Raw genomic sequence first — 115,343 nt, 5'->3', positions numbered from 1 at the left:
GTTTCTATTCAAATGGCACCACAAATTAGGATGGTCCAATCTTCTAACACAGTTATGGTTGAAAAAATTCAATCTACAATTGTGAACACCATACCTCTTTGGAAGTCTCAAATGGTAATTGCCCTTGGAGCAAATCATTCTAAGGAAGCAGCTAAGGCAACTAAGGAAGTGACTGACTTAACTAACCAACTCTTAAAGAAAAACGCAGAAACTTTAAAGCAAACTACTGTTGAAACTGCAAAATTATCTGAGAGGGGAATAGTTGACATGGAAACAATTAGGCACACAAATGATCAACTTATCTCAGCCTTAAATGAAGTGCGCGATATTCAAATTGAAGGTCACAAGAGACGTGAAGAAGCTTCGCAAGAGCTTAGAAGGATAGAAGAAAATTTGAAGTCATCTTTAGTCGAAATTGCAAATAAATAAGTTTAAAAGTTAATAAGATGATAAGAGCCGAGAGAAATCTCGGTTTTTTTATTTGTGAAAATTTTTTTGTAGAGGCTCATAAGTTATTAGGACTTAATAAAAAATTATTACTAAGTAGAAGAATTAAATATAATCAAAATAAAAAAGCTCCCAATGTTTTTTAAAACATAGGGAGCTTATGAGCTAATTAACAAACAACTTATCTAAAAGTAATCTTTCCATCTTCAATGGAATCGATAATTGCAAGAGAGAGAAGGTCATAACCCATATCTCTAATAATCTTGCCACCATCTTGGAAGCCTTTTTCAATAGCAATAGAGACACCAGATATTGTAGCGCCTGCTTGCTTTGAAACATCGATTAGACCCTTTAGGGCATTTCCTTCTGCTAGGAAGTCGTCGATTATAAGTAAGTTGTCCTCAGGAGATAAAAATCTCTTGGAAACAGTGATAGTATAATTTTTCTTTGTTGTGTAGGACTCAACCTTTGACTCGTAAACATCGTTGCCAATGTTTAAAGTTTTTTGCTTCTTACAAAAGACCACCATGGCATCGTCAAAGTGTTTTGAAGCAACAGTTGCTAGGGCAATCCCACTTGCTTCAATAGTAAGTATCTTGTTTATTTTTTTGTCCTTAAAATATACTGCCATCTCTTCAGCAAGCTTATCCAAAAATTTTATATCAAGTTGGTGATTTAGAAATGAATCTACCTTAACAATATTTCCATCTAAAATTCTACCGTCATTTATAATTCTTTCTTCTAATAATTTCATTTTACACCTCTAGAATATTTTAAGGCATAAGGAAGAAGTTAGCAAGTTGAGGGCAAGCTTTTATAAAAATAAATTAAAAATTTTAAGTTTTTGAATAAATTCTTACATTGTAGCTAAGAGAGATCTTATCTGATAAAATTGATTTAACAGAATAAATTGAGAAAGGAGAAATTTATGAAAAAAACCTTAATTTTACTTGGCTTAGTCTTAAGCCTAATCATTCCAAGCAATATTTTTGCAGAAAAGGCCCTGCCAAATAATTCTTCAAAGATGGATATTATTGCTGAGGATGGAAATGCCAATAACTACACTTTTTCAACCTACATCATAGAGGACTACAATTACTTTAAACTCCGTAACTTTGCAGCCTATATGAATGATACTGTGAAGAAGTTTGATGTAAAATACAATGGCGACAAAAATGCCATTGAAATTTTTACAAAGAAGTCCTATGAGGATTTTACTGGTCTTCCAAGTGAAAAAATTTCTGGACCAAAGGAAGCCATTCCAAGTAAGCAAAAGATATTTATAGACGGCAAGGAAGTTCAAATTTCTGGCTACAATATTGATGGAAATAATTATTTTAAGCTTAGAGATTTAGCAGCTGCCCTAGATATAAAAGTTTATTACGACTCACTTAGGAAGTCTGTCATATTAAATCCAAAGCTTCCAAGTGACGAAAAGCTTTCAGATAATCTAAACTCTGAATTAGAAAAAAATATTAGGACAGATGATAAGCAAGCTGGATTTAATGAAAGTCAAAACTCATCACAAGTCTTTGCATCAGAAGAAGAATTAATTTATTTTCCTCCAAAGAATCTTGAGCGAAATCTCAACCTAAAGCCAGGTTATGTAGCAGAAATTAAAAATTCAAAAATTACAAACTTCAAGAAGATTTTCTCACAGGTTAATATTCCAAAGGGAACAGGGATTTTATATTTTGACCTTGACAACTTAAAGGCCAAGACGATTTATATTGATGGCTATGACACAAGTCTCACTCAAACTTATTTAAACAAGTGGATGAAGAAAAACATCCTAGTTCCTCTTATTCGTGGAGAAAAAATTCCAGGACAAGAGGATGCCTATAAGATTGCTTATGTAACTTTTGTTGATACAGCACCAAGGGTCAATGGAGTAAGTGAACTTGTTGGTGTAAAGGCTTCTGAAGTTAGAAATTATCTTTATGGACCGTCATCAAATCTCAAGGATTTTACAGCTGATAGGGGACAAATTTATGCCCTTGCCAAGAAGGGGGAAAACATCGGTTGGCCTTGGTGGTACTTTACAGGCCCAAATTCTTACAATGAAAAAATTGACCATATGATTAATTATGCCTTAAGCGTTCAAGGATTTTCCTATGATCAATTTGATTGTTCAGGCCTAGTTGGTACTGCAGCAGAATTTGCAGGTTTTCCAATAGCACCAGCCTACTCATGGCTTATTGAAGGATCGCCTTTGGTTCAGGAAGTTCCTATGAGTCAACTTAAAAGAGGAGACCTCTTAAACAAGGCAGGAGACCACATAATGATTTATATTGGAGATGGAAAGGTTGTTGAATCTGTGCCAAGGGCTGGAGTTAGAGTTGCCCCAGTGAGAAAGGCAGGTTATAAGGCCCTAAGAATTAAAAATATGTAAAATATAAGGGAGCTTCGGCTCCTTTTTTCATGGAAATTTATAATTTTTTGGAGAAATCATCTTAAATTTATTTTTATTGAATATTTTTTGAAAATGCCTGCAAGAAAAAAAGATATAAAAATATTTGAATGAGAATAATTTTATAAAATGAAAATTAAATTAAATTAAATAAGTCTATTAGATATATCACTTAATTAACTTTAGAATTAAAATTACAAAATAATTTTGCAATTAAAAAAATAAAAAAAAGTGCCAAGTCTTGGCACAAGAATTTAAGCTTTTTTAACAACGGAAGACTTAAGATAAATTCCACCGAACTCCTTAGTCTTGGCGTCAATATCATGACCGTTTACTTCTTCGTCGAGAATCCTAATGTTGGTAATCTTAGTTCCTCTCTTCATAGTGTCCTTGCCAAACTTTAAGTCCTTAATAGTAACAACGCTATCGCCAGTCTTAAGTTCATTACCATTGGCATCGAGAACCTTGGTCTCTTCAAGACAAAGGTCAGTCCACATATGTCCACACTCTGGACAGTTATAAGCAACATTATCAAAATAGCCATATTCTGATCCACAATTTGGGCACTTATACATTTATCTCATCCTTTCAAATATATTTACCTAAGTATAATGTATAGGATATAAAATAACAAATGACAATTAAAAAAGATCTCCCAGAGGAGATCTTAATTTTATAAACAAACTTTAGATAAATTTTCCATTATCATAAATTACTTTACCATCTTCAAAAACTTTACGATCTTTAACAGAATATGATGAACTTTCTTTCATTCTGACGTGCCAATTTCCATCAGGTCCACTTAAATCATTTTTAATACGTATTCCTTTGGCATCAAAGAAAACAATAGTATCTTCTTCATTTTGCCATGTAGCAGATTTTCCATCTGCTCGCATAGTCAATTTTGCTTGACCAATTACTTGATCTTGAAAAGTTTGTGGATTATAAACTAGTAAAGTAATAGTATATATATTCGGACCTTCATCATTTTTCATTATATATAAGCAACCACCATTAAGAGGATTTATATATCCTCCTTCAATTTCAACTGCATCTTTTTTTACTACCGGATTATTTTCTTTTTTTACTTCAGGACTCTTAGCTTTTTCATTTTGTCTTAATTTAGTAAATTCATCTTTATTGTATTTACTTTTGTCACCAATAATAACTACTTTATTTTCATTATCCCAATTAACTTCAACACCTAAAGCTTCACTTATAAATCTTACTGGTACAAAAGTTCTTGAATTAACAATTTTTGCAGGAACATCTAGAGTGGCTTCTTTTTTCTCATTTTTTTCTGTAATATTAGCATTAACAGAATCGATAATTAACTCTATTTTTTGAGAGTTATCTTTAGAAGTAATTGTCACTTTCTTGGCATCTTTGTCCCAATCTACTTTACTACCAAGAGCTTCTGATATAAATCTTATTGGTACAAGAGTTCTGTCTTTTTCGATGAAACAAGCTGCATCAGTTTCAACTTTTTTTCTATCTACAACTAAATATAAATCTTCTTTTGCAAATACATTTACACTTATACCTAAAATTAAAACACTAATAAGTACAAGTAATTTAGATAGTTTTTTCATAATATTACCTCTCTTTCTTAAGTTTATTATATGACATAAACTAGAAAAAGCAATCGTTTTACTAATTTTCTATATAATTATTATTTTATATTAATGGATAAGATTGAAAACTGATAAAACAAAAAAATTTTATATATTAAAGATGAGAAAATTTTTGTAATATATGTCATTATAAATTATTTGTGATATCCTAAAACAAGGTGATAAAATGATTTTAGAGGCAGTGATTCTTGCCCTTATAAGTATGATTTTTATTAGGGACAAGGACTTTAATAATTTAATAAATTTTAAATTCAAAAGAGCCTATCTTGCCTTTATTGGAATTTTTATAATGATATTTATAAATTTTATAACGGGAAGATATTTTGGAAGTTTTGCTGAATTTTTTGTAAGAAACTTTACAATTTTTCATATCCTATCCCTCTTACTTATTAGTCTTTCATTTTTTTCAAATTATAAAAACTTGGGACTTTTAATTTGTGGGCTTGGGACTTTTTTAAATGCCCTTCCAGTGATGGCAAATGGAAAGATGCCAGTCTCGGCAAGTGCCCTAATGAAAATAGGCAACGAGAGAATTATAAAAATTATTTACATGGGCGGAAGCCTAAGTCATGGAGTCTTTGACAATCCAAAACTTTATTTTTTGTCGGACTTCATATACTTAAAAAGATTTATTGGGCCCTCTAAGGTCATCAGCCTTGGAGACATTTTAATAGCCCTTGGTTTATATTTTGCACTAATGATTATTGTTAGAAAGAGAGGTGCTTAGGATGGAAAAATTTAGTAACTTATTAAATGTTATAGATTTAAGAGATGTGGTGGACATACTAATTGTTACCCTACTAATCTATTATGTTTTAAAGTTAATTAGAAACACCAGAGCAGAGCAAGTTTTTAAGGGGATTCTTTTTATCCTACTTTTTATAAAAATTTCACAATTTTTCCAACTTTACACAGTTAACTGGATCTTCACCAGGTTTATCAATGATGGTATTGTTGCCATTATTGTCTTATTCCAACCAGAAATTAGAAGAGGTCTTCAATATCTTGGACTTACTTCCAACATAAAAAATAGTTTTAGTCAAAACAAGGACAATGTGCCAGAGACTGTGGAAGAAATTACTTCTGCCGTTGCATCTCTTGCTAGACAAAAGATTGGTGCCCTTATTATTATTGAAAATGAAGTTGGACTTACAGAAGTTATAGAAACTGGAACTGAGATAAAGGGAAAGGTCAGCAGCGGACTTCTTATAAATATTTTTATCCCAAACACCCCTCTACACGATGGAGCAGTTATTATAAAGGGATCACAAATCAAGGCTGCAGCATGTTTCTTGCCATTATCTGACAACCAAAAGATTTCTAAGGAGTTGGGAACAAGACATAGGGCAGGAATTGGAATTTCTGAAAAATCTGACTGTCTATCTATTATGGTTTCTGAAGAAAATGGAACAATTTCAACAGCTGAAAATGGAGTTATCTCAAGATACTTGGATATAGAAACCCTTGAAGCAAAACTTCTAGAAATTTACAGCCCAGACTACAAAGCGAAGACTTTTTTCTCAAAGCGTGGTGAAAAAAATGAAGAAAATAAATTTTAGAAATGACAGAAGCTTGATGTTAAAAGTTATGTCCTTGATTTTTGCAATTATCCTTTGGTCCTATGTAAAGGGAGAGGCAAATTTTTTAAGCACTTCAAACTTTAAAAACATCGAGGTTACCTATGATGGACTTAGTCAGCTAAAAGAAAAAAACTTAATAATTATATCTCCTAAGGAGTCAACTGTAGATGTTAAGCTCCAAGGTTACAATTCTTATATGAGAAATGTGACAAGAGATGGGATTGTTGCCAAAGTTGATGTAAGTAAACTAACGGAGGGCGAACACTCAGTCCCTATTAATGTCTCCTATATTGATCTTGGGATTTCTGTTACTAACACCACACCAAGAAGGATTCCCTTTAAAATTGACAAGGTCCTAGAGGAAAAGGCTGAGGCCAACATTGTATTCTTAAACAAGTTGGAAAAGGGACTTACTCTTGGAGACTTAAATAAAAAAGTAAATGTTGTTGTCAAGGGACCTTCGACTTATGTAAATAAAATTAATAAGATTGATGCTTATATTGACCTTTCAGAAATAACAGAAACAACAAGTATTGAGGCAGAGATTTATGCCTATGATGATGCTGGAAAGATAATTAAGGAAGTGGAAATAAGTCCTGCTACTATAAAAGTTGACCTTCCAATTCTAAAAAGTAAAACTGTGCCAATTAAATTAAAATTTAATGAAAATACTAGTAAAAATATTGTGACAAGTGACTTTTCAATTGAGCCATCTTCTGTTACAATTAGAGGAAATTCTGATGTAATTGATTCTATTGACTTTATAGAAACTAGACCAATTAATTTGCATAATTTTAAAGCTGGAAATGATTTAGTAAAATTGAAGTTGCCAGATAAGGTTACATTGGTTGACGAGAATATTGACTTCAGATTGAAGCAAGTAGTAAAAGAAGATTAATGTGTATTAATAATCAGGAGGGAATATGGAATTTTTTGGAGAAGGACTAACATTTGACGATATTTTACTTGTGCCAGCAAAATCAGAAATTTTACCTAACGAAGTTGACTTATCTACAAACTTAACGGAAAAGATCAAGCTAAACATTCCTCTTATGTCAGCAGGCATGGACACTGTTACAGAACACAAGATGTCAATTGCCATGGCAAGAGAAGGTGGAATTGGTATCATCCACAAGAATATGTCAATTGAAGAACAAGCCTTAGAAGTAGACAAGGTAAAAAGATCTGAACACGGAGTTATAACTGATCCCTTTTCACTAACTAAGGATCATTCTATTGCAGATGCTTCTGAACTTATGGAAAGATACAGGATATCTGGTGTGCCAGTAGTTACAGAAAAGGGTGTCTTAGAAGGAATTATTACAAACAGGGACATAAGATTTGAAACTGATCTTTCTAAGAGAATTAGCGATGTAATGACTTCAGAAAAACTTATTACTGGAGATCCTGATATTAATTTAGACCAAGCTCTAAACATCCTAAAGAAATATAAGATTGAAAAGCTTCCTCTAGTTGATAAGGACAATGTATTAAAAGGACTTATCACAATAAAAGATATTGAAAAACACGAACAATATCCAAACTCAGCAAGAGATAAATCAGGAAGACTTTTAGCTGGAGCTGCTGTTGGAGCAACTAAGGACGTTTTGGATAGAATCGAAGCCCTTGTTAAGGCTAAGGCTGACGTTGTTGTTATTGATACAGCTCACGGTCAATCTAAAAACGTATTAAACACTATAAAGAAAATAAAGGATGCCTACCCAGACCTACAACTTATTGCAGGTAACGTAGCAACTTATGAAGGAACAGAAGACCTAATTAAGGCTGGCGCTGACTGTGTTAAGATTGGTATTGGACCTGGTTCAATTTGTACAACAAGAGTTGTAACTGGTATTGGTGTTCCACAAATTACTGCTATCATGGAAGCTTATAGGGCTGCTAAAAAATATGGCATTCCAATAATTGCCGATGGTGGTATTAAGTTTTCTGGTGATGTTGCCAAGGCCCTTGCAGCTGGTGGTAATGTTGTTATGATGGGTTCACTTTTCGCAGGAACTGATGAATCTCCAGGAGAAGAAATCTTCGTTGAAGGAAGAAGATTCAAAGCCTATAGAGGTATGGGTTCTCTTGGTGCCATGAGTGCTGGTTCATCTGATAGGTACTTCCAATCAGGTACAACTAAGTACGTTCCTGAAGGAGTTGAAGGTAGGGTTCCTTACAAGGGACTTGTTGGCGATATTGTATTCCAACTTGTTGGTGGAGTTAAGTCTGCCATGGGTTATATGGGTGCAAAGGACCTCGAAACTCTTAGGGCAACTGCTAAGTACGTTAAGATTACACAAGCTTCACTTACAGAATCTCACCCACACAATATTACAATTACAAGAGAAGCTCCTAACTATTATTAAGACATTAATAAATCCACTTCAATTGAATTTGGAGTGGATTTTCTTTATAATTACAAGTATAGAGGTGATATTTTGAAAACAAAAGTCTTGCTCGTTGAAGACGAAGAATCAATAAGAAAATTTGTTAAAATAAATCTTGAAAGAGAAGGCTACACAATTTTTGAAGCAGGCAGTGGAGAAGAGGGAATCGAAATTGCTAGACGCGAACTTCCAGATATTGTAGTCCTTGATATTATGTTGCCAGGCATTGATGGCTTTGAAGTCTGCAAGACCTTGAGGGGAGAGTTCCCAAGTCTTGGTATCATTATGCTAACTGCAAAGGCAGAAGACTATGACAAGATCATGGGTCTTCAATATGGAACTGATGATTATTTAACTAAGCCCTTTAACCCAACTGAGCTTACCCTAAGAATAAAATCCATTGAGAGAAGGCTTGAGATTGGGGAAGAAAATGAAAGCAACTTAATCACAGATCCACCTTTTAAAATAGATTCTTATTCAAGAAAGTTTTACAAGGATGATGTGGAATTAGAACTAACTCCTACAGAATATCAAATTATAAAAATATTTATGACTAACCCTGGCAAGGCCATGACTAGAAATGAAATTTTAAAACTAGTTTGGGGCGACGACTTCTTGGGCGACTCAAAAATTGTTGACGTAAACATAAGAAGACTTAGGTCAAAGATTGAAACTAACCCAGCAAAACCAGATTACATTGAAACTGTTTGGGGAACTGGTTACAGATGGAAGTAGGTTTATAATTGAAAAATAAAATTGGGAAAAGACTTGTTAGAAGTTTTTTAATAATAATTTTAATTACAATTTCAATTATAGATATATTCTTGCTTTTTGCCTTTAGCTCTTACTATTACAACAACATCTCCAAGGAATTGATCCAGAGAATGGAGGTCTCCCTTGAAATATATAGGAGGGACTATTCAGACAAGTCCATTGAAGATTTGATTTATGAAGACAGCGACATCTTCTTGTCCAACACCAATGCAGAAGTTCAAATTCTTGACAAGGACAAGAACCTCCTATCAGATTCTATTGGAAGGCTTGCTTCAAACCCCATAGAAACTTCAGATGTTTTGGCAGCTGAAGGGGGAGAGATAAAAACTTGGAAGGGAGAAGAGTCACAAACTGGTGAAGCTATTATGTCAGTTGCAGGTCCTATAAAGAACAATGAAGGTGAGACAATTGGCTACCTAAGATTTATATCTTCTATGGAAGAAGTCAAGGCTGCAATTTTTAAAACCATTATAAGCTTGCTTATTTTTACACTTTTTGTTGCCCTATTGACAACTACAGTTTCACTTTTGATTTCCAAGTCTATTGTAAGGCCAATACTTGAACTTACAGAAGTTGCCAAGACTATGTTAAAGGGCAACTATGAAGAGAAGGCCAAGGTCTTTGAAGATGACGAAATTGGAGAACTTGCCAAGACCTTAAATGCCATGAGTGATGAAATTATAAATAAGGATAGGATTAAAAATGATTTTATCTCTTCTATTTCCCACGAGCTTAGGACTCCTCTTACATCCATAAAGGGCTGGGCAGTTGTCCTCAAGGACGCAAAAGAAGACGAAAAGGACCTAATGGAAGATGGCTTAAACATAATAGAAAATGAAGCTGATAGACTTGCCAAGATGGTAGAAGAACTCTTAGACTTCTCAAGATATATATCTGGAAGGATTACTCTCGATAAGGAAATAATTGACATCTCTCAAACTTGTCTTGATATATCAAAACAGATGAGACCTCGTGCCAAGTCCAACAACATTGAACTTATAACAGACCTTCCAAAGGAATCAATACTTATTAATGCTGATGAAAATAGGATTAAGCAACTACTAATAAATCTTTTGGACAATGCCATTAAGTTTACTTCAGACAAGGGCTGGGTTAAGTTCCAAATGCTCAAGGAAGATGACAAGGTTCAAATTATGATTTCAGACAACGGAATGGGAATGACCAAGGAAGAACTTGCTCATGTAAAGGAAAAATTCTACAAGGGCAAGCACTCCAAGAGTCACAGTGGCATTGGTTTATCCATAAGTGATGAAATAACTAAGCTCCATCAAGGAAGCCTTGAAATCTTCTCGGAAGAAAATATTGGAACTACAGTAAAGGTTAGCTTGCCTATAGAAGTTGATAAAGAAGTGGGTGAAAACAATGATTAAAAAAATAATTTTTTACCTTTCATTAATTTCTCTAGTATTCTTAACTGGTTGTTCCTTTTTGACTAGTCAGGGGACAAATGTTGAGAGACCAGAAATGGGTCAAGCACCTATTTATGGCAAGTGGACCATAACTAAATTTATTTCCAACAAGAAGGTCAACCAAGACAATTTCAGGTTTAAGGACATAATTGGAGAAGACCTATACTTTAGTAACAATTCAGTCCTTCTAGCCAATGACTACATCAAGGATGCTTCCTACAAGACTAAGTATGTTAAACTTTCCAACTACTTGTATGAAAAGTTTAACCTGGACTACAAGAACTTAGGCATAGAAGACTCTGATGTTTTCACAACTTATGTATTTGATTCCAATTCCAACTCGTCCTTATACTATGAAGTCATAAAGACTAGTGAGAACACAGCTCTCTTGTTTGATAACGGAATTACCCTTGAGATTAAACTTGTAGACGACAAGATTAAAAATGAAGATTTAAATTCCACTATCTTAGCAAAGAAGGATGAAGTCTTGGCAAAGAGCAACTTGTTTGACTTAAATGGAGACAAGGGATTTTTAATTGGCTTTAAGACCAAGGTGGACTCAGACATTCCTTCTTGGAACTACAAGACTCTTTATCTAAAATTTTCTGACCTGAAATTGGAAAATGTCTACGAGATGAACAACATAATCTTGCCGAGAGATGATAGGTTTGTTGAAGTTAGCGTCCAAAGAGAATCAAAGGCTGAGGAAACAACAGATTGGTTAATCGCAAAAGAATATAAAACCTCAAAGCTTCTTAAGAAGGATCCAGAGATTCCAAAAATTGACTCAGAAGAGTTGAGAGATAACAATTCACTGAAGACAATAAACTTTATAACAAATAATTATATAAATGTTGAAAGTCTTGATAGGATTACCAATGTAAGAAGCCTTAGGATTTATAATCTTGATAACTTAGAAGACAAAAAAGCCCTAAGCTTTAAGGACTTTGTATCCGAGAAGGCCTTAGAGACAGAAGGTAAAAACATTGAAGCCCTAAAAGAAGATCCTTACAACATAGGCATCTATAGGGATAATGGTTTTTGGAAATTAAAGGGAAGAGTAAACTCAGGAGAGGGAAAGTATTCAGATTTTGATTTAAACCTAGTCCTTCCTTATGAGGTCAACAAGTACAATAAAATTAACATTCCAATGGCGCAAATTAAAAATTTCAAGTCATCAATCAAGGACGGATTTGTATCTCCTGACAATAATTTTTTAATAACATTGGAAAATAATTATCTAAGAATATATAATATAAGTGAAGGAAAAATTCTTCCAAACCCTATCTTTGAAAGGGAGATTGGAAAAGAAGCTTCCACTATTATGACTGAGTGGGCAACAGGCCGCTACGCAAATATTTGGCAAGATGAACTTTCATCTAATAAATGAGGTGTAAAATGAATAAAATAATGGAATTAGTAGGAGAAAATTCCACTTACTTGCTCCTAACTCTAGGTGCAATATTAATTGGAGTTGTTCTTACCTTTATAGTAAACTTTGCTGCAAGAGATTTAAAATTTATAAAATATTTACCAGGACTTGCCTTGGTATTTGTTGGAATAATTTCTCTTTTTATCGTGATCAACAAACTTTTTGATCCAAGCAGCTTAGACAATTTAATTATCTTTGTAGTTGGAGTTTCATCTGGACTAGTATCACTAATATTTGCTCTAATAATAGGCATAGCTACTTCAGATAAAAATCGATACAGGAGAAATCCTAGAAAAAGATAAAGATAAATGCTCAAGATAAGAGGCACTTAGGTGCTTCTTTTTTCTTGAGCTTTTTTAGGAAGAATATGAAAAATATTAAATTTTAAATTTATATATACTAAGAGCTTGCCCCTTAAAGGGACCTAAGCTATGATTAAGTACAAATTAATAAGTGGAAATGTAGTCCTTCATGGATTCAAACTTTTTGTCCCCAATGCCAGGGACATTTTTTATGTCCTCGATAGAAGAGAAAGAATTATTAGCCCTGTAGTCAATAATCTTTTGAGCAGTCTTTTCTCCAACTCCAGGAATTTTTGTGAGCTCGCTTAAGTCTGCTGAGTTAATATTTATCTTTGAAGAAGTATCACTTGATGATGGGCTAGACGCAAGACTTGAAATATTAGCTTGGACTTCGCCAACTTTTGGAATGTAAATTTTTTCTTCATCGTGAAGTCTTGCTGCGAGGTTTACCCTGTCTAAGTCTGCATCATCTCTTGCACCACCGGCAAGGTCAAGAGCATCAACAAGGCGCTTACTTGAGTCAAGCCTAAGTATGCCAGGCTTATTGACAGCACCTGAGATGTGGACCATGATCTCTTCCTTTTCTTCAGGAGCTTTTTCTATTGCAAGTTCACTTGAAGATGACTCAAGAGATTTTTTATCACTATCTATTACTCCAGAAGTATTTATTTTTAAAAATTCTTTGGCATCCTCATCTTCATTATGCGAATCATTATACTGATAGCCAATGATTAAGAGCAAGGCCACTATTATTATGTAGGGAAGATTATCTTTTTTCAAAAATTTAAAATCCATTTACACCACTCATTTATTAATAATATTATATTTATAGCATTGTAATACCCTAAACAGATAAATTTTACACAGTTTTCAAATGCTAAAATTTATGTTATAATTTATCCATCGAAACGATTTCAAAAAAATTAACATATTTAGGAGGAAAACAATGAAAGTTTATGCAACAGATAAGGTAAGAAATCTTGCTCTCGTGGGACATTCTGGCTCCGGAAAGACTAACCTAACAGAGGCTATGTTATTCCAAAGTGGAGCAACAAAAAAACTTGGAAATGTTTCTAGCAAGAATACAATTTCTGACTTCTCAAAGGAAGAGAGAGAAAGAGGAACATCAATAGCTACATCAATTATTCCTGTTGAATGGAGAAATTATAAAGTAAACATAATAGATACTCCTGGATTTCTTGATTTTGTTGGAGAAGCTCACTCTGCCCTAAGAGCTAGTGAAGCTGCAATCATGGTTATAGATGCAACTAAGGGAATCGAAGTTGGAACAGAAAGAACTTGGAAATACACAGAAAAAATTGGACTTCCAAGAATTATATTTATAAATAAGATTGATGGAGAAAATGTAAACTTTAGAAAACTAATGGACGAGCTTGAAGCTGCCTTTGGTAAAAAAGTTATTCCTTTCTCTGTACCTATTGGCGAAGGAGAAAACTTTATTGGTGTAACTGATGTAATCTTCCAAAAGGGTTACAAGTATGTAAACTCTGCACCACAAGAAACTGAACTTAACCACGACCAAGTTAAGGCAACTGAAAGAATGTATGAAGAAATTGCAGAAGTAGTTGCAGGTTCTGACGAAGTTCTTATGGAAAAATATTTCTCAGGAGAAAAATTCACAAGAGAAGACCTTTTAAGAGGAGTTACAACAGCCCTACTTGAAGGTGACGCAGTTCCACTACTTGTTGGATCTGGTGAAAAGGGAATAGGTATTGATATTTTACTTAACACTATAGTTAATTACATGCCAGCACCAGACGATGATCGTGCCCACCTTGGATTTAGATATAAAGAAGGAGAAGAAAGAAAGGTTTCAGAAAAGGATCCTTTTGCAGCAGTTGTATTTAAAACTATTTCTGACCCATTCCTAGGAAAAATTTCTATCTTTAAGGTAATTTCTGGTATCTTAACTAAAAACACAAGCTTATACAATGTAAATAATGACGAAACTGAAAAACTTGGCGGCCTTTTCGTAATGAGAGGTAAGGAACAAATAGAAGTTGACGAAATCCATGCAGGAGATATTGGAGCAACAACAAAGCTTGTTGGAACATTAACTGGTGATACTCTTTGCGATAAAGACCACCTAGTTGAATACAAGAAGTTGAAACACCCAACTCCAGTTTTATACTATGCAATTGAACCTAAGACTAAGGGAGACGAAGAAAAACTTACTCAATCTCTTAAGAAGATTAGGGACGAAGACCCAACATTCACTGTTGAAAGAAACACAGAAACTAAGCAAATGACTATTGGTGGTCAAGGTAAGGTTCAACTTGATGTTATCCTTGAAAAATTAAAGAACACTTATGGAGTTGAAGTTGAAATTGTTCCATTCATAATTCCTTACAGAGAAACAATTAGAAAGACTGCAAGTGTCCAAGGTAAGCACAAGAAACAATCTGGTGGAGCAGGCCAATACGGTGATGTTTGGATTAGATTTGAACCATCTGAAGCTGAATTTGAATTTGACGAAGAAGTTTTTGGTGGCGCAGTTCCTAAGAACTACTTCCCAGCAGTTGAAAAGGGAATCATTGAATCTAAGGAAAAGGGAGTTCTTGCAGGCTATCCTGTTACAAACTTCAAGGCTGTCCTATATGATGGATCTTACCACGATGTAGACTCCAACGAAATGTCTTTCAAACTTGCTGCAAATCTTGCCTTCAAGAAGGGTATGCAAGAAGCAAGTCCAGTTCTTCTTGAACCAATTATGAAGGTTGAAGTTACAATTCCAGAAGCATATCTTGGAGATGTAATGGGAGACATGAACAAGAGACGTGGAAGAATTCTTGGTATGGATCAACAAAATGACGGTACTCAAGTTCTTATTGCTGAAGCTCCTCAAGCTGAATTATTCACTTACCTAATTGATCTTAGATCACTTACTCAAGGTAGGGGAACCTTCAACATGGAATTTGTTAGATACGAAGAAGTTCCACAAAACATTGCAGATAAAATTATTGAAGAAAGACAAACTGACAAGTAAAATTTAAAAAGACTTTATTGTATCTGTTGGAGAGAGATCTCCAGCAGATATTTTTTTGTGAAAAATAAATTTTTGACCAAGTGATATTTTTAATTTTGGGGCTATTAAGTAAGCTACAATAATTTCTAACGTCATACTTACTCATTAAGCTGGAAAAGTTTATGAGCTTGTAATTATCTATTAAGTTATGGAAATTTATGACTTTGTACTTATTGGTTAAGCAATAAAAGTTTATAAGCCTACACATATTTGCAAAGCTGTACTAATTTATAAGTCTGCCTTAACTCATTACTTAGCCTTTAATCACAAACTCCTAATTAATGAAAAAGTGATAAACTTTTGCAAACTTATAAAAAGTCCCTAGCCTTTAACTATTAATTTCTATTTCTTTAGGGTAAAGTAAGAGAAAGACTAAATACTTTACAAAAGTCCTAGTTTATATTAAACTAGAGATAGTAAAAGATAGTCAGTTTTTTTATAATTTAAAAGACAAAGATAGTCAAAGGAATGGTTTTATGGCAAAATTATCCAATTCCATAGAAGAATTTTTAAATGAATTAATATTTGAATCTGGTGGAGTTCTTGAAATTCAAAGATCAAAAATCTCAGACCAATTTAACTGCGCCCCTTCACAAATAAATTACGTTTTAACAACTAGGTTTACACCCTTTAAGGGTTACTACGTTGAGTCTAGACGAGGGGGCGGCGGCTACATTAGGATTGTAAAAGTTAAACTAGAAGATGATGAAGAAAGGCTTGAGAGATTTTTGGACTTCATAGGTGATTCTATTACAAAAAATAATTCAGATGATTTACTAGAGGAACTTGTGAGACTAAAGAAGGTCACTAGAAGGGAAATGGAACTTATGAAGGTGAGCCTGTCTGACAGGTCTCTAAGTCAATGCGAAAATAGAAATGAACTGAGGGCAGACTTATTAAAGAATATGCTCCTCGTTATTTTCAGCTAGGAGGGAAGAAGATGTTGTGTGACAACTGCAAAGAAAGAGAATCAATAATTTCCTACACAAGGATAAATAATGACGAAGTAGAAGAAGTTCATCTCTGCCAAGTTTGTGCTGAAGAAAAATTTAAAAAAGAATTTCAGGGTTATCAAAATATAATTCCTCAACTGGAAAATGCCCTTAAAAATATTTTTAAATTCACTGCCAACTCCTACAAGGATGAGGAAGATGACATTAGGTGCGAATATTGTGGCAAGAGCTTTAGAGAACTTAAAAATACAGGAGTCCTTGGTTGTCCAAAATGTTACAACTCCTTTGGAAATGAAATTAAGTCTTATCTCAATGCCTTAAATATAAATTTAAAATACAGGGGAAAGATACCTAAGAACTCAGAGTCCTATATCTACTACAATAGGAAGCTTGAAGACCTTAGGGAAAAGTTGGACCTTGCTATTAGCCTAGAGGAATATGAAAAGGCTGCAGAAATTAGGGACGAGATAAAAACTTTAAAGGAAGATGCCAATGTCTAAAATTATTTTAGGAAATAAGGTAAAGTTATATAGGAACATTGACGGCAAGAACTTCGTCAACACTATGACAGAGGAAGAGTTAAGAGAAAATTTAGAATTTCTTGACCCAATAATTAGGGGGATGGGTTATGAAAATCTTGATATAGAAAAGATGACATCCCTTAAAAAATTAAATCTTATTGAAGAGGGAAGACTTGGCAAGAGGTTTGTTGAAGAGAAAAATATTGGCTTCTATCAAAAAGTTGATGAGCCAGATATTCTGATTAACTCCAGTGAACACCTAGAACTTTCAAAGTTTTCTAGGACCCAGTCCCTTGATGAACTTTATAAGGAAATCTATGACTTGGAAGGAAGGCTTGAAGAAAATATAAACTTTGCCTTTAGTCCAGAGTATGGTTACTTGACTTCAAGGGTTTTTAATGCAGGAACTGGCTTTAAGCCCATAACCTTTTTATACCTGCCAGCCCTAAATTATTTTGGCATAAATGAAATTGCCAAGGGCCTATCGAGGCTTGGCTACACCCTAGGTTCTTACAGGGACAGGTCTAAGAAGGCCCTTGCAAGTATTTACACCCTTTCCTTTGAGTCAACTTTGACAGAAGAGGAAGGATCTTATATAGAAAAATTAAAACTAATTAGCGAGGAAATCGCTGATGTTGAAAGAGAAAATAGAAAAAAACTTTATCTTGATAATATTATTAGCCTTGAGGACATGGTCAACAGGTCCTATGGCCTACTTGCCAATGCAAGGTTATTGTCGGAAGAAGAGATGATGCAGTCCATGAGCATGATTAATCTAGGGATTGAACTTTCAATCTTGAAGCCAAATAGGGAATTTGACTTCTACCAAGAAATTATGAAGCTAAGAAATGGACACTTACAAATTGAGAGAGGCTCAATCTTAGACCTTAAGTCAAGAGACATCCTAAGGGCTAACAAGTCGAGAGCTCTCATGAAGGAGGTTTTCAAATGAGTATGTTTGGAAAGTTTAGTGAAAAATCACAAAAAGCCATCCTCTTTGCTCAGCAAGAAGCAAGAGAACAGAGGCATTCATATATAGGGTCAGAACACATTCTTCTTGGAATTTTGCGAGAAGGAACAGATGCAGGCGCCCATATACTTTCAAAGCTTGGAATAGATTACAAGAAGGCCAAGGAAACTACTATGGACATAGTTAGCCAAGGTCAAGGTCCAGTTGTGTCAAGCATTGCTTACACTCCAAGGACTAAGAGGATTTTTGAACTTGCCTTTGAAGTGTCAAGAGAAATGGGCGAGAACACAGTGTCAACTGACCACCTTCTACTTGGCATCCTAAGAGAAGGCCAAGGAGTTGCCATCCTAGTTTTAAAGAGACTGGGTATTGATGTCATGAGTCTTGAAAATGATATTTTAAATAATATGGAAGACTATGAAGATTATGAAGAAGGCGACGAAGCTGGATCAGAAGCCCTAGAAAAATATACAACAAACCTAAATAAAAAGGCTGAAGAGGGGAAAATTGATCCTGTAATTGGAAGAGAAAAGGAAATAAAAAGAGTTATCCAAGTCCTATCAAGAAGGACAAAAAACAACCCAGTCCTAATTGGAGAGCCAGGTGTTGGTAAAACTGCCATAGCTGAGGGACTTGCCGCAGAAATTGTTGCAGGAAATGTTCCAGAAATTATGAAGGACAAAATTATTTTAACCCTTGATATCTCCCAACTTATTGCAGGAGCAAAATACAGGGGAGACTTTGAAGAGAGATTAAAAAATGTAACTAAGGAGGCGAGCAAGAATAAAAATATTATTTTATTCATTGATGAAATGCACGTCATCATTGGTGCGGGTTCAGCCGAAGGATCCCTCGATGCTTCAAATATTTTAAAACCAATGCTTACAAAGTCTGTCCTACAAATTATTGGAGCTACAACAATTACAGAATACAGGCAAAAAATTGAAAAAGACTCTGCCTTTGAGAGAAGGCTTATGCCAATAATGGTTGATGAACCAAGCCCAGAGGATTCAATTAAAATCATTCAAGGTCTTAAAAAGATTTACGAAGACCACCACCATGTGATAATTCCAGATGAAAGTATTGAAGCAGCTGTAAAATATTCTGACAGATACCTAAATGACAGATTTTTGCCAGACAAGGCCATTGACCTAATTGATGAAGCAAGCTCAAAATTAAAAATTGAATCCTACAAGGTCCCAGAGTTTGAAGAAAAATATAAGCTTGACCTTGAAGATATTGAAGAAAAGAAAAACCAAGCAGTAAGAGATCAAGACTATGAACTTGCAGCCAACCTTAGAGATGAGCAGAAGAAAGTTGAAAAGGAACTAGAAGACAAGAGAGCTGAATTTAGAGAAAAAGAATCTAAAAAGGAAGTTTCTCCAGAACTTATTGCTGATATAGTTTCTGATTGGTCCAAGGTTCCTGTAACTGAAATGACAGAAGAAGAGACAGAAAAATTAAGAGACCTTGACATCAAACTAAAAGAAGACGTCAAGGGACAAGACCAAGCTCTTGAGGCTCTTGCCAAGGCTATAAAGAGGTCAAGAATTGGTCTTAAGGATCCAAACAAACCAATCGGTTCTTTCATCTTTGTTGGTCCAACTGGTGTTGGTAAGACTTATCTTGCAAAGAGCCTAGCTAAAAACTTATTTGGCAAAGAAGAAAACATGATTAGGTTCGACATGTCTGAATACATGGAAAAATTCACTGTATCAAGACTTGTAGGTTCACCTCCAGGATATGTTGGTTACGACGAAGGTGGCGAGCTAACAGAAGCTGTTAGGACAAACCCTTATTCAGTAATTCTTTTAGATGAAATTGAAAAGGCCCACCCAGATATATTTAATATTCTTCTACAAATTCTTGATGAAGGAAGGTTGACTGACTCCAAGGGAAGAACTGTAAACTTCAAAGACACAGTTATAATTATGACATCCAACGCAGGTGCCAACCTATTGGCCAAGAATTCAGTTTTAGGTTTCTCAACTTCAGAAGACTCTGCAAAGAAAAGTGAGTTTGAAAACATGAATAAAATTATAGACCAGTCCCTAAAAGATATGTTTAAGCCAGAATTTTTAAATAGAGTTGATGATGTAGTTATCTTTAAGGCTCTTGAAAAAACTGAAATCAAGGAAATTGTTAAGAAGATGCTTGATACTTTAAGCTTAAGACTTAAGGACATGGGCATAAGTGCAAAATATACAGATAAACTTATTAACTTCCTAGTTGATGAGGGTTATGACAAGGTCTTTGGTGCAAGACCTCTTCAAAGAACTATTACAAAATTAATTGAAGATAAGATCGCCGATGAATTCTTAGATGGAAGCATCAAGGATGGCGATGCAATTTCTGTAGATGTTAAATACAAGAAGGTTCAAATAAAAAAGCTAAAGAAGACAAAAAAGGCGAAAGATGAAAAAGAAAATAGTCTATCAATGTAATAAATGCGGCTACATTTCCCATGGGTTTTTTGGGAAGTGTCCCAACTGTGGTTCTTGGAACAGCTTAGAAGAAAAGGAAGAAGGGTCTTCATCAGGAAAGACTCCCACAAGGACCAAAAAAGTTAAAAAAGATGCACAAAAATTAAATACAGTTGCAGTTTCTTCTGATGAGAGAGTCAAGACTAGCATAGAAGAATTTAACAGGGTCATGGGCGGGGGAATCGTTCGTGATTCTGTTAGCATCTTGACGGCTAAGCCTGGTTCAGGTAAGTCAACTCTTCTTATGCAGGTTGCCAATGACCTTGCCAACAAGGGTATGAGGGTCCTTTACGCATCGGGAGAAGAATCAGAAACACAAATTAAGATGAGAGCAGAGAGAATTCTCGACAAACTTTCAGAAAATATTTGGGTCTACTCTGTGACATCACTTAACTCTGTCTTGGACCAAGTTGAAAAAATTGATCCCCAACTTATAATTATTGACTCCATTCAAACCTTTACTCTTGATGAGTTTCCACAAAGACCTGGCACACCAACTCAAACCATGGAGTGTGCCTACAAGATGACAGAAGTTGCCAAGGACATCGAAAAGCCTCGCATGGTTTTCTTAGTTGGTCAAATGACTAAGCAAGATGAACTTGCAGGTGTTAGAAGTCTTGAGCACTTAGTGGATACTGTCCTCTTAATCGATGGCGATTCATCAGAAGATTTGAGGTCACTTATGACAACAAAGAACAGGTATGGGTCTACTGGTGAGATTGGGTTTTTCTCCATGACAGAAAAGGGAATGATCTCAATCGACAACCCCTCAGAATACTTTATGACTAAGAGGTCGGTAGCAGAACAAGTGCCCGGTTCATCTCTTTCTGTTATAAGAGAGGGAACAAGGCCAATAATTCTTGAGACAGAGGCCCTTGCCTCTAAGTCCTTCCTACCTTATCCCTCAAGAATTTCTGAGTCAGTGAGAAGGGAACACCTAAACACTCTTGTTTCAATTCTTGAAGAGAGGGCAGGAATTACCTTCTTAGACAAGAACATTGTAGTCAAGTCAACTGGCGGCATAAAAGTTAAGGAGCAGGCTTCGAACCTTTCTGTAATGGTTTCTATTGTTTCATCAACTCTCAACCAGCCCGTTGAAGCCAACTCAGTTTTCGTTGCCGATGTGGGGCTTACGGGAGAACTAAAAAATGTTCCAAGCCTCGACGTAAGACTTAAGGAAGCAGAGAGAATGGGCTTTAAAAAAGCTTACGTCTCCCAATATTCTAATGTGAAGGAAGAAAACTACAAGGACTTAGAAGTCATCAAGATGTCAACTATCTCTGAAGTCCTAGCAAAAATATTTAACATATAAATCTAGATAATAAAAAACTCTTGTTACTTAATAAGTAATAAGAGTTTTTCTTTTTGCTAATTTTAAATTTTTTTAAGCTTCTTTTGGATGTCTTGTAGATGCAATTGCAAGAGAGACTACAAGTCCAATAAGCATTGGGCATACCCAACCAAGACCAAACTCAGTAAGTGGTAGCTTTGTTAACATTTCTCCAAGCCCACCAAGAAGTCCCTTGCCTTGAAGGACAAATAAGAAACCAAATAATAGTGAAACAAGAGAAGGCACCTTAAACACTAAGTCGTCTTTAATTTTTTCGTTAAATAGTCCTAGGAAAACTATTGTCATTGCACATGGATAAATAACTTCAAGGATTGGTGCAGAAATTTTAATGATTTGTGTAACACCAAGCATTGATATCAAACATGAAACAATGGAACAAATAACGACAACTCTTTCATAAGAAATTTTGTTGAAAGTTAAGTCGTTAAAGAAGTTACCTGTTGCAGAAATAAGTCCAATAGCAGTTGTAAGACAGGCAAGTGCAGTAATAATACCAAGTATATAAACACCGATGCCGCCAAGGACTCTGTTAGTAATATCAACAAGAAGTAGAGTTGAATCAGTATCGGCATTGTAGATGCCAAGGCTTGAAGTTTGAGCTCCAAGATATAATAGGCCTCCGTAGATAAGTGCCAATAAGATTACGGCAATAACACTTGATAAAATAGTTGCCTTGATTTCAATTTTTTGTGAAGAATAATTTCTTGATTTAACAGCGCCAATAACAACAAGGGCAAACATACAACTTGCAATGGCATCCATTGTTTGGTAGCCATCAGTAATACCCTTCTTAAGAACATTGTCGATCATTGTAGTGTCTGCGACTTCTCCCATTGGAGTAATTATTCCCTTAACAATTAGGACTGCCATACAAAGTAAAAGTGAAGGAGTAAGGAACTTTCCCACAATGTCAACAACCTTGCTAGGTCTAATACTTAGTAGACAAGCAATAACGAAGAAGATAACAGAGAATAAGTACCTGTTAAAGGCCTCACCAAAGATTGGCAAGATTGCAATTTCATAAGTAGTAGCGGCAGTTCTTGGAGTTGCCAAGAAAGGTCCAATACATAAAATAATTGCAGTAGAAATTATAATTGCAAAGGTCTTGTTAATTCTTGAAGCGAGGACATTGAGGTTACCTTCATACTTAGATAGGGCTATAATTGCCAGTAGGCCTAGGCCTGCATCTGTAATCGTAAAACCTAAAAATCCTATCCACCATTGGTGGCCCGACAATAAACCTAGATAAGGCGGAAAGATTAAGTTTCCAGCTCCGAAGAACATTGCGAATAATGCGAAGCCGATAATAAATAAATCTTTCGTCTTGATTTCATTGTTCATCTTTTTACCTCCATAATAATATTTTTTCTATTCTACCACATCGGGAAGGATTTTGATACACAAATTATTGATTAGATACAAATATTTTGATATTATCAGTATTATTGAAAGGAAGGTTGACATGGATTACAAAGAAGCTGTAGCTTGGCTTGAAAATAGAAACATACCTCTTGGAGAATTTACCCTAGATAACATAAAGGCTCTTTTAGAAATTTTTAATAAGCCTCAAGATAAATTAAAAATAATTCACATAACAGGAACTAATGGCAAGGGATCAGTAGCAAGTTTTATCAATAACGCCCTTATAGAAAATAATTATTCAGTGGGCAAGTTCACATCGCCCTATATAACAAACATACGTGAAGAGATAGAAGTTAATAGGGAAGTCATAAGTGAAGAGGACTTTGCAAAGCTTGCCAGCGAAGTTAGAAAAGAAGTTGAAGAACTTGATAAGAAAGAAATTTTTGTAAGTGGCTTTGAAATTTTAACTTCCATAGCTTATATTTACTTTGCAAGAAAAAATTTGGACTTTGCAGTGATGGAAGTTGGTATGGGAGGACGAGTTGATGCAACGAATGTAATGGAAAAATCTATCCCAGTCTTTTGTCACATAGCCCTTGATCATGCAAATATCTTGGGAGACACTTTGGAGAAGATTGCACATGAAAAGGGTGGAATAATAAAAGAAAATTCTCATGTATTCTCTTATCCCCAAGCTGAAGAAGCAAAGGAAGAGTTAAAGAAAATCTCAAAGGAAAAGTCTTCTAGCTTTAGTGACTTCGAATTTGAAGAAGTTGAAATAATTTCTTCTAACGAATATGGAAACAAATTTAACTTTAAATCTTATAAGGATGTAGAAATTTCTCTTATAGGAGACCACCAAACCTATAATGCAGCTCTTGCTCTTATGGTTTTGGAATATTTAAGAAAGGATTATAAGTTAGATCCAGACAAAATAAAAGAGGGACTTAAGAGGGCAGAGAACATTGGAAGGACAGAATGTCTTTCAAGAGATCCTCTTATTGTAGTTGACGGGTCCCATAACCTAGACTCCATTGAAGGAATAGAAAAAAGTGTAAAGAAGTTCACTTACAATAAATTGATTTTAGGTTTCTCTCTCTTAAAGGATAAGGACCACAAACACATCTTAGAAAAAATTGAAAGGCTTGCAGATAAAATTGTCTTAACAGAAATTGATAGCGATAGGTTCACAGACTTAGCTTCACTAGAAAAAGAATTTAAAGAAATTTCAGACAAAGAAATTTTTGCCATCAAGGACAGAAAGGAAGCAGTAGAAAAAACTCTTGAACTTGCAGGTGAAGGCGATATGATTCTCTGGTGTGGGTCTCTCTACCTTATCAAAGACATAAGAAAAATAATTTTAGAAAAATTAAATTAAAATAGCAATAAAAAATCCCCTTGACTGCTCAAGGGGATTTCTTATGAGTTCTCCAAAAGGAAGAATATGTAAATCCTAAATAAAAAAAGGATCTTAACCAAGACCCTTATTTATATAGCTCTTTCGACTTTACCAGATCTTAGGCATCTAGTACATACGTTAATTCTTTTTCTTGATCCATTAACTACAGCCTTAACTCTTCTAATGTTAGGAGACCAGCTTCTGTTAGAACGAGAGTGAGAGAAAGAGATTTTATTTCCAAATGATTTTTCTTTTCCACAAATTTCACATCTTTTAGCCATAACGCACCTCCTTTAGTTATTAAGCAGACAATATTTTATCAAAAAAGCCTGCTAAGTGCAAATATTTTTTTCAATATGTTATTATTTTACACTAAATTCTAATTTTTTACAAAGGATATTTTGAAAATCTGTTAATATGGGACAAGTTCTGATATAATGTACTAGATAAGGAGGTGCCCTCATGCCGGCAATTATAAATAGAGAACTTGGAAATATTGTAATAGAAGATAGCGTACTTGCAAACATAGCAGGAATCTCAGCTATGGAATCCTACGGAATTGTTGGAATGGCATCAAAAAATGCCGCAGATGGAATTTTTGAATTATTGAGATTCGAAAATCTTTCAAAGGGAATTGTAGTAAAGACTGACGAAAATGAAATTTCTATAGAACTTCACGTTGTACTAGAATATGGAGTTAAAATTTCTACTGTTGGTGAAAATATTATAGAGAGAGTTAAGTTTAATATAGAAAATTTAACAGGACTTGAAGTTGACAACATTGAAGTCCTAGTAGAAGGTATTAGACTTAAGTAGTGGAGGTAAGATTTTGGAAATAAATAAAATTAATGGTCCCCTATTAAAAGAAATTTTTAAGGGAGCCGTAAATTATCTAATATCCAGAAAGGAAGAGGTCAACGCCCTTAACGTGTTTCCTGTTCCCGATGGAGATACAGGAACTAACATGAGCCTTACATCAAAATCTGCCTTAAAACAAATTGAAAGCTTAGAGGGAGATTTTACTGCTGGAGATGTTTCAGCTGCTGCAGCTCGTGGTGCTCTTATGGGAGCTAGGGGTAACAGTGGTGTTATTCTTTCACAACTTCTTAGAGGTTTCTCAGAAGGCTTAGAAGGAATAGATGAAGCGACTACTTCAGACCTTGCTCATGCCTTCAAGAAGGCAAGTGAAACAACTTACAAGGCTGTTATGAAACCAATTGAAGGAACAATTCTAACAGTTGGAAGAGAAACTGCTGACTTTGCCATTAGACATTATAAAAAGTCTGAAGATATAATTACATTTTTAGAAGATGTAATTGTAGAAGCAAATAAATCCCTAGATAACACACCAAACCAACTTGAAGTTTTAAAGGAAGCTGGTGTTGTTGATGCTGGTGGTAAGGGTCTTGTTGTCCTACTTGAAGGGGCTCTTAAGGTCCTAAAGGGCGAAGACATTGCTGACCAAAGTGAAGATGAAACCCTAAAGAAAAAGGCCCAAAAAGAAGTCCAATTCACTGAAGCAGACACTTCTTTAAAATATGGTTACTGTACAGAATTTATTATAAATACTGACTACGAAGATATTGATGCCCTAAGAGAAAAAATTTCTCCGCTAGGAGATTGCCTTCTAGTAGTTGGTGGTGGCGGGACTCACCTTATTAAGGTTCACGTTCACACAAATGACCCAGGAATTGTATTGCAACATGCTTGCGAGCTTGGACTACTTCAAGATATCAAAATCGACAATATGAGATACCAACACAGGGAAGTTCTCTTTGATGATGCAGAAGTTGCTGAAGCTAAAAAGAGAGAAGAAGAGGAAGAGTTAATCGAAGAAAAAGATTATTCTTTCATCACTGTTTCCATGGGAGATGGAATGACAGAAACTTTCAAATCTCTTGGCGTTGACTATGTTGTTGCAGGTGGACAAACAATGAACCCATCAACAGAAGACTTCTTAAAGGGAGTTGACAAGGTTGGTGGCAAGGTAATCTACCTAATTCCAAATAACAGCAACATAATTTTATCAGCAGAACAAGCTAGGGATATTTCTGACAGAGAAATCATTGTAATTCCATCAAAATCTGTTCCTCAAGGTATTGCAGCTATGCTTGCCTTCAATGAAGATGCTTCAAAAGAAGAAAACAAAGAAAATATGATGGAAGCAGTGGCTAGTGTAATCGACGCATCAATAACCTATGCAGTTAGAGACACTACAATCAATGGAAAAGAAATTCACAAGGACGACATTATAGGTATCGCAGCTAAGGATATAATTTCCAGCGGTAAGACTGTATATGATGTTGTTACAGACACTGTGGACAAGCTAATGGACGTAGACATTTCTCTTGTTACACTTTTCTATGGAGAAGATGTAAATGAAGAAGATGCAGAAGTAGTTCGCGAAGCAATAGAAGAAAAATATCCAGATATTGATATAGATGTAATAAAAGGTGACCAACCAATTTATTACTACATCATATCTCTTGAATAAATTTTAGATTATTAATTAGCCCGAAGTTTTGCTTTGGGCTTTTCTTATAGGAAATAAAATAGGAGACAATTATGAACTTATCGGACCCTATAAAAAACTTAAAGGGAATTGGACCCAAGAGGGCAGAGCTCTTTCACAAGCTTGGAATTTATACAATTGAAGACCTCCTCCACTTTTATCCCAGAAGATATGAAGACTCTTCAAAGGTCACTAGGGTTTCAGAAGCTAGGATTGGAGAAAAAAACACCTTTAGGATAAGAATACTTTCAAAACTTCAAAACAGAAGAATTAGAAAGGGACTTACCCTCACAAGCTTCTTGGCAGAAGATGAATCAGGAGAAGTTGAACTATCCTTCTTTAATGCCTTCTATCTTCACAATAAAATTTTACCGGGAAGATGCTACCTAGTCTATGGCAAGGCAGACTACTTTAGGGGAAGGGTTACCATGTCGAGTCCTGAGATCGAAGAAGTCGATAACTTAAAGAAACTTGGCAAGATTTCTCCTATTTATAATTTAACTGAAGGTCTAAACAATTTTGTCTTTGAAAAAGTTGTTGAACAAGTGATAGGTGAAAATCTTTTTAGGGAAAATCTGCCGAAAGAAATTCTAGAAAAATATTCTTTTCTCGACAAGAATGATGCCATAAGGGCAATCCACTATCCCAAGTCTAGAAAAAATTACATCCAAGCCAGGGAGAGGCTTATCTTTGAAGAACTATTTTTGTTTGAACTTTCCATCTTAAAGAACAAGGTCCAAAACGAAAGACGAGATGCCATAAAGTTTGAAATCAAAGATCAGGTTTTTGACTTTATAAATAAATTACCCTTTAAGTTGACGGAAGGTCAAGATACAGTCATAAAAGAAATCTTCAGCGACATGAAAGAGGGCAAGGCCATTAACAGACTTATCCAAGGTGACGTTGGTAGTGGTAAGACAATTATAGCCATTATAATAATGTATCTTGCCCACCTAAATGGTTACCAGTCATCAATCATGGCGCCAACAGAAATCTTGGCAAAGCAACACTTTGAATCCTTTGTAGAATTACTAGAGCCGCTTGGCATAAAAGTTGGACTCTTAATTGGTTCAACTTCCAAGAAGGCAAAGAGGAACATCTTAGATAATCTCGAGATGGGGTCCATCGACATTCTTATAGGAACCCACGCCCTCATAGAAGAAAATGTAGTCTTCAAAAAGCTTGGAGTAAATGTAATTGACGAGCAACATCGTTTTGGAGTTGTCCAAAGAAATATGCTCCAAAATAAAAACAAGGACGCAGCAACTCTTGTTATGTCGGCAACACCTATCCCAAGAAGTCTTAGTCTTGTCCTATATGCAGACCTTGACGTCTCCATAATAAAGTCCATGCCAAAGGGACGAAAGCCAATTAAAACAATAGCAATAAATGAAAATATGTTGGAAAAATCCCTAGCTTTTATTAAAAAAGAATTGACAGAGGGAAGACAGGCCTATGTAATCTGTTCTTTAATAGAAGAAAACCAAGACTACGAAAACTTACAAGCAGTGGAAAAAGTCTACGAAGAACTTAGCCAATACTTCAGTGATTTTAATCTAGGACTCCTTCACGGAAAGATGAAGGCAGAAGAAAAAAATCAGGTCATGAATGACTTCGCAGAAAATAAAATCAACCTTTTAGTATCAACTACAGTAGTGGAAGTTGGAGTCAACGTACCCAATGCCAGCGTAATAATGATTTACAATGCGGAGAGGTTTGGCCTCTCAACCCTCCACCAACTACGAGGAAGAGTTGGAAGAGGAGACCAACAATCCTACTGCATCCTCTACAATCTTTCTAAAAGTGAAATTTCTTGGGAGAGGATGAAGATAATGACAGACTCCAACGATGGATTTTATATTGCAAACAAGGACCTAGAGCTTAGAGGATTTGGTGACATACTTGGGACAAGACAATCGGGCATGCCAAACCTAAGACTAGCTGACCCCTTTAGGGATGAGACAATTTTAAAATACGCAGCAGAGGATGTGAAAAAAATCCTAGGAGAGGATCCAAACTTAGAAGGAGAAAAATATTCCTACCTAAACAAAGAAATCACTGAATTTTACTCAGATTTGAACTAAATATCTTTAAAATTATCCTTTCTTATGGTAAAATAAAACTAATTTGGAGGCTTTATGAGAATAATTTCAGGAAATAGAAGGGGACTCAAATTAATAGCTCCCAAGGGACTAGATACAAGGCCCACAGAAGATAGGGTCAAGGAATCGGTTTTTAACATCTTGGGACAAAACTTCTTTGACGTCACAGTCTTAGATTTGTTTTGTGGTTCCGGAGCAAATGGAATAGAATTTCTATCAAGGGGAGCTGAACAAGCTTACTTCGTTGACAAGTCAAAAGAAGCCATAGACTGTGTGAAGAAGAACCTAGACAAGGCCAAACTCACAGGCCAGGCAATAGTCATAGAGAACCACTTGAACCAAGCTATGAAAAACCTTGACACAGAATTCGACTATATCTACATGGACCCACCCTTCGAAAGACGAGACTTATACAAAAAAGCCTTTAAACTAATAAGAGAACATAGAATACTAAAGCCAAATGGAAAATTAATTGTGGAGTACAACACAGACAAGCCACTCTTAATAGGCGAAGGCTTTGTAGAAATAAAAAACAAAAAATATGGAAACACATCAATTTCCATATGCGGATGGGATGAAAATGAAAGTAATATATGCAGGTAGCTTTGATCCAGTGACCAATGGCCACCTAGACATAATAAAAAGAGCAAGAGAAATTTTTGGAGAAGTCATAGTTGCAGTCCTAGAAAACACTTCAAAAAAGGGTCTCTTCACAGTAGAAGAGAGAAAAGCCCTCCTTCATGAAGTCTTAGATGGCATGGAGGGGATTGAAGTAGATTCCTTTGACGGACTTTTAGTAGAGTATGCAAAAAAGAAAAACTGCAAAGTAGTAGTTAGGGGCCTTAGATCAGCAACAGATTACTTCAGTGAATACACCCTTGCTATGGCAAATAAAAATTACAAAGACAGCATAGAAACAGTCTTTTTATTGTCATCCAATGAAAATTTATTTGTAAGTTCATCACTTGCAAAAGAAGTAGCCAACTTTGACGGAGATACAGATTTATTCGTGCCTCCTATTGTAGGAGAAGCTATGAAGAAAAAATTACTTAGGAGGAAGATATGAATTTAATTGATTTAGTTGAAGAATTAGAAGACCTTGTGGAAACATCATCACAAATTCCACTAACAAGTAAGGTAATGGTAGACAGGGAAGAGTTTTTAGAAATTGTTAGCGAACTAAGAACTCAAATCCCTGGAGAAGTTTCAGAAGCACAAAGAATTGCTCAAGACAAGGAAGACATCATCAATGGAGCTCACGATGAAGCAGACAAGATTATCTCTGCAGCAAGAGCACATTCAGAAAAGATTATTGACGAAAACGAACTTGTAAGGCAAGCAAATGAAAGAGCAGCTGAAATATTAAAGTCTGCAAAAGAAGAGTCAACTCAAATAAGAGAAGGCGCAAGAGACTACGCAGACGAACTACTTGAAAACACACAAGTAAACCTTTCAGAAATTATAAAAATGCTTAACGAAAATAGACAAGAGTTAAGAGGATAAATAAAGAGATAGACCTGAGTTAAAAGCTCGGGTCTTTTTTGTTAAAGGTAAAAATTTAAATAAAATTTTATTTTAGTATTGGACAATTAATTTGAAATGAAATTTTAAAATTAATATTTAAGAATAGAAGCTGATAATTATTTGAAACCTGATAAGTTTTTGTGACTTAATAAATTTTAACAAGTTTGCAAACCTTTATGACTTTACAGATTACTACAAGTTTATAATTTTTTACAGCTTTATAATTATTTACAACTTTATAAATCTTTATGGATTTGTAGTTTTTTATAAAGTCATAATTTTTGTAAGTAAATCTCAAAGCTACAAGATTTTTAAATTTTTTTGTGTTATAATATTCAAGGAAAGAACTTGAAGGACCGAGGGAATCTCGGTCTTTTTTATTTTTAAAAATAGATTAAGAGAATATATTGAGATTTAGTGATTTAAATTTATCTAAGGAAGTTTTGCAGGCAATTAATGACATGGGTTTTGAAAGTCCATCTGAAGTACAAGAGGCAACTATACCTCTTATTTTGGAAGGCCGTGACGTCCTTGCCCAAGCTCAAACTGGTACTGGCAAGACTGCTTCTTTTGGGATACCAATGATCGAAGGGATAGAAGATAAGAGCCATAACTTGCAAGGGCTTGTCCTTGTTCCAACAAGGGAGCTTGCAAGGCAGGTTTCTGATGAGTTGAAAAAGTTAGCCAAGTATAAAAAGTTCATTAGCATTGTGCCAATTTATGGTGGTGCTGATATGGGCAAGCAACTGCGTGACTTAAAGAAGGGCGCAGACATTGTAGTTGGAACTCCTGGCAGGGTCATGGACCACATGAAGAGGAAGACTATTGTGCTTGATGACTTAAAGTTCTTGACTCTTGACGAGGCTGACGAGATGTTTGACATGGGCTTTAGGGATGACATGAAGACGATTATCGAGAAGACCAACCCTGACAGGCAAACTTTATTTTTCTCAGCAACTTTTGACAATGACATAAAAGAATTTTCTAAGCTTTATCAAGTGGATCCTGCTAAGGTTATTATTGAGAAGAAGGAGCTCACTGCTGAGAAGATTGAGCAATTTTATCTTGAACTCAACAGAAATATGAAGACAGAAATTCTTAACAGGCTCATCCTAATCCACAAGCCAAAGAAGTCTATAATCTTTTGCAACACTAAGAGGATGGTGGAGGCTCTCGAGCTTGAAATTGCTCAAAGGGGTTACAAGGTTGACTCCCTTCATGGAGACATGCGTCAGTCATCAAGGGATAATGTTATGAAAAAGTTTAGGAATGGAACTATTGATGTTTTAATTGCCACTGATGTTGCAGCTCGTGGCCTTGACGTTTCTGACATTGACCTCGTCTTTAACTACGACCTGCCACAACAAGCTGAGTACTATGTTCACAGAATTGGACGTACTGCCAGGGCCGGCAAGAAGGGTGCATCTTTTACCTTTGTAACAAGCAGAGACTTCCCAAAGTTTAAGGAAATCGAAAAGTATGCAAACATAAAGATGGAAAAGATGAAGCTGCCTACTAAGTCTGATGTTGAAAAAGAAAGTCTTGATAATCTCTTTGACAAGGTTAACAAGAATATAATAAGGGCTGAGGACCAAGAGAACTACACAGAAGTTTTAAACAAGCTCTTGGCGGAAGGCCACAGCCTCTACGACATTTCTGCATCACTTCTAAAGATGGTGAAGGAGTCAACTAACAAGACAAAGATCAAGGACCTTGATAGGGTGGACTATGGTAAGAGCTTTGAAATGTCTAAGGGGTCTGACTCTTCTAAGAGGAAGTCCAAGGACAAGGGCATGAAAAAAATTAAGGGACCAAAGATTTTTATCAACAAGGGCAAGAGAGACGGTCTTGATTCTCGTGATATTATAAGGCTACTTGGAAAGCACACTGACCTTGCTCCTAGCGACATTGGAAGGATCAACATTATGCCTAACTTTAGCTTTGTAGAGATTCCAAAGAAGATGATTAAGGATGCCATAAGAGATATTGACGGCAAAAGTCTTAAGGGTAAGTCTATTAAGGCAGAGTATTCTGAAAAATAATTTTTAAAAGTTAATAATTTTTTAAATTTCCCCAGGTGATGTTACTCACTTGGGGATTTTTATTTGCAAATTTTATTTATTTCAATCTTTGTTATAATAGACCTAGGAGGTTTTTATGGATAACAAATTTTTAATTATAGATGGAAGTTCCCTTTTCTTCAGGGCCTTTTATGCCCTACCACTTCTTAAGACTAAGAGGGGACTTTATACAAATGCAATTTATGGCTTTGTCATGATGGTGGAAAATGCCATTGAGAAGGTAAAGCCAACTCACCTTGCAGTTTGCTTTGACATGAAGGGGAAGACTTTTAGGTCAGAGATTTACAAGGACTACAAGGGAACTAGACAAAAGACTCCCAACGAGTTGGAACAACAATGGCCACTTGTGCGTGAAATCTTAGACCACATGAATGTGAAGATTCTTGAGTCACCAGTTTATGAAGCTGACGACATTGCTGGCACTCTTTCAAAGCTTGGTACTGAAGAAGGTTTTGAAAACTATCTTTTGACAGGGGACAAGGACTATTTTCAACTTGTAAATGAAAAGACTAAAGTCCTCTTCACTCGCAAGGGTATCACTGACATGGACATCATGACAGTGGAAAAGATAAAAGAAGATTATGGAATTGAGCCTCTTGAATTCATTGAGCTAAAGGCTCTTATGGGTGACTCTTCTGACAACATTCCAGGGATTTATGGGATTGGAGAAAAGACTGGCCTCAAATTAATTCATGAGTTCCACACTATTGAAAATCTTTATGACAATATTGATGATGTTTCTGGCAAGAAGTTAAAGGAAAAATTAATTGACGGGAAGATGTCTGCCTTCATGAGTAAGAAGCTGGGAACAATTGTAAAGGATGTTCCTCTTGAAGAAAGTCTTGATGACTTCAAAAAAGTAGATTATGACTATGAAAAGTTATCAGAACTTTATCGTGAGTTTGAGTTTAACTCCATGTTAGACAGGCTTCCAGAAAAATATCGCAAGGAAGAAGTGGAGGAAATCTCCCAAGACAACTTTGAATTTGTTGAAATAAAAGACCTAAAGGAAATTGAAAAAGATTTAAAGGACAAGAAGTCCCTTGCCTTTAAATTTATTACAGATGGAAAGATTTATGAAGATGTTAAGCCTATCTATCTTGCAGTTAAGGTCAAGGATTCTGAAGTTAAGTTTATTTCTTATGAGGACATAGACTTTGATTTCTTGAAGAAGATTATGGAAGATGAAAAAGTCGAAAAACTTGGCTATTCACTGAAAGAAGACATAATCATCCTAATGGACCTTGGGATTGACATCAAAAATTATTCCCACGACGTTGAAATTGCAGAATATTTATTAAATTCTACTCAATCAGACTATGACATTAATAAAATTTCCATGGCTTACTTTAAAAATGGTTACCTGGACCTTGAAGACCTACTTGGCAAGGGTGCAAAGAAGAAAACTTACACTGACTTAGACAAGGATGACCTCTTTAAGTATTTTGCCTTTGTTCTAAATACAATTTACAGGTTGGAAGACCTTCAAAAGGAAAAAATTGATGAAGAAGAGATGACTTCTCTCTACCAAGATATGGAGCTACCTCTTGTTGAAGTCCTTGCATCAATGGAATATGTGGGAATCAACACCGACGAGGCCGTCCTAGATGAAATTGACAAGCAAATTATTGAAAAATTAAAGACTTTGGAAGAGGAAATTTATGAAGAAGCTGGAGAAGAATTCAACATAAATTCGCCAAAGCAATTGGGAGTAATCTTATTTGACAAGATGGACTTCCCAGTTATCAAAAAAACAAAGACTGGTTACTCAACTTCTGCCGACGTATTGGAAAAGTTACGTGGCAAGGGCGAGATAATCGACAAGATTTTGGATTACAGGAAGTTCTCCAAGTTGAAGTCAACTTATATTGACGGCTTAAAGGCTGTCATAAACAAGAAAACTAAGAGGATTCACTCAAGGTTTATGCAAACAGTTACTGCAACTGGAAGGATTTCTTCAACGGATCCAAACCTACAAAATATTCCAATAAAAACCGAAGAAGGACGACTTATAAGAAAGGCCTTCTTGGCATCAGAAGGTGGAGTCCTAGTTGATGCCGACTACTCACAAATTGAATTAAGAGTCTTAGCTGCCCTCTCAGATGACAAGGAGATGCTTGATGCCTTTAAGCATGGACTTGATATCCATAGGAAGACTGCATCAGAAGTCTTTCATGTAGATTATGATGATGTTGACGACCGTCAAAGATATGAAGCCAAGGCAGTAAACTTTGGAATTGTATATGGGATTTCTGATTACGGACTTTCACAAAATTTAAATATACCAAGGAAGGCTGCCAAGGAATATATTGACAACTACCTTGGTCACTTCGTTGGAATAAAAAATTATATGGCAGAAGAAATTAAAAATGGCAAGGACAAGGGCTATGTGGAAACCATCTTCAAGAGAAGGAGATACATCCCAGAACTAAATGCCAAGAACTTCAACATAAGAAGCTTTGGGGAGAGGATTGCTCTTAACACACCTATCCAAGGGTCAGCTGCCGATATCATAAAAATTGCCATGGTGAAAGTTTACAATGAACTTAAAAAGAGGAATTTAAAATCAAAATTAATTATTCAAATCCATGACGAACTTGTTGTGGACACAGCAGAAGATGAGATAGAAGAAGTGAAGGAACTTATGAAGGACCTAATGGAAAACTCTGTGGACTTAAACGTAAAATTATCCGTGGACATGAACACTGGGGCAAATCTCTATGAGTCAAAATAAAATTATTGGATTAACTGGATCAATTTCAACAGGCAAGTCTCAGGTGTCAAATTATTTAAGACGAAGAGGAGAAAAAGTAATTGATGCCGACTTAATTGCAAGAGAGGTTGTGGACCTTGAAGATGTTAAGGAAAAAATAAAAAAAGCTTTTGGAGATGACATTTATAAAGACGACAAGCTGGACAGGGAGACGCTTGGAGAAATTGTCTTTAGGGATGAAGACAAGAGGAAGGTCTTAAATGAAATTGAGCACCCAGAGATCTATAGGATAATCTTGGAAGAAATAAAAAATTCCAAGGGCAGGGTCTTTGTAGATATACCACTTCTCTTTGAAGCCCAGCACCTAAATGAAAAATATGGATTAGAATTTGATGAAGTTTGGCTCGTTTATGTAAGTAGGGAAAAGCAAATTGCAAGACTTATAAAGAGAGACAAGATAAGCAGGGGCTACGCCTTAGAAAAAATAAATTCGCAAATGTCTGTTGAGGACAAGAAAGTTATGGCAGACGTCATAATAGATAACTCGGGAAGCTTGGAAGAGACATTTAGACAAGTAGAAGAAAATTTAAAAAAATTATAAAAAATAGCTGTATTAGCAGAAGTGAGCTAATACAGCTATTTAACTATTTCCCAAAAAAAATTATTAAAATTATTAAAATTATTAGCACAAAAGTAGATATTTTTTTAAATATTTTAGAATCATCTGTATCAAGAGATAATGTAATAAGTATTATGAAAATAATGGAAATTACATTTATTATTATCTTTGTTGTTCTATTAAAAATAAGATAATTATGATTATTTAAAAAGATAATTATTAAACTTATTAGATATAAAAATTTATATAATTTGTCAAATTTTTTCATGTTAATATTTTTCGATATTTGTAATATATTTATCAGTCCTATACACTGTTCTCATACCAGCTCTCCTTCTGTAGTACTTAACAGTTTTAACCGTAAAGATTAGCCCATGACTAGAATCATTTGGTACAAATAAATTAGCACCACTTATAAGTGTACTAACAGTACCAATTAAACCACCAACGGGTTCAGCACCAGGCACTAAAGCTACAGCTAATCCAACGATTCCTCCTGCAGATGCTCTATCGCCTATATAGCTTCTTATCTCACTATAAGACATTCTAAAAGAGCTATAAGAACTTTCAGAATAAGTTGAAATTCCAGAAGCTTTATCAACAAAGTTTGAATAAGATTCAGTTTTACCAGTAAAACTTGAGTATATAGTATCATCTTTGTAGTTAACAATTATAAAGTTTTCTGTATCTGTATCCAAATTTTTTATAGAAATTTTTTTAAAATTATTATTTTCTATAATTTCAACTTTTTCAGAAGAAATATTATTTTGAAAACTAGAATTGCGGATTTCTGAATTTTCAAATTGATCATTTACGTAATATGATTGGTTTAGTTTTTCTGCAAAAACATTTGTATTCATAGACATTGGAATTAAGCTTGCAAAAGCTAATATAAAACTTACTTTAGAATAAAAATTTTTCATAAAAAACTCCTTTACATTTATAATAACTAAACAATAACAAATTAACACATAAAGTAGTTAAAATTATAAAATGAATATAATTAAAAAATAAAAAACTTTACAAATGATGAAATTTTTGTTATCATAAAAAAAACATCTTAGGGGTATAGTTCAGTTGGTAGAACATTGGTCTCCAAAACCAAGTGCCGTGGGTTCGAGTCCTGCTACCCCTGCCAATTACTGATTGCGCAAGCAGTCAGTTTTTTTATGCCCATTTTTAAAATTTATATTATAAGCACTCTACATATTGATAAAATGGGAAGTTGTTTGAATTTGTTTAAAAATTTTTTGTAACTATGATATAATTGTATATTATGAATTGGAGGTCAACATGAAAGAAAAATTAATTGGAATCAAAGATGAATCCATGCAACTTTTAAATGAAGTTAAGACAATTAAAGATATAGATGAACTGAAAGTTAAGTACTTAGGTAAGAAGGGTGAGATTACTCAAATTCTAAAGGGTATGAAGGATCTTTCTAAGGAAGAGAGACCTGTTATGGGTGCTCTTGTCAACGAAGTGCGTGAAGAGATTGAGAAGGCTCTTGAGGACAAGAAGGCTGAATTAAATGAAAAAATCTTGGAAAAGAAACTTCACGACGAGAGGATCGACGTTACTTTAAAGACTGATGATATTGTTTTAGGACATAGACATCCTCTAAAGAAGACTCTTGAAGATCTTGAAGATTTATTTACTCACATGGGCTTTACTGTTTATGACGGTCCAGAGATTGAAACTGTTGAAAACAACTTTGATCTTCTTAATGCTCCTAAGGACCACCCATCTAGGGATATGTCTGATACTTTTTATTTTGATAAAAATACAATTCTTAGGTCGCAAACATCTCCTGTCCAAATTAGGGCAATGAAAGAACATGGCGCTCCAATTCGCATGATATGTTCTGGTAGAGTTTTTAGGTCTGACGAAGTTGATGCAACTCACTCTCCAATGTTCCACCAACTTGAGGGACTTGTTGTTGATGAAAAGATTTCTGTTGCCAACTTAATTGACACTTTAAATTATTTTGTTAAGGCCTTCTTTGGTGAAGAAGTAAAGACTAGGTTTAGACCTCATTACTTCCCATTTACTGAGCCAAGTCTTGAAGTTGATACTACTTGTACTTCTTGTGGCGGCAAGGGATGTAGTGCATGTAATCACACTGGCTGGTCTATGGAACTTTTGGGATGTGGCATGGTTCACCCAAATGTTCTTAGGAACTGTGGCATTGATCCTGAAAAGTATTCTGGTTTTGCCTTTGGTATGGGTATTGACAGGATTGCAATGGTTAGGTACAAGATTACAGATATTAGAATGATGTTTGAAAACAACAAGAAGTTCTTGGAACAATTTTAAGGAGATATAAATGTTATTACCGATTAAATGGCTTAAAGATTATGTTGATTTCGATTTTGATGTAAAAAAACTTGCAGATGGACTTTCTAATTCTGGTTCTCACGTTGAATCCATTATTATTCCATCTGAAGGCTTAGATAAAATTGTAGTTGGAAGGATAGAAAAAATTGAAAACCACCCAGATGCAGACAAGCTTGTTATTTGTTCTGTTAATGTTGGTGACGAAGTCCTTCAAATAGTTACTGGTGCTAAAAATGTTTTTGAGGGAGCTATTGTTCCCGTTGCCCTTCACGGTTCTACTGTGGCTGGTGGCACAAAAATTAAAAAGGGCAAGCTTCGTGGAGTTGAATCCAATGGTATGCTTTGCTCCCTAGAAGAGCTTGGTTATGAAACTTCAGTTATTCCTAAGGAAGCTCGTGATGGAATTTTCATCTTCCCTGAAGGAACTGAAATTGGTGGATCTGCTATGGAAGCTCTTTTCATGGACAATGAAATTCTTGAACTTGAAATCACACCAAATAGACCAGACTGCCTAAGTATCATGGGAATGGCTGTTGAAACTGCTGCATCCTTTGACTTAAAGGCTAAGCACAAGGAAATAAAAATTGAAAATCAAGTTGATGATTTTTCTGATTATTTTGACGATATTGAAATAGATACAGAAAACTGCACAAGATATTATTCAAAGATACTTAAAAATATAAAGATTGGACCTTCTCCACTTTGGCTACAAGCCTACCTAATGCAAGCTGGAGTTAGACCAATTTCAAATATTGTTGATCTTACAAACTTTGTAATGCTTGAATATGGTCAACCACTTCATGCTTTTGACCTAGACAGTCTTCACTCAAAAAAAATTGTGGTTAGGATGGCAAAAGATGGAGAAGAAACAGTTACTCTTGATGGAGAAACAAGAAAATTAGAGTCTGACGATATTTTAATTACTGATGGCCAAGAAATCATTGGTCTTGCAGGAATTATGGGTGGACTTGACTCCGAAATCACTGACAAAACTGTAAATGTTTTATTAGAAGGTGCCAACTTCAACAAGGAAAATATTAGGAAGACTTCAAGGAGACTTAACCTAAGAAGTGAGGCTTCTTCAAGATTTGAAAAGGGACTTGATCCTAATCTTGCTAAGGCTGCCGTAGACAGGGTCTGCCAACTTGCATCAGAGTTGGGAATTGCTGAAGTTGTTAATGGATCTAAGGACGTAGGAAACTTCTCTAAGGAAGAAAAAGAAATTAAACTTAGACACCAAAAGTTAGTTGACCTTATTGGAGTTGACTTCACAATTGAAGAAGTTGCAAATATTTTAAATAGATTAGAAATTGAAACAGAAATAAAGGACGACTATCTTGTAGCAAAAATCCCAAGTGTAAGACTTGACCTTGATATAGAGGAAGATCTAATTGAAGAAGTTGCAAGAGTTTATGGTTACGATAAGATTGAACCTAAAAAACTTATGGGAACTTTGACAGTTGGTAGAAAACCAAGATTTAGAAATGTTGAAGACAAGATAAAAAATCTTTTAACTGGTCTTGGCTACTCTGAATTTATGACTTACTCCTTTGTGAGTCCATCTTCCTATGAAAAGGCAAATTACCAAGAAGATGAAAAAAATATTATAAGAATCTTAAATCCACTGGGAGAAGATTACTCAGTTATGAGGACGACTCTTGTTCCTTCAATGATTGATGCCCTTGCTAAAAACTATGCAAGAGGCAACGAAAATGTTGGTGGATTTGAAATTGGAAATACCTTCTTCCCAACAGAAGATGAACTTCCAAGTGAAAAATTAAAATTAACTATGGGCTTCTATGACCTAGGCGACTTCTACTACCTAAAGGAATCAATAGAAAAAATTCTTTGGTTCTTGGGCATTAATAAGCTAGAAGTTAAGAGAAAAGAAGCAAGCTTCTTGCACCCAGGTAGGTCTGCAGAATTCCTATTAAATGGAGAAAGTCTTGGAGTATTTGGAGAAGTACATCCAAAGGTTCTTGAAAACTATGGACTAAAGAAAAAGGCTTATGTTGCAGAACTGGACTTTGATAAAATTGTAGAAAACACAATTGACAACTACACTTACAAGGATCTTCCTAAGTACCCAACAATGAAAAGAGACTTTGCCTTCATTATGGATAGGGATGTTGACTCAGTTGACCTTGAAAAAATTGCGAAAAAATATGGCAAGGACCTTCTAGAATCCTTTAAGGTATTCGACATTTATGAAGGTGAAAATATAGAAGATGGAAAGAAATCTGTTGCCTTCTCCCTAGTATTTAGGGCGGCAGACAGGACTCTTGAAGAAAGTGAAGTTACAGAAATTTGTGAAAAAGTAGTTGCTGAGATTGAAAGTGAAATTAAAGCTAAACTAAGATCCTAAGGAGGCTATTATGTCCCATGCGAAGAGAATCGAAGTTAATATCGATGGCATGAAGTTTTATGTCATGGGTAATGACAACGAAAAGTATATTAAGGATCTTGCAGCTGACCTTGATGAAAAAATAAAGGAAACTGCGAGAACTAATTACAAATTGAATCAAGTACAAACTCTTGTCCTTTGTGCCCTTAATGTCCTAGATGACTTTGAAAAGATGAAGTCTGATAAGGACGACCTGGCAAGCACCAGCGATGACAAAAAGGAAATCATGGAGAAGATGGAAGAAATTAAAGATTTAAAGAAGCAGCTTTTGATTTTTGAAGAAGAAAATAAGAAGTCCAATAAGTCTTACAGGGACCTTCAAGAGAAAAATAATGACCTAGAGGACAGAAACAGGAAGCTAAATAGGGACCTTATGGATAAGAACCAGGCCCTAACAGAAGCTAAAGAAGAAATCAAAAAGCTTGAAGGAAGTATCTCTAATCTTGAAGAAAAAAACAACTCCGCATCGAGAAGGATAATTGATCTATCAAGAGAATTGGAAAATATTTATGAAGAGAAATAAATATGAATTGTTAGCACCTGCAGGTGATATGGCAGCTCTTAAGGCTGCTGTGTCAGCAGGTGCTAATGCCATTTATTTGGGTTATGATGAATTTTCAGCTAGGGCCAAGGCCAAGAACTTCAACAAGGAAGAACTTGAAGAGGCAATTGAGTATGCTCACCTAAGAGGGGTGGAAATTTATGTAACCTTTAACATTTTAATTGCAGACTTTGAAGTCAAGAGGGCAATGAAAAGTGTTAAGATGCTTTACGATATTGGAGTTGACGCCCTAATATTACAAGACATTGGGATTGCAGCAAAAATTAGGGAGGAATTCCCAGATTTTGAACTCCACGCATCTACCCAAATGGCAATAAACAATTACTACGGAGCAAAATTTTTAAAGGACATGGGTTTTTCAAGAGTTGTACTTGCTCGTGAAACTCCTATTTTTGAAATTGAAAAAATTAAAGAGTTGGATATAGATGTTGAGACCTTTATTCATGGAGCTCTTTGCGTGTCCTACTCTGGCCAGTGTCTAATGTCATCAATGATTGGGGGCAAGTCGGGCAATCGTGGCGAATGTGCCCAAGCTTGTAGAAGATCTTATGAGATTGTGGACTTTGATGGTAAAAAGTTAGCCAATAGACTTTACTATCTTTCTCCCAAAGACTTAAATACTCTTGATGATGTTGCGAAAATTATAAATGCCGGCGCCTACTCTCTTAAAATCGAGGGAAGGATGAAGAACCCTGAGTACGTATATACAGTAGTTTCATCTTATAAAAAATCTCTTGAAGGAAAATTAAAAGAGGAGGACAGGGAAGATACTGTCCAAGTTTTCAACAGAGGTTTTACTAAGGGACTTTTTAACGGAGACTTTGGTAGAGACTTCACTTCCTATGACAGACCAGACAACAGGGGAATAGAAATTGGTAGAGTTTTAGAAGTTGGAAAGAACTTTGCAAAAATAATTTTTGACACAGATATCTACGAGGGAGATGGACTAGAATTTAATTCTTCCAAGGGAAGATTTGGAATGAAGTCCAGAGAGTCTTACAAGGCTGGAAAAGTTTATCAAGTTGAACTATTTAAAAGGCCTCTTGAAAACTCAAAAATTAACAGGACCTACTCAAAGAAACTCTATGAAAAAATTGATGAGAAAATAGATTCCTATGACTACAAGAGAAAAGTGGATGTGGACTTAAAGATTAAAATTGGAGAAAAGCCTGAAATTTATCTTAAGTCAGGTGACCTTGAAGGATCTTACACTTTGGATAAGTTAGTTGAGCCAGCTAAGAAGGCTGGTCTTGATAGAGAAAGAGTTCTTGAAAATATTTCAAAAACTGGAGACAGTATTTTTGAGGTCGAAAATATAAATCTAAACTTAGATGACAATGCCTTTCTTCCAATTTCTGCAATTAATGAACTTAGAAGAGAAGGTCTAAAGATTTTAGAAGATAAAATATTAATTGGATCTATTGAAAGAGTCCAAGTTGAAAATAATTTAAAAGGTCACGAAAGCAAAATAAAAGCAGAAAAATCTCTTATAAAAGTTTTCTTCAACAAGTTTGAAGACCTTAAGAAAGCAGACTTAAATAAAATTGATGAAATTATTATCAGGGCTAAGGACTTAGAAAAATTTAAAAAGTCTTACGGAGATAAAAATATTTCAATTTATTTGGATAAGTTTTATTCCTATGATGAGCTTGAAAGACTTAGAGCTTACATTTTAAAAAACAAAAACGTAAGAGGACTTTGGATAAATAATCTTTCAGAATACTATATCTTTAAAGATGATGGACTTGAACTCAACGCAGACCTTGGACTAAATATTTTCAATAAAAATTCATTAGACTTATTCAAGAATCTTGGATTTAAATCGGCTACTCTCTCTCCAGAGATGAACAGTGGACAAATTCAAAGTATAATTAAGGGACAAGATATGGAAGTCAATGTGATTTCTTATGGCAGGGTCCCAGTTATGACAATGAAGCACTGCCCTTATTCCATTGAAAAAAATTGTAAGGACGAGAGAAACTGTCCAAGCTGTAAGTTTAAGAACTACCTTTTGAGAGATGAAAAGGCAGTAGACTTTGAAGTCTTGAGGCAAAACACTTTTACAGAAATCTTTAACTCATATCCAATTTTATTAGACGGTTATGTGAATAAGCTTAAAGAAAATAAAATCAGCCTTGTCTTATTGGCAGATGAGTTTACTGACCAAGTCATAGACTTATACAAGGATTACAAGGAAGAAGACTTTTACAAATTAAAAGAAAAACTAGAAGACAAGTACCAAGCAGTTACTAAGGGACATATAAATAGGGGGATTGTCAGTGGATAATTCTTTGAAAAGAGCATCCAAGACTTTGGAGTTTGACAAGGTCTTAGTTGAACTGAAAAAACTTGCCAGCGCAAGTATCACAAGTGAATATATTGACCAAGTTGAGATTTCCACCCAATATGAGGTTGTGAAAAATAGACTTAACGAAACTCATGAGGCCCTAAAATTAATTATTGCCAAGGGGGAGCCCCAATTATTTGGCATTGTTGATATTAGATCAATAATTAAGCGGACAGAAATTGGTGGAGCCTTAACAGCTGGAGGACTCTTACAAGTTTCTGACTTTTTGAGAGTCTCTCGTGGGCTAAAGACTTATCTAAAGAAGGATTCTTATAACAGTGACGAAGAAGTAAAGTTAGAATACATTGACAAATTAATTGAAGATCTTTACACAGACAAGAGACTTGAAGATGAAATAAATTCAAAAATTATTTCTGAAGAAGAAATTGCTGACGATGCTTCTCGTGAACTTTTAAGAATTAGAAGGGGCATAGTAGCCAAGAAGGATTCCATAAAAAACAAACTAAATGGAATATTATCTTCTCACGCTGATTTCTTGCAAGATGCCATAGTTACTCTACGTGATGGAAGGTACGTTGTTCCTGTTAAAATCGAAAACAAGTCTAGGGTTAAGGGTCTTGTCCACGACATCTCAGGTTCGGGGCAAACAGCCTACATTGAACCCATGGCAGTTGTGGAAGCCAACAACGACTTAAAAGAATTATATATAAAAGAAAATTTAGAAATCGAAAAAATACTTAAAGAACTTTCAGAATTAGTTGGGGAGACTAGCGAAGAAATAAAATCAAACCAAGAAAAATTAATTGAGCTTGATTTTATTTTTGCCAAGGCAAGGTTAGGTTTAAACTATCGAGCCAACATGCCAAAACTTAATCGTGAAGGTAGGATAAACTTAATCAAGGCCTACCACCCCTTCTTAGATAGAAAAATTGCAGTCCCAATTGACATAAACTTGGGGATAGACTTTACCTCACTTATTGTAACAGGACCAAACACAGGTGGTAAGACTGTAAGTATTAAGACTGTTGGACTCTTAACCCTCATGACACAATTTGGTCTCTTAATACCAGCTGATGAGGCGTCGGAGATTGGGGTTTTTGAAAAAGTTTTTGCAGACATTGGTGATGAACAATCCATTGAGCAGTCTCTTTCAACTTTTTCATCTCACATGGTAAACATTGTCTACATCTTAAAAAATGTTACGCCAAACTCCCTGGTTCTTTTTGACGAACTTGGAGCAGGAACAGACCCGACAGAGGGTGCTGCTCTTGCAAGGTCAATTATGGACTTTATGCTAGAGAGAAAGATAAGATGCATCTCCACATCTCACTACAATCAATTAAAAATTTATGCACTGACAACTGATGGAGTTGCCAATGCCAGCATGGAATTTGATGTAGACAGCCTATCTCCAACTTATAGACTTTTAATTGGAGTCCCAGGCAAGTCCAACGCCTTTGAAATTTCTAGGAGGTTGGGACTTCCTGATGAGATAATTGGAGAGGCGAAAAAACTTTTAAGTTCAGAAAACATTGAGTTCGAGGACGTCCTTCAATCCATTGACGAGGACAGGACAAAAATTCGTGAGTATAGAGAAGAGCTTGAAAGAGAAAAAGCTGATTTAGAAAAGGAAAACAAGAGGCTACAATCAAAAATTAAAAAGTTAGAAGATCAAAAGGAAAAGATATTAGAAAAATCTCGTGAAGAAGCCAAGAGACTTTTATTAAATACTAAAGAAAATGTTGATATAATTTTATCTGAAATAAATGAAGCCAGGGACAAGATAAGTTCTGAAAATTCTAAAAAAATTCAAGAGGCCCAAGACCTCTTGCGTCAAAGCATAAAAAATGCCAGAGACAAATCAGAACTCGAAATCACAAAGGCCGCCAACCCGATAAGAGAAATAAAAGTTGGCGACAAGGTGAGGACATCCCTTGGTAATCTTGCAACTGTCTTGGAGCTACCAGACAAGAAGGGCAACGTCCTAGTCCAATCGGGCATAATGAAAATGAATATGCCAAAGGATTCTCTAACAAGGATTGACGTCCAAGAGGACACAACTAAGAACAACACCAGAAGCATTCTTAAGAACAAGGCCACAAATGTTAAGAGTGAAATTGACATAAGGGGCAAGAATTTTGAAGATGCCAAAGATATTGTTGATAAATATTTAGATGATGCCTATCTTTCTGGTTTAAAATCCGTTAGAATAATTCATGGAAAGGGCACAGGTGTCCTTAGACAAAAATTGAGAGAACACTTTAGAAATGTTAAGCTTATAAAGTCCTATAAAGATGCAGAATATAATGAGGGTGGCGACGGTGTAACTGTAGTTACCCTAAAGTAAGGAGTCAAGATGATAAATTTTAGAGAAGAAATAATAAAAATACTTGATGAAAAAATCGAGGGCCTTGATGCCAAAGAAATTGACAAGATGATAGAAGTGCCACCAAACTATGAGCTTGGTGACTTTGCCTTCCCAGTTTTCAGTCTAGCAAAGATTTATAGAAAAAACCCAGCTATGATTGCAGAAGAACTGGCAGGACAAATTGATTCAAAATATTTTGAAAAAGTTGAAAACAAAAATGCCTACCTGAACTTTTATGTCAACAAAAGTATTTTAACAGAAGAAATTTTAGAGGAAACTGTAAACCAAAAAGAAAACTTTGGCAAGTCAGAAATAGGAAAGGGAAAAAACATTGTACTAGATTATTCTTCTACAAATATTGCTAAGCCCTTCCATATTGGTCACATTAGATCAACTGTAATTGGAGATTCATTAAAGAGAATTTATGACTTCTTGGGCTTTAACACAATTGCCATTAATCACCTTGGAGACTATGGAACTCAATTTGGAATGCTTATCTATGCATACAAAACTTGGGGCAGCAAAGCAGCAATTGAGAATGACCCAATTAATGAACTCTTAAAACTTTATGTAAAGGTTAATGGAGTTTGTGAAGAAGATGAAAGTGTTAAGGATGAGTGCCGTTATTGGTTCAAGGAACTTGAAAATGGAAATCCTGAAGCTGTAGAAATTTGGCAATGGTTTAAGGAAGTTTCTTTAAAGGAATTCAATAGAGTTTACGACATGCTTGACATCCACTTTGATTCTTATAATGGAGAATCCTTCTACTCTGATAAGATGCCAGGACTTATTGAAGAACTAAGAGAGAAAAAAGTTCTTGAAGAGTCTCAAGGGGCAGAAGTTATTAACCTTGATGAGTTTGACTTGCCTCCTGCAATTGTTGTTAAATCTGATGGAACAACAATTTATTTAACTAGGGACTTGGCTGCTGCAAAATACAGACATGAAACTTACAAGCCTTACAAAAATATTTATGTAGTAGGAAGTCAACAAAGTCTTCACTTCAACCAACTTAAGTCTGCCTTAAAGAAGGCTGGCTATGACTGGTACGATGAAATAGTTCACGTTCCTTTTGGGATGGTTTCTCTTGAAGATGGAACTCTTTCTACAAGAAGGGGAAAGGTAGTTTACCTTGAAGACGTACTCAACAAGGCAACAGATAAGGTTCGTGAAATTCTCGATACAAGAGAAGAAGAGCAAGGTCAAAAAATTGAAAACAAGGAAGAACTTGCACAAGCTGTTGGTATTGGTGCAATTAAATTCCAAGAACTCTTCAATGGAAGAATCAAGGACTATACCTTTAACTGGGACAAGACACTTTCCTTTGAAGGTGAAACTGGTCCTTATGTTCAATATGTTCACGCAAGAATTTGCTCTCTTCTTAAGAAGGGCGATTTCGATATAAATAATGAAATCGACCCAAGCCTTCTAACAGAAGAAAGCGAAATAAATATTATTAGGAGCCTTTACAACTTCACTGACGTTGTTGTTGATGCTTGTGAAAAATATGAGCCTTACTTCATCACAAGATACACTGTTGAACTTGCAAAGAACTTCAACAAGTTCTACAACCAAACTCAAATCTTAGTTGATGATGAAAAATTAAAAAACACAAGACTTATGCTTTGCTACGCAGTTAAGAATGTAATTGCAAGTGGACTTAACTTGCTTGGCATAAAAGCACCTGAAAAGATGTGATCTGATGAATTTTTTTGAAGACTTACAATTAGTTTATAAAAAGGCAGGCAAGGATACCCTTTTAAAAATAAAGAAGGCCCCACAATTTTTAATTTTTCCTTTTATATATGGAATAATTTACACTCTTGGATTTTTCTTTATTGGTAACTTCCTTGGAATCTTCCTTGGAGGACTAATGGGATTTGTTACGCCGCTTTTGACGTCCTTAATCTTATCGAGCTATTTTTCTGTTTTAAGTGATTTGATTTATTACAATAGAATTAGTTTTAGAAATTTTTCAAAAACTTTTATGGAATATTTTGCATCAATTTATTCAGTGTTTTTTATCCTTATGATAATTTCATTTTTGATGCCGGCTCTAGGTGGGATGATGGGAGCAACTACTCTTATTGGAGCAGTAATAACTCTTGCCCTTAATCCCATTGCTGAGTCAATTTATATTAGGGGAGAGTATTACACATCAGCCTACATTCACTCACTTGAGTTTATGAAGGAAAATTTTCTACTTTGGACTATACCATTTTTGATTTACCTTGGTATTCTTCATCTCTTGGGTTTTGACTTTGCCTTTATGATTACAGCGAATTCCATTGTAGACCTTCCACTTGGTCAAACGGTGATGACAGGGTTATCTTATCTAAATCCTCTTGACCCACAAAATATTAAAATTCTACTTGCAAGCATCATCACAGGTGTCTATGCAATCTTTAGAGGTAACCTCTACAGAATATTAGTTGGTTCAACAAGAAGGAAGAGATCCTATATGGGCGAGTTATAAAATTTAAATCAAGGCTTGACTTCGGTCAGGTCTTTTTTTATTGCAAACTTTTTGTGATTTAATAAATTTAGTTTAACTATCAAAATTTAAATTTAAATTCAAAAGCTGATAAATAAAATCAAATTAAGATTGAATGAAAAAAATCTATTTGATAGGATTGAAGTATAAAATAAAATTGGAGGAATAAAATGAAAATAATTTCGTGGAATATAGATTCAATTAACGCAGCCCTAACAAGCGACTCAAATAGAGCTCAAATGTCGAGAGAAGTTCTCGCAACAATATTAAGAGAAGATCCAGACATAATTGCAATTCAAGAGACAAAACTTCCTAAGGGTGGTCCTAGTAAAAAACACAAAGAAATCTTAGCAGAAATGTTCGCCGACTACGACTATGTTTTTGTTTCATCAGAAGAACCTGCACGAAAGGGTTACGCTGGCAACATGGCATTCTTCAAGAAGGGGCTTGAGCCTACTGTAACTTTTCCAAAGATAGATGCGCCAGACACAATGGACTTTGAAGGAAGAATTATAACTTTAGAGTTTGACGACTTCTTCCTTACTCAAGTCTACACACCAAATGCAGGTGGTGAATTAAAAAGACTCCCACTTAGACAGGTTTGGGACGAAAAGTATGGCGAATATCTATCAAGTCTTGATGAGATAAAACCTGTAATTGCAACAGGGGACTTCAACGTAGCTCACAAAGAGATTGACCTTGCCAACCCAGATGGCAATAGGATGTCAGCAGGATTTACTGATGAAGAAAGACAGGGCTTCACTAATTTATTAGCCAGGGGCTTTACTGATACCTTTAGACACATCCATGGAGATGTAGAAGGAGTTTACACGTGGTGGGCACAAAGAGTTAAAACTTCAAAGATAAACAACTCAGGCTGGAGAATTGACTACTTTATTGTTAGTGACAGGATCAAAGACCTTGTTAAAGATTCAAAAATGATTGACTCTGGAGAAAGACAAGACCACACACCAATCCTATTGGATATTAATTTGTAAAAAGAGATTTAAAATGAAGTCAAAATTTTTAGAAGAAAATGGAATTGCAAACTTAATAAGTGGAATGGAATATTCCCTTTCCTATGCAAAGGAGGGCGACAAGGTCAAAGACTATGTAGCTGATATGTTAAGGCGAATGGAAATCTCGCCAGATGAAATTTATTCTTGTATCCAAACCCACACAGATAAAATAGAATATTGTGATGGAGAAAGTGGAAGTGACTTTGTCTATGGAAGAAACTTTCCAGACACAGATGGACTTGTTACAGATAAGAAAAATCTTGCCCTCTTGTTAAAGTTTGCCGATTGCACTCCCATAGTTCTCTATGATAAAAAGAAAGAAATTCTTTCCATAGTTCACTCTGGTTGGAGGGGAGCCCAAAAGAAGATCCCTGCTAAGGCAGTTGAAAAAATGAAAAAAGAATTTAAATCAGACCCAAGGAATATACTCGCCTACATCGGTCCCAACATTGACATAGAGAACTATGAAGTTGGAGAAGAAGTTTATGAAGAGTTTAAAGAATTCGAGAACAGAGAAAAGTTCTTCAAAAAAATTGGAGGGACTTGGCATCTTTCTATGACAGATGTTAATAAAGAAATTTTATTAGAGTCAGGGATAGATGAAGAAAACATAGATGTCTGCAAGGAGTCAACTTACAAAAATTTAGACCTACATTCTGCAAGAAGAGAAGGTAAGACCTATGGACTTAACTCCATGATAGTCATGATGAGATAAAATTGAAAATCTAGTTTTAATCTGTTAGTATTTAAAATATTATTAGAATATAAATGAGATTAGAAATAGAGGAAAATTAATGGAAAATCTTTTTAAAGAAGAAATTAATAAAAAATTAAAAAATTTAGTTTTTATAGACTTAAAAGAAGAATACCACTTGGAAGATGTTAATCTGCCAGTGGGTTTTTCCTTGCCCATAAAGTTGGATTATCTTATAGAAGGAATAAAAGAAAAAGAACTTGAAGAAGAGATTAATCTTGAAAAAATTGTAGAAGCCATGGTTTACCTCCTTGGAATTGACAGTGAATTTAAATACTCTAAAGAATATAAGGAAATTTTAAAAAAATTAAAAATAGATTTAAAAAATTATGCAATGCACAAGGCCTATATAAGTCAAGAAGAAGATCCCTTAGATTCCTATATCTTCTTAAAGGGTTATGAAGAAGTGGTAGGAGAAGACCCAGACATAATTTTTAAAGAAGCAAACATCTTAGAGGCCCTTTATAATCAAATTCATGAAGAAGAATATGAGAAAAGTGAAAAACTCTTAAACATAATAATTAAAAAATACAACAAGGTCTTAAATCTAGATGAAAATTATTCATTAGCTTACTACAGACTAGCTTACATTAACCTAGCCCTTGCCAAATATATAAAGGCCAACATGTACTTTGAAAAATTTATCAACCTATCAAGAGATGAAGAACTCAAAGATCAAGTGAGAAAAGAGTTAGAAATAATAAGAAACAATGTTAGTTTTGATTCAGCAAAAACTTATCTATCCTATGGGGACTATGACAAGGCATTAAACCAATTAGAAAGAATTAGTGAAGACTTTGATAAGGATGAATCCTTCTATTACACTTACGCACTTTCTTATTATAACATGGGGGACCTGGATAAGGCCGAAGAGTATGGAAAGTTATCAGTGGAAAAGAAAACCACAGAAGAAAATATAAATCTACTTGCTTCGATCTATGCAGGAAGGCAAGAGTTCACAAGATCTATTGAAATATTAGAACTTGGATTAGAAGAAATAGAAAACTCATATCCATTGAATTACAATATGGGAATAATCTACCTCAACATGAATGAAAAAGAAAAGGGACTAGAATACTTAGAAAAAGCTAACAAGTTAAATCAAAATAAAGAGCTAGAAAGCTTTATTAAAAAGTTTAAAAACTTCTTGACAGATAAAAAAGAAAATAGTAATATATAGCAGTTGTCAAAAAAAACAGCTGCTATATATTTTTTTACAAAAAAATAAAAAACAGTTGACAGATGATTTTCTAGATGCTAATATATAGAAGTTGTCACTTAAAGACAGCAAAAAAAACTACTGGTTAGTTAAGTAAAAACAAAATAAAAAAATTGTAAAAATTACTTGACAAAGAAAAAACACGGTAGTATAATAAACAAGCTACTTTAAAAAGGTAGCAAATGAAACATGATAATTAAATAGTGTGAAGATAAACAAATTCGTGATAGAATCACAGATTCTTGTCAAAGAATCAAAAAGCAAACCAGATATTCGTTTAGTTTTGAGAAAACTAATGAGTCATACAAATTTTTAATTGAGAGTTTGATCCTGGCTCAGGACGAACGCTGGCGGCGCGCTTAACACATGCAAGTCGAGCGATGAAATTTCGACAGATCCCTTCGGGGTGAAGATGAAATGGATTAGCGGCGGACGGGTGAGTAACACGTGAGTAACCTGCCTTAGACATTGGGATAGCCTCGGGAAACCGGGATTAATACCAAATGAAATCACATATGCACATGCATAAATGATCAAAGCTCCGGCGGTCTAAGATGGACTCGCGTCCCATTAGCTAGTTGGTGAGGTAACGGCCCACCAAGGCGACGATGGGTAGCCGGCCTGAGAGGGTGAACGGCCACATTGGAACTGAGAAACGGTCCAAACTCCTACGGGAGGCAGCAGTGGGGAATATTGCACAATGGAGGGAACTCTGATGCAGCGACGCCGCGTGAACGAAGAAGGCTTTCGAGTCGTAAAGTTCTTTTATATGGGAAGATAATGACGGTACCATAAGAAAAAGCCCCGGCTAACTACGTGCCAGCAGCCGCGGTAATACGTAGGGGGCTAGCGTTGTCCGGAATCACTGGGCGTAAAGGGTTCGCAGGCGGAAATGCAAGTCAGGTGTAAAAGGCAGTAGCTTAACTACTGTAAGCATTTGAAACTGCATATCTTGAGAAGAGTAGAGGTAAGTGGAATTTTTAGTGTAGCGGTGAAATGCGTAGATATTAAAAAGAATACCGGTGGCGAAGGCGACTTACTGGGCTCATTCTGACGCTGAGGAACGAAAGCGTGGGTAGCAAACAGGATTAGATACCCTGGTAGTCCACGCTGTAAACGATGAGTGCTAGGTATCGGAATAATTCGGTGCCGCAGTTAACACATTAAGCACTCCGCCTGGGGAGTACGTGCGCAAGCATGAAACTCAAAGGAATTGACGGGGACCCGCACAAGCAGCGGAGCATGTGGTTTAATTCGAAGCAACGCGAAGAACCTTACCAGGGCTTGACATACTGAGGACCGGTATAGAGATATACCCTCTTCTTCGGAAGCCTCAATACAGGTGGTGCATGGTTGTCGTCAGCTCGTGTCGTGAGATGTTCAGTTAAGTCTGGCAACGAGCGCAACCCCTATCTTTAGTTACCAGCATTTCGGATGGGGACTCTAAAGAGACTGCCGATGATAAATCGGAGGAAGGTGGGGATGACGTCAAATCATCATGCCCTATATGCCCTGGGCTACACACGTGCTACAATGGAAGATACAAAGGGAAGCGAAATAGTGATATTAAGCAAACCTCAAAAAGTCTTTCCCAGTTCGGATTGTACTCTGCAACTCGAGTACATGAAGATGGAGTTGCTAGTAATCGCAGATCAGAATGCTGCGGTGAATGCGTTCCCGGGTCTTGTACACACCGCCCGTCACACCATGGAAGCTTGTAATACCCGAAGCCTGCGAGCAAACCGTAAGGAAGCAGCAGTCGAAGGTAGGATAGGTGACTGGGGTGAAGTCGTAACAAGGTAGCCGTATCGGAAGGTGCGGCTGGATCACCTCCTTTCTAAGGAAAATAAATCTTCACACTATTTTAATTATATATATGGGGGTATAGCTCAGTTGGGAGAGCGCCTGCCTTGCAAGCAGGAGGTCAGGAGTTCGAATCTCCTTATCTCCACCAAGATCACATAAGTGGTCAAAAGCTTCTTGAAAAAGAAGAGAACCATAACAACTTAAAAACTAATCAAAATTTCTTAAACAAAACAATTAAACTGGAAATAAACAGAAATGTTTATTAACAAAGGTCAAGTTAAAAAGAGCACTAGGTGAATGCCTAGGCACCAAGAGGCGACGAAGGACGTGACAAGCTGCGAAAAGCTACGGAGAGGAGCAAATATCCATTGACCCGTAGATATCCGAATGGGGAAACCCACCGCAAGGTATCCTATAGCCAATTCATAACTATAGGAAGCGAACCAGGTGAACTGAAACATCTAAGTAACCTGAGGAAAAGAAAGAAAACTCGATTCCCTGAGTAGCGGCGAGCGAACGGGGAAGAGCCCAAAGTGTAAAAAGAGACAATAGCCAGCCAAATAATCTGGGAAGATTAACCAAAGAAGGTAAGAGTCCTGTAGGCGAAAGCGAAGATATCCGACACAAAAGAGTACCACGGAACACGAGAAATTCAGTGGGAACATGGGGGGACCACCCCCTAAGGCTAAATACTACTTGGTGACCGATAGCGAACAAGTACCGTGAGGGAAAGGTGAAAAGAACCCCGAGAGGGGAGTGAAATAGAATCTGAAACCTAGTGTTTACAAGCAGCGAAAGTGGCATACGCCACGATCGTGTACTTTTTGTAGAACGGGCCAGCGAGTTACGATTACTAGCAAGGTTAAGCATTACAGATGCGGAGCCGAAGCGAAAGCGAGTCTAAATAGGGCGAAAGTTAGTGGTTGTAGACCCGAAACCGTGTGATCTATCCATGAGCAGAGTGAAGTTGAAGTAAAATTCAATGGAGGCTCGAACCGGGTAACGTTTAAAAGTTATCGGATGACTTGTGGATAGGGGTGAAAAGCCAAACGAACACGGAGATAGCTGGTTCTCCTCGAAATAGCTTTAGGGCTAGCCTCTAGTAAGACATGAAAAGGGGGTAGAGCACTGATTGGTTGCGGGGCATGCATATGTTACCAAAACCTATCAAACTCCGAATACCATATCATGCACTAGGGAGTCAGACTATGTGGGATGAGCTTCATAGTCGAAAGGGAAAGAGCCCAGACCATCAGCTAAGGTCCCAAAATTATAGTTAAGTGGGAAAGGATGTGGAGTTACTGAGACAACTAGGATGTTGGCTTAGAAGCAGCCACTCATTTAAAGAGTGCGTAATAGCTCACTAGTCAAGTGACTCTGCGCCGAAGATAACCGGGGCTAAACTATATACCGAAGCTATGGAACGTTAAACGTTGGTAGAGGAGCAATGTATGAAGGACGAAGCATAAGCCGTAAGGCAGTGTGGACATCATACAAGAGAGAATGCTGGCATGAGTAGCGAGAGGTGAGTGAGAATCTCACCCGTCGAAAACCCAAGGATTCCTGAGCAAGGCTCGTCCACTCAGGGTAAGTCGGGACCTAAGGCGAGGCTGAAAAGCGTAGTCGATGGACAACAGGTTGAAATTCCTGTACCGATACAATCGTTAAAGGAAGTGGGGACGCAGGAGGATAATAAGAGCGCCCAGTTGGTGAGGCGTGCAAGCGCAAAGTCTGGAGAGTAGGCAAATCCGCTCTCCGAAAAGGATGAAGCGTAATGCGGATCGAAAACAAGTAGAGAAGCTTATGACTCCACACTGCCAAGAAAAGCCACTACAAGAGAAGTATCGCCCGTACCGTAAACCGACACAGGTAGGTGAGGAGAGAATCCTAAGACGAGCGGAAAAACCTTTGTTAAGGAACTCGGCAAAATGACCCCGTAACTTCGGGAGAAGGGGAGCCCCTGTAACAGGGGGCCGCAGTGAAAAGGCCCAAGCGACTGTTTACCAAAAACACAAGTTTCTGCTAAGTCGAAAGACGAAGTATAGGAGCTGACACCTGCCCGGTGCTGGAAGGTTAAGGGAAAAAGTTAGCGCAAGCGAAGCTTAGAACTGAAGCCCCAGTAAACGGCGGCCGTAACTATAACGGTCCTAAGGTAGCGAAATTCCTTGTCGGGTAAGTTCCGACCCGCACGAAAGGTGTAACGATTTGGGCACTGTCTCAACAAAGGATCCGGTGAAATTGTAGTAGCGGTAAAGATGCCGCTTACCCACGACAGGACGGAAAGACCCCGTGGAGCTTTACTGTAGGCTGAGATTGAATTTTGGGATTAAATGTACAGAATAGGTGGGAGGCAAAGAATTAGGTACGCCAGTATCTAAGGAGCCACCGTTGGGATACCACTCTTTTAATGCTAGAATTCTAACCTAACCCCATGAATCTGGGGAAGGGACACTCTCAGTTGGACAGTTTGACTGGGGCGGTCGCCTCCGAAAGAGTAACGGAGGCGTTCAAAGGTTCCCTCAGCACGGATGGAAATCGTGCGCAGAGTATAAAGGCAGAAGGGAGCTTAACTGCGAGACCAACAAGTCGAGCAGATGCGAAAGCAGGACTTAGTGATCCGGTGGTACCGAGTGGAAGGGCCATCGCTCAACGGATAAAAGCTACCCCGGGGATAACAGGCTTATCTCCCCCAAGAGTCCACATCGACGGGGAGGTTTGGCACCTCGATGTCGGCTCGTCTCATCCTGGGGCTGAAGTAGGTCCCAAGGGTTGGGCTGTTCGCCCATTAAAGAGGCACGCGAGCTGGGTTCAGAACGTCGCGAGACAGTTCGGTCCCTATCCGTCGTGGGCGTAGGAAATTTGAGAGGAGCTGTCCTTAGTACGAGAGGACCGGGATGGACAAACCTCTGGTGCACCAGTTGTACTGCCAAGTGCATAGCTGGGAAGCTAAGTTTGGAAGGGATAAGAGCTGAAGGCATCTAAGCCCGAAGCCCCCCTCGAGATGAGATTTCCCTCGAAAGATAAGACCCCTAGAAGAAAATTAGGTAGATAGGCTCAAGGTGTAAGTGTAGCAATACATTCAGCTAGCGAGTACTAATAGGTCGAAGACTTGACCAAAGAGTTAAGGAAGAGATTAGTTTTTAAGTTAATCTGGTGAGAATAGGACAATGGACACACCTGTACCCATACCGAACACAGAAGTTAAGCATTAGTCCGCTGATGGTACTTGGTTGGCAACGACCTGGGAGAGTAAGTTATCGCCAGAAAGGGACAAAAGTCCCCAATAGTCTTAGGTAGCTCAATGGTGGAGCAACCGGCTGTTAACCGGTAGGCTGTGGGTTCGAGTCCCACCCTGAGAGCCATTAAAAAAGATAAGCCGGGGTGGCGGAACTGGCAGACGCACAGGACTTAAAATCCTGCGGTGGTTAAACACCGTATCGGTTCGATTCCGATTCTCGGCACCAAAAAGAAATAGTAGCCGGGTAAAAATGACGCGGGATGGAGCAGCATGGTAGCTCGTCGGGCTCATGACCCGAAGGTCGGAGGTTCAAATCCTTCTCCCGCTACCAAATTTTATAAGGCCCTGTGGTCAAGCGGTTAAGACACCACCCTTTCACGGTGGTATCCCGGGTTCGATTCCCGGCAGGGTCACCAGATGGACGCATAGCTCAGTTGGGAGAGCATCTGCCTTACAAGCAGGGGGTCATAGGTTCGAGCCCTATTGTGTCCACCAAAGTTGGCCTGGTAGTTCAGTTGGTTAGAATGCCAGCCTGTCACGCTGGAGGTCGTCGGTTCGAGCCCGATCCAGGTCGCCAATTAAATTTATATAGCAAATTTGTTTCAAATGTGTTATGATTAATAAGTGAGATGCTGGTGTAGCTCAATTGGTAGAGCAACTGACTTGTAATCAGTAGGTTAGGGGTTCAAGTCCTCCCACCAGCTCCAAAAAATCTTGTTAGGGACTTACAACATGGAGGAGTTCCCGAGTTGGCCAAAGGGGACGGACTGTAAATCCGTTAGTTTAACTTTCAGTGGTTCAAATCCACTCTCCTCCACCAAAAATTTTATATAAGATAATTATTATGCGGATGTGGCTCAGTGGTAGAGCATCGCCTTGCCAAGGCGAGGGTCGCGAGTTCGAATCTCGTCATCCGCTCCATTTTTTTATGTATCCTTAGCTCAGCTGGATAGAGCGTCTGGCTACGGACCAGAAGGCCGGGGGTTCGAATCCTCTAGGATACGCCACAAAAACTTGTAATTTTTATTACAAGCTTTTTTTTGCCCATGCAGGAGTGCTGGAATCGGCAGACAGGCATGTTTGAGGGGCATGTGCGAGAAATCGCGTGAGGGTTCAAGTCCCTCTTTCTGCACCATGAAGACTACTTATTGATTTAAGTAGTCTTTTTTTATTGTATCTATGCAACTAGCTAGTTAAGATTATTAATTTCAATTAAAAAAACTTGGACCATCCCAAGTTTTTTTATAAGTTTATGATTTGGTTTATTTATTTCTAATTGATTTTAATCTTCCAAATATAATTAGCTAATAATTTCTAAGCTTTATTCTAAAAACTATCAATAGGAATTTGTTTCTGTTTTTCTAACTCTTCTTCTAATATTTTTTTGCATAGGTATTTTTGGTTTTCGAAGATATGGTCTTTATAATATAAGATTAAAATTTTTGAAGGGCTTTTAAGTTTACTTTTGTTTTCTAAGTCTAATGGGAAGTCTTTTTTTAATATAAAGTAGCATTTATTATTATCATCGTATAGGCCATCTTCTGTATTTATTTTTATAACAAAATCTTTTTTACATTCTTTTAGATCCAAAAATGAAACTTTTTCTTCCAAACTATTAAAAATTTCTAGGTTATATAATCCTCTTGATGCAAAGTAGTCTTCTGGATAATTAGTTTTTCCTCGTAAGACTATGGTGTTCCCAGATAATTTAAATTCTTCTAGTGTAAAATCTCTACTATATACTTTAAAGCTAAGTTTTGATTTCAAACTTTCTCTAATCTTTTCATCTAATAAAATTAAATTATTTAGGCTTTCTAAAGAGTAGTCCAAGATCCTATTCATTGATGTCTTGTTACCTTCTATAAACTTTTTGAAAAGTGATTTTATTTTAATCCCTTGGTAGTTTTTTTCTTTTGATAAGTTAGAATGATCTAGAAAATTATCTAAAAGAACTTTGTTAGAATGTGATGGAAGTTTAAAAATAAAGTTGTAGGCTTTAGTAATTTCTTGAAGATCAATAAATTTAAAATCAAAATCTTTTGAGAAATACATTTGGCTCTTGGTCTTTAAAAATCCTAAGTCAAAGGATTTGCCTGCATAAGTTACAAAGATTTTTCCGTCAATAAGTGGTAAGACTTTCTCTAACAAAAATCTTTCGTCTTTAAAATTTTCTACATAATAAATTTTTATTTTATCAGAGTCCTTCTCTGCGAGAACAATGGATATAATTGAGTCCAAGTCTCTTGAGAGTCCTGATGTTTCTATTTTTAAATAATTTCTCTGTGGTGGAGAAATTTCTCTTTCTAAAACTTTCACGTTATCACCATCTTAAGTATAACATTAAAAATTTTTTATTCTTATAAAAATTCTCATTAAATAGGCTCAAGGTTAGAAATCAACCTGCAAGTCATGTTATAATATAAAATTAGTAGAAAGTAAGAATAGATAGAAGGATGTTATATGATATATTTAGATAATTGTGCAACTACAAAGCCAGACAAGGAAGTTGTTGAAGTAATGATGAGGGCTCTTACTGATGACTTTGCCAACCCATCCTCACTTCACAGCTTTGGTCACAGGGTTGAAAAGGAAATAGATGTCGCAAGGAAGAATGCCGCTAGCCTCATTGGAGCTCAGGCAGAAGAAATTTATTTCACTTCTGGAGGGACTGAAAGCAACAACATTGCCGTTCACGGTGCAATAGAAAAAAACAAGAGAAGGGGCAAGAAGATAATAACTTCTGCCATTGAACACGCATCTATTGACGACCAATTTAAACACTACAAGGAAAAGGGCTACGAGGTTGTCTATCTTGATGTAGATGAATCAGGTGCCGTAGGTTTAGAAAAGTTTAAGGAAGTCATGGATGAGGATACAATACTAGTTTCTCTTATCTATGTTCACAACGAATTGGGAACTGTTAATAGGGTCAAGGAAATCTTTGAAATAGCTAAGGCTATTAACAAGGATGTTTTTTGTCATGTTGATGGTGTCCAAGCAGTTGGTAAAATTCCTGTAGATGTTAAAGACCTAGGCTGTCATACTTTTTCTTTCTCATCTCACAAGATTTATGGACCAAAGGGTATGGGAGCCCTTTATAAAAGAAAAGATGTTAATATAAATAGCCTTGTAATTGGTGGAGGCCAAGAAAAGGGCCTTAGGTCAGGAACTGAAAATGTGCCAGGAATCCTTGGCTTTGGCAAGGCCTGTGAACTAACAAAGAGAGACTTGGACAAGAGACTTGCTCACGCAAAAGAAATTAAAGAATATTTACTTAAGAAGTTGGAAGAAAATCTGGAAGACTATAAGATCAACACTCCAGAATACTCCACAGACTTTATTGTTTCTCTTTCTATATTAGATATTAGGGCAGAAGTCCTCCTTCACTACCTAGAAGGGGACGAGATTTATATTTCCACAGCTTCTGCTTGTACATCTAATGGGACTCACAAGTCCACAACTCTTGAACAAATAGGACTTTCAGATAAATATGCTGAAGGCACTATAAGAATTTGTACTTCTAAGGATACGTCAAGGGAAGATATAGATATTTTTGTAGAAAAACTAATAAAATATGTTGATGAAATAAGAAAAATAATGAGATAGGTGATTGAATGAAAAAAGTTATGGCACTTTCACTTGGGGAAGTTATCCTCAAGGGGAAAAACAGACACAGGTTTATAGAGAAGCTAATTAAATCTGTTAAGAGAAATCTTAGAAATCTCGACCACGGAAGAATTTACCACAACATGGGTAAAATCTACGTGGAAGTAAGTGGTGACAATGAGGATAAATTAATAAATAGATTAAAACACGTTTTCGGAATTGTCTACATTGCCCCAACTTATGAGGTGGAAACAAAGTGGGAGACAATTGAAGAAGCAGTTGTAAAAATTGTAGATGAAACTTTAAAAGATCATCCAGAATACAAAACTTTCAAGGTTAAGACAAATAGGGGGGATAAGAAGTTCCCACTTAATTCCATGGAAATTTCAGCAAAAATTGGTGGAATGGTATTAAAGAACTTTGACATCAAGGTTGACGTTCATGACCCAGACTTTTTTGTTTACTGCGATTTGAAAAAGGATACCTATATTTATGTAGATAAGATTAAAGCCCATGGCGGACTTCCAACAGGAACAAATGGCAGGGGACTTCTTCTCCTATCAGGTGGGATTGACTCTCCAGTTGCAGGATTTTTAATGGCAAAAAGAGGAGTTCTAGTGGATTGCCTTCACTTCCATTCCTATCCTTTCACATCTGAAAGAGCAGAAGAAAAGGTTAAGAAACTTGCAGAAGATATTTCAAACTTCTCAGGAGATTTGACTTTTTATTCAGTAAATATCTTGGATATTCAAAAGGAAATAAATATAAACTGTCCTGAAGACGAAATGACTATTATATCTAGAAGGTTTATGATGAGGGTTGCAGATAAGATTGCAAGAGACAATGGTTATGACTGCATAATCACAGGTGAAAACTTGGGACAAGTTGCATCACAAACTATTGACGGACTCAAGGTAACTGACGCTATTACAGACAAGATTGTCTTTAGACCACTTATTGGGATGGACAAGGTAAATATAATTGACATAGCCAAGGACATTGATACTTATGAGACATCAATCCTTCCTTATGAAGATTGTTGTACAGTGTTCTTGCCAAAACACCCACTTTTGACTCCGACCATTGAGGGAATAGAAAAGTCTGAAGAGCCACTTGACTGTGATAAGCTAGTGGAAGAAGCTATAGGTAAAATGAAAATTGAAAAAATAGGAGGAAACGATGAGGAATAAAAACAAAGGCGGTGCTGGAATTGTTGCTATTATAGCTGTAGTTGTTGTAATTGCAATTTTCTTCGGTGGCCAATGGAACAATTTAGTTAAGCTAGATGAAGATGTTAATGGTGCTTGGGCACAAGTCCAAAACCAAGTAAAAAGACGTGCTGACTTGATTCCAAATATTGTAGAAACTGTTAAGGGTTACGCAGGTCACGAAAAGGAAACTTTCACAGAAATAACTAAGGCTCGTGCAGGTGTTACTGAAGCATCTACACCTAAGGAACTTGCTGAAGCTAACGACAACTTGACAGAAGCTATTAGTAGACTTAATGTTGTTGTAGAAAATTATCCTGAATTAAAGGCAAACCAAAACTTCTTAGACCTACAAGCCCAACTTGAAGGAACTGAAAATAGGATTGCTACTGAAAGAATGAGATACAACGAAACAGTTAAGACTTACAACCAAAAGGTTAGAAGGTTCCCAACAAATATAATTGCAAAAATTCTAGGATTTGGACCAAGAGATTATTTTGAAGTTTCAGAAAAGGACAATCAAGTACCAGAAGTTAAGTTTTAGGTGATAGCTATGAAAAAATTGTTAGCTACAATTTTATTTGTATTAACTTTGGTCTTTAATGTCTACGCCTTTGACAAGGACCAAATGTCCTATAATGTTTATGATGAGACAAACACCCTAAGCCAAGAGACTATAGACTATCTCAACAAAACCACTTATGATCTTAAAAAGAAAACTGGTGGGGAGATAGGAGTTGTTCTTGTAAAAAGTTTGGAAGGTCAAACTCTTGAGGAGTATGCCACAAATATTTTCAATGACATAAAAATTGGCGACAAAGACAAGGACAATGGTGTTCTAATATTAGTTGCCCTTCTTGATGATGAAAATAAGCTGGTAAAAATAGAGACAGGTTATGGGGCAGAGGGATTTATTCCTGACGCTTATTCAGCGAGAATTATAAGGGCAATGGGAAGGGTTGTTGCTGAAAATGAAAATGACAGACCCTTTGAGAAGGCAGTCCTTGAAGGATACGCTCAAATAATAAAATTATATGAGGGAGAATATGGCATTGATATTGTGGCAAGAGAGCCACAAGAAGCCATTGATTATTCTGACGATGATTATAGAGAAGAAGATCCCTTCTTGGCGATTTTTAAATTAATCGTCATCATTGCTATCATTTCTTTAATTTTTAGAAATAAAAATGATGATGGACCTGGTGGCGGAAGTGGACCAGGAAGTAGGAGAAGACAAAGACCAGTAATCTTCTGGGGACCAGGCTCCTTTGGAGGATATGGTGGCTTCGGAGGATCAGGTGGTTTCGGCGGATCATCTGGTGGCTTTGGCGGCGGAGGCTTTGGAGGCTTCGGCGGAGGAGGTTCCTCTGGTGGCGGAGGTGCCAGCGGAAGACTTTAATCAAGAGCCAAAGATAAGAGAAAAAATTCCAATCAAAAGAATTTGATGGAGAAAATAAATTAAAAGAGAATGCCTGCCCATGATATTGATAATATTGTGGGAGGCTTCTTTTTTTGGAAATTTTATAAAGTCAAAGAGGAAGTAGCCCATGTAAAATAAAAATATCCAGGGGATAATGGGGAAGTAGTCCCCTGATGAAAACTTATCGCCTGGTAGACCAAGTATAAATAAGTTCAAATCATAAAGGAACTTGGGAGGAGTAATCTTTCCAAAGAAAATACTTCCATAGTAAATTCTTTTTAGGCTAACAAATAAAATAGTACTTATAATAAGTCCAAGCCTTGGGCTTATTTTTTTTATGTAATTTTTTATAAGTATGTGGATCAAAGTCGCAAGAGCAAAGAAGTGAATGATGCCAAAATAAATTGCATCTTCCTTGGAGTAGATGTAGGACCCAAGAGTGATTAAGAGAGCAAGTCCAGCTAAGATTAAAAATTTCTTTTTAAAATTATTGGAAAAGTGACTTGAGTAACCTGAAATCAATATAAAAGAAATGCAAATATATTGTTGGTAGTAATAAAAGTTGTGGTTGAAATCAAAGCCATAAAAATTTTCAAGGTCAAAGAGACCGTGATAAATTATCATATTTATAATAGTAAAGCCACGCAAAAAATCTATGGCATTGTATCTTTTCTTAATTGTATCCATTCTTACACCTCAGAAAAATTATAACATAAATAAGAGTGAGGGAAGGGATCTGACTTGTTGACTTGGTAAAAAATTATGAATTTGTAAAAGATATGAAGTTATAAAAACTTATAAAATTGTAAACGAATACTTGTTGAGAAATTTTTATGTTCTTCTAGTTTTTTATTTAAAATTATTTAGTCATAAGATAGATGTAAAATCCCTTTAAGATAAATCCTACAAGGATTCCAAAAATAAAAATTAAAAAATTTTTCATAAGTCCCTCCTTAATAAATAAAATATATTAAACATAAAGGGGAAGCAAGAAGAAAATGATTATAAAATAAAATTATTTAGTAAATTATATTTTACAAAAAATTTAATAAAATAAATTCCAGAATCTATTGACTTTAAATATCTTAACATTTATACTCTAATGAGTTTAATAATTTAAGTAATTTGTTTAATATTATAGGTGATGCAATGAATATTGGAAATAAAATAAGAGAAATGAGAATTGAAAAAGGACTTACTCAAGAGGAGCTGGCAGACAGGTCAGAACTCACTAAGGGTTTCATTTCTCAAATCGAAAGAGATTTGACATCGCCATCTGTCGACTCTCTTTTAGATATACTTGAGGCCCTTGGTACTGACCCCGGCCTTTTTTTTAAGAGGGAAGAAAATGAAAAAATAATCTTCAATGAAGAGGACTTTTTTGAAAGTGAAAATGAAGAACTTAGCTATGTCTTAGACTGGGTTGTTCCCAATGCACAAAAAAACCAAATGGAGCCCATGAGGATTTTAATTAAACCCGCTGGAAGGTCCAAGGAGATACAGCCCTATGAGGGCGAGGAGTTTGGCTTTGTCCTAAGGGGATCTGTCAAACTCTATTATGGAAGTGACGAGTACAAGGTGAAGAAAGGCGAGTGCTTTTACTTTAAGGCGACTAAGTCACATTATTTAACAAATGAAGGAAAGTGCGATACTGAGATTTTGTGGATATCATCTCCACCAAATTTTTAGGCGGTGAAATATGGAAAATTATGTAATTGAATTAAAAAATATTAGCAAGAGCTTTGGCGACAATGTAATTTTAGAAAATTTTGACTTTAAGGTAAAAAAGGATGAGTTCCTCACAATTCTTGGACCATCAGGCTGTGGGAAAACTACAATTTTAAGATTAATTGGTGGTTTTGAGGAGCCAGATGAGGGACAAATTCTTTTTAATGGAGAGGACATAACAAACAAGGAAGCCTATGAGAGAAGAATCAACACAGTTTTCCAAAAATATGCTCTCTTTCCTCACATGAATGTCTTCGATAACATTGCCTTTGGCCTAAAGATTAAAAAGATGGACAAGAAAGTCATCAAGGAAAAGGTAAAGGAAGTTTTAAAGCTTGTTAACCTTGTGGGTTTCGAAAACAGAGAGATAGAGTCCCTATCAGGTGGTCAACAACAAAGAATTGCCATTGCAAGAGCTCTTGTAAATGAGCCAGACGTACTTTTACTTGACGAACCCCTTGGAGCTCTTGACTTGAAACTAAGACAGGCAATGCAGATTGAGCTTAAGAGGATTCAAAAAAGTGTTGGTATAACCTTCATTTACGTTACCCACGACCAAGAAGAAGCCCTTTCCATGAGTGACACTGTTGTTGTTTTAAACAACGGCGAGATCCAACAAATGGATAGCCCAATAAATATTTACAACGAGCCAAAGAATGCCTTCGTCGCAGACTTTATTGGCGAATCAAATATTATTAAGGGAAGGATGCTTGAGGACTTCAAGGTAAGATTTTTAGATTATGATTTCCCTTGCGTTGACAAGGGCTTTAAGGTAAATGAAGATGTTGAAGTAGTAGTGAGACCTGAAGATGTGATTTTAGTTGATGAAAACTACCAAGTTGAAGGGACTGTAACAAGTCTTGTCTTTAAGGGAGTTCACTATGAAATGACAGTGGATATTGGCGGCTACTCTATGCTTGTTCAATCAACAGAAAAAAGAGAAGTGGGAGAGAAGACAGGCATAATAATTAAACCAGACCTAATTCACGTTATGAGGTTAAGTTAAGATGAAGAAATTTTCATTAATTTATTTATTTTGGGGCCTAGTATTTATTGTCTTCCCACTATTTTTAATACTTGCCCACTCCTTGAGCTCTAACACAGACTTGGCAGATTTTGCCTTTACACTTGACAACTTCTCAAGGTTTTTTGAGCCCCTTTATGTAAAAATTCTACTTACATCTCTTGTATTGGCAGGGGTATCTACTATATTGTGCCTTATTATTGGCTATCCAGTGGCATATATAATTTCACAAATGAGTGAAAAAGTTCGAAACAACATGATTTTAATTTTTATAATCCCAATGTGGATGAACTTCCTCTTGAGGACTTATGCTTGGCTTACCCTTCTTGGCAACAAGGGCCTAATCAATAAATTTATTGGACTTTTTGGCTGGGGACCCTGGAACCTTATGTACAATTCCAAGGCCATAATGATAGGCATGGTTTACAACTTCTTGCCATTTATGGTTTTGCCAATTTATACTGTCCTATTAAAAATGGATAAGAAACTAATTGAAGCTGCAAAGGACCTTGGAGCTAATGACTTCAAAGTTTTTATGAAGGTTATACTTCCACTTTCCCTACCAGGAATTTACACAGGTATAACCATGGTATTTATACCGGCAATTTCAACTTTTGTTGTGCCAAACTTGTTAGGAGGAAATAACTTCTACTTAATTGGTAACTTAATTGAAAAACAATTTACCTTTACAGGAGATTGGGGATTTGGATCTGCAATTTCCATGATTCTAATTGTAATTATGCTTTTGATTTTAATTATTCCAAAGTTGTTTAATGGAAAAATAAAAACTAGCGAAATAGGAGGTGGCTTATAATGAAAAAATTAATAGATAGGATTTACTTATTTTTAATATTTTTATTCTTATATGCACCGATTATCATCTTAGTTGTCTTTAGTTTTAACAACTCCAAGCTAAGAGGGTCTTGGGCAGGTTTTACCCTAAAGTGGTACAAAAATTTATTTGCTGATCCAGCAATTTTATCTTCCCTTTGGACTACACTTATAGTAGCAGTGGTTGCAACAGTGATTTCAACTATTGTTGGAACTATTTCTGCCATTGCCATAAATGAACTTAGGGGCTTTAAAAAGGATGCCATCCTAAATATAAATTACCTACCAGTAATTAACCCTGACATTGTAACAGCAGTTGCTCTTATGGGACTCTTTGGACTTTTTAACATAAGAATGGGATACACAACAATGATAATTTCACACATTGTCTTCTGCATTCCCTATGTTATTCTTTCCATCCTGCCAAAGTTAAATCAACTGCAAAAAAATACAGTTGAAGCAGCCCTTGACCTAGGTGCTACTCCAACTTATGCCATATTAAATGTGGTGATTCCACAAATTAAACCTGCAATATTAACTGGGGCACTAATGTCCTTTACACTTTCCATTGATGACTTTGTAATTTCCTTCTTCAACACAGGCCAAGGAGTATCAAATCTTTCAATAACAATTTACTCCATGGCGAGAAAGGGAATCAATCCATCAATAAATGCAGTATCAACATTGATGCTAGTAGCACTTTTAATCCTTCTTGTGATAATCAACAAGAGAAGTGAAAAAATGAAAAAAATCGAGGTAATCTAATGAAACACATGAAAAAAATTATTTTGGCTCTTGCTATCCTAATGGTAATCTCCCTAACAGGATGTGGCAAAGAGGAAACAGCAAAAGAAGAAATTTATGTTTACAACTGGGGAGAGTATATTGACCCACAAATCCTAAAGGACTTCCAAAAGGAAACCGGCATCAAGGTAAATTATGATACTTATGCATCAAATGAAGACCTTTATATTAAGATGACCCAATCACAAGACAAGTACGATGTAGTTGTGCCTAGCGACTACATGATTGAAAGACTAATCAAAGAAGGACTTGTAAGAGAAATTGACTTTAGTAAGATTCCTAACTTTGCAAATGTTGAAGATATTTTAAAGAATCCAAGCTTTGATCCTGAAAACAAGTACTCTGTTCCATACTTCTGGGGAACTGTGGGAATTATCTACAACAAGGCAGAAGTTAAGGACAAGGTTGATTCATGGGATATACTTTGGAATGAAAAGTATAAGAACCAAATAATTATGTACAATTCACAAAGAGATACTCTTGGAGTTGCTCTTAAGAGATTGGGATATTCTTTAAACTCAACAAATGAAAAGGAACTACAAGAAGCCAAGAAGTCACTAATAGAACAAAAGCCTCTAGTATATGCTTATCTTGATGATGATGGACGTGATGTTGTAGTTCAAGGAGATGCAAACCTATCTGTAATGTACTCAGGAGATGCCCTTCTTATGATGCAACAAAACGAAGACCTTGACTATGTAGTGCCAAAGGAAGGCTCTAACATTTGGTACGACTCCATGGTTATTCCTAAGAATGCACAAAATGTTGAAGGGGCAGAAAAATTTATAAATTACATGCTTGAAAAAGAAGTTCAAGCAAAAAATGTTGAGCACTGTGTAGGTTACACTTCACCAGTAAAGGGAGTGAAAGACCTTCTACCAGATGAAATTAAAAACTCAAAGGTTGCTTATCCAGACTTTGACAAACTACCACCACTAGAATCCTTTAGGGACCTAGGAGACTTTATAAAAGTTTACGATAGAATCTGGACAGAAATAAATGCTTCTAATCTTTAATATGCTAATAAATTTGTTTATTTTAAGGCCTCCATGTGATATCATGTATATTAAGCGAAATGTTTTCATAATGGAGGTTTAAAATGAACGAGAGAATAAAAAAGCTTGTGGTTTTTGCAATTTTCATACTAGTACTTATGTTAGCTTCTCTAACTGCTTTTTTCAGTAAGTCTCTTATGTGGCCAAACGCTGACGTAGACAGGGAATTCGACGGAATTCTTTTTAACAATGCTGATGGAGTAGAAAATCTACAAGTTAGAAGATCCATGGCAAAAGAAGGCCAAGAAAATCTAATAAAATACGACATAAAATTTAATTACACAGGCGAAGATTCAACTGCAAGAATATTAGGTACTCCTAATAGACAAATTTTCTTTGGCGAAGGAATTACTTATAGCAAGTCAAAGGTCAACCTAAAGGGAGACTTTGACAAAATTAACAAATCTCTTTTCGAAGAAAAATTAAAATTAAAGGTAAAAGATTTTTATAATAAGACTGACAACAAGGACTTTAAGGCAGTGAGTGAAGTTAAACTAGCTTTAAAGGAAAAAGTTGGCGAATATGAATTCACAGTTTACTATCCAGCAAACCCACTTTATTTTTCAGGTGGTCAAAAGGTTGAAGATGCTTCAATATTTGTAACAAATGCAAAGGTAGAAAACTGGACTGAATCAATTAAGTCAAACAACAGTGTAAAGGAAGCTTACACAAACTCAGGTTATTATGTAAATAAAATTGAATTAATTAACCAAGGACTAATAAATAAAATTTCTCTTATTAATACAGCAAGTACTGTTATCTTCTTAGTATTAACACTAGGAATAATAGCTTTAACTTGGTTTGATAGGGGGAACTTTAAAATTTATCTTGGCGCCCTCTTCTTAATGATTCCTACTTTCTACAGGTTCATGGACAAGGGAACAAGCAACCTTGGTGTTCTTATAGCCTATCCAATCTTAGGATTTATTGCCTCAATAGTAGCAAGATTACTTGCATCTGATGGTGACTTCACACTAAGTGGCAAAGAAATGAAACAATCAGTGGCATTTTTATTAATGTACTTTGTTTTTTCACTTGTATTCTTTATGATACCAAGAGTATTCATTGGATAAGTAAATATTTTTCAAAAGCTCAATATTATATTGGGCTTTTTTTATTGCAAATTTTTAATAAAAGCTTAGGACTATGTGAAAATAAAATAAATAGGATTTTGTGAGAATTAAAAAATTAATTTTAGGAGCTTTGTAATAGGCTATGAGTTTATAAAGTTTTATGAACAATTTAACTTTTATGAATTATTGAATATTTCCAAGTAAAATAAAAATTGTAAAGACATAGGAAAACTTTTTTATTGAAATTGAAATAATAGTAAATTTAATATATAATTTAATTAAATCATTATAGGAGGATTTTAAATGAAGAAGAAACTTACACTACTTTCAGTGTTATTGATTGCAATGACACTTGTTGCTTGTGGTGGCGGCAACAAAAAAGAAGCAGATGGAAAAGCTGCAAACGCTACTAAAGAAGCTACTGAAGCTAAATCAGACATTGACGTTGGTTTTGTAACTGACGAAGGAGGAGTTAACGACCAATCCTTTAACCAAGGAGTTTGGGAAGGACTTCAAAAGGCTAAAGAAGAACTTGGAATCAAGGCGGACTATGTAGAATCTAAGGACACTAAGGATTACACTCCTAACCTAGAAACTTTTGCTGACCAAAACAAAAACCTTATTGTTGGTGCTGGTTTCAAAATGGGTGGAGCAGTAACTGAAGCTGCAGGCATGTATCCAGAAACAAACTATGCAATAGTTGATGTTGACGTTACAGTTGATAAAGATGGTAACAAGGTTGAAGCTCCTTCAAACCTACTTGGAATTATGTTTAGGGCTCAAGAACCTTCTTTCCTAGTTGGTTATATTGCTGGTATGACTACTGAAACTAACAAGGTTGGTTTCGTTGGTGGCCAAGAAGGTAACATTATTTGGGGATTCGAATATGGTTACAAGGCTGGTGTTGATTACGCAGCTAAAGAAAGAGGCGTTGACATCGAAGTTCTTAGCCAATACGTTGGTGACTTCTCCGACGCTCAAAAGGGTAAATCAATCACTGCTACAATGTACCAAAACGGTGCTGACGTAGTATTCCACGCAGCAGGTGGAGCAGGCGAAGGTGTTATCGAAGCTGCTAAAGAAGCTGACAAGTGGGTAATTGGTGTTGATAGAGACCAAAGCGACAGAGCTCCTGAAAATGTATTAACTTCTGCAATGAAGAACGGCGATGTTGCTGTTTACCAAGTTGTAAAAGACATGCAAGAAGGCAAATTCCAAGGTGGAAGAACTATTGAACTTGGTCTAGCTGACGATGGAGCAGTAGGTATTGCACCAACTTCTGACAAGAATGTTAAGCCTGAAATTTTAAAGAAAGTTGAAGAAATCACTAAAAAGATTATTTCTGGCGAAATCAAAGTTCCTTACAACGAAGAAACTTACAACCAATACAAATAAGTTTATAAAGTCATCTCTTAGGAGTCATCTAGGGGATGACTTTTTTTAATGCAAATTATTTTAAAATTGCTTAATTCTTTGGTATAATTTACTTAATATAACAAAGGAGCGTTTGTATTGGAAACTAATAACAAAGATTTAGTCGTAAGGATGGAGAATATTACCAAAAAGTTTGGTGATTTCATTGCAAACGACGGAATTGATCTTGATATTAGGAGGGGCGAAATCCATTCTCTTCTTGGAGAAAACGGTGCTGGTAAGACTACTCTTATGAATATGCTTTACGGTTTAAGTTCTCCTACATCAGGTGAGATTTATATAAATAATGAAAAAAAAGAATTTAAGGATCCCAACGACGCCATTAAGGCTGGACTAGGTATGGTTCACCAACACTTTATGCTTATTGAACCCTTCACTGTTGTTGAAAACATTGTTCTTGGCATGGAGCCCATGAAGGGAATCAAGGTGGACATAAAGAAGGCAAGGGAAGATGTAATTGCCCTTTCTGAAAAATATGGTTTTAAAATTGATCCTGATGCAAGAATCCAAGACATCACTGTGGGCACTCAACAAAAGGTTGAAATACTTAAGGTTTTGTACAGGGGTGCAGACATCTTAATTTTTGATGAGCCAACGGCTGTTTTGACTCCTCAAGAAATTACTGAATTAATCGAAATAATAAAAAATCTTGCAAAGGAAGGCAAGTCTATAATTATTATCACCCACAAGCTAAAAGAAATTAAGCAAGTGGCAAATAGGTGTACTATTATTAGACGTGGAAAAAAGATTGACACAGTTAATGTCTCTGATGTAAGTGAATCGGAACTTGCAGACATGATGGTGGGTAGAGCTGTTCACCTAGATGTTAATAAGGCTGATGCTAACTTTGGCGACACTATACTTGACATCAAGGGCCTAACTGCTAGAGATATTAGAAATGTCAAAAAGTTAGACGACTTAAATCTTGACATTAAGGCTGGAGAAATTCATGGTATAGCAGGTGTTGATGGAAATGGTCAATCTGAACTTATTGAAACTCTTACAGGTCTTAAAAAGGCAGAAGCTGGTTCTGTAATCTTTAAGGGAGAAGAAATTTTAAACCACAGCCCAAGGGATATTATTGAAAGAGGATTAAACTCTATTCCTGAAGATAGACAACTTCGAGGTCTTGTTCTAGATTTTTCAGTTGCAGAAAATATTATTTTAAAGGAATACTACAAGGATAAGTTTTCCAAAAAGGGAATTTTAGATTTTCCAAATATCGAAAAAAACGCCAGTGACCTTTCAGAGGACTACGATATAAGACCAAGAAATATTAAACAATTTGCAGGCGCCCTTTCAGGTGGTAACCAACAAAAGGTTATTATTGCAAGGGAGATTTCTGGAGACCCAGATCTTCTTATTGCTGCCCAACCAACTAGGGGGCTAGATGTTGGTGCCATTGAATATATTAGGAACTTCTTGATAAAGCAAAGGGACAAGGGGAAGGCAGTTCTTCTCATATCCTTTGAACTTGATGAAATTATGGCCCTATCTGATAGGATTTCTGTTATTTATAATGGAAAAATCCTAAGGACCTTTGATGCAAAGGAAACTAATGAGAGAGAGCTAGGACTATATATGGCAGGAGGTAAAAATGAAGAGAAATAGGTTTATATACACAATTCTTGCCATTGTACTTGGGATAATAATTGGCTCAATCATACTCTTAATTAGTGGAACAAATCCAGTTGAGGCCTACAAGGTAATATTCTTAGGTGCCTTTGGAAAGCCTAAATATATTTCCTGGACAATTGTAAAGGCAGTGCCCCTAATCCTAACAGGACTTTCAGTTGCCTTTGCCTTTAACACAGGCCTATTTAACATTGGCGCCGAAGGTCAATACATTGTTGGTTCCATTGGAGCCCTTGTTGTTGGACTTTTGTTGGACCTTCCTCCAGTAGTCCATGGACTTGTAGCGCTTTTAGTTGGAGCCCTTTGTGGTTATCTCTGGGGAGCTATAGTTGGAATCTTAAAGGCAAAATTCCAAGTTAATGAAGTTATATCTTCTATTATGATGAACTGGATTGCCTTTTATCTAAGTAATTATCTTTTGAGTTTTCCAATCTTAAGATCAATTGAATCAGATAACTCTTATCCAATTAAGCAATCAGCTAGCATAAAAATTGCTGGAGCTTGGAAGATGAGTGAGTCTGGTAGAGCTTATCTTGCTCAACACAAATTTTTAAAGGATATTTTAAATCCACCTCTAAACTTTGGTATTATTATTGCTATTATTGCAGCCCTAGTAGTTTGGTACATCCTAAAGAAAACTACACTTGGTTACGAGCTTCGTGCTGTTGGTTTTAATGAAAAAGCAGCCGAATACGGTGGAATCGACATTAACAAATCTATTGTAAAATCCATGGGTATTGCAGGTATCTTGGCAGGACTTGCTGGTGCCATAACTGTACTTGGTGTCTCTGGTGACATTGGAATCATGGCAGCCCAAGAAGGCTACGGTTTTGATGGTATGGCAGTTGCCCTTATAGCTGGCAACAATCCACTGGGCACAATCCCAGCAGCCCTTCTCTATGCAGGTTTGACTTATGGAGGAGGAAAACTTACTACAATAGGAACTTATTCAGAAGTTGTAAATATAATTATTGGTATTATGATTCTATTTATTGCAATGCCAAAACTTTTGGATATGATTAAGTTCTTCTTTACTAAGTGGTCAAAGAAGGATGGAAAAAATTTAGAAAAAGGAGGAGCAAATGAATAGTTCACTTTTAAGCTTAGCAAGTATTTTATCAATAACACTTTTATATTCAGCTCCTCTTATTTATACAGCCCTCGGTGGCGTCTTATCTGAAAATGCCGGAGTTGTAAATATTGGACTTGAAGGAATGATGGCCATAGGAGCAGTTGTGGGATCCATTGTTGGATACTACCTAGGCAATCCTTGGTTGGCATTCTTGTGTGGAGGACTTGGTGGCATGCTAATTGCCCTTCTTCATGCTATAGCAACAGTTAACTTTGCAGCAGACCATGTTGTAAGTGGTATTGCAATTAACTTAATTGGACCTGGACTTGCACTTTTTCTTTGTAGGCTCTTCTTTGATGGAGCAGCTATGTCAAAATCAATTGATTATGAAAACAAACTTCCAGTTTTATTTGGAAAAGTTTTTAAGTCTGGTGGAGGAAAGGGAATAATGAGGTTCCTTGATATAGTGTTTTCACAATACGCGTCAGTTTACCTTGCCTTTGTCCTTGTCTTTGTAGTTTACTTCATACTTTACAAGACCAGACTTGGTCTAAGGATAAGAGCAGTTGGTGAATATCCTAAGGCAGCAGAAACTCTTGGAGTTGACGCCTACAAGATCAAATACATTTGCGTATTAGCATCAGGCTTCTTAGCAGGACTTGGTGGAGCTTCAATGTCTCTTGCAGTTGTATCCAACTACAGGGAAACACTTATCTCAGGTCAAGGCTTTATTGCCCTTGCTGCAGTAATCTTTGGTGGATGGAAACCACAAGGAGCTATGCTTGCTTGCCTACTCTTTGGTTTTGCACAAGGACTTTCAGTCTTCCTTGGATCCATTGGAATAAAAATCGATACAAACTTACTTTCAATGATTCCTTACGCAATAACTCTTATTGTCTTAATAATTTTTGTAAAGGGATCAAGAGCACCATCAGCAGATGGACTTCCATACGAAAGAAACAATTAAAAATAAAATTTGTCTCAGCTTAGGCTGGGACTTTTTTTATGCCCTGATTTATCTTATTAAATTATAAAATTTATCTGATATAATTTCTTTAAGAGGAGGGTGTTTATGACTTTTGAAATTTTTAAAGATAGCAGGAAGGGACGACTTAATAAAATATCTGACGTCAAGGGAGTGAGGGTTGGTCACTCAACTATTAGGGATGGAAAAATAAAAACTGGAGTGACATGCATCATGCCCCATAATGGAGATGTATTTAAGGAAAAACTCTTGGCAAGCTCCTACATAATTAACGGTTACGGAAAAAGTCTTGGCCTAGTTCAACTTGAAGAGCTAGGGACTCTTGAGTCGCCAATCTTTATGACTAACACCATGAGCCTTGGAAGAGTTCTTGACTCATCAATGAAGTGGATGATAGATAGGTACGAAAATGTGGGCGACAAGGCTGGAGCTCCAAACATTATTGTCACAGAATGCAACGACGGAGTTATAAATGACATGAGGGGCCTTCATGTAAAAGAAGAAAATGTCTTAGAGTCCATAGAAAATATAAAAGAAGATTTTGAAGAGGGGTCAGTGGGAGCAGGCACTGGAATGATCTCCTTTAACCTCAAAAGTGGAATTGGATCTTCATCAAGAATTATTGAAATAGAAGGAGAGGACTACACACTAGGAAGTCTTGTATTGTCAAACTTTGGCGGGATAAAAGATTTAAAGATAGAAGGCAGACCTCTAGGTCGTGAAATGTACTTAAAGTCCAAGGAAAAAAGAGAAGACAAAGACAAGGGTTCAATTATAATAGTCCTTGCAACAGACTTGCCACTAAGCTCAAGACAATTAAAGAGACTATCAAAGAGGGCGACAATTGGTATTGGAAATGTAGGATCATACTTGGGACATGGGTCAGGAGACATTGTAATTGCCTTTTCAACTGCCAATAAGATAAGAGAGAATAACTTCGAAGAAATTAAAGTTTTAAAAGAAGATTTATTAGAGGAAGCCTTTAGGGCTTGCGCAGACTCAGTAGAAGAATCTGTAATCAAATCTCTAATTTATTCAAAGTCAGAAATAACAAAGGATGGTAAAAAAATATTTTCTCTTGAAGAAAATTTAGAAAATTTGGGAATTGATTTTTGATTTTTATAACTTCTTTAAAATTTATGGGTGTGAGTGTTACAATAAATTAAAAGGGATTATTTTTATTTATAAAATACTCTTAAACTAGTTTTATAAATAAAAGATTTTAGAGGTGATTTAATGAGTGATTTAACTATATATTTCTTAGTAACAGTTTTTATATCAGCCTTAGAAACTTTTACTTACATAAGAGAAGATAAGAAAGAAGAAAAAGATTCTAAGAATGACATAATATATTCCTTCCTAGTGAGCAATTTTTTAATCTTACAATTTTACTTTACAATTTATCAAAATATTGGATTTGCAATTATGGTTAGCATATTTGTTTATTTTGTGTTTTGGGCTATTTATAAACTTTACACAGATAGCAAAAGAGGAAGTAAGTTATTGGAAAATAAGAATGAGCCTAAGTGGAGGGTTTTATTTATTTCAATATCTTTTATATTATTAGCAAGTCTTAGTTTTTTAGAATTAGAAGATGGAGCTACTATTTTTTCATACAACAAAAGTGACTTTCGAAAAATTTTAATAAATTCAATTATTTTTGTTAGCTACATTAGAATTATTTTAGACTTGAGAGTTTTAAAAAATATTTTATTTGAAAAAGATATTTGGAGAAGAGCTTTTATTATTTCAGAAATTATTTTGATTTTAGTATTAGGTTTAGGAAACGCATACAACATAAAAAATTCTGATAGATTTGATTTTTATGTAGAAAGGGAAGATTATCAAGAAACATCAGGAGATGAATTATGAAATTTTTAATTTATTTTCTTATACTCATAATTATTTTTTGTTCATTAATTCTAATTGAAGATTGGTATAAGAAAAGAAGAGGAATAGAAACAGATAGTAGAGATGTAATGAAGACCTATATTTATGCCTTTGTAGTTATTGAAATGTGGCTTTCATTGATTGTTTTTTGCCAAGACAAGTTATATATATATTTGGTAGTTTTTGGTCTTGTGGCATATTTTGTTTATAGAACTTACACAGAAGATATTATGAAAAACAAGTACAAAGATGATCCTAGACTTTATAAAATAACGACAATTATTGTTCAAGTTGTACTTATAATTTATCAACTAATATTTTCTATAACCCTTGAAGATGGTCATAGGATTGACTCCTTTGGGAAAAAAGAGTTTTCAATTGTTTTGCCAAGCTTTATATTAGTCATTTTGTGGCTTAGCTACTATTTGTCAAAAAAGTCACTTTCTAAAATTTTTGTGGAAAAGGACTCTTACAGGAAGATTTTTATATCTCTACAAATTTTATTTATAATAATTTTTGTAGCATTTATTATTTATAACTACATAAATATTAATAGGTTTGACTTTTATCTCGATAGGATGTAAAGATTTAAGTGATAAAGGAGAAAGAAATGACAGACAAAGTTCAAGTAATCCTTTTTGGAACTTTTTTAGCCATATTATTTTTTATTATTGTTAGAAAATTATCTAAGAAGAAAGTTAAAAGTAAAAATTCTAGCAGAGAAGAGAAACTTTTAGATTCTTACTTAGCTTACACAATATTAACAAGCTATTGGCTTAGTTCCATTTATTCGAGAACAAAGTTAATCTTATTTTATTTTGGAGTTTATCTTGTTATATATATTTTATTGAAAATATTAAACTTCGACTCAAAAATTTATAACAATGAAAAATATTTAAAGCTAATAGTTATAATAAATTGTCTAATTTTTACAATTTATCAAATTATATTTTTCCTAACTTTAAAAGATGGGACTGTAATAGAAAACTTCGACAGTTCAGCTTATGTCAGCACTATGATTTATTTGTTAATGGGATTTTTTGTGGTTAATATATATTTTTTAATAGAGAATCGTAGGACAATTTTTACAAAGAAAGACAATTACAGAAAAGTTTTTACTATTATAGATGGAATTTTTATCCTATCCCAAGCTTTCTTTATAATTTATAATCTAATAAATGCAGATAGGTTTGTTTTTTACCTAGATAAATTTATGTAAATTTAAAATAAAATCATTAATTCTCAAAAAATATGGAAATTTCGCCAATTTCTCATATTTTTTTGTTGACTTAATGATTATCTAATGATAAAATTGATGAGTATTTGAGACGGAAAGACTACCTAAATGCAGGTAGTCTTTGAAATGTCCAATACTATTAATAAAACAGGAGGTGCAATTAATGCCTACAATTAACCAATTAGTAAGAAATGGTAGAAAGAAAATTCACAGTAAATCTAAATCACCAGCTCTTGATGTAAACTATGACACACTTAAAAAAGCCGAAACTGAAGTTAATTCTCCACAAAAAAGAGGAGTTTGTGTTGCAGTAAGAACAGTAACACCTAAGAAACCGAATTCAGCTCTTAGAAAAGTTGCCAGAGTTCGTTTAACAAACGGATACGAAGTTATGGCTTACATTCCAGGAATCGGACACAACCTACAAGAACACAGTGTTGTTTTAATCCGTGGTGGAAGAGTAAAGGATTTACCAGGTGTTAGATACCATATCATAAGAGGTACTCTTGATACAGCTGGAGTTACAGACAGAAAGCAATCTAGATCTAAATATGGTACTAAGAAACCTAAAAATTGATAGAATTTTACATGAGATTTTATAGATTTTTGGCTTACGGGCTCAACCTGAGTACCAATGAATCGACTGAAAAATAGTTAAGGAGGGAAGTTATGCCAAGAAAAGGACATATCCAAAAACGTGAAGTTATGGCTGATCCAGTATACGCAGATGTGGTTATCACTAAGCTTATAAACAATGTTATGCTTGACGGTAAAAAAGGTACTGCTCAAAGAATTGTATACGGAGCACTTGAAACAATCGCAGAACAAACTGGAGAGGACGCACTTGAAGTATTTTACAAGGCACTTAATAATGTAATGCCTGTACTTGAAGTAAAGGGAAGAAGAATAGGCGGTGCTACTTACCAAGTACCAATGGAAGTAAGACCGGAAAGACGCCAAACTCTAGGCCTTAGATGGTTAGTTAAATATGCAAGAGCTAGAGGCGAAAAGACAATGCACGAAAGACTTGCAAAAGAAATTCTAGACGCATCTAACGGTTTAGGCGGAAGTGTTAAGAGAAAAGATGAAATGCATAGAACAGCAGAAGCTAACAAGGCATTTGCTCACTATAGATGGTAATAAGGGGAGGAATTTATGGCTCGCGAAATACCATTAGATAAATATAGAAATATAGGTATTATGGCCCATATTGATGCTGGAAAGACTACTACTACAGAACGTATTCTTTTCTACGCTGGTAAGATTCACAAAATCGGTGAAACTCACGACGGTGGAGCACAAATGGACTGGATGGAACAAGAACAAGAAAGAGGTATCACAATTACTTCTGCAGCTACTACAGCTCACTGGAAGGGTTACAGACTTAACATCATCGATACTCCAGGACACGTTGACTTCACAGTTGAAGTTGAAAGATCTCTAAGAGTACTTGATGGTGCTGTTGCACTTTTTGATGCAAAAAGTGGTGTAGAACCTCAATCTGAAACTGTTTGGAGACAAGCAGATAAATATCACGTTCCAAGAATTGCACACATCAACAAGATGGACGTTACAGGTGCAGACTTCTTTAGATCTGTTGATACAATCGACAAGAAACTAAAGGGTAACCCTGTTCCAATTCAAGTTCCAATGGGAGCAGAAGATACTTTCATAGGAATGATTGACCTTGTTGAAATGAAAGCAGAAATTTACAAGGATGAACTTGGTAAGGAAATCGAAATTACAGATGTTCCTGAAGAGTACATGGAAGTTGCAAATAAATATAGAGAAAACTTAATTGAAGTTGCATCTGAATTTGATGAAGATCTTATGATGGCTTACCTTGAAGGTGAAGAAATCGACAAGGATCTTCTTAAGAAAGCTATAAGAAAAGGTACTCTTGATGTTAAGATTACTCCAGTATCTTGTGGTTCTTCTTACAAGAACAAGGGTGTACAACTTCTATTAGACGCAATTATCGACTATCTTCCATCTCCACTTGATATACCTGCAATCACTGGTGTTGATGAAGATGGAAATGAAGTTGATAGACACGCATCTGATGATGAACCATTCTCAGCTCTTGCATTTAAAATCGTAACTGACCCATATGTAGGTAAGCTTGCTTACTTTAGAGTTTACTCTGGAGTTCTTCAAGCTGGTTCTTATGTATACAATACAACTAAGGGCAAGAGAGAAAGAATTGGAAGAATTCTTCAAATGCACGCTAATAAGAGAGAAGAAATCGAAGAAGTCCATGCAGGAGAAATCGCGGCAGCTGTTGGTCTAAAAGACACAGGTACTGGTGATACTCTTTGCGATGAAAAGAGTCATGTTATACTTGAAAACATGGAATTCCCAGAACCAGTTATCTCTGTAGCAATTGAACCAAAGACTAAGGCTTCTCAAGATAAGATGGCTCTTGCTCTTGCAAAACTTGCAGAAGAAGATCCAACTTTTAAAACATATACTGATGAAGAAACTGGCCAAACTATTATCGCTGGTATGGGTGAACTTCACCTTGATATCATCGTTGATAGACTACTAAGAGAATTTAAGGTAGAAGCTAATATTGGTAATCCACAAGTATCTTATAGAGAAGGTATTAAAAAAGCTGCTGAAGGCGAAGCTAAATACGCTCGTCAATCAGGTGGTCGTGGACAATATGGTCACGCTAAGATTAGAATCGAACCTAATGAACCAGGTGGCGGTTTTGTATTTGAAAATGCCATCGTTGGTGGTGCAATTCCTAAGGAATTTATTGGACCAACTCAACAAGGTATTGAAGAAGCACTTCAATCTGGTATCATAGGTGGATACGAAGTTCTTGATGTTAAGGTTACACTTTACGATGGTTCTTACCACGAAGTCGACTCTTCAGAAATGGCATTTAAGATTGCCGGATCTATGGCAGTAAGAGATGCTCTTGCAAAAGCTGATCCAGTACTTCTTGAACCTATGATGAAGGTTGAAGTTACAACTCCAGAAGAATACATGGGAGATGTAATTGGTGATATTAACTCAAGACGTGGAAGAATGGAAGGTATGGAACTTGTAGCTGGAGCACAAATCGTTACAGCTTATGTACCACTAGCAGAAATGTTTGGTTACGCAACTAGCCTTCGTTCAAATACACAAGGAAGAGCAAACTACTCTATGCTATTTGATCATTACGAAGAAGTACCTGCATCAATTGCTGAAGAAGTAGTTGGAGATAAAAAGAAAAAATAATAAATAGGAGGATTAATAATGGCAAAAGCAAAATTTGAAAGAAATAAACCACACGTAAACATTGGAACAATTGGTCACGTTGACCACGGTAAGACAACACTAACAGCTGCAATCACACTTGTAATGAACAAGAGATACGGCGGAGGAGAATTCGTAGACTACGCACACATTGACAAGGCACCAGAAGAAAGAGAAAGAGGAATCACAATCTCAACATCACACGTAGAATACGAAACAGAAAACAGACACTACGCACACGTAGACTGTCCAGGACACGCTGACTATGTAAAGAACATGATTACAGGAGCAGCACAAATGGACGGAGCAATCTTAGTATGTTCAGCAGCAGACGGTCCAATGCCACAAACAAGAGAACACATCCTACTAGCAAGACAAGTTGGTGTACCAAAGATAGTAGTATTCCTAAACAAAGAAGACCAAGTAGACGATCCAGAACTAATTGAATTAGTAGAAATGGAAATCAGAGACCTACTATCAGAATATGACTTCGATGGAGACAACACACCAATCGTAGTAGGATCAGCATTAAAAGCCCTAGAAGATCCAGACGGAGAATGGGGAGACAAAATCGTAAAACTAATGGAAGCAGTAGACGAATACATCCCAACACCAGTAAGAGATACAGAACACCCATTCCTAATGCCAATCGAAGACGTATTCTCAATCACAGGAAGAGGAACAGTAGCAACAGGAAGAGTAGAACAAGGTGTAGTAAAAGTAGGAGACACAGTAGAACTAGTAGGCTTAACAGACGAAAGCAGACAAGTAGTAGTAACAGGTGTAGAAATGTTTAGAAAACAACTAGACCTAGCAGAAGCAGGAGACAACATTGGAGCCCTACTAAGAGGAGTACAAAGAGAAGAAATCCAAAGAGGACAAGTACTAGCAGCACCAGGAACAATCAAACCACACACAAAATTTGAAGCAGAAGTATACGTACTAACAAAAGAAGAAGGTGGAAGACACACACCATTCTTTAACGGATACAGACCACAATTCTACTTCAGAACAACAGACGTAACAGGAGACATCCAACTAGCAGACGGAGTAGAAATGGTAATGCCAGGAGACAACTCAACATTCACAGTAACACTAATCACACCAATCGCAATGGACGAAGGACTAAGATTCGCAATTCGTGAAGGTGGAAGAACAGTAGCATCAGGAGTAGTATCAAAGATTCTTGACTAATCTTTGGCTTACAAAATAATAAAAAATTAGAGCAGGTTTATACCTGCTCTTTTTTGTTCAAACTTATAAATAAAAATTACTTAAGCATAAGTAGTTTATAACTAAAAAAGCTTCTGTAAAACCAATTACAGAAGCTTTTTACACAACAAGTTAAAAAGATATTAATACTTATATTAATTCGGAAATTTTTTTATCAACAAGATCCATCTTAGCAGTTGGTTCAAATCTCTCAACTACCTTACCATCTCTGTCCACTAAGAATTTTGTGAAGTTCCATTTTATGTCGGGCTTGTTCTTGTAATCCTTGTCCCTGGAATTTAAAAGTGTTGCCATGGCAAGTGCCTTTGGACCATGGCCAAAGCCTTCAAATCCCTTTTGAGATTTTAAAAACTTGTAGAGTTCAATTTCATTATCGCCATTGACTTCAGCCTTTTTCATTTGTGGGAACTCGATATTAAAATTTAATTGGCAAAATTTAGAAATTTCCTCATCACTTTCTGGAGCTTGTTCCTTAAATTGGTTGCAAGGTATGTCTATTATTTCTAGTCCCTTGTCGTGGTATTTTTCATAAAGGTCTTGCAAGTCATTGTATTGGGGTGTGAATCCACATCTAGTTGCAGTGTTAACTATAAGGATAACTTTTCCTTTTAAATCTTTTAAATCTAAAAAAGACCCGTCTTGTTTTTCTACTTTATAATCATAAATCATATTTAATCCTCCTATTTTTTTATTAGATACCCATTGGTGAAAAATTTACAACATTTTTAGAATTTAATAAAATTAATAGGGTCCACTGATAAAGAGTCAGTTGATAAAACAAAAAAAGAGATGGTTTCCCATCTCTTAATAAATTTTTACAAGCTAGTAATTTCTAATGAGTTTGTAAATTCTTATAAGCTAATAATTTTTTACGATTTAGTAATTTTTTATAAGTTAGCAGGTTCTTGCAACTTAGTAGTTTTTTACAAGTTAGTAAATTTCTATTAGATTATAAATTCTTATTAGCACAAATTTATTTGTTTTCTTCTAACAATTTGTCAATTGTAGCTGCAAGAGATTCCTTGTCTTTCTTACCAACAAAGCCACCTAGGACTTTTCCTTCAGAATTCACAAAGAATGTAGTTGGCATTGCAGTGATATGAACAAGGCTATCTTCTGTTGTTGGATTTGGCATTATATTTGTGTAAGTAACTCCAGCATTTTTAATAATTTCGTGAGCTTCTTCAACATTAGTATCCATGCTTGCATTAGTGTCGACAACTACGCCAAGAAAATTAACCTTGTCCTTGTATTCTTCGTGTAGGGCAGCGAGGTCTGGCATCTCTTCTTTACAAGGTCCACAGAAAGTTCCCCAAATATTTACAAGAGTAAGAGGTTTTTCCTTATAAAAATCTTCAGACTTTACTATATCTCCCTTTTCAATTTCAAGAGTTTGAAAGTCAAACTTTTCAATTGGCATGTCTTCTAAGTTAATTGCCGCTGCAGTTTTTTCTGTAGCTTCTTTAGCATTTGCATCCTTTGAATTGTCTTCTGTTTTTTTATTGCAGGCGAAAAGGCTTAGTGCCACTGCAAATAAAATCATAATTTTAAATAGTTTTTTCATTTAATCACTCCAGTGTAAAATTTTTTAATTTTGCCTAAGTCAATTATACTTGATAGACAAAAGCTTGTCTATTTTTTAAAAATGAGGTATAATTTATTTCACTTGTTCGGGAACTCCAAGTATAAAAAACTAATTGTTCTCCAAAGAAATGGAGGTTATTATGAAGAAAATTATTATTGACGCAGATCCCGGGATTGATGATTCCATTGCTATTATGCTAGCCAGCATGGTAAAGGAATATAAAATCCTCGGGATTTCTTTAGTTTCAGGAAATGTTCATATTGAAAAGGGAAGAAAAAATGTCCTAAGACTTATGAAGTTCTTGCATGAAGATTTTAAAATCTATATGGGCTCAGAAGAGCCACTTTGCAAGGAATTTATTAATGCAGAGGACACCCATGGCCAAGATGGACTTGGTGAAACTTATTTAGACTATGATGAAAAAGAAGTTGATGGAGATGCCATTGACTTTTTAATTGAGGAAGCAAGTAAGGGCGACTTGACAATTTTTGCCTTGGGACCCCTAACTAATCTTGCAAGAGCTCTTAAAAAAGATAGGGAGGCCTTTAAGGACACTAGGATTATTGTGATGGGTGGTAACTTTAGGAGTTATGGAAACATGAGTCCTGTAGCTGAATTTAATTTTTACGTTGATCCAGAGGCAGCAGACTATGTAATAAAAAATGCGCCTAGAAAAATTGAGATTGTCCCACTCGATGTCACAAGAGAATTTGTTTTGACGCCAAGTATACTTTCTTATATTAAGAGACTTAATCTTGAAGTTGGAAATTTCTTAGAAAAGATTACAAATTTCTACATGGATTTTCACTGGGAATATGAAAAAATTATTGGGTCTGTTATAAATGATCCTCTTACAATTCTTTTAGAAAGAAATCCAGACTTGTTTTTGGGAAGGACCTATCATGCAGATTGTGTTTGCGACGGTCCTGCTAGAGGAATGCTCATGGTGGATGCCATGGACTTCATGAAGAAAGAAAAAAATGTAATTATATATGAAGAGATAGAAGTCTTTGAAGTCTGGAGAGATTTTATAGAGCTTATAACTGGGGAAGAAGTAGACATAGACGTTTTAGGTGATTTGCTATGAAGTTTTCAACAAAAAAAATCACTCTCTTAGCACTTTGTATAGCTATCAATATGGTGGGGTCTTGGATTGGAGTTGTTGTTAAGCTTCCAATTTATCTTGACTCCATAGGAACTATTATGGCAGGCTTTGCCTTTGGACCTTTTTTTGGTGTATTAGCTGGGCTTATAACAGCCTTTGTAAACACCATAGGAGACCCAATTGCTTTTTACTTTATGCCAACTCAATTAATCGTTGGCTTCACTGCAGGTTATTTTGAATTTTTAAAGAGAGATAATTATATTTCTAAATTTTATCTCACTCCCTTTATGTCAATTCCTGCAGCAATTTCATCTGCATTAATTGCAACTTATCTCTTTGGAACTGTCACAACTGCTGGCTCATCCTATATAGTTCAAGCCCTTCGTGCAGTGATGGACCTGCCAGACTTTTTAATAGTTTTTATAATTCAAATTATTACGGACTATGCAGACAAATTAATTTCAATTTTATTAGTTTCAAAAATTTATAACATGACAGCTTTTCAAAACATTTTAAAAAATTAAATTTATTACTAAACCACTTCTCAAGAGGTGGTTTTTTATTTTGGAAAAATTGATTTAATTTGTTAAAATATTAATAGGAAATTTGTTACTTTTATTCTCAAAAGTGGATTTAAAATTTACTTTTTTTATAAATTTTAAATAAATACTCATAATTAGGGTAATAGTAATTATGTACAAATTAAATATTAAAAATATTTAGTTAAATATAGTTTTAACAAGTGATATAATTAATTTGTGAAAGATTTTACACTGGAGGTGATTTAGTGTCAGATGATGCAGTAAAAAGAGTTAAAGACACTGAAGCTGAGGCAAAAAAAATAATTGGCGATGCTGAAGTTAAAGCCAAGGAAATCATGGATAAGGCAAGAGAGGAAGCCGAAGAAGCCTATCAAAAGATAGTTGATGAAGCCAGAGATAGAAAGGATGCCTATGTTGAAAAGGCAAGACTTGAAGCTGGAGAAGCTATTAAACCCATAGGTGCTGAGGCAGATAAAAAAATTGCTGAAATTTCTAAAAATTCTAAAGGCAGAGAAGCTGAAGTTGTAAAGTCAGTGGTAGAGAGGATTGTGAATAATGGCAATAGTTAAGATGAAAAAATTCAAACTCTTTATCTTTGATGAGAACAGGGAAAATTTGATAAATAAATTTCAAAAGTTTAACTATGTTCACATTGACGAGTCTGATTTTGATGAGGACAACTTTTCAGAAGATGATTTCACAAGACCTAGGTCATCAGAAGATTTAATTGATATTGATGACAAAATCAAGAGATCCAAGGAAGATATTGATCTTTTACTTAAGTTTAAGGACAAGGAAAACCCAATAAAGGTCATGATGGATGGGGTTAGTAACATAAGCCTTGAAGAACTTACGGCTAGAGCCATGACTTTCCCCTTTGAAAAAATTGATGGAGAGATAAGGAATCTAGTTGATAAAAAAGATAAAAACAAGAGCAAGATTCAAAACATTGATTCAAAAATTGCAGAATTAAAACCTTGGGAGGACTTATCTTCTTCCTTGAAAGACCTAAGTAAGCTGGGTTCTGTAAACATTTACACAGGAACAGTATCATCAAATCATGCAGATGACTTTGAGGGAGAAGTTATAAAAAATGACTTGGCTTACCTTGAAAGAGTATCTAAGGACAAAAATTTTAACTACTATTTAATGATAGTTGAAAAATCCATAGATGAAGAAATTAAGGCTCTCATGACAAGTTATGGATTCACTCCTATAAATATCAAGTCAGATGGAAAAGTCAAAGATACGATAGGATTCTATGAGAAAGATAAAGATTTACTTTTTGAAAAAAACAATAAGATTGAGGACGAATTAAGGACTTATTTAAAATACCTAGAAGATTTTAAGTACTCTTATGAACATTATAGAAATGAAAAGATAAAAATAATGTCTGAGAGGAAGTTTTTGAAAACTACAGAAGTAAACCTAATTGAGGGTTATGTTCCAGAAGATAAACTTAGTGACTTAGAAAAGGAAATCCAAAAAGTTTGCAAGGACAACTACTATCTTAGGGCAGAAGATCCTGAAAGGGATTCAAAAGAGGTTCCAATCTTACTTAAGAATAACGCCTTTGTAAGTCCCTTTGAGATTATGACAGAAATGTACTCCATGCCGAGATACAACGAAATAGACCCAACACCTTTCTTTGCACCTTTTTATTTTATATTTGCAGGGATAATGGTTGGTGACTTTGGATATGGTATCTTAGTATTTTTGGCAACATTTTTTGCCCTAAAGAAGTTCAAGTTAACAGATAAGAAGAGAAGGTTTTTCAAGTTTTTCAATTACTTATCTATTTCAACAATTATATTTGGTCTAGTATTTGGTTCCTTCTTTGGAGGAATTATCGAATTTCCAAGCTTGATTGACCCAGCAGAGGATTCTACACTTTTGGTAATCCTTTCTGTCATCCTAGGTGGAATTCACATATTCTTTGGTCTTGGCATCAAGGCTTATATGAATATACGTGACGGGAAGCCAAAGGATGCCCTATATGATGTAGGCTTTTGGTACATGGCAGTCTTGGGAGCAATTGGATTTATTTTAGGGAAGTTCCTTCCACAAGTTGCGCCTTATGGCAAGCTACTCATGATTATAATGATCATTGGTATGGTTGGAATCGTAGCAACAGGTGGCAGGGATGAAAAGTCGACTGGAGCTAAGATTGGTTGGGGAGTTTATTCTCTATACGGAATCACATCTTATCTTGGGGACTTTGTATCTTACCTAAGACTTATGGCGCTAGTTTTATCAGGTTCCTTCTTGGGACTTGCCATAAATATGATTGCAGGAATGCTCTTTGAATCAAATATACTTGGCAAGTTATTTGCTATAGTTATTTTTGTGGTATTCCAATTATTTAATGCCTTTCTTTCTTATTTGTCAGCTTATGTTCACACAGCAAGGCTTACTTATGTAGAAATGTTTAATAAATTCTATGAAGGTGGAGGCATACCTTTCAAAAAAATGATAGAAAACTCAGATTACTTTAATATAGACTAGGAGGATTTATATGTTTAATGGACTAATGGAAGAATTTGGCGGATTGATTTTAGGATCAATTGGAATCTTTTTAGCAGTTGCACTTGCTGGTGCAGGGTCTGCTAAGGGAGTAGGTATGGCAGGGGAAGCTGCTGCAGGAGTTGTAATTGATGAACCAGAAAAGTTTGGTAAGTCACTAGTACTTCAATTGCTTCCAGGTACACAAGGTCTTTACGGTTTCGTAATTGGACTATTTATTCTTTTTAGACTTTCTGTTGAGACACCAGTTAACACAGGTTTTATGTACCTAGCAAGTGGTGCTGTAATTGGTCTTGCTGGACTTGTATCTGCAGTTGCTCAAGGTAAGGTATCTGTTGCAGGTATCAACATCCTTGCTAAAAACGAAGAACAACAAGCAAAGGGTATTATCTTTGCAGTAATGGTTGAGCTTTACGCTATTCTTGCCTTTGCAATTTCATTCTTTATCCTATTTAGAGCCTAGGTGATACTATGGCAGGACTTGAAAATATTTTAAATAAAATAATTAAGGATGCAGAGGAAAAATCCCAACTTATAATAAAAGAAGCTGAAGAGAAAAAAACAAGTATTATAGAAAATAGAGAAGAAGATGGCAGATTTCTTGCCAATAAAATCGATATGATCGCCGAGAGAGAAAGAGAAGATATCTTCAAGAGAAGTAAGTCATCAGAAGAACTTAAGGCAAGGGACAAAATTTTATCTGAGAAGAATAGGATAATTGATGAAGTCCTTGATAAAGTTGTTGAAGAACTTGAAAACTTATCGGAAGATGATTTTGTTAAATTCCTAAAAAATAATTTAGGAGACGAAAACCTCAAGGGCGGCACTATTGATATTCCAAAAAAATATAGGGATGCTGTAGAAAAGGCAGACCTTGGATTTAAAATATCTGACAAGGATATGAAAAGTGGATTTGTCCTAAACAAGGACAACTTAATTTACAATGGAGATTTTAGGTCTCTTGTAAAATCTGAGAGAGAAGATTTAGAGAAATTTTTAGCTGAAAAACTATTCAGTTAAGAGGAAAAGGTGATTTAATGGATAGAAATAAATTTATCCAAAGTTCCACAAGGCTGAGAGTTTTGGAAAAGGAACTTTTAAAAAGTGAAAACTTTATAAGGATATCTGAACAAGATACTTTGGAAGACGCACTTAGATCTCTATCTGATACAGTTTATAACAAGTTTATAAATAAAATATCTTCTCCCACAGAATATGAAGTCATCTTAAAAGAGGAACTCACGAGATTCTATGATGAGGTCTATGACATTTCTCCATCTAGGATTCCCGTGGACCTAGTTACTTTAAAATACTTCTACCACAATCTAAAGGTCCTAATTAAGGAAAAGATTGGTGAAGAAGATTTAAAGGAACTTTTTATGACGATTGGTGGCTTTGATATCAAGGAATACAGAGATGGAATCTTAAAGAGTAGCAAGAGAAATAAATATTTTGAACTTATAGGAAAAATTGAGGAAGCCTACGAAGAAAAGAAGGACCCTCAAATTATTGATATATATCTTGACAATGCCTACTTTAAGGACCTGCTTGACCTTGCAGAAGAATCTGAAGTTGACCTATTTATAAATTACGCAAAAAATCTAATTGATTTTACAAATATTAGGACACTTCTCAGGGCAAAAAAACAGGAAAAGGATGTGGAATTTTTAAAACACATTATTGTTCCTGGAGGCAAGCTAAGAGAAGAAGCCTATCTTGATTTATTAAATAGGGAAAATTCTTCAGATACTGAAGCCTTCAAGAAGCTTGATATTTATAAGTATATAAAGGATGGCCTTGACGATTTTAAAGAAAAGGGAACCCTATCAAACTTTGAGAGGGAGATGGACAATTACTTTATAGACCTTATTAAAGATGTAAGATACATTACCTATGGTCCAGAAGTTATTTTTGCCAATGTCTTGGCAAAGGAAATGGAAATTAAAAACTTAAGAATTATTTTAGTTTCTAAGTTAAATGGGCTTGATGGTGAATTTATAAGAGAAAAGTTGCGTGATAGTTATGTATAAAATTGCAGTTGTAGGAGACAAGGACTCGGTTTTATCTTTTAAGGCAATAGGCATTGATGTCTTTGTTGCTTATGAAGATAAGGAAGCGAGAAGACTAGTAGATAGTCTTGCAAAGGAAGATTATGGTGTAATTTATATCACAGAAGATCTTGCAGCAAAAATTCCAAAGACAATTGAAAGATATAATGATGAGTTAATACCAGCCATTATAGTTATCCCGTCTAATAAGGGAACTCTTGGCATTGGTATGAAGAACTTAAATAAAAATGTGGAAAAGGCAGTTGGAGCGAATATATTAGGTGACTAGTCACCTTTTTATAAAGGAGGAGCTTTATTGAAATCAGGAAAGATAATTAAAGTATCCGGACCACTTGTCGTAGCCTCTGGCATGGAAGATGCCAATGTCTATGACGTGGTAGAAGTTTCTAAAGACAAACTAATTGGTGAAGTTATTGAAATGAGAGGGGACAAGGCCTCTATTCAAGTATACGAAGAAACTACAGGCATAGGACCTGGAGATGAAGTTTATACAACAGGAGCACCCTTATCTGTAGAACTAGGACCTGGAATGATTGAGCAAATGTTTGATGGAATCCAAAGACCCCTAGTTGGACTTAGAGACGAAGCCGGAGACTTTCTAGAAAGAGGAGTCACAGTAAATCCTTTAAATAGAGATAAAAAATGGGAATTTAAAAAAGTTGCCAATCTTGGAGATGAAGTTGAACCAGGAGATGTTCTTGGTACAGTAGAAGAAACTCCAGTGGTAACTCACAAGATTATGGTTCCCAATGGAATAAAGGGAAGGGTCAAGGACATAAAAGAAGGTTCCTTTACAGTTGCTGATACAGTTGCAGTTATTGAAACTGAAGAGGGCGACAAGGAACTTAACATGATACAAAAGTGGCCTGTAAGAAAGGGAAGACCTTACAAGAAAAAGATTGACCCTAAGGAACCACTTATCACAGGACAAAGGGTAATTGATACCTTCTTCCCAATAACTAAGGGTGGTACTGCAGCTATACCAGGACCTTTTGGTTCAGGTAAGACAGTTGTACAACATCAACTTGCTAAGTGGGCAGATGCGCAAATAGTTGTGTATGTTGGTTGTGGCGAACGTGGAAACGAAATGACAGACGTACTTATGGAATTTCCAGAATTAATGGACCCAACTACTGGTGAATCTATTATGAAGAGGACAGTTCTCATTGCCAACACTTCTAACATGCCAGTTGCTGCTCGTGAAGCATCAATTTATACAGGAATAACAATTTCTGAATACTTTAGAGATATGGGATATTCTGTTGCCATGATGGCTGACTCAACATCTCGTTGGGCAGAGGCACTTCGTGAAATGTCTGGTCGTCTTGAAGAAATGCCTGGTGACGAAGGTTACCCAGCTTATCTTGCATCAAGAATTGCAGAATTTTATGAAAGAGCAGGACGTGTTCTTGTAAATGGTAAAGAAGAAAGAGAAGGTGCCTTATCAGTTATAGGTGCAGTTTCTCCTCCAGGTGGAGATATTTCTGAACCAGTTACACAAAACACACTTAGAATTGTAAAAATATTCTGGAAGCTCGACTATGACTTGTCATATCAAAGACACTTCCCAGCAATTAACTGGATAGATTCTTATTCTTTGTATCAACCAAAGATTGATGCTTATCTAGATGAAAATATAGACAGAAGATTTTCTAAACTTAGAAAGAGATCCATGGCACTTTTACAAGAAGAAACTTCTTTACTTGAAGTAGTAAGGCTTGTTGGTCGTGATTCACTTTCTGATGAAGATCAAATGAAGTTACACACAAGTAAGTCAATTCGTGAAGACTTCTTACAACAAAATGCCTTCCATGATGTCGATACCTTCTGTCCACTAGAAAAACAATTTAAGATGCTAGACACAATTCTTTACTTCTACGATAGGGGACAAGAAGCCCTTGTTAAGGGAGCTTACTTTAGCGAAATTGAAGAGCTTGAAGTTAAAGAAAACATAGCAAGAATGAAGTATGTCCCAAATGATGAGTTGGAAAAACTTGATGAAATAAAGGACAAAATTGATAGTCAACTTAAGAATTTAGTAGAGGTCGGTGATACAGATGCTTAAAGAATATAAATCAGTAACAGAAGTTGTTGGACCTCTTATGACTGTAGAAGGTGTAGAAGGTGCAGCCTATGAAGAATTAGTTGACATTGAGCTGCAAAATGGAGAAAAAAGACGTGGTCGTGTAATAGAAATCGAAGGCGACAAGGCCATGGTGCAAATCTTTGAAGGTTCCAGTGGAATCAACCTTAAGGACACAAGTGTTAGGTTCCTAGGTAAGCCTCTTGAACTTGGAGTTTCACCTGATATGATTGGTAGAGTTTTTGATGGACTTGGAGAACCAATTGATGATGGTCCAAAAATTATTCCAGAAGAAAAAATTGATATTAATGGTACTGCAATTAACCCAGTATCTAGAGACTACCCTTCAGAATTTATTCAAACAGGAGTATCTGTAATTGACGGACTTAACACTCTTGTTAGGGGACAAAAGCTTCCTATTTTCTCTGAAGCAGGACTTCCTCACAACGAACTTGCAGCTCAAATAGCAAGACAAGCGACAGTACTTTCTGGTGGAGACTTCGCCGTTGTCTTTGCAGCTATGGGTATTACCTTTGAAGAAGCTCAATACTTTATTGATGACTTCACAAAAACAGGAGCCATTGACAGAGCAGTTCTATTTATGAACCTTGCCAATGACCCAGCCATTGAAAGACTTGCAACACCAAAGATGGCCCTTACTGCAGCAGAATATTTAGCATTTGAACAAGGCAAGCACGTTCTTGTTATCTTAACAGATATGACAAACTATGCAGAAGCCCTAAGAGAAGTTTCCGCAGCAAGAAAAGAAGTTCCAGGTAGACGTGGTTACCCAGGTTATTTATACACAGACCTTGCAGGTATCTACGAAAGAGCTGGAAGAATTAAGGGTAGAGAAGGATCTATTACACAAATTCCTATCTTGACAATGCCAGAAGGGGATATCACTCACCCAATCCCTGACTTGACAGGTTATATCACAGAGGGACAAATAATCCTATCAACTCAATTATTTAAACAAGGTCTTGAACCACCAATTAACGCAATCCCATCCCTATCAAGACTTAAGGACAAGGGAATTGGTGAAGGAAAGACTCGTGAAGACCACGCAGATACAATGAACCAAATTTACGCTGCTTACACAGCAGGTAAGGAAGCAAAGGAACTTTCTGCAATTCTAGGGGAAACTGCCCTTACAGAAACTGACAAGGCCTTTGCACAATTTGCAGACATGTTTGAAAAACAATATGTATCTCAAGGTTTTGAAACAAATAGGTCTATACATGAAACCCTAAATCTAGGTTGGGAACTTCTATCTATAATTCCTAAGACAGAGCTAAAGAGAATTGACGACAAATTAATTGAAAAATATTTGGGCGATAAGGAGAATGAAGAGGAGGATTCTAAGGATCCTAAAAATTTAGAAAATGAGGGATTATAATGGCAAGACTAAATATAAACCCCACAAGGATGAACTTATCCATTCTAAAGACTAAACTTGAAACTTCAAAGAGAGGCCACAAACTTTTAAAGGACAAGCAAGATGAACTTATGAGACAGTTCATCACTCTTATCAAAGAAAATAAAAAGTTAAGACTTGAAGTTGAAGACAAACTTCAAGATTCCTTTAAGGCCTTCTTAATGGCATCAGCTGCCATGAGTCCAGAGATGTTAGAAGAAGCTATTGCCCTTCCAACGACAAAGACTCTTGTTGATATAAGAAAGAAAAATGTAATGTCTGTTGACGTGCCCGAGATGGAGTTTATCACAAAGAAGACATCAGAAGATGCTTCAAGATATCCCTATGGATATGCTCAGACAACTTCAGACCTTGACTCAGCAATAGATAATCTTACAGAAGTTATGGAAGAGTTGTTGACTCTAACTCAAAAAGAAAAGGCGTCCCAACTTCTTGCCAACGAAATTGAAAAAACAAGGAGAAGGGTAAACGCCCTTGAGTACAAAACAATTCCAGACCTAGAAGAAACTATAAAATATATTCGCTCAAAGCTTGATGAAAGTGAAAGAGCAAATATAACAAGGCTAATGAAGGTTAAGGACATCATCTCAAAGGAAGAGATGAAGGAAGAAAAATCTGAAAAAGTAAATGCAGAACTCGCATAAGAATAATAAAGCTAGAGAAAATTCTCTGGCTTTTTTCTTTTGTTGGTCCAAGAAAAACATAAAGCTACTTCTTATTAATTTGTTATACATTATTACAGACTCATCCATTAATTAAGAAAGGGCACTTATGTGTAAGTAAGCTAACTTTTGGTTATAAATAAATTATAGAAAAGAAATACGAGATAATGGAGAAGGAGGGAGATATGAAATTTTTACACACGATGATTAGGGTTAAAGACCTAGAAAGATCAGAAAAATTTTACAAAGAAGCACTGGGTTTTGTTGAATCAAGACGCAAGGACTTTCCAGAAGATGAATTCACACTTTTGTATTTAAAGTTAGAGGACTCACCCTTTGAATTAGAGTTAACTTATAACTACGATGGAAGAGATTACACAATTGGTGATGGATACGGTCACATTGCAATTTCTCATCCAGATATCAAATCCTTTAGAGAAGAATTAAAGGAGAAGGGATATGATGTAACAGAGCTTAAGGCTCTTTCTGACAAATCAGATTCCTACTTCTTTGTAAAAGACCCAGACGGATATAAAATTGAAGTAATTGGAGAAAAAAATAAATAAAGAATAACCACCTTGTGAAATAAAATTGAAGTGATCTACTCTAGTTAGTTTTTAAGTTCAACTTTTGGGGTCAGTTCAAATTTATAAGGTGGTTTTTTTTACATATTATTTTTTAATTTTGAATTTAATTTTTCTACGTCCCTTTTGAAAATTGTGTATTCAATAAACCAAATAGCAAGGTAGATTAAAAAGTAAGTAGCAAAGAAGATTGACAAGGATTGAAGGGATCTTTGAAACCAAAATAACTTATAACCAACAAAGCTTATTGTAAAGGCAGTTAAAAAGAAGTGGATGATTGTCCTTTTTAAAATAGAAAATTTTTCTTCTTTCCAAACAAGAGATGCAAGGCTAAAAACTATGCCAAGAAGTCCCGTAAGGCAGATGGAAGAAAGGCTTGCAGAGAATACAGAAGCAGAACTTTCTATTAAGTCAGGGTTAGCTAGGGTAAAACCCCCATCCAAAAAAATGTAGGACATAAAAATTGAAATGACAAGTAATACAAATTCACAAATTAAAATGCCATTTATAATTTGACTAACAATTTTTTTCATAAAATCACCTCATATACCAAGAGTTTCCTTAATTTTTTTCACATATCTTCGAGAGACAAAGGTTCTGGACTTATTTTTCATAATGACAGAAATAGTTCCCGAATAAGATAAATCAAAGCTATCGACTAAGTTTAGGTTAATTAGTTCAGAATTTTATATTCGCACAAACTTTTTTAGCTTTAAGTCATCTTCAAGTTGATAAATTCTTTTCTTTATCTGAAATTTTTCATCTATAGACTCAGCAAAAACTTTTGAATCCTCTGTATAAATCCTATAAATCTTGCTGGGATTTAAAATTTTAATCTTCTCGCCAAGATGGGCAAGCAAAATATTATCAGAATTTTCTAGGACAAAGGACTTAAGCCTTAAAACTTCTTCCGTAAGTTTATCAGTATAAACCACAGCCTTGGGCAACTTAAAATTTTCATCTATTTTAATTTCAAAATCCATTTCCGACCTCCTTTACTTATAATATAAATCATTGTGAAGAAAAGTAAATAAAACTTATCTAAGTGGTCGAAAATTTAATGTAAGTGGAAAAATAAAAGAGTTTCTAAATTCATTTCATAAAAATTACAAAGATAATAAAGGCAATAAATAAATTAAAATTGGGTAAACTAATACAGAGGTGTTTAAATGAAGAAAATTTTATTATATGGGTTAGATATTGAAAAGACAAAAATCACTGAAGAAGTTGCAAGGGACTTTGGAATTGAATTAAATAAAATAAACAAGGAAAATCTAGAAGAAAAAGTTGGAGAACTTTTCCAGGAAGACCTAAGCAAAAATGAAAGCCTTGAAGCAGAAGAAAAGCTTATGGTTTTTCCAGACATGGATAGGGAAGAGCTTCGTGACTTCTTACTAAGTCTTAAAGACAGAGGAGTTATGGTGGACCACAAGTGTGTCTTAACAAAGACTAATGCAGAATGGACCTTTGGATTTTTAATGGGACACATTGCAGATGAGCACAGGGTGGTAACTAAATTTAGAGAACTTGGTGGACTCGTTAAACTTGCCCTTGAAAAACTCGAAAAAGGAATAGACCAAGACTTAAAGGACCTTGTTGATAGGGCTATGGAAAATAGAGACAGAGAACTTGACGAAGAAAAAATCGACAAGGACATAAGGGACTTAAGAGAAAAATTAAATATAAAATAAGCTTAGGCCCAGAGATTTCTGGTTATTTTAAAATTGAGTTTATAAAGTGAAAAAATCAAAAGAAAACCTCGATGTTTTTATTACACCGAGGTTTTTTATTTTTATGTCTTATAATAATCTAAATTTAAAATTCTGTTATGTCGTAGATGTCCATGTTTTCTTCATGGAATTTTTTGTTTTTAACTGCTACTCTTGCTGCTAGGGTGTCAAGGGATGTCACTATGTCGATGCCGTATTCTGTAGCCATTCTTCTAATTTTGAATCCGTCTCTTGTTGAGTCGCCACCCTTTGTTGGAGTGTTAACTACTAAGTCGATTTCGCCATTTCTTATTACATCAAGGATGTTTGGTCTTGGATCGTTAATCTTGCCAACTTCTTTTGCATCAATTCCTGCTTCTTTTAAGAATTTGCAAGTTCCCTTTGTTGCCACAATCTTGTAGCCCATTTCATTCATTGTCTTAGCGATTCCTAAGAATTCTTCCTTGTCGTTGTCATTTACAGTTGCAAGTACACGAGAGGCCTTGTCCTCTATTGCAGAGCCTCCTGCCAAGAAGCCCTTGAAAAGTGCTTCGTCAATATCTTTTCCAACTCCAAGAACTTCGCCAGTGGATTTCATTTCAGGTCCAAGAGAAATTTCTACCCTGTTGAGTTTTGACATGGAGAATACTGGTACCTTTACAGCTATTAGTTTTGGTTCTTTGTAAATTCCTGTACCATAACCAAGGTCTTTTAACTTTTCGCCAAGCATTGTCTTTGTTGCAAGGTCAACTATTGGCACTCCAGAAACCTTTGAGATGTAAGGAACTGTTCTTGATGCACGAGGATTTACTTCTATGATGTAAAGGTCATTTTTGTATTCAATGAATTGGATGTTAATCATGCCCTTAACGTGAAGTGCTTTGGCAATTTTCTTTGTGTAGTCAAGAATCTTGTCTTTGATTTCACTGGAGATGTTAATGCTTGGATAAATTGTTATTGAGTCGCCAGAGTGGACTCCAGCTCTTTCAAGGTGTTCCATGATTCCTGGTATTAATACATCTTCGCCATCAGAAATTGCATCAACTTCGATTTCACGACCTACTAGGTACTTGTCAATTAGGACTGGGTTAATTGCATCTCTTTCGAAGGCACTCTTTAGGTAAGTCATAAGGCTGTTTTCGTCATAAGTTATTTGCATACCTTGACCACCAAGTACATAGGATGGTCTAACAAGTAGTGGGTAGCCAAGTTCCTTTGCAGTTTCAAGTCCCTCTTTTATATTAAAGACTCCATGGCCCTTAGGTCTGTTGATCTTTAATTCTTCAAGCATTTCATCAAACTTTTCTCTGTCTTCAGCCCTGTCAATGTCTTCGAAGTCTGTTCCAAAGATATTTACCTTTTGTTCGTGAAGATATTTTGCAAGTTTAATTGCAGTTTGACCACCAAAGGCTAGGATAACTCCCATAGGTTTTTCTGTGTCAATTATTGATTTAACTTCTTCTTCTGTAAGGGGTTCAAAGTAAAGCTTGTCTGATGTGTCGAAGTCAGTTGAAACAGTTTCTGGGTTGTTGTTTATTGTAATTGTTTCGATTCCCATTTTGATTAAGGCCTTGATTGCGTGAACACTGCAGTAGTCGAACTCAATACCTTGACCAATTCTTATTGGGCCAGATCCTATTACAATTATTTTTTTCTTGTCAGAAATTATATTTTCGTCTGTCTTTTCATAAGTTGAGTAATAGTAGGCACCGTTTTTTCTAAAAGGAGATGTGTCTACTCTTCTATAGTTAGGAAGGATCTTGTTCTTAATACGAAGGTCTACTACCTTATCAATATCTACGCCAAGAGCAGAAGCAATAGTCTTGTCTGAGAAGCCTAGCTTCTTAAGCTTAGATAATTCTTCAGGAGTCATTGTGTCAAGGCTTAACTTCTTAAGATTTTCTTCTTCGTGAACAATATTTTCGATTTTTTCCAAGAAGTAGAGGTCAATGCCTGTTATGTCGTGAATCATTTCAATAGAAAGACCACGTCTAATGATTTCTGCAACATCAAATAGTCTTTCATCATCAGGGAATTTTATTCTCTTCTTTAATTCTTCAGTAGTCCTTTCTTCAGAAAACTTTGATTCAAGAGAGAATTTGGAAATTTCAAGAGATCTTATACCCTTTAAGAGGGCTTCTTCAAAGGATGAGCCAATTGACATAACTTCGCCAGTTGCCATCATCTTTGTGCCAAGCTTTCTATTGGCATACTTGAACTTGTCGAAAGGCCATTTAGGAATTTTAACAACTACATAGTTACAAGAAGGTTCGTAAGTTTCTATTGTTTCGCCAGTAGTTTCATTTTGGATTTCATTTAGATTTAAGCCAAGGGCAATCTTTGTTGCAATTCTTGCTATTGGGTAGCCTGTTGCCTTTGATGCAAGAGCAGATGAACGAGAAACCCTTGGGTTAATTTCTATGACTGCATAATCAAGAGTTTCAGGGTTAAGAGCAAGTTGGACATTACAAGCGCCAACAACATTTACATTTTCTACTATATTTAAGGCAGAATTCTTTAACTTTTGTAGAACATCCTTATCAAGACTTTGGCAAGGGGCAACAACTATGGAGTCTCCTGTGTGAACTCCAACTGGGTCTACATTTTCCATATCGCAGACAATAATTTTTTCGCCGGCAGAGTCTCTTATTACCTCAAACTCAATTTCCATCCAGCCACGAATAGATTTTTCAAGAAGACATTCATTTACTGGGCTAAGGCTAAGACCGTGAGATAAAACTTCAACAAGTTCTTCTTCGTCGTAAGCAAAGCCGCCTCCAGTTCCTCCTAGAGTGTAGGCAGGTCTAACAACAAGCGGGTAACCAATTTTCTTTGCAAGTGCTTTACCTTCTTCAAGGCTTGTTGCAATTTCAGATTCAATAATCGGTTCTCCAATCTCTTGCATTGTCTTTCTAAAAATATCTCTGTCTTCGCCCTTCTTTATGGCATCAATATCAGTACCAATAATTTTTATTCCATACTTGTCAAGAATTCCACGTTTGTCTAGTTCAAGGGTCATGTTAAGACCAGTTTGTCCACCCATACCAGCTATTAATGAGTCAGGTCTTTCCTTTTTTATAATTTTTTCAATAAAGGAAATGGTAATTGGTTCGATGTAAATCTTATCGGCAACACCCTTGTCTGTCATAATAGTAGCAGGATTTGAGTTTACAAGAACAGTTTCAACTCCATTATTCTTTAGAGTTTCGCAAGCTTGTGTACCTGAGTAGTCAAACTCAGCAGCCTGACCTATGACAATGGGTCCAGATCCTATTACTAGCGTCTTCTTAATTGAATTATCTCTTGGCATTTTTTTCTCCTTTTTCCAAATAAAAGATCAAACATTCTTAAAAATGGGCAAAAAAAATTTATGTAATTAAATTTGCTCAAAAAAAAATCATGCACAAGGACATGATTAACGTCAGTCCTTGGACTGATTTTTTATTTTTTTATCTTTAACATTAAATCACTTTTTAGATTCAATTGCAAGAACTTTTTATAAATTAAAAAATATTTTTATTAACTAGCTTTGAGGACGTAATAAAATTTTATTTGTGAATTTATATTATTTAATTAAGAAATATAAGCTTACAAAAACTTATAAAGGAGAAGAAGACCTTAGGGTCATAATAAAATATGAGCTAATCAATATTTATAGATTTGTAAAAATTTATGAAGTCTCAAAAATCTATAAAGTCGTAAAAGTTTACAAAGCAACAAAAATTTATAAAGTCGCAAAGGATGAAAAAGTAGTAGGACTTTATGAAGTAATAAAAGTTAAAAAGTAGTAAGACTTTGTAAAGTCCCATAGGGTTAGAAATGGCCTCTAGCCATTAAATTGACAAGCAAATCTCCTATTGATATAATTATTTAGATTTTATTCAATGATTAAGTTTTTATCAAATGAAAGATGATGATTATGAAAATTTTACACCTATTAAATTATGTTGGTAGGGGAGGTAGCGAAAGCTACATTAAAAATTTAATAAATACTGGGTCAGACTTTGACCACCAGCTTCTTTACAATATTGATGGAGGTGGAGTCAAAGACTTCCAAGACTTGGGAGTAAAAACTATCCAATGCCCTATGAAGTCTCCCTTGGATTTAAGGGCATCAAAATTTTTAAAAAATTATGTGAAGAGAAATGACATAGACCTTGTTCACACACATTTTATGAGAGAAAATGGAATTGCTTTTCTATCCAAGATCCTTGGCATGAAGGTCCCTGTGATAAATACAAGGCACATGGTATCACAGATTTCAAAAAAATCTGTCTTCTTAAATAAAATATTTTTCACAAAGAATGAAAAAATTATTGGAGTTTCTTCTCTCGTAAAGGAAAGACTAATAGAAGAAGGTGCTAAGGAAGATAAAATCCTAGTCCTTCCACCACCAATCCCACTGATCAATCAAGTTGAGCCTCTTAAGAAGGAAAAAGATGAAAAGTGGATACTTTCTCTTGGAAGATTTTCTGAAGAAAAGGGAATTCTTTTTTTTATTGATGGACTCAATGAATTATTTAAAGAAATTGATAATGTAAGGGCATTGATAATTGGTTATGGAGACCTTGAAGATCAGATGAAAAAGAAAATTCATAACTACAAGCTCCAGGATAAAATTGAGATTGTTGGTTACAGGTCGAGACCCTTTGATTATTTAGCTGCAGCTGACCTATATGTCAATCACTCTAAGGAAGAGGCTTTTGGTCTATCTATTGTTGAGGCAGGATATTGTGGGGCTCCTCTACTTATAACAAGTAATTGTGGAGCAAGAGATTATTTTAATGAAGAAAATGGATCTGCCAAGACTTTTCAATATGGTAATCTTGAAGAATTTAAAGAAAAAGCCCTTGAGATTTTAACAAAGGATGATCTTGCAAATAGTCTTAAGGTCAATGCCAAAAAAATTTTGGATAAAGACCTAAATCAAAGACAAGTTATTAAAAACATAGAAAGTTTATATGAAGGAGTAATAAGTGAAAGCAGGAAAAATTAAAATTTTAGATATTATTTTTGTAATTTTGTTAGCAATTTTTTTAGTAATTGTATTCAAACAAAAATCTTCTAAAGATATAGATGTGGCTGACACAAAAGTAGTCTTGGCCATAGAAGCAGATGAAACTGAGGTCTTTAACAAGGACGTGCCAAAGATTGGTGACAAGGTTATTGACAAGAGAAGAAACACTGAAATTGGAGTTGTAAAAGATATTCAAGTAAAAGAAGCAATAGACAACCCCATGTCTGAATACACTGGAATAGAAAATGGTAGAGAAAAGGATTCTGCCTTTATTTCAATGAGATTTTTAGTAAATTCTAAGGCTAATATCAAGGATGATGGTATTTATATAGATGGATTTAACTATCTTCTTGGTGATGAATTAACACTTACTATTGGCGATTTACAAATTTATGCAAAGATTAAGAACCTTGAGGTGAATAAATGAAATTAAAATTTAAATTTATAGATTTATTTATAATACTTGCCTGCATTGGGGCTGGAATTCTTTTTGTTAATAGGATGAACCTAGCAGATGGACGTAGCCAAGTCCTACAAAATGATGAAAAGGCAGAGATAACTATGGCGGTTCCCTTTATTGAAAGTGAAATAATTGACCACTTAAAGGTTGGGGACCCAGTTAAGGATGTTATGGCAAATAATCCTATTGGAAAGGTAAAAAATATTGAAGTAAGTGAAATTGATTCTAGGGACTTTAGCTTTGAAGGGAAGGTTCTTAAATTTGACGATCATCTTTACAAGAGAGCCATTATAACTATTGAAGCCAATGGCAAGAAAACTGATAAGGGAATCCTAATAGGACAAACAAATTATTTTACAGGACAAACTAATACCTTTGGAGCTGGATTAGTAAAGCTTTTTAACGTAAGGATATCTGGCATAAAGTATCTTGGTGAGTAAAATGACAAAATTTTTTGACTTGCTTAGATTTAATTTAGATTACAATGCCTGGGACGAGTCTCTAATAAGAAAGCTTCTACTTAGAATTCGCTTATTCTTTGAAAATATTTTTGTTAAAATCTTAGATTTTTTAAAGGAAAAAAGTTTTTTATTTGGACTTTTAGAGAGCCTATCAGGGCACATAAATATAATAATTGCCCTTAGTCTTATATTTATAAGTATAGTTCCCTTTAACTTGTGGTCCAACCTTTACTTATACCTAATAGTTTTTATCTTGTGGATCTTAAATTTATATAGAAAGGATGATAAAAAAAGACTTGCCTTTGATGACTTCTTAGTTTTATTTATACTTACAATAGGTCTTTCTACAGTCTTTTCAATTTATCCAAGATTAAGTCTTAAGTATACAGTAAATTATTTTTCAATATTTTTATTTTATGCAATTTTTATTAATAACATTAGGACTCGCAAGGATTTATTTCAAATATTGACTGCCCTAACTGTGGCCACTCTACTTGTAAGCTTTTTTGGACTCCTACAAAAATTTGTAATTGGAGTTTCTGTCGACCTTTCACAAACAGATACCTCCATAAGCCAAGAACTAAGTGGAAGAATTTATTCAACTATGGGAAACCCAAATGTCTTAGGAGAATACTATCTTTTGACAGTGCCTCTAATAGTTGCTAACTTTTTAAAAAATGAAAACAAGTATATAAAAATTCTTTCAGCCCTTACAATTTTAATTTCCATGTTTGTCCTTTTGACAACTGGATCAAGGTCTGCTTGGGCATCCTTTGCCATTTGTGTTTTTGTATTCACCTTGCTTTACAATCCAAGGCTATTGCCTGTATTTTTTATGCTTGGCTTGATTTTATTTTTCTTCTTGCCAGGAAATATACAAATAAGGCTTATGTCAATCTTTAATAAGAGTGACTCTTCCATTAACTATAGAAAGTATATTTATGAAAGTGCAAATATTATGAAGAAGAATTTTGCAAAGCTAGGCGGGGTAGGACTGGGCAATGAAGTCTTCCAGGCTGCCTTTGAGAACTACAAGGCACCACAACTAACTAAGGTTGCTCACTGTCATAACCTCTATCTTCAACTCTTGATAGAAATTGGAGCCTTTGGACTCTTCTTCCTAATAGGACATATTATTAAGTTATTTTCAAAAATCTTAATTAGTTTTAAAGAATTTAGAGAAAAAAATCCTGCTATTAGCCTTGTTCAATATGGAGGCATAGCGGCAATATGTGGATTTATGGTAATGAGTTTCGCAGATTATACATGGTTTTACCTTAGAATTGTGAGCTTATTCTTTATAAATCTTGCAATTTTAAAAGCTTCATTAAATATAGAAAATTAATTTTTTGTAGGGTTAAGTAGTTGTAAGCCAGCTATTTAACCTTATATCATATTTATATAAAATGCAGGATGAAGAAAGGAAATAATTTGAACAATAATAAAAGTAAGATAGAACTCTTTATAAAAAGGGGGAAGAACAATGATTAAGGTTCTCCATTTAATATCTGGTGGAGATAATGGTGGTGCCAAGACCCATATCTTTAACTTGATGAAGGGACTTGAGGGCAAGGTAGATGCCAAAATCATCTGCTTTACAAAAACTGAATTTTATGATGAGGCAGTGGAAAGAGGAATTGACATAGAAGTCTTTTACCAAGAAAAAAGATCAGACCTTTCTGTTGTTTCAAAAATAAGAGACCTAATCATAAATGAAAATTATGATTTAGTCCATGCTCATGGTGCTCGTGCCAATTTTATTTGTATGTTTCTCAAAAATAAAATTGACATACCAATGTTAACTACTATCCATTCAGACTACAAGTTGGACTTCAAGGACAGCTTTTATAAAAACTTAATTTTTACAAGCCTTAACAAGCTTGCCTTAAAAAAGTTTGATTACTACATCTGTGTAAGTGATACCTTTAAGAGGATGCTTATAAAGAGAGGATTTAAAAGAAGAAATATTTATGTTCTCTACAACGGGATTGACACTGAAGAAAAAATCGACTACCTTCCAAAGGCAAGCTTTTTTGAAAAATACAAAATAAATTACAATGGCGAGCTAGTTGTAGGAATAGTTGCTAGACTTGACAAGGTTAAAGATCATGAAACTTTTGTAAGAGCCTGCAAGGAAATCCTAGATAAGAATACAGACATAATCTTCTTAATAGCTGGTGGTGGACCAGAAAAAACAAGGATTGAAGAACTCTTAAGGGAATATGGAATAGAGGACAAGGTCCACATGCTTGGCTTTGTAAAGGATAAGTATAGCCTCTTCAATGCCATGGACGTAAATGTCCTTACAAGTATTTCAGAATCCTTCCCTTATGTAATCTTAGAGGCAGCTCTTTTAAAAGTTCCAACCATTGCAACAAGAGTTGGGGGAATACCAAAAATTGTCATCGATGAAAAGACAGGATTTTTATTTGAAGTTGGAGATTCAAAAAAACTATCTGAAAGCATTTTAAAAATCTATAATGATAGAAAACTTTTAGAAGATCTTGGTGAAAACCTAAATAATTTTGTGAAATCAGACTATTCACACAATGCCATGGGAGAAAAACAATTTGAGATTTACAAGGATATTTTAAAGAAGACAAATCCCCAAGAAAATAATAAAACAGAGTGATCTTATGAAAAAAATTGTAGTATCAGGATACTTTGGCTTTGATAATTCTGGCGATGATGCCATCTTAAAAGCTATGGTGGATGATTTTAAAAAATTAAATATTGATTTAGAGATGACAGCACTCTCAAACAATCCTGAGAAGACGAGACAGGTTTATGAAATAGGAGCAGTAAATAGATTTTCTTTTAGTGAAGTTCGCAGAGCTTTAAAAGATGCTGACTTGCTCTTGTCAGGTGGTGGATCTCTTTTACAAGACATCACTTCCACGAGGTCTATTATCTACTACCTTTCTGTTATTATCTTGGCGAAATTCCTAAGAAAGAAAGTTTACATCTATGCCAATGGTATAGGGCCAATAGATAAGAAATCAAATAGGATATTGACAAGGTGGGTCCTCAACAAGGTAAACTACATTACCCTAAGAGACGACTTGTCCTATAAGTTTGTGAGAGACTTGGGAGTTACAAACGAAAATATAGAAGTAACAGCTGACCCAGTCTTTACCCTTGAAGCAGCAGGAGAAGATAGGGTTGAAGAAATCTTAAAAAGTGAAAAGATTAAGATTACAGACAAGACTATAGGTTTTTGTATAAGGGATCAGAAAAATATTGACGAGATAAAAGACAAGTTTGCAGTAACAATTGATAAACTCATAGAAGCTGGCTACGACATCCTACTTGTTCCCTTCCACAATCCAAGAGACAACATCTACTCAAGTGAAGTTGCTGAAAGATGCCGTCATAAGGGCAGTGTCATGCTAATAGAAAATACCTACTCAGCAGGAGACTTAATGGGGATTTTTAAAAAATTAAAACTCCTTGCAGCCATGAGACTTCACTCACTTGTTTATGCAGCAAGTGTTGACCTTCCAATGGTGGGAATAATTTACGACCCAAAAGTAGAAGCCATGGTAAAAGAACTTGGCATCGAAGAAGCAGTTGACGTAGAGAACTTCACTCCAGAAGAACTTTTTGACAAAACAAAATTAGCTCTTGAAAACTTAGAAGAAAGAAGAAAAGTTTTAAGTCAAAGGACAGAAGAGATGAAACAAGAATCAAAGAGAAACGTGGAGATAGCCTTGGACTTGTTAGGTGAAGAAAAACTTATAAGATAAAAGTAAAAAACTTTTTTAAATTAGGAGTCAGGGAACTGACTTCTTTTTTTTATTGCAGAAATTTATTTTTGTATTAGACTATATGTTGGTGGTTAATATGAAATTAAAATCTTATGAAAACTTGCACGAAACTTTTTTAGTATTAATATTTATAACTTTGGCAGGAGGCTTTCAAGATGCATATTCCTATCTAATGAGAGGTAAGGTCTTCGCCAACGCACAGACAGGGAATATAGTTCTCCTCTTTAAAAACATAGTGGACTTAAATTTTAAAGAATCCATAGCTTACTTAATCCCAGTTTTATCCTTTGTGCTTGGTGTTTACGTTGCAGTTCGTTTTGAAGATGCAATAGAAAAAAGAGTCCTCCACTGGCGACAATATATAATTGGTTTTGAAATTATAATTATGATTGTGGTTGCTATGATCCCAGAGAACTTAAATAATTTAGCTAACGCATTACTATCTTTTTCTTGTGCCATGCAAGTCTATTCCTTTAAAAAAATTTACGGACTTAGCTTTGCAACAACAATGTGCATTGGAAACTTAAGATCAGCGACAGAAAATCTTTCCAAGTATCACATCACAAGACAAGATGTATATTTGGAAAATGCTAAGAAGTATTACGCAGTTATATTTGTCTTTGGAATGGGAGCAGCCCTTGGCTACTTAACATCAAATAGATTGGGCTTTAAGTCCATCTTAATAGCAGCAGGCCTTTTAACAATTTCCTTCTTTATTTTATTCTTAGAAGACCGAGGGGATATTTAAGTACACTTGATAGGACTAGAGTTTTAAGTTTACTTCATAAATTTAAAAATATTAATAAAAAAATATTAGATTTTTTAAAATTTTATAAAAATAAATTTTCAGCCTGACTTAAGTCAGGTTTTTTTAAATTCAAAACACTTTAGACTGATAGGAGTTAAAATGGCAAAAGTTTTATACTTTTACAAGCTTATAAAAACTAGATTTTTACAAATAAAAGCTAAAAACAAAAAACTATAAATTCATAGAATATGTTAATTTCAAACTTATCTGAAGTATATTTAAATTACTAAATTAACAATTCCATATTTAGACATGTAAAATTATTGTATTTATTTTTTAGAAAATATGAAAATTAAATCATATTTCCATTGTATTTTGCCATTTAATGTGATAAAATCTCTATAATTTATAAACCAATATTAAATAAATTAGAAGAGGTGTAAAAAATGAAAAAATTTAAAGGGTTTATGGGAATCATGCTTTTAATGATTATGGCAATGGCATTCGCTGGATGTCAAAAAGTTGATAACGGAGCTGCAAAGGAAGGCAAAGAAGCTTCCACAACTGCAGAAGCAGGACAAAAAGCAAAGTTTGAAACTCTAAAAGACGGCGAAGAATATCACATCGGAATTGTTACTGGTACAGTATCTCAAGCTGAAGATGAGTTTCGTGCTGCTGAAAAAGCAATTGAACTTTACGGCTCTGCTGATAATGGTGGAATTATTAAACACGATACTTATCCAGACAGATTTGAAGCTGAACAAGAAACTACAATTTCTAAAATCGTTGCTATGGCAGACGATCCTCTAATGAAGGCTGTTATTGTTAACCAATCAGTTCCAGGAACTGTTGCAGCATTTAACCAAATTAGAGAAAAAAGACCTGATATCCTTCTTGTAAACTTAGTTGCTCAAGAAGATACAGTAATGGTAGAAAATGCGTCTGACCTTGTAATGGATGCTGACAACGTATCAAGAGGATATAGAATTATAGCTGCTGCTAAAGAAATGGGAGCTACTAAATTTGCTCACATTACTTTCCCAAGACACATGTCTATTGAACTTCTTGCTCTTAGACGTGCAATCATGGAAGAAGCTTGTAAGGACCTAGGACTTGAATTTATTTCATTAAACGCACCAGATCCTACAACTGATATTGGTGTTCCAGGAGCGCAACAATATATCGCAGAAAATATCCAACCTTGGATCGACAAGTATGGTAAAGACACTGCTTTCTTCTGTACAAATGACGCCCACACTGAACCACTTCTTAGAGGTGTTGCAGCTGGTGGAGCAATCTTTGTAGAACAAGACTTACCATCTCCAATTATGGGTTACCCTAAGGCATTCTCAGTAGACATCCAAAACATGGCTGGAGACTGGAAGGCAATTAACGCTGCTGTTGAAAAAGCAGTTATCGAAAAAGGTGGAGACAAGAGAATGGGTACTTGGGCATACTCTCTAGGTTATTCATTAACTCTTGGTGCTGTTGACCACGTTATGGAAGTTCTTAAGGGTCAAGGCGAACTTCTTAACCAAGAACAAATCCTTGCTTCTATTCAAAAATACACTGAAGGTGCAAAATGGATGGCTGAAAACTATATAGACAGAGCTACTGGAGAAACTAAGGACAACCACTTCTTACTAGCTCAAGACACTTATGTATATGGTAGAGGATACCTAGGCATGGATAAGATTAAAGTTCCTGAAAAATATCTAAACCTAAACGTAGACTTAGATGCTATTAAGGAAGCTCAAGAAAATGCAGAAGGAAAAGCTGAATAATTAAATTATTCTAAAACATTAACAAATAAGTAAATATCTTATTAAAAAAATTAAAGTCAACGGGCTACCGTTGATTTTAATTTTATGATTATGAAGATGGAGGGGTTTTGTTGACAAATAGTTTACTTGAAGTCAAGAATGTCAGCAAGAGTTTTGGCGAAAATGCCGTCTTAAAGGATGTAAATTTCTCTCTCAATAAGGGAGAAATCCTAGGGCTTGTTGGAGAAAATGGTGCCGGTAAGTCAACTCTAATGAATATAATTTTTGGAATGGAAGTAATTAGAGACACAGGCGGTTACAACGGTGAAATTTATTTTGACGGAAAATTAATTGACTTTAAAAATCCAATTGACGCCTTAAATGCGGGCATAGGAATGGTGCATCAAGAATTTAGTTTGATCCCTGGATTTACTGTTGCAGAAAATATTACTCTAGATATGGAAGAAACTAATCCTTCTGTAATATCTAAAATTTTTGGAAAAAAATTAGAAAGTATTGATGCAAAGGAAAATATAAAAATTGCAGGCAAATCACTAGATACTCTTGAAGTAAACATTGACACTAATGCACTTGTTTCAGAAATGCCTGTAGGTCACAAGCAATTTATTGAAATTGCAAGGGAAATGACAAGGAAAGATGTAAAATTAATTATTATGGATGAGCCAACAGCAGTTCTTACAGAAAGTGAGGCAAATAACCTTACAGAATCTTTGAGGACTCTTGCAAATCTTGGAATTTCCATAATTTTCATTACTCACAGACTTCGTGAAATCACAAGTGTTTGTGATCAAGTTGTTGTTCTAAGAGATGGTGAAATAATTGAAGATCGAAAAAATGAAGACCTATCTATTGAACAAATAGCTCAATGGATGGTTGGAAGAGATGGAGAAAAGAAGGTTGCCAAGGAAAGACTTGAAAAGAACCTTGAATCCAATGACCATATAATGGAAATTGAACATCTCTGGGTTGATATGCCAGGTGAAGCTGTATATGATGTTAATCTTTCAGTTATTAGGGGTGAAATCCTAGGTATTGCTGGTCTTGCTGGTCAAGGAAAACTTGGCATACCTAATGGAATCCTTGGAACTTATCCTGTAGGTGGTAAGATCACTTACAATGGAAAAGAATTAAAACTTGGTGATACTCTAGATATCTTAAAAAATAAAATTGCCTTTGTATCTGAAGATAGAAGGGGAGTTGGACTTTTACTAGAAGAACCAATCTTTTGGAATATTGCCTTTAACGCAATGCAGGTCCAAGAAAAGTTTATTAAAAAGAGATTTGGCTTCAAATTTAGAGATGAAGTTAAAATGAGAGAATTATCTGACGAATATATTAAGTCTCTTGCTATCAGGACTACAGGTTCTGATCAAAAGGCTGGGAACTTATCTGGTGGTAACCAACAAAAAGTTTGTCTTGCCAAGGCCTTTGCCATGGATCCAGACCTACTATTTGTATCAGAACCTACAAGAGGTATTGACATAGGTGCTAAGGAACTTGTTCTTGATGCCCTAAAGGAATCTAATGAAAAAGACAACACAACTATTGTAATGGTTTCATCAGAACTTGAAGAACTAAGAAGTATTTGTGATAGAATTGCTGTTATTTGTGAAGGTAAAATCGCAGGAATACTTCCAGCTAGTGCTGATCCAACAAAGTTTGGACTTCTAATGAGTGGGGAAGGAGAGCTTGGAAATGACTAAAAAGAAAAGTTTAATACAACAAATAGGAATACCAAGACTTATCATTGGAATTTTCCTCTTAATGCTTTTTATAGCTGCTCCAATGGCTGGTGTTTCTCTTACTGACTCAGTCCAAAACGTACTTTCAAGATTTGGAATGTTTTCAGTTTTAGTTCTATCTCTTGTGCCTATGGTACAATCTGGTTGTGGACTAAACTTTGGTATTCCAATTGGTGTTGTAGCAGGAATACTTGGTGGAGTTACATCTATTGAATTTGGCTTCAAAGGTTTCACAGGTATATTTATTGCAATGATATTTGCTGCTCTAATAGCAGTAGTTTTTGGATTTTTCTACGGAATTTTATTAAATAGGATTAAGGGCGATGAAATGCTTATAGCTACTTATGTAGGATATTCATTCACAGCCTTTATGTGTATTGCATACTTAATTCTTCCATACAAGAATCCAGTTTCCGTATTAAGTTATAGTGGTAAGGGACTTTCACAACAAGTTCCAGTTGCAGACTATTGGATGAAGTCCAAGGTCCTAGAAAATGGAACTAGAATTACAGATGGTCTTTTAAACAACTTCTTATCTATTAATATACTTGGAGTTAGGATTCCAGTTGGAATGTTCTTAATCTTTGCTCTTATGGCATTTATTGTTTGGGCATTCTTCAAGACAAAAACTGGTACAGCTATGACAGCTGTTGGATCTAACCCAGAGTATGCGAGAGCATCTGGAATTAATATTAACAGGGTAAGGCTAGTTTCTGTAATATTCTCTACAGTACTTGCAGCAGTTGGAATTATTATTTACCAACAATCCTATGGTTTTATCCAACTTTACCAAGCTCCACTTGCCTTTACCTTCCAAACAGTAGCAGCCCTACTAATTGGTGGTGCAAGTATTAACAAGGCATCTATTCCAAATGTTATAATTGGTACATTTTTATTCCAAGGTGTAATTACACTTACTCCTACAGTTATAAATGGTGCACTAAATATAGATATTTCAGAAATACTAAGAATGATAATCACAAATGGAATGATAATTTACGCACTTACAAGGAGGAGTAAAGATGAATAAAAAATTTAATTTCAAAGAATTTTTATACAGATTTATGGTTCCAATTTTGTTTATAATTATAGTTGTGGCGGGACTTCTTATTGCCAAACCACCACTATCTTATATTACAAATGAACTTTCAAAGAGAATGGTAAGAAATACCTTCTTAGTACTTTCTCTTATAATTCCAATCATAGCAGGTATGGGAATCAACTTTGGTATTCCTCTAGGAGCTATGGCAGGACAAATTGGAATAATCTTTGCTCAAGACTGGGGATTCACTGGAGCGACAGGACTTCTTATTGCTGCTCTAATTGGTACTCCAATTGCAATTTTACTTGGACAATTTTCAGGTAGAGTTCTTAATAGGGCAAGGGGTAGAGAAATGATCACATCAATGATGCTTGCCTTCTTTATCCTAGGTTGGTATATGTTATTCCTACTTTACTTCTGCGGAACTTTAATTCCTATGAGAACTAAGGCTATGGTCCTTTCAGCAGGTTACGGTATTAAAAACTCTATTACCCTAACATCTGCTCAAGGATTTGATAACATTCTAAAGTTTAGAATTAACATTCCTATTACTGCTAAGCATCAAATTCTTTTTGATGTTCCAGTAGTTACTCTTGCAATAATTGCACTACTTTGCCTATTCATTGTATGGTTTAGAAACACAAAACTAGGTCACGACATGAAGGCAGTAGGTCAAGATCAATTTGTTGCACAAAACGCAGGAATGAACTCAGATAAAATAAGAATTGCATCAATTGTTATGTCAACAGTTCTTGCTTGCTACGGACAAATCATTTATCTACAAAACATTGGTACTCTTGCAACTTATGCAGGACAAGACCAAGCAGCTCTTTATGCAGCAGCATCAATCCTTGTTGGTGGTGCATCAGTATCAAAGGCTTCAATACCAAATGTTATCTTAGGTACAGCCCTTTTCCACTTAATGTTTATAGTTCTTCCACAAGCGGGAAGAGTTTTAACAGGCGATGCTATGATGGGTGAGTACTTCAGAACATTTATCTCCTACGGAGTTGTAACTCTTGCACTTATCCTTCACGCTTTCGAAAGAAAGAGAGAGCTTGATGCAAATAGGTTGAAGTTAAGAGAAGATAAGATAAAAGATGGAAACAAAGTAGCTGAATAAAAATAAATTTAAGCAAAATAAAAATTGCTCCATGTAAAAATGGGGCAATTTTTTTGCATTTTTAATTTTAAAGTTTGCATTATAAATTATGGGAATTGAATTTTTGAAATTCTCAAACTCAAATATTTTAAATTAATTAAAGGTCAACATATTTATCATTGTCCATTATGAAGGGTGGAGCCACTTCTGGATCTACATAGTCCTTGTACTTATTTTTTAAATATCTGTAAGCATCTTCCTTCTTGGAAAACTCTATAGCTTGATAAGGCTCTTCAAAGGAAATTTTTTCTAAGAACAAATATCCATCATTAAGGGGAAGAAGGACTCCAACGTGACCTATAAAGAGGTAATCTCCATCTAAATTGTCATTAAGAACTACTGAAAGCATACGGACATCTTTTGGGAAGTCGACTTTCGACAAAAACTTTTCCATGACCTTAGCATGAACCTTTGGGTCCTTAGATGGACTTGTCTTAACTCTTGAAAATAATTTATAAAATTTTTCTAAGTCTTCTTCATTAAATAAATTAGAAGACCTTAGGGCTTCCTTGTCCATAAAAAGAATTTCATCATCAATGGGAAGGTCTTCTTTTATTGATAAGTTGTCTTTTAAGAGCAAGAAGGAATTAATCCTGCAATTGGTATCAGGGTACTCATGTTTAATAGATGACCTCATATCCAAAATTTTATCAAGCTTATCCTCTTTAGATGGATCTGTAAAGTCACCACTTAATAAATTTTTTGGAATTGATTTGTTATAGTCACTTACAAGACTTGCAAAGACTTCTCCATTCTTCTTATTTAAATTCTTTTCTATAATTTTCTTTATTTTATTAAGTGTCTCATCATCATTCATATTTGAAACAAGATAATCTCCACTTTTATTTTCGTGGACTTCAGCTTTTTCAGTCTGAATACTATTATCTTCTATTTGATTGTTCTTATTTTTATTACCACAAGCAGAAGTCAAAAGACTAAGGCAAGTGATAAAAATTATAGATTTTTTCTTCATTTTTCCTCCGTAAATAATTATTTTAAAATTTTATTATACATTGTCAAAAAATTAATCTCAACAAAATAAAAATAGCTTGAACTTTGTTCAGAAAAGTAGTATTATATTCTTTGCTAAAAATGAACAATGTTCACAAGAAAATTTAAATATTAGGAGGAGGTAAAAATGAAATTTCAAAATAGAAAAAAAGAAAAAGAAAATAAAATATCAGAAGCCGCAATGTCTTCCTTTAGAGAGAAGGGAATTGAGCCCACGTCTATTAGAGATATTATGAATAGGACTGGCTTAGGACTGGGAACTTTTTACAACTACTTTAAAGACAAAAAGGACTTGGAACAAAAAATAGTTTTAGATATATTGACAGAACTTTTTTATGAGGCTGAGTCAACTTGCCAGGGAGACGACCCTAAGAAGAGATATATTTCTTTCATTAATTATATAATCGATTACTTGGTCAAGGATCCCCTTGAGTTGCAACTCATTTCAAGCAATTTAAACTGGGCCCTTTATGCCAAGGTAGAAAATGACGACAGATACAAGGAAGCAGAAAACAGTCTTCAATTTATTTTAAATAAGTATTCAAGTTTGTTTAATGATGAGCTTTCTGATTCCGAGAGGTTATTTGTCTTGTCACTTACAATTCACATAGTTCTTTCAACTTGTGAATCAGCCCTAAGGCCAGATTCAGTTCTTGGTATAGAAGAAATGAAGCCAGCTTTATACAAAATAGTAGACAGAATATTTAGATAGAGGAGTAGAATGAAAAAATTTACAAAATTTATTTCACACAGACCAAAATTTGTCCTCTTAGTTATGACATTGCTTTTGTTTCCCTCATTCTTAGGCTACAAGCTGACGGGAGTAAACTATGACATCTTGTCTTACTTGCCCCAAGATTTAAAGTCAACTCAAGGTCAAAAAATTCTTGATGAAGATTTCAAGAATGCTGCAACAGGTATGCTGATATTAGAGGGAAGTGACCACGATGCAGAAGTCTTGAGGGAGAAAATACTTGAGATAGATGGGATAGAAGATGTTATTTCAAAATCTTCTACTGTAGGGGATATGATTCCCAGCGAATTTTTACCAGATGAGATAAAAGATATTTTTTATGCTGATGGATCAACTCTTATGATAGTAAAGTTTAGTGAGTCATCATCTTCTCTTAAGACAATGTCAGCTATAGATGAAATTAGAAAGATTGAGTCAAATCAAAAATACCTAAGTGGGATTTCTTCACTTGTTAAGGATACTAAGGACTTAATTGACAAGGAAACGCCAATTTATGTTGGACTTGCAGTTGCCCTGGGACTAATAATTTTGTCCTTAACAAATGAATCAACTATAGTCCCTTTTGTATTCATGCTCACAATAGGTTATGCAGTCTTGTATAACTTTGGGACAAATATATTCCTGGGAGAGATTTCTTATATAACCAAGGCCATAGCAGCTGTTTTGCAGCTTGCTGTTACCATGGACTATTCAATCTTTCTCTACCACAGGTATGTTGAAGAAAAAAAATATTACGATACAAAATATGACGCCATGAATGTTGCAATTCAAGAAACAATTTCATCTCTTTTTGCATCATCACTTACAACTTTTGCAGGATTTATTGTCCTAATAGCAATGAGACTGGGCTTAGGTAAGGATATTGGCTTAGTAATGAGTAAAGGGGTCCTAATAGGTCTAATTTCAACTGTAACAGTCCTTCCAGCAATGCTTCTTATGGTTGAAAACCTAGTAAATAAATACAACCACAAGGTTATGTTGCCAAGTTTTGATAAATTGTCGGAATTTAATATTAGGCATAAGAAGGCACTATTCTTAGTAGCCATCCTCTTATTTATCCCAGCAAT

Annotated in this window: 99 protein-coding genes, 13 tRNA genes, 3 rRNA genes and 1 pseudogene (2 of these 116 only partly in view); 100 read left to right on the top strand and 16 right to left on the bottom strand. The window is 35.3% G+C overall.

The window, feature by feature from the left end; all coding sequences use genetic code 11:
- Nucleotides 1–429 carry the 3' end of a toxic anion resistance protein gene (locus tag M9426_RS01685; RefSeq protein WP_005955679.1) on the top strand. The gene continues 693 nt to the left of window position 1, outside the view, so 429 of the gene's 1,122 nt are visible here — the last part of the coding sequence; the start codon falls outside the window, past its left edge; it ends in the stop codon at nt 427–429.
- Between the two features lie 199 nt (nt 430–628).
- Here the strand turns inward: M9426_RS01685 and M9426_RS01680 are convergent, their stop codons facing one another.
- A complete protein-coding gene (locus tag M9426_RS01680; RefSeq protein WP_250342253.1) occupies nt 629–1,201 on the bottom strand; it encodes a xanthine phosphoribosyltransferase in 573 nt (190 codons plus the stop codon).
- Nucleotides 1,202–1,375: 174 nt separating this feature from the next.
- On the opposite strand from M9426_RS01680, the gene M9426_RS01675 reads away from it, so the two are divergent.
- The gene (locus M9426_RS01675; protein ID WP_250342252.1) at nt 1,376–2,839 is read left to right on the top strand and encodes a C40 family peptidase; all 1,464 of its coding nucleotides are present in this window, start codon (nt 1,376–1,378) and stop codon (nt 2,837–2,839) included.
- Between the two features lie 272 nt (nt 2,840–3,111).
- Here M9426_RS01675 and M9426_RS01670 read toward each other — a convergent pair whose 3' ends face one another.
- Entirely contained in the window at nt 3,112–3,432 is a 321-nt protein-coding gene (locus M9426_RS01670; RefSeq protein WP_250342251.1) for a zinc ribbon domain-containing protein YjdM, read from the bottom strand.
- A 111-nt stretch (nt 3,433–3,543) separates the two neighbouring features.
- Nucleotides 3,544–4,449, bottom strand: a complete 906-nt coding sequence (locus M9426_RS01665) for a copper amine oxidase N-terminal domain-containing protein (protein ID WP_250342250.1) — start codon at nt 4,447–4,449, stop codon at nt 3,544–3,546.
- Nucleotides 4,450–4,657: 208 nt separating this feature from the next.
- Here M9426_RS01665 and M9426_RS01660 point away from each other — a divergent pair, with 208 nt between their 5' ends.
- The 8 genes from M9426_RS01660 to M9426_RS01625 all read left to right on the top strand — a co-directional run bounded on the left by M9426_RS01660 (nt 4,658) and on the right by M9426_RS01625 (nt 12,399).
- The gene (locus M9426_RS01660) at nt 4,658–5,218 is read left to right on the top strand and encodes a DUF5317 domain-containing protein (RefSeq protein ID WP_250342249.1); all 561 of its coding nucleotides are present in this window, start codon (nt 4,658–4,660) and stop codon (nt 5,216–5,218) included.
- Nucleotide 5,219: 1 nt separating this feature from the next.
- A complete protein-coding gene (gene cdaA / locus M9426_RS01655) occupies nt 5,220–6,050 on the top strand; it encodes a diadenylate cyclase CdaA (protein WP_005955641.1) in 831 nt (276 codons plus the stop codon).
- On the top strand, nt 6,031–6,969 hold the full coding sequence (locus M9426_RS01650; protein WP_250342248.1) for a CdaR family protein: 939 nt from the start codon (nt 6,031–6,033) through the stop codon (nt 6,967–6,969). The genes cdaA and M9426_RS01650 overlap by 20 nt, the downstream gene beginning before the upstream one ends.
- A gap of 25 nt (nt 6,970–6,994) precedes the next feature.
- Nucleotides 6,995–8,440, top strand: a complete 1,446-nt coding sequence (gene guaB, locus M9426_RS01645; RefSeq protein WP_005955703.1) for an IMP dehydrogenase — start codon at nt 6,995–6,997, stop codon at nt 8,438–8,440.
- A gap of 72 nt (nt 8,441–8,512) precedes the next feature.
- Nucleotides 8,513–9,196: a response regulator transcription factor gene (locus M9426_RS01640; RefSeq protein ID WP_005955634.1), complete on the top strand. Its 684-nt coding sequence runs from the start codon at nt 8,513–8,515 to the stop codon at nt 9,194–9,196.
- An 8-nt stretch (nt 9,197–9,204) separates the two neighbouring features.
- Nucleotides 9,205–10,626, top strand: a complete 1,422-nt coding sequence (locus M9426_RS01635; protein WP_250342247.1) for a sensor histidine kinase — start codon at nt 9,205–9,207, stop codon at nt 10,624–10,626.
- Nucleotides 10,619–12,055 carry a hypothetical protein gene (locus M9426_RS01630; protein WP_250342246.1) on the top strand — a complete coding sequence of 479 codons (1,437 nt, stop codon included), beginning with the start codon at nt 10,619–10,621 and terminating at the stop codon, nt 12,053–12,055. The genes M9426_RS01635 and M9426_RS01630 overlap by 8 nt, the downstream gene beginning before the upstream one ends.
- 8 nt (nt 12,056–12,063) lie before the next feature.
- Nucleotides 12,064–12,399 (top strand): hypothetical protein, encoded by a 336-nt coding sequence (locus M9426_RS01625; protein WP_005955767.1) that lies wholly within the window; start codon nt 12,064–12,066, stop codon nt 12,397–12,399.
- Between the two features lie 144 nt (nt 12,400–12,543).
- Here M9426_RS01625 and M9426_RS01620 read toward each other — a convergent pair whose 3' ends face one another.
- Nucleotides 12,544–13,194 (bottom strand): ComEA family DNA-binding protein, encoded by a 651-nt coding sequence (locus tag M9426_RS01620; protein WP_250342245.1) that lies wholly within the window; start codon nt 13,192–13,194, stop codon nt 12,544–12,546.
- A gap of 151 nt (nt 13,195–13,345) precedes the next feature.
- On the opposite strand from M9426_RS01620, the gene fusA (M9426_RS01615) reads away from it, so the two are divergent.
- A complete protein-coding gene (gene fusA, locus M9426_RS01615; protein WP_250342244.1) occupies nt 13,346–15,406 on the top strand; it encodes an elongation factor G in 2,061 nt (686 codons plus the stop codon).
- 3 nt (nt 15,407–15,409) lie between these two features.
- Here the strand turns inward: fusA (M9426_RS01615) and M9426_RS09275 are convergent, their stop codons facing one another.
- On the bottom strand, nt 15,410–15,541 hold the full coding sequence (locus tag M9426_RS09275) for a hypothetical protein (protein ID WP_256466625.1): 132 nt from the start codon (nt 15,539–15,541) through the stop codon (nt 15,410–15,412).
- A 380-nt stretch (nt 15,542–15,921) separates the two neighbouring features.
- Here M9426_RS09275 and M9426_RS01610 point away from each other — a divergent pair, with 380 nt between their 5' ends.
- The 5 genes from M9426_RS01610 to radA are packed head-to-tail and all read left to right on the top strand — an operon-like array spanning nt 15,922 to nt 21,684.
- Nucleotides 15,922–16,374 (top strand): CtsR family transcriptional regulator, encoded by a 453-nt coding sequence (locus M9426_RS01610; RefSeq protein WP_250342243.1) that lies wholly within the window; start codon nt 15,922–15,924, stop codon nt 16,372–16,374.
- Nucleotides 16,375–16,385: 11 nt separating this feature from the next.
- Nucleotides 16,386–16,898 (top strand): UvrB/UvrC motif-containing protein, encoded by a 513-nt coding sequence (locus M9426_RS01605; protein ID WP_250342242.1) that lies wholly within the window; start codon nt 16,386–16,388, stop codon nt 16,896–16,898.
- Nucleotides 16,891–17,871 carry an ATP--guanido phosphotransferase gene (locus tag M9426_RS01600; RefSeq protein ID WP_250342241.1) on the top strand — a complete coding sequence of 327 codons (981 nt, stop codon included), beginning with the start codon at nt 16,891–16,893 and terminating at the stop codon, nt 17,869–17,871. The genes M9426_RS01605 and M9426_RS01600 overlap by 8 nt, the downstream gene beginning before the upstream one ends.
- Nucleotides 17,868–20,333: an ATP-dependent Clp protease ATP-binding subunit gene (locus M9426_RS01595; RefSeq protein WP_250342240.1), complete on the top strand. Its 2,466-nt coding sequence runs from the start codon at nt 17,868–17,870 to the stop codon at nt 20,331–20,333. Before M9426_RS01600 ends, M9426_RS01595 begins: the two co-directional genes overlap by 4 nt.
- On the top strand, nt 20,305–21,684 hold the full coding sequence (radA, locus tag M9426_RS01590; RefSeq protein WP_250342239.1) for a DNA repair protein RadA: 1,380 nt from the start codon (nt 20,305–20,307) through the stop codon (nt 21,682–21,684). The genes M9426_RS01595 and radA overlap by 29 nt, the downstream gene beginning before the upstream one ends.
- Before the next feature lie 72 nt (nt 21,685–21,756).
- On the opposite strand, the gene brnQ is transcribed toward radA, so the two are convergent.
- Complete coding sequence (gene brnQ / locus M9426_RS01585) at nt 21,757–23,064, bottom strand: branched-chain amino acid transport system II carrier protein (protein ID WP_250342238.1); 1,308 nt, start codon at nt 23,062–23,064, stop codon at nt 21,757–21,759.
- 121 nt (nt 23,065–23,185) lie between these two features.
- Between brnQ and M9426_RS01580 the strand changes: the two genes are divergently transcribed.
- Nucleotides 23,186–24,463, top strand: a complete 1,278-nt coding sequence (locus M9426_RS01580; RefSeq protein ID WP_250342237.1) for a bifunctional folylpolyglutamate synthase/dihydrofolate synthase — start codon at nt 23,186–23,188, stop codon at nt 24,461–24,463.
- Between the two features lie 110 nt (nt 24,464–24,573).
- Here M9426_RS01580 and rpmB read toward each other — a convergent pair whose 3' ends face one another.
- Nucleotides 24,574–24,765, bottom strand: coding sequence for a 50S ribosomal protein L28 (rpmB, locus tag M9426_RS01575; RefSeq protein ID WP_005955693.1), 192 nt, complete (start codon nt 24,763–24,765; stop codon nt 24,574–24,576).
- A gap of 181 nt (nt 24,766–24,946) precedes the next feature.
- Here rpmB and M9426_RS01570 point away from each other — a divergent pair, with 181 nt between their 5' ends.
- From M9426_RS01570 to coaE, 9 genes are all read left to right on the top strand, one after another.
- On the top strand, nt 24,947–25,300 hold the full coding sequence (locus M9426_RS01570) for an Asp23/Gls24 family envelope stress response protein (protein WP_005955743.1): 354 nt from the start codon (nt 24,947–24,949) through the stop codon (nt 25,298–25,300).
- Nucleotides 25,301–25,313: 13 nt separating this feature from the next.
- Nucleotides 25,314–26,978, top strand: coding sequence for a fatty acid kinase ATP-binding subunit FakA (locus tag M9426_RS01565; protein WP_250342236.1), 1,665 nt, complete (start codon nt 25,314–25,316; stop codon nt 26,976–26,978).
- Between the two features lie 71 nt (nt 26,979–27,049).
- Nucleotides 27,050–29,080, top strand: coding sequence for an ATP-dependent DNA helicase RecG (recG, locus tag M9426_RS01560; protein ID WP_250342235.1), 2,031 nt, complete (start codon nt 27,050–27,052; stop codon nt 29,078–29,080).
- A 54-nt stretch (nt 29,081–29,134) separates the two neighbouring features.
- A complete protein-coding gene (gene rsmD, locus M9426_RS01555; RefSeq protein ID WP_250342234.1) occupies nt 29,135–29,701 on the top strand; it encodes a 16S rRNA (guanine(966)-N(2))-methyltransferase RsmD in 567 nt (188 codons plus the stop codon).
- Nucleotides 29,679–30,164 (top strand): pantetheine-phosphate adenylyltransferase, encoded by a 486-nt coding sequence (coaD, locus tag M9426_RS01550; RefSeq protein WP_250342233.1) that lies wholly within the window; start codon nt 29,679–29,681, stop codon nt 30,162–30,164. Before rsmD ends, coaD begins: the two co-directional genes overlap by 23 nt.
- Nucleotides 30,161–30,601, top strand: coding sequence for an ATP synthase subunit B family protein (locus tag M9426_RS01545; protein WP_005955697.1), 441 nt, complete (start codon nt 30,161–30,163; stop codon nt 30,599–30,601). The genes coaD and M9426_RS01545 overlap by 4 nt, the downstream gene beginning before the upstream one ends.
- A 428-nt stretch (nt 30,602–31,029) precedes the next feature.
- Nucleotides 31,030–32,664, top strand: a complete 1,635-nt coding sequence (locus M9426_RS01540; protein ID WP_250342232.1) for a DEAD/DEAH box helicase — start codon at nt 31,030–31,032, stop codon at nt 32,662–32,664.
- Between the two features lie 115 nt (nt 32,665–32,779).
- The gene (gene polA, locus M9426_RS01535; protein ID WP_250342231.1) at nt 32,780–35,437 is read left to right on the top strand and encodes a DNA polymerase I; all 2,658 of its coding nucleotides are present in this window, start codon (nt 32,780–32,782) and stop codon (nt 35,435–35,437) included.
- Nucleotides 35,424–36,017, top strand: coding sequence for a dephospho-CoA kinase (gene coaE, locus M9426_RS01530; protein ID WP_250342230.1), 594 nt, complete (start codon nt 35,424–35,426; stop codon nt 36,015–36,017). Before polA ends, coaE begins: the two co-directional genes overlap by 14 nt.
- A 287-nt stretch (nt 36,018–36,304) precedes the next feature.
- Here the strand turns inward: coaE and M9426_RS01525 are convergent, their stop codons facing one another.
- Entirely contained in the window at nt 36,305–36,958 is a 654-nt protein-coding gene (locus tag M9426_RS01525) for a hypothetical protein (RefSeq protein WP_250342229.1), read from the bottom strand.
- 139 nt (nt 36,959–37,097) lie between these two features.
- On the opposite strand from M9426_RS01525, the gene M9426_RS01520 reads away from it, so the two are divergent.
- The 26 genes from M9426_RS01520 to M9426_RS01395 all read left to right on the top strand — a co-directional run bounded on the left by M9426_RS01520 (nt 37,098) and on the right by M9426_RS01395 (nt 57,679).
- Nucleotides 37,098–37,173, top strand: a tRNA-Trp gene (locus M9426_RS01520).
- Nucleotides 37,174–37,328: 155 nt separating this feature from the next.
- Nucleotides 37,329–38,351 (top strand): phenylalanine--tRNA ligase subunit alpha, encoded by a 1,023-nt coding sequence (gene pheS / locus M9426_RS01515; RefSeq protein WP_060799736.1) that lies wholly within the window; start codon nt 37,329–37,331, stop codon nt 38,349–38,351.
- Nucleotides 38,352–38,361: 10 nt separating this feature from the next.
- Nucleotides 38,362–40,737 (top strand): phenylalanine--tRNA ligase subunit beta, encoded by a 2,376-nt coding sequence (gene pheT / locus M9426_RS01510; RefSeq protein WP_250342228.1) that lies wholly within the window; start codon nt 38,362–38,364, stop codon nt 40,735–40,737.
- 10 nt (nt 40,738–40,747) lie between these two features.
- On the top strand, nt 40,748–41,299 hold the full coding sequence (locus M9426_RS01505; protein ID WP_005955716.1) for a cell division protein ZapA: 552 nt from the start codon (nt 40,748–40,750) through the stop codon (nt 41,297–41,299).
- Nucleotides 41,286–43,625: a U32 family peptidase gene (locus M9426_RS01500; RefSeq protein WP_250342227.1), complete on the top strand. Its 2,340-nt coding sequence runs from the start codon at nt 41,286–41,288 to the stop codon at nt 43,623–43,625. The genes M9426_RS01505 and M9426_RS01500 overlap by 14 nt, the downstream gene beginning before the upstream one ends.
- Nucleotides 43,618–45,993, top strand: coding sequence for an endonuclease MutS2 (locus tag M9426_RS01495; RefSeq protein ID WP_250342226.1), 2,376 nt, complete (start codon nt 43,618–43,620; stop codon nt 45,991–45,993). The genes M9426_RS01500 and M9426_RS01495 overlap by 8 nt, the downstream gene beginning before the upstream one ends.
- A 9-nt stretch (nt 45,994–46,002) precedes the next feature.
- Nucleotides 46,003–47,712: an arginine--tRNA ligase gene (gene argS / locus M9426_RS01490; protein ID WP_250342225.1), complete on the top strand. Its 1,710-nt coding sequence runs from the start codon at nt 46,003–46,005 to the stop codon at nt 47,710–47,712.
- 4 nt (nt 47,713–47,716) lie between these two features.
- The gene (locus M9426_RS01485; protein ID WP_060799742.1) at nt 47,717–48,490 is read left to right on the top strand and encodes a hypothetical protein; all 774 of its coding nucleotides are present in this window, start codon (nt 47,717–47,719) and stop codon (nt 48,488–48,490) included.
- A gap of 188 nt (nt 48,491–48,678) precedes the next feature.
- Nucleotides 48,679–49,506, top strand: a complete 828-nt coding sequence (locus tag M9426_RS01480) for an exodeoxyribonuclease III (protein WP_250342224.1) — start codon at nt 48,679–48,681, stop codon at nt 49,504–49,506.
- A 13-nt stretch (nt 49,507–49,519) separates the two neighbouring features.
- Nucleotides 49,520–50,242, top strand: a complete 723-nt coding sequence (pgeF, locus tag M9426_RS01475) for a peptidoglycan editing factor PgeF (protein WP_195444990.1) — start codon at nt 49,520–49,522, stop codon at nt 50,240–50,242.
- 79 nt (nt 50,243–50,321) lie between these two features.
- Nucleotides 50,322–51,461, top strand: coding sequence for a tetratricopeptide repeat protein (locus M9426_RS01470; RefSeq protein ID WP_250342223.1), 1,140 nt, complete (start codon nt 50,322–50,324; stop codon nt 51,459–51,461).
- 351 nt (nt 51,462–51,812) lie between these two features.
- A 16S ribosomal RNA gene (locus M9426_RS01465) occupies nt 51,813–53,337 on the top strand.
- A 41-nt stretch (nt 53,338–53,378) separates the two neighbouring features.
- Nucleotides 53,379–53,454, top strand: a tRNA-Ala gene (locus M9426_RS01460).
- 122 nt (nt 53,455–53,576) lie between these two features.
- A 23S ribosomal RNA gene (locus M9426_RS01455) occupies nt 53,577–56,423 on the top strand.
- 32 nt (nt 56,424–56,455) lie between these two features.
- Nucleotides 56,456–56,572, top strand: a 5S ribosomal RNA gene (gene rrf / locus M9426_RS01450).
- Together the 16S, 23S and 5S rRNA genes with 12 tRNA genes alongside form the textbook arrangement of a ribosomal RNA operon.
- 21 nt (nt 56,573–56,593) lie before the next feature.
- Nucleotides 56,594–56,668 (top strand) — tRNA-Asn (locus tag M9426_RS01445).
- Nucleotides 56,669–56,681: 13 nt separating this feature from the next.
- Nucleotides 56,682–56,770 (top strand) — tRNA-Leu (locus M9426_RS01440).
- A 28-nt stretch (nt 56,771–56,798) separates the two neighbouring features.
- Nucleotides 56,799–56,875: transfer RNA gene (locus M9426_RS01435), tRNA-Met, on the top strand.
- Nucleotides 56,876–56,885: 10 nt separating this feature from the next.
- Nucleotides 56,886–56,960: transfer RNA gene (locus tag M9426_RS01430), tRNA-Glu, on the top strand.
- A gap of 3 nt (nt 56,961–56,963) precedes the next feature.
- A tRNA-Val gene (locus M9426_RS01425) sits at nt 56,964–57,039 on the top strand.
- Nucleotides 57,040–57,044: 5 nt separating this feature from the next.
- Nucleotides 57,045–57,121 (top strand) — tRNA-Asp (locus M9426_RS01420).
- 54 nt (nt 57,122–57,175) lie between these two features.
- A tRNA-Thr gene (locus tag M9426_RS01415) sits at nt 57,176–57,251 on the top strand.
- Nucleotides 57,252–57,278: 27 nt separating this feature from the next.
- Nucleotides 57,279–57,364: transfer RNA gene (locus M9426_RS01410), tRNA-Tyr, on the top strand.
- Nucleotides 57,365–57,390: 26 nt separating this feature from the next.
- Nucleotides 57,391–57,465, top strand: a tRNA-Gly gene (locus M9426_RS01405).
- Nucleotides 57,466–57,474: 9 nt separating this feature from the next.
- Nucleotides 57,475–57,551: transfer RNA gene (locus M9426_RS01400), tRNA-Arg, on the top strand.
- A 41-nt stretch (nt 57,552–57,592) separates the two neighbouring features.
- A tRNA-Leu gene (locus tag M9426_RS01395) sits at nt 57,593–57,679 on the top strand.
- Between the two features lie 191 nt (nt 57,680–57,870).
- Here the strand turns inward: M9426_RS01395 and M9426_RS01390 are convergent.
- Nucleotides 57,871–58,860 carry a ribonuclease H-like domain-containing protein gene (locus M9426_RS01390; protein ID WP_250342222.1) on the bottom strand — a complete coding sequence of 330 codons (990 nt, stop codon included), beginning with the start codon at nt 58,858–58,860 and terminating at the stop codon, nt 57,871–57,873.
- 144 nt (nt 58,861–59,004) lie between these two features.
- Here M9426_RS01390 and M9426_RS01385 point away from each other — a divergent pair, with 144 nt between their 5' ends.
- The 4 genes from M9426_RS01385 to M9426_RS01370 are packed head-to-tail and all read left to right on the top strand — an operon-like array spanning nt 59,005 to nt 62,757.
- Nucleotides 59,005–60,150: a cysteine desulfurase family protein gene (locus tag M9426_RS01385; protein WP_250342221.1), complete on the top strand. Its 1,146-nt coding sequence runs from the start codon at nt 59,005–59,007 to the stop codon at nt 60,148–60,150.
- Between the two features lie 8 nt (nt 60,151–60,158).
- Nucleotides 60,159–61,340 carry a tRNA uracil 4-sulfurtransferase ThiI gene (thiI, locus tag M9426_RS01380; RefSeq protein ID WP_250342220.1) on the top strand — a complete coding sequence of 394 codons (1,182 nt, stop codon included), beginning with the start codon at nt 60,159–60,161 and terminating at the stop codon, nt 61,338–61,340.
- Nucleotides 61,330–61,902 carry a LemA family protein gene (locus tag M9426_RS01375; RefSeq protein WP_250342219.1) on the top strand — a complete coding sequence of 191 codons (573 nt, stop codon included), beginning with the start codon at nt 61,330–61,332 and terminating at the stop codon, nt 61,900–61,902. The genes thiI and M9426_RS01375 overlap by 11 nt, the downstream gene beginning before the upstream one ends.
- A gap of 9 nt (nt 61,903–61,911) precedes the next feature.
- A complete protein-coding gene (locus M9426_RS01370) occupies nt 61,912–62,757 on the top strand; it encodes a TPM domain-containing protein (RefSeq protein ID WP_250342218.1) in 846 nt (281 codons plus the stop codon).
- Here the strand turns inward: M9426_RS01370 and M9426_RS01365 are convergent, their stop codons facing one another.
- Complete coding sequence (locus M9426_RS01365) at nt 62,758–63,465, bottom strand: heparan-alpha-glucosaminide N-acetyltransferase domain-containing protein (RefSeq protein ID WP_250342217.1); 708 nt, start codon at nt 63,463–63,465, stop codon at nt 62,758–62,760.
- Between the two features lie 462 nt (nt 63,466–63,927).
- Here M9426_RS01365 and M9426_RS01360 point away from each other — a divergent pair, with 462 nt between their 5' ends.
- The 18 genes from M9426_RS01360 (at nt 63,928) to tuf (ending at nt 81,989) form a co-directional block, all read left to right on the top strand.
- Nucleotides 63,928–64,467 carry a helix-turn-helix domain-containing protein gene (locus tag M9426_RS01360; RefSeq protein ID WP_250342216.1) on the top strand — a complete coding sequence of 180 codons (540 nt, stop codon included), beginning with the start codon at nt 63,928–63,930 and terminating at the stop codon, nt 64,465–64,467.
- Between the two features lie 10 nt (nt 64,468–64,477).
- Nucleotides 64,478–65,512: an ABC transporter ATP-binding protein gene (locus M9426_RS01355; RefSeq protein ID WP_005958158.1), complete on the top strand. Its 1,035-nt coding sequence runs from the start codon at nt 64,478–64,480 to the stop codon at nt 65,510–65,512.
- Nucleotide 65,513: 1 nt separating this feature from the next.
- On the top strand, nt 65,514–66,344 hold the full coding sequence (locus M9426_RS01350) for an ABC transporter permease (RefSeq protein WP_250342215.1): 831 nt from the start codon (nt 65,514–65,516) through the stop codon (nt 66,342–66,344).
- A complete protein-coding gene (locus tag M9426_RS01345) occupies nt 66,344–67,126 on the top strand; it encodes an ABC transporter permease (RefSeq protein ID WP_005958152.1) in 783 nt (260 codons plus the stop codon). Before M9426_RS01350 ends, M9426_RS01345 begins: the two co-directional genes overlap by 1 nt.
- Before the next feature lie 8 nt (nt 67,127–67,134).
- Nucleotides 67,135–68,181, top strand: coding sequence for an ABC transporter substrate-binding protein (locus tag M9426_RS01340; RefSeq protein WP_250342620.1), 1,047 nt, complete (start codon nt 67,135–67,137; stop codon nt 68,179–68,181).
- Between the two features lie 83 nt (nt 68,182–68,264).
- Nucleotides 68,265–69,293, top strand: coding sequence for a hypothetical protein (locus tag M9426_RS01335; RefSeq protein WP_250342214.1), 1,029 nt, complete (start codon nt 68,265–68,267; stop codon nt 69,291–69,293).
- A gap of 303 nt (nt 69,294–69,596) precedes the next feature.
- Nucleotides 69,597–70,688, top strand: a complete 1,092-nt coding sequence (locus tag M9426_RS01330) for a BMP family lipoprotein (RefSeq protein ID WP_060800428.1) — start codon at nt 69,597–69,599, stop codon at nt 70,686–70,688.
- A 117-nt stretch (nt 70,689–70,805) separates the two neighbouring features.
- The gene (locus M9426_RS01325; protein WP_305883874.1) at nt 70,806–72,338 is read left to right on the top strand and encodes an ABC transporter ATP-binding protein; all 1,533 of its coding nucleotides are present in this window, start codon (nt 70,806–70,808) and stop codon (nt 72,336–72,338) included.
- On the top strand, nt 72,325–73,452 hold the full coding sequence (locus tag M9426_RS01320; protein ID WP_005958180.1) for an ABC transporter permease: 1,128 nt from the start codon (nt 72,325–72,327) through the stop codon (nt 73,450–73,452). The genes M9426_RS01325 and M9426_RS01320 overlap by 14 nt, the downstream gene beginning before the upstream one ends.
- A complete protein-coding gene (locus M9426_RS01315) occupies nt 73,445–74,401 on the top strand; it encodes an ABC transporter permease (RefSeq protein ID WP_005958081.1) in 957 nt (318 codons plus the stop codon). Before M9426_RS01320 ends, M9426_RS01315 begins: the two co-directional genes overlap by 8 nt.
- Nucleotides 74,402–74,506: 105 nt before the next feature.
- Nucleotides 74,507–75,535 carry a P1 family peptidase gene (locus M9426_RS01310; RefSeq protein ID WP_250342213.1) on the top strand — a complete coding sequence of 343 codons (1,029 nt, stop codon included), beginning with the start codon at nt 74,507–74,509 and terminating at the stop codon, nt 75,533–75,535.
- A gap of 120 nt (nt 75,536–75,655) precedes the next feature.
- Nucleotides 75,656–76,291: a hypothetical protein gene (locus M9426_RS01305; RefSeq protein ID WP_195445662.1), complete on the top strand. Its 636-nt coding sequence runs from the start codon at nt 75,656–75,658 to the stop codon at nt 76,289–76,291.
- Nucleotides 76,288–76,893: a hypothetical protein gene (locus tag M9426_RS01300; protein WP_250342212.1), complete on the top strand. Its 606-nt coding sequence runs from the start codon at nt 76,288–76,290 to the stop codon at nt 76,891–76,893. Before M9426_RS01305 ends, M9426_RS01300 begins: the two co-directional genes overlap by 4 nt.
- A 26-nt stretch (nt 76,894–76,919) precedes the next feature.
- On the top strand, nt 76,920–77,528 hold the full coding sequence (locus M9426_RS01295) for a hypothetical protein (RefSeq protein ID WP_148465633.1): 609 nt from the start codon (nt 76,920–76,922) through the stop codon (nt 77,526–77,528).
- A gap of 181 nt (nt 77,529–77,709) precedes the next feature.
- Nucleotides 77,710–78,123, top strand: coding sequence for a 30S ribosomal protein S12 (rpsL, locus tag M9426_RS01290; RefSeq protein WP_005958121.1), 414 nt, complete (start codon nt 77,710–77,712; stop codon nt 78,121–78,123).
- 92 nt (nt 78,124–78,215) lie between these two features.
- Entirely contained in the window at nt 78,216–78,686 is a 471-nt protein-coding gene (gene rpsG, locus M9426_RS01285; protein WP_005958093.1) for a 30S ribosomal protein S7, read from the top strand.
- 15 nt (nt 78,687–78,701) lie between these two features.
- A complete protein-coding gene (fusA, locus tag M9426_RS01280) occupies nt 78,702–80,777 on the top strand; it encodes an elongation factor G (protein ID WP_005958138.1) in 2,076 nt (691 codons plus the stop codon).
- Nucleotides 80,778–80,795: 18 nt separating this feature from the next.
- The gene (gene tuf / locus M9426_RS01275; RefSeq protein ID WP_250342211.1) at nt 80,796–81,989 is read left to right on the top strand and encodes an elongation factor Tu; all 1,194 of its coding nucleotides are present in this window, start codon (nt 80,796–80,798) and stop codon (nt 81,987–81,989) included.
- A gap of 168 nt (nt 81,990–82,157) precedes the next feature.
- Here the strand turns inward: tuf and M9426_RS01270 are convergent, their stop codons facing one another.
- Entirely contained in the window at nt 82,158–82,697 is a 540-nt protein-coding gene (locus M9426_RS01270) for a glutathione peroxidase (RefSeq protein ID WP_250342210.1), read from the bottom strand.
- A gap of 304 nt (nt 82,698–83,001) precedes the next feature.
- Nucleotides 83,002–83,592 carry a TlpA family protein disulfide reductase gene (locus M9426_RS01265; RefSeq protein ID WP_250342209.1) on the bottom strand — a complete coding sequence of 197 codons (591 nt, stop codon included), beginning with the start codon at nt 83,590–83,592 and terminating at the stop codon, nt 83,002–83,004.
- Nucleotides 83,593–83,752: 160 nt separating this feature from the next.
- Here M9426_RS01265 and M9426_RS01260 point away from each other — a divergent pair, with 160 nt between their 5' ends.
- From M9426_RS01260 to gloA, 12 genes are all read left to right on the top strand, one after another.
- Nucleotides 83,753–84,700 carry a nucleoside hydrolase gene (locus M9426_RS01260; protein ID WP_250342208.1) on the top strand — a complete coding sequence of 316 codons (948 nt, stop codon included), beginning with the start codon at nt 83,753–83,755 and terminating at the stop codon, nt 84,698–84,700.
- Nucleotides 84,697–85,242, top strand: coding sequence for an ECF transporter S component (locus M9426_RS01255; protein ID WP_250342207.1), 546 nt, complete (start codon nt 84,697–84,699; stop codon nt 85,240–85,242). The genes M9426_RS01260 and M9426_RS01255 overlap by 4 nt, the downstream gene beginning before the upstream one ends.
- A gap of 263 nt (nt 85,243–85,505) precedes the next feature.
- On the top strand, nt 85,506–85,829 hold the full coding sequence (locus M9426_RS01250) for a hypothetical protein (protein ID WP_250342206.1): 324 nt from the start codon (nt 85,506–85,508) through the stop codon (nt 85,827–85,829).
- A complete protein-coding gene (locus M9426_RS01245; RefSeq protein WP_250342205.1) occupies nt 85,816–87,765 on the top strand; it encodes a V-type ATP synthase subunit I in 1,950 nt (649 codons plus the stop codon). Before M9426_RS01250 ends, M9426_RS01245 begins: the two co-directional genes overlap by 14 nt.
- Nucleotides 87,766–87,775: 10 nt before the next feature.
- The gene (locus M9426_RS01240) at nt 87,776–88,246 is read left to right on the top strand and encodes a V-type ATP synthase subunit K (protein ID WP_005958164.1); all 471 of its coding nucleotides are present in this window, start codon (nt 87,776–87,778) and stop codon (nt 88,244–88,246) included.
- Between the two features lie 8 nt (nt 88,247–88,254).
- Nucleotides 88,255–88,803: a V-type ATP synthase subunit E gene (locus M9426_RS01235; protein WP_250342204.1), complete on the top strand. Its 549-nt coding sequence runs from the start codon at nt 88,255–88,257 to the stop codon at nt 88,801–88,803.
- Nucleotides 88,804–88,820: 17 nt separating this feature from the next.
- Nucleotides 88,821–89,813: a V-type ATP synthase subunit C gene (locus M9426_RS01230; RefSeq protein WP_005958084.1), complete on the top strand. Its 993-nt coding sequence runs from the start codon at nt 88,821–88,823 to the stop codon at nt 89,811–89,813.
- Nucleotides 89,806–90,120, top strand: a complete 315-nt coding sequence (locus M9426_RS01225; RefSeq protein ID WP_040541962.1) for a V-type ATP synthase subunit F — start codon at nt 89,806–89,808, stop codon at nt 90,118–90,120. Before M9426_RS01230 ends, M9426_RS01225 begins: the two co-directional genes overlap by 8 nt.
- 27 nt (nt 90,121–90,147) lie before the next feature.
- Nucleotides 90,148–91,917, top strand: coding sequence for a V-type ATP synthase subunit A (locus tag M9426_RS01220; RefSeq protein WP_148465771.1), 1,770 nt, complete (start codon nt 90,148–90,150; stop codon nt 91,915–91,917).
- Entirely contained in the window at nt 91,910–93,334 is a 1,425-nt protein-coding gene (locus M9426_RS01215) for a V-type ATP synthase subunit B (RefSeq protein ID WP_250342203.1), read from the top strand. The genes M9426_RS01220 and M9426_RS01215 overlap by 8 nt, the downstream gene beginning before the upstream one ends.
- Nucleotides 93,334–94,017: a V-type ATP synthase subunit D gene (locus M9426_RS01210; protein WP_148465773.1), complete on the top strand. Its 684-nt coding sequence runs from the start codon at nt 93,334–93,336 to the stop codon at nt 94,015–94,017. Before M9426_RS01215 ends, M9426_RS01210 begins: the two co-directional genes overlap by 1 nt.
- A 203-nt stretch (nt 94,018–94,220) precedes the next feature.
- Nucleotides 94,221–94,601, top strand: a complete 381-nt coding sequence (gene gloA / locus M9426_RS01205; protein ID WP_222847456.1) for a lactoylglutathione lyase — start codon at nt 94,221–94,223, stop codon at nt 94,599–94,601.
- Nucleotides 94,602–94,699: 98 nt separating this feature from the next.
- Here gloA and M9426_RS01200 read toward each other — a convergent pair whose 3' ends face one another.
- The gene (locus tag M9426_RS01200) at nt 94,700–95,152 is read right to left on the bottom strand and encodes a DUF3021 domain-containing protein (RefSeq protein ID WP_148465777.1); all 453 of its coding nucleotides are present in this window, start codon (nt 95,150–95,152) and stop codon (nt 94,700–94,702) included.
- A 9-nt stretch (nt 95,153–95,161) separates the two neighbouring features.
- A pseudogene (locus tag M9426_RS01195) lies at nt 95,162–95,602 on the bottom strand (LytTR family DNA-binding domain-containing protein).
- A 186-nt stretch (nt 95,603–95,788) separates the two neighbouring features.
- On the opposite strand from M9426_RS01195, the gene M9426_RS01190 reads away from it, so the two are divergent.
- Nucleotides 95,789–96,310: a DUF3783 domain-containing protein gene (locus tag M9426_RS01190; protein WP_250342202.1), complete on the top strand. Its 522-nt coding sequence runs from the start codon at nt 95,789–95,791 to the stop codon at nt 96,308–96,310.
- Nucleotides 96,311–96,434: 124 nt separating this feature from the next.
- Here M9426_RS01190 and carB read toward each other — a convergent pair whose 3' ends face one another.
- Nucleotides 96,435–99,638 (bottom strand): carbamoyl-phosphate synthase large subunit, encoded by a 3,204-nt coding sequence (carB, locus tag M9426_RS01185; RefSeq protein WP_250342201.1) that lies wholly within the window; start codon nt 99,636–99,638, stop codon nt 96,435–96,437.
- A gap of 609 nt (nt 99,639–100,247) precedes the next feature.
- On the opposite strand from carB, the gene M9426_RS01180 reads away from it, so the two are divergent.
- From M9426_RS01180 to M9426_RS01130, 11 genes are all read left to right on the top strand, one after another.
- Nucleotides 100,248–101,324: a glycosyltransferase family 4 protein gene (locus tag M9426_RS01180; protein ID WP_250342200.1), complete on the top strand. Its 1,077-nt coding sequence runs from the start codon at nt 100,248–100,250 to the stop codon at nt 101,322–101,324.
- Nucleotides 101,305–101,772: a DUF4330 family protein gene (locus M9426_RS01175; protein WP_195443984.1), complete on the top strand. Its 468-nt coding sequence runs from the start codon at nt 101,305–101,307 to the stop codon at nt 101,770–101,772. Before M9426_RS01180 ends, M9426_RS01175 begins: the two co-directional genes overlap by 20 nt.
- Entirely contained in the window at nt 101,769–102,245 is a 477-nt protein-coding gene (locus M9426_RS01170; protein WP_250342199.1) for a DUF4330 domain-containing protein, read from the top strand. The genes M9426_RS01175 and M9426_RS01170 overlap by 4 nt, the downstream gene beginning before the upstream one ends.
- Nucleotide 102,246: 1 nt before the next feature.
- Nucleotides 102,247–103,611, top strand: coding sequence for an O-antigen ligase family protein (locus M9426_RS01165; RefSeq protein WP_250342198.1), 1,365 nt, complete (start codon nt 102,247–102,249; stop codon nt 103,609–103,611).
- A gap of 138 nt (nt 103,612–103,749) precedes the next feature.
- Nucleotides 103,750–104,898: a glycosyltransferase gene (locus M9426_RS01160; protein ID WP_250342197.1), complete on the top strand. Its 1,149-nt coding sequence runs from the start codon at nt 103,750–103,752 to the stop codon at nt 104,896–104,898.
- Nucleotides 104,899–104,902: 4 nt separating this feature from the next.
- Nucleotides 104,903–106,012, top strand: coding sequence for a polysaccharide pyruvyl transferase CsaB (gene csaB, locus M9426_RS01155; protein ID WP_195443994.1), 1,110 nt, complete (start codon nt 104,903–104,905; stop codon nt 106,010–106,012).
- 97 nt (nt 106,013–106,109) lie between these two features.
- Nucleotides 106,110–106,781, top strand: coding sequence for a YoaK family protein (locus tag M9426_RS01150; RefSeq protein ID WP_060800389.1), 672 nt, complete (start codon nt 106,110–106,112; stop codon nt 106,779–106,781).
- 446 nt (nt 106,782–107,227) lie between these two features.
- Complete coding sequence (locus M9426_RS01145; RefSeq protein ID WP_060800388.1) at nt 107,228–108,565, top strand: DUF3798 domain-containing protein; 1,338 nt, start codon at nt 107,228–107,230, stop codon at nt 108,563–108,565.
- 110 nt (nt 108,566–108,675) lie between these two features.
- On the top strand, nt 108,676–110,268 hold the full coding sequence (locus tag M9426_RS01140) for a sugar ABC transporter ATP-binding protein (protein WP_060800387.1): 1,593 nt from the start codon (nt 108,676–108,678) through the stop codon (nt 110,266–110,268).
- Complete coding sequence (locus tag M9426_RS01135; protein WP_250342196.1) at nt 110,261–111,337, top strand: ABC transporter permease subunit; 1,077 nt, start codon at nt 110,261–110,263, stop codon at nt 111,335–111,337. Before M9426_RS01140 ends, M9426_RS01135 begins: the two co-directional genes overlap by 8 nt.
- On the top strand, nt 111,330–112,472 hold the full coding sequence (locus tag M9426_RS01130) for an ABC transporter permease subunit (protein ID WP_250342195.1): 1,143 nt from the start codon (nt 111,330–111,332) through the stop codon (nt 112,470–112,472). The genes M9426_RS01135 and M9426_RS01130 overlap by 8 nt, the downstream gene beginning before the upstream one ends.
- A 136-nt stretch (nt 112,473–112,608) precedes the next feature.
- Here M9426_RS01130 and M9426_RS01125 read toward each other — a convergent pair whose 3' ends face one another.
- Nucleotides 112,609–113,484, bottom strand: coding sequence for a DUF4300 family protein (locus tag M9426_RS01125; protein WP_250342194.1), 876 nt, complete (start codon nt 113,482–113,484; stop codon nt 112,609–112,611).
- A 165-nt stretch (nt 113,485–113,649) separates the two neighbouring features.
- On the opposite strand from M9426_RS01125, the gene M9426_RS01120 reads away from it, so the two are divergent.
- Both M9426_RS01120 and M9426_RS01115 read left to right on the top strand, forming a co-directional pair.
- Nucleotides 113,650–114,234 carry a TetR/AcrR family transcriptional regulator gene (locus tag M9426_RS01120; protein WP_005958167.1) on the top strand — a complete coding sequence of 195 codons (585 nt, stop codon included), beginning with the start codon at nt 113,650–113,652 and terminating at the stop codon, nt 114,232–114,234.
- 9 nt (nt 114,235–114,243) lie between these two features.
- Nucleotides 114,244–115,343 carry the 5' portion of an efflux RND transporter permease subunit gene (locus M9426_RS01115; protein ID WP_250342193.1) on the top strand. Its footprint extends 955 nt past the window's final position, so only the first 1,100 of its 2,055 coding nucleotides appear in the window; it begins with the start codon at nt 114,244–114,246; its stop codon lies beyond the right edge, outside the window.

Origin of the sequence: Peptoniphilus genitalis, from assembly GCF_023614525.1 — a bacterium.
Lineage (GTDB): Bacteria > Bacillota > Clostridia > Tissierellales > Peptoniphilaceae > Peptoniphilus_A > Peptoniphilus_A genitalis.
The sequence above is the reverse complement of the archived record's forward strand: the minus strand, read 5'-3'. Positions and strand labels throughout refer to the sequence as shown.

Excerpts from the sequence above, each read along its gene's own strand:
- M9426_RS01680 (WP_250342253.1), bottom strand. The coding sequence starts at position 1,201 with ATGAAATTATTAGAAGAAAGAATTATAAATGACGGTAGAATTTTAGAT.
- M9426_RS01675 (WP_250342252.1), top strand. The coding sequence starts at position 1,376 with ATGAAAAAAACCTTAATTTTACTTGGCTTAGTCTTAAGCCTAATCATT.
- M9426_RS01670 (WP_250342251.1), bottom strand. The coding sequence starts at position 3,432 with ATGTATAAGTGCCCAAATTGTGGATCAGAATATGGCTATTTTGATAAT.
- M9426_RS01665 (WP_250342250.1), bottom strand. The coding sequence starts at position 4,449 with ATGAAAAAACTATCTAAATTACTTGTACTTATTAGTGTTTTAATTTTA.
- M9426_RS01660 (WP_250342249.1), top strand. The coding sequence starts at position 4,658 with ATGATTTTAGAGGCAGTGATTCTTGCCCTTATAAGTATGATTTTTATT.
- cdaA (WP_005955641.1), top strand. The coding sequence starts at position 5,220 with ATGGAAAAATTTAGTAACTTATTAAATGTTATAGATTTAAGAGATGTG.
- M9426_RS01650 (WP_250342248.1), top strand. The coding sequence starts at position 6,031 with ATGAAGAAAATAAATTTTAGAAATGACAGAAGCTTGATGTTAAAAGTT.
- guaB (WP_005955703.1), top strand. The coding sequence starts at position 6,995 with ATGGAATTTTTTGGAGAAGGACTAACATTTGACGATATTTTACTTGTG.
- M9426_RS01630 (WP_250342246.1), top strand. The coding sequence starts at position 10,619 with ATGATTAAAAAAATAATTTTTTACCTTTCATTAATTTCTCTAGTATTC.
- M9426_RS01625 (WP_005955767.1), top strand. The coding sequence starts at position 12,064 with ATGAATAAAATAATGGAATTAGTAGGAGAAAATTCCACTTACTTGCTC.
- M9426_RS01620 (WP_250342245.1), bottom strand. The coding sequence starts at position 13,194 with ATGGATTTTAAATTTTTGAAAAAAGATAATCTTCCCTACATAATAATA.
- fusA (WP_250342244.1), top strand. The coding sequence starts at position 13,346 with ATGAAAGTTTATGCAACAGATAAGGTAAGAAATCTTGCTCTCGTGGGA.
- M9426_RS09275 (WP_256466625.1), bottom strand. The coding sequence starts at position 15,541 with ATGACGTTAGAAATTATTGTAGCTTACTTAATAGCCCCAAAATTAAAA.
- M9426_RS01610 (WP_250342243.1), top strand. The coding sequence starts at position 15,922 with ATGGCAAAATTATCCAATTCCATAGAAGAATTTTTAAATGAATTAATA.
- M9426_RS01605 (WP_250342242.1), top strand. The coding sequence starts at position 16,386 with ATGTTGTGTGACAACTGCAAAGAAAGAGAATCAATAATTTCCTACACA.
- M9426_RS01600 (WP_250342241.1), top strand. The coding sequence starts at position 16,891 with ATGTCTAAAATTATTTTAGGAAATAAGGTAAAGTTATATAGGAACATT.
- M9426_RS01595 (WP_250342240.1), top strand. The coding sequence starts at position 17,868 with ATGAGTATGTTTGGAAAGTTTAGTGAAAAATCACAAAAAGCCATCCTC.
- radA (WP_250342239.1), top strand. The coding sequence starts at position 20,305 with ATGAAAAAGAAAATAGTCTATCAATGTAATAAATGCGGCTACATTTCC.
- brnQ (WP_250342238.1), bottom strand. The coding sequence starts at position 23,064 with ATGAACAATGAAATCAAGACGAAAGATTTATTTATTATCGGCTTCGCA.
- M9426_RS01580 (WP_250342237.1), top strand. The coding sequence starts at position 23,186 with ATGGATTACAAAGAAGCTGTAGCTTGGCTTGAAAATAGAAACATACCT.
- rpmB (WP_005955693.1), bottom strand. The coding sequence starts at position 24,765 with ATGGCTAAAAGATGTGAAATTTGTGGAAAAGAAAAATCATTTGGAAAT.
- M9426_RS01570 (WP_005955743.1), top strand. The coding sequence starts at position 24,947 with ATGCCGGCAATTATAAATAGAGAACTTGGAAATATTGTAATAGAAGAT.
- recG (WP_250342235.1), top strand. The coding sequence starts at position 27,050 with ATGAACTTATCGGACCCTATAAAAAACTTAAAGGGAATTGGACCCAAG.
- rsmD (WP_250342234.1), top strand. The coding sequence starts at position 29,135 with ATGAGAATAATTTCAGGAAATAGAAGGGGACTCAAATTAATAGCTCCC.
- coaD (WP_250342233.1), top strand. The coding sequence starts at position 29,679 with ATGAAAGTAATATATGCAGGTAGCTTTGATCCAGTGACCAATGGCCAC.
- M9426_RS01545 (WP_005955697.1), top strand. The coding sequence starts at position 30,161 with ATGAATTTAATTGATTTAGTTGAAGAATTAGAAGACCTTGTGGAAACA.
- polA (WP_250342231.1), top strand. The coding sequence starts at position 32,780 with ATGGATAACAAATTTTTAATTATAGATGGAAGTTCCCTTTTCTTCAGG.
- coaE (WP_250342230.1), top strand. The coding sequence starts at position 35,424 with ATGAGTCAAAATAAAATTATTGGATTAACTGGATCAATTTCAACAGGC.
- M9426_RS01525 (WP_250342229.1), bottom strand. The coding sequence starts at position 36,958 with ATGAAAAATTTTTATTCTAAAGTAAGTTTTATATTAGCTTTTGCAAGC.
- pheS (WP_060799736.1), top strand. The coding sequence starts at position 37,329 with ATGAAAGAAAAATTAATTGGAATCAAAGATGAATCCATGCAACTTTTA.
- pheT (WP_250342228.1), top strand. The coding sequence starts at position 38,362 with ATGTTATTACCGATTAAATGGCTTAAAGATTATGTTGATTTCGATTTT.
- M9426_RS01505 (WP_005955716.1), top strand. The coding sequence starts at position 40,748 with ATGTCCCATGCGAAGAGAATCGAAGTTAATATCGATGGCATGAAGTTT.
- M9426_RS01500 (WP_250342227.1), top strand. The coding sequence starts at position 41,286 with ATGAAGAGAAATAAATATGAATTGTTAGCACCTGCAGGTGATATGGCA.
- argS (WP_250342225.1), top strand. The coding sequence starts at position 46,003 with ATGATAAATTTTAGAGAAGAAATAATAAAAATACTTGATGAAAAAATC.
- M9426_RS01485 (WP_060799742.1), top strand. The coding sequence starts at position 47,717 with ATGAATTTTTTTGAAGACTTACAATTAGTTTATAAAAAGGCAGGCAAG.
- M9426_RS01480 (WP_250342224.1), top strand. The coding sequence starts at position 48,679 with ATGAAAATAATTTCGTGGAATATAGATTCAATTAACGCAGCCCTAACA.
- pgeF (WP_195444990.1), top strand. The coding sequence starts at position 49,520 with ATGAAGTCAAAATTTTTAGAAGAAAATGGAATTGCAAACTTAATAAGT.
- M9426_RS01470 (WP_250342223.1), top strand. The coding sequence starts at position 50,322 with ATGGAAAATCTTTTTAAAGAAGAAATTAATAAAAAATTAAAAAATTTA.
- M9426_RS01385 (WP_250342221.1), top strand. The coding sequence starts at position 59,005 with ATGATATATTTAGATAATTGTGCAACTACAAAGCCAGACAAGGAAGTT.
- thiI (WP_250342220.1), top strand. The coding sequence starts at position 60,159 with ATGAAAAAAGTTATGGCACTTTCACTTGGGGAAGTTATCCTCAAGGGG.
- M9426_RS01375 (WP_250342219.1), top strand. The coding sequence starts at position 61,330 with ATGAGGAATAAAAACAAAGGCGGTGCTGGAATTGTTGCTATTATAGCT.
- M9426_RS01370 (WP_250342218.1), top strand. The coding sequence starts at position 61,912 with ATGAAAAAATTGTTAGCTACAATTTTATTTGTATTAACTTTGGTCTTT.
- M9426_RS01365 (WP_250342217.1), bottom strand. The coding sequence starts at position 63,465 with ATGGATACAATTAAGAAAAGATACAATGCCATAGATTTTTTGCGTGGC.
- M9426_RS01360 (WP_250342216.1), top strand. The coding sequence starts at position 63,928 with ATGAATATTGGAAATAAAATAAGAGAAATGAGAATTGAAAAAGGACTT.
- M9426_RS01355 (WP_005958158.1), top strand. The coding sequence starts at position 64,478 with ATGGAAAATTATGTAATTGAATTAAAAAATATTAGCAAGAGCTTTGGC.
- M9426_RS01350 (WP_250342215.1), top strand. The coding sequence starts at position 65,514 with ATGAAGAAATTTTCATTAATTTATTTATTTTGGGGCCTAGTATTTATT.
- M9426_RS01345 (WP_005958152.1), top strand. The coding sequence starts at position 66,344 with ATGAAAAAATTAATAGATAGGATTTACTTATTTTTAATATTTTTATTC.
- M9426_RS01340 (WP_250342620.1), top strand. The coding sequence starts at position 67,135 with ATGAAAAAAATTATTTTGGCTCTTGCTATCCTAATGGTAATCTCCCTA.
- M9426_RS01335 (WP_250342214.1), top strand. The coding sequence starts at position 68,265 with ATGAACGAGAGAATAAAAAAGCTTGTGGTTTTTGCAATTTTCATACTA.
- M9426_RS01330 (WP_060800428.1), top strand. The coding sequence starts at position 69,597 with ATGAAGAAGAAACTTACACTACTTTCAGTGTTATTGATTGCAATGACA.
- M9426_RS01320 (WP_005958180.1), top strand. The coding sequence starts at position 72,325 with ATGAAGAGAAATAGGTTTATATACACAATTCTTGCCATTGTACTTGGG.
- M9426_RS01315 (WP_005958081.1), top strand. The coding sequence starts at position 73,445 with ATGAATAGTTCACTTTTAAGCTTAGCAAGTATTTTATCAATAACACTT.
- M9426_RS01310 (WP_250342213.1), top strand. The coding sequence starts at position 74,507 with ATGACTTTTGAAATTTTTAAAGATAGCAGGAAGGGACGACTTAATAAA.
- M9426_RS01305 (WP_195445662.1), top strand. The coding sequence starts at position 75,656 with ATGAGTGATTTAACTATATATTTCTTAGTAACAGTTTTTATATCAGCC.
- M9426_RS01300 (WP_250342212.1), top strand. The coding sequence starts at position 76,288 with ATGAAATTTTTAATTTATTTTCTTATACTCATAATTATTTTTTGTTCA.
- M9426_RS01295 (WP_148465633.1), top strand. The coding sequence starts at position 76,920 with ATGACAGACAAAGTTCAAGTAATCCTTTTTGGAACTTTTTTAGCCATA.
- rpsL (WP_005958121.1), top strand. The coding sequence starts at position 77,710 with ATGCCTACAATTAACCAATTAGTAAGAAATGGTAGAAAGAAAATTCAC.
- rpsG (WP_005958093.1), top strand. The coding sequence starts at position 78,216 with ATGCCAAGAAAAGGACATATCCAAAAACGTGAAGTTATGGCTGATCCA.
- fusA (WP_005958138.1), top strand. The coding sequence starts at position 78,702 with ATGGCTCGCGAAATACCATTAGATAAATATAGAAATATAGGTATTATG.
- tuf (WP_250342211.1), top strand. The coding sequence starts at position 80,796 with ATGGCAAAAGCAAAATTTGAAAGAAATAAACCACACGTAAACATTGGA.
- M9426_RS01270 (WP_250342210.1), bottom strand. The coding sequence starts at position 82,697 with ATGATTTATGATTATAAAGTAGAAAAACAAGACGGGTCTTTTTTAGAT.
- M9426_RS01265 (WP_250342209.1), bottom strand. The coding sequence starts at position 83,592 with ATGAAAAAACTATTTAAAATTATGATTTTATTTGCAGTGGCACTAAGC.
- M9426_RS01260 (WP_250342208.1), top strand. The coding sequence starts at position 83,753 with ATGAAGAAAATTATTATTGACGCAGATCCCGGGATTGATGATTCCATT.
- M9426_RS01255 (WP_250342207.1), top strand. The coding sequence starts at position 84,697 with ATGAAGTTTTCAACAAAAAAAATCACTCTCTTAGCACTTTGTATAGCT.
- M9426_RS01245 (WP_250342205.1), top strand. The coding sequence starts at position 85,816 with ATGGCAATAGTTAAGATGAAAAAATTCAAACTCTTTATCTTTGATGAG.
- M9426_RS01240 (WP_005958164.1), top strand. The coding sequence starts at position 87,776 with ATGTTTAATGGACTAATGGAAGAATTTGGCGGATTGATTTTAGGATCA.
- M9426_RS01235 (WP_250342204.1), top strand. The coding sequence starts at position 88,255 with ATGGCAGGACTTGAAAATATTTTAAATAAAATAATTAAGGATGCAGAG.
- M9426_RS01230 (WP_005958084.1), top strand. The coding sequence starts at position 88,821 with ATGGATAGAAATAAATTTATCCAAAGTTCCACAAGGCTGAGAGTTTTG.
- M9426_RS01225 (WP_040541962.1), top strand. The coding sequence starts at position 89,806 with ATGTATAAAATTGCAGTTGTAGGAGACAAGGACTCGGTTTTATCTTTT.
- M9426_RS01215 (WP_250342203.1), top strand. The coding sequence starts at position 91,910 with ATGCTTAAAGAATATAAATCAGTAACAGAAGTTGTTGGACCTCTTATG.
- M9426_RS01210 (WP_148465773.1), top strand. The coding sequence starts at position 93,334 with ATGGCAAGACTAAATATAAACCCCACAAGGATGAACTTATCCATTCTA.
- gloA (WP_222847456.1), top strand. The coding sequence starts at position 94,221 with ATGAAATTTTTACACACGATGATTAGGGTTAAAGACCTAGAAAGATCA.
- M9426_RS01200 (WP_148465777.1), bottom strand. The coding sequence starts at position 95,152 with ATGAAAAAAATTGTTAGTCAAATTATAAATGGCATTTTAATTTGTGAA.
- M9426_RS01190 (WP_250342202.1), top strand. The coding sequence starts at position 95,789 with ATGAAGAAAATTTTATTATATGGGTTAGATATTGAAAAGACAAAAATC.
- carB (WP_250342201.1), bottom strand. The coding sequence starts at position 99,638 with ATGCCAAGAGATAATTCAATTAAGAAGACGCTAGTAATAGGATCTGGA.
- M9426_RS01180 (WP_250342200.1), top strand. The coding sequence starts at position 100,248 with ATGAAAATTTTACACCTATTAAATTATGTTGGTAGGGGAGGTAGCGAA.
- M9426_RS01170 (WP_250342199.1), top strand. The coding sequence starts at position 101,769 with ATGAAATTAAAATTTAAATTTATAGATTTATTTATAATACTTGCCTGC.
- M9426_RS01165 (WP_250342198.1), top strand. The coding sequence starts at position 102,247 with ATGACAAAATTTTTTGACTTGCTTAGATTTAATTTAGATTACAATGCC.
- M9426_RS01160 (WP_250342197.1), top strand. The coding sequence starts at position 103,750 with ATGATTAAGGTTCTCCATTTAATATCTGGTGGAGATAATGGTGGTGCC.
- csaB (WP_195443994.1), top strand. The coding sequence starts at position 104,903 with ATGAAAAAAATTGTAGTATCAGGATACTTTGGCTTTGATAATTCTGGC.
- M9426_RS01150 (WP_060800389.1), top strand. The coding sequence starts at position 106,110 with ATGAAATTAAAATCTTATGAAAACTTGCACGAAACTTTTTTAGTATTA.
- M9426_RS01145 (WP_060800388.1), top strand. The coding sequence starts at position 107,228 with ATGAAAAAATTTAAAGGGTTTATGGGAATCATGCTTTTAATGATTATG.
- M9426_RS01135 (WP_250342196.1), top strand. The coding sequence starts at position 110,261 with ATGACTAAAAAGAAAAGTTTAATACAACAAATAGGAATACCAAGACTT.
- M9426_RS01130 (WP_250342195.1), top strand. The coding sequence starts at position 111,330 with ATGAATAAAAAATTTAATTTCAAAGAATTTTTATACAGATTTATGGTT.
- M9426_RS01125 (WP_250342194.1), bottom strand. The coding sequence starts at position 113,484 with ATGAAGAAAAAATCTATAATTTTTATCACTTGCCTTAGTCTTTTGACT.
- M9426_RS01120 (WP_005958167.1), top strand. The coding sequence starts at position 113,650 with ATGAAATTTCAAAATAGAAAAAAAGAAAAAGAAAATAAAATATCAGAA.